Source organism: Larkinella humicola (assembly GCF_008727875.1).
GTDB lineage: Bacteria > Bacteroidota > Bacteroidia > Cytophagales > Spirosomataceae > Larkinella > Larkinella humicola.
This window is the reverse complement of record NZ_VTWS01000001.1, coordinates 1729284-1844626: the sequence shown is the minus strand read 5'-3', so window position 1 is coordinate 1844626 and position 115343 is coordinate 1729284. Positions and strand designations below refer to the sequence as shown.

General features: G+C 52.5%; 96 protein-coding genes (2 of these 96 cut by a window edge). 46 read left to right on the top strand and 50 right to left on the bottom strand.

All coding sequences use genetic code 11. The annotated features are described in order from the left end of the window. Nucleotides 1–384 carry the end of a glycosyltransferase family 2 protein gene (locus F0P93_RS07880; protein ID WP_150875768.1) on the top strand. Its footprint begins 804 nt before the window's first position, so the window shows 384 of its 1188 coding nt (coding positions 805–1188); the start codon falls outside the window, past its left edge; it ends in the stop codon at nucleotides 382–384. A gap of 90 nt (nucleotides 385–474) precedes the next feature. Here the strand turns inward: F0P93_RS07880 and F0P93_RS07875 are convergent, their stop codons facing one another. The 3 genes from F0P93_RS07875 to F0P93_RS07865 all read right to left on the bottom strand — a co-directional run bounded on the left by F0P93_RS07875 (nucleotide 475) and on the right by F0P93_RS07865 (nucleotide 3774). Beyond that, entirely contained in the window at nucleotides 475–2187 is a 1713-nt protein-coding gene (locus F0P93_RS07875; protein ID WP_150875767.1) for a GMC oxidoreductase, read from the bottom strand. 14 nt (nucleotides 2188–2201) lie between these two features. Continuing rightward, nucleotides 2202–2756, bottom strand: a complete 555-nt coding sequence (locus F0P93_RS07870) for a gluconate 2-dehydrogenase subunit 3 family protein (RefSeq protein ID WP_225309397.1) — start codon at nucleotides 2754–2756, stop codon at nucleotides 2202–2204. A 145-nt stretch (nucleotides 2757–2901) separates the two neighbouring features. Then, nucleotides 2902–3774, bottom strand: a complete 873-nt coding sequence (locus F0P93_RS07865) for an AraC family transcriptional regulator (RefSeq protein WP_150875766.1) — start codon at nucleotides 3772–3774, stop codon at nucleotides 2902–2904. Between the two features lie 268 nt (nucleotides 3775–4042). Here F0P93_RS07865 and F0P93_RS07860 point away from each other — a divergent pair, with 268 nt between their 5' ends. From F0P93_RS07860 to F0P93_RS07800, 13 genes are all read left to right on the top strand, one after another. Continuing rightward, a complete protein-coding gene (locus tag F0P93_RS07860; RefSeq protein ID WP_150875765.1) occupies nucleotides 4043–5920 on the top strand; it encodes a sodium:solute symporter family protein in 1878 nt (625 codons plus the stop codon). A 411-nt stretch (nucleotides 5921–6331) separates the two neighbouring features. Further along, a complete protein-coding gene (locus F0P93_RS07855; protein ID WP_150875764.1) occupies nucleotides 6332–7552 on the top strand; it encodes a glycoside hydrolase family 130 protein in 1221 nt (406 codons plus the stop codon). Nucleotides 7553–7728: 176 nt separating this feature from the next. Beyond that, nucleotides 7729–10797, top strand: a complete 3069-nt coding sequence (locus tag F0P93_RS07850) for a SusC/RagA family TonB-linked outer membrane protein (protein WP_150875763.1) — start codon at nucleotides 7729–7731, stop codon at nucleotides 10795–10797. A gap of 33 nt (nucleotides 10798–10830) precedes the next feature. Then, the gene (locus F0P93_RS07845) at nucleotides 10831–12354 is read left to right on the top strand and encodes a SusD/RagB family nutrient-binding outer membrane lipoprotein (protein WP_150875762.1); all 1524 of its coding nucleotides are present in this window, start codon (nucleotides 10831–10833) and stop codon (nucleotides 12352–12354) included. 175 nt (nucleotides 12355–12529) lie between these two features. After that, the gene (locus tag F0P93_RS07840) at nucleotides 12530–13627 is read left to right on the top strand and encodes a serine hydrolase domain-containing protein (RefSeq protein WP_150875761.1); all 1098 of its coding nucleotides are present in this window, start codon (nucleotides 12530–12532) and stop codon (nucleotides 13625–13627) included. A 95-nt stretch (nucleotides 13628–13722) separates the two neighbouring features. Beyond that, the gene (locus tag F0P93_RS07835; RefSeq protein WP_150875760.1) at nucleotides 13723–13935 is read left to right on the top strand and encodes a YgaP family membrane protein; all 213 of its coding nucleotides are present in this window, start codon (nucleotides 13723–13725) and stop codon (nucleotides 13933–13935) included. 49 nt (nucleotides 13936–13984) lie between these two features. After that, complete coding sequence (locus F0P93_RS07830) at nucleotides 13985–14620, top strand: Crp/Fnr family transcriptional regulator (protein ID WP_150875759.1); 636 nt, start codon at nucleotides 13985–13987, stop codon at nucleotides 14618–14620. 73 nt (nucleotides 14621–14693) lie between these two features. Next, nucleotides 14694–15491, top strand: coding sequence for a sulfite exporter TauE/SafE family protein (locus F0P93_RS07825; RefSeq protein WP_150875758.1), 798 nt, complete (start codon nucleotides 14694–14696; stop codon nucleotides 15489–15491). A gap of 119 nt (nucleotides 15492–15610) precedes the next feature. Beyond that, nucleotides 15611–17029: an MBL fold metallo-hydrolase gene (locus tag F0P93_RS07820; RefSeq protein WP_150875757.1), complete on the top strand. Its 1419-nt coding sequence runs from the start codon at nucleotides 15611–15613 to the stop codon at nucleotides 17027–17029. Nucleotides 17030–17072: 43 nt separating this feature from the next. After that, the gene (locus F0P93_RS07815) at nucleotides 17073–17645 is read left to right on the top strand and encodes a YeeE/YedE family protein (RefSeq protein WP_150875756.1); all 573 of its coding nucleotides are present in this window, start codon (nucleotides 17073–17075) and stop codon (nucleotides 17643–17645) included. A gap of 41 nt (nucleotides 17646–17686) precedes the next feature. Next, on the top strand, nucleotides 17687–18142 hold the full coding sequence (locus tag F0P93_RS07810; protein ID WP_374756769.1) for a YeeE/YedE family protein: 456 nt from the start codon (nucleotides 17687–17689) through the stop codon (nucleotides 18140–18142). Nucleotides 18143–18546: 404 nt separating this feature from the next. After that, entirely contained in the window at nucleotides 18547–21597 is a 3051-nt protein-coding gene (locus tag F0P93_RS07805; protein WP_225309396.1) for a SusC/RagA family TonB-linked outer membrane protein, read from the top strand. A gap of 11 nt (nucleotides 21598–21608) precedes the next feature. Continuing rightward, on the top strand, nucleotides 21609–23294 hold the full coding sequence (locus tag F0P93_RS07800) for a RagB/SusD family nutrient uptake outer membrane protein (RefSeq protein ID WP_150875754.1): 1686 nt from the start codon (nucleotides 21609–21611) through the stop codon (nucleotides 23292–23294). Nucleotides 23295–23461: 167 nt separating this feature from the next. Here the strand turns inward: F0P93_RS07800 and F0P93_RS07795 are convergent, their stop codons facing one another. From F0P93_RS07795 to F0P93_RS07755, 9 genes are all read right to left on the bottom strand, one after another. Continuing rightward, the gene (locus F0P93_RS07795; protein ID WP_150875753.1) at nucleotides 23462–25939 is read right to left on the bottom strand and encodes a putative Ig domain-containing protein; all 2478 of its coding nucleotides are present in this window, start codon (nucleotides 25937–25939) and stop codon (nucleotides 23462–23464) included. 90 nt (nucleotides 25940–26029) lie between these two features. Further along, nucleotides 26030–27034: a c-type cytochrome gene (locus tag F0P93_RS07790; RefSeq protein ID WP_150875752.1), complete on the bottom strand. Its 1005-nt coding sequence runs from the start codon at nucleotides 27032–27034 to the stop codon at nucleotides 26030–26032. A gap of 36 nt (nucleotides 27035–27070) precedes the next feature. Beyond that, the gene (locus F0P93_RS07785; RefSeq protein ID WP_150875751.1) at nucleotides 27071–28138 is read right to left on the bottom strand and encodes a PLP-dependent cysteine synthase family protein; all 1068 of its coding nucleotides are present in this window, start codon (nucleotides 28136–28138) and stop codon (nucleotides 27071–27073) included. A gap of 47 nt (nucleotides 28139–28185) precedes the next feature. Next, nucleotides 28186–28437, bottom strand: coding sequence for a hypothetical protein (locus F0P93_RS07780; RefSeq protein WP_138993858.1), 252 nt, complete (start codon nucleotides 28435–28437; stop codon nucleotides 28186–28188). 163 nt (nucleotides 28438–28600) lie between these two features. Next, entirely contained in the window at nucleotides 28601–32599 is a 3999-nt protein-coding gene (locus tag F0P93_RS07775) for a hybrid sensor histidine kinase/response regulator transcription factor (RefSeq protein WP_150875750.1), read from the bottom strand. Nucleotides 32600–32912: 313 nt separating this feature from the next. Further along, nucleotides 32913–33473, bottom strand: coding sequence for a ribosome recycling factor (gene frr, locus F0P93_RS07770; RefSeq protein ID WP_114405972.1), 561 nt, complete (start codon nucleotides 33471–33473; stop codon nucleotides 32913–32915). 110 nt (nucleotides 33474–33583) lie between these two features. Then, the gene (gene pyrH / locus F0P93_RS07765; protein ID WP_150875749.1) at nucleotides 33584–34300 is read right to left on the bottom strand and encodes a UMP kinase; all 717 of its coding nucleotides are present in this window, start codon (nucleotides 34298–34300) and stop codon (nucleotides 33584–33586) included. Nucleotides 34301–34408: 108 nt separating this feature from the next. Beyond that, nucleotides 34409–34909 (bottom strand): acyl-CoA carboxylase biotin carboxyl carrier protein subunit, encoded by a 501-nt coding sequence (locus F0P93_RS07760; RefSeq protein ID WP_150875748.1) that lies wholly within the window; start codon nucleotides 34907–34909, stop codon nucleotides 34409–34411. A 30-nt stretch (nucleotides 34910–34939) separates the two neighbouring features. Continuing rightward, complete coding sequence (locus F0P93_RS07755) at nucleotides 34940–35863, bottom strand: DMT family transporter (protein WP_150875747.1); 924 nt, start codon at nucleotides 35861–35863, stop codon at nucleotides 34940–34942. Nucleotides 35864–36131: 268 nt separating this feature from the next. Between F0P93_RS07755 and F0P93_RS07750 the strand changes: the two genes are divergently transcribed. Both F0P93_RS07750 and F0P93_RS07745 read left to right on the top strand, forming a co-directional pair. Next, nucleotides 36132–37094 (top strand): glycosyltransferase family 2 protein, encoded by a 963-nt coding sequence (locus tag F0P93_RS07750; protein ID WP_150875746.1) that lies wholly within the window; start codon nucleotides 36132–36134, stop codon nucleotides 37092–37094. Beyond that, nucleotides 37091–37915: a glycosyltransferase family 2 protein gene (locus F0P93_RS07745; RefSeq protein ID WP_150875745.1), complete on the top strand. Its 825-nt coding sequence runs from the start codon at nucleotides 37091–37093 to the stop codon at nucleotides 37913–37915. The genes F0P93_RS07750 and F0P93_RS07745 overlap by 4 nt, the downstream gene beginning before the upstream one ends. A gap of 13 nt (nucleotides 37916–37928) precedes the next feature. Here F0P93_RS07745 and dusB read toward each other — a convergent pair whose 3' ends face one another. Then, nucleotides 37929–38918: a tRNA dihydrouridine synthase DusB gene (dusB, locus tag F0P93_RS07740; RefSeq protein ID WP_150875744.1), complete on the bottom strand. Its 990-nt coding sequence runs from the start codon at nucleotides 38916–38918 to the stop codon at nucleotides 37929–37931. A 161-nt stretch (nucleotides 38919–39079) separates the two neighbouring features. Between dusB and F0P93_RS07735 the strand changes: the two genes are divergently transcribed. Continuing rightward, nucleotides 39080–40036, top strand: a complete 957-nt coding sequence (locus F0P93_RS07735; protein WP_150875743.1) for a CPBP family intramembrane glutamic endopeptidase — start codon at nucleotides 39080–39082, stop codon at nucleotides 40034–40036. After that, nucleotides 40029–40238 carry a DUF2007 domain-containing protein gene (locus F0P93_RS07730; RefSeq protein ID WP_150875742.1) on the top strand — a complete coding sequence of 70 codons (210 nt, stop codon included), beginning with the start codon at nucleotides 40029–40031 and terminating at the stop codon, nucleotides 40236–40238. Before F0P93_RS07735 ends, F0P93_RS07730 begins: the two co-directional genes overlap by 8 nt. A 53-nt stretch (nucleotides 40239–40291) precedes the next feature. Here the strand turns inward: F0P93_RS07730 and F0P93_RS07725 are convergent, their stop codons facing one another. Continuing rightward, nucleotides 40292–40822: a hypothetical protein gene (locus F0P93_RS07725; protein ID WP_150875741.1), complete on the bottom strand. Its 531-nt coding sequence runs from the start codon at nucleotides 40820–40822 to the stop codon at nucleotides 40292–40294. A 167-nt stretch (nucleotides 40823–40989) separates the two neighbouring features. Here F0P93_RS07725 and F0P93_RS07720 point away from each other — a divergent pair, with 167 nt between their 5' ends. Together F0P93_RS07720 and F0P93_RS07715 are read left to right on the top strand one after the other, a co-directional pair. Further along, complete coding sequence (locus F0P93_RS07720; RefSeq protein WP_114405962.1) at nucleotides 40990–41823, top strand: phosphatidate cytidylyltransferase; 834 nt, start codon at nucleotides 40990–40992, stop codon at nucleotides 41821–41823. 91 nt (nucleotides 41824–41914) lie between these two features. Beyond that, on the top strand, nucleotides 41915–42646 hold the full coding sequence (locus tag F0P93_RS07715) for a carboxypeptidase-like regulatory domain-containing protein (RefSeq protein ID WP_150875740.1): 732 nt from the start codon (nucleotides 41915–41917) through the stop codon (nucleotides 42644–42646). Nucleotides 42647–42787: 141 nt separating this feature from the next. Here the strand turns inward: F0P93_RS07715 and F0P93_RS07710 are convergent, their stop codons facing one another. Then, nucleotides 42788–43567 carry a UDP-2,3-diacylglucosamine diphosphatase gene (locus F0P93_RS07710; protein WP_150875739.1) on the bottom strand — a complete coding sequence of 260 codons (780 nt, stop codon included), beginning with the start codon at nucleotides 43565–43567 and terminating at the stop codon, nucleotides 42788–42790. A gap of 112 nt (nucleotides 43568–43679) precedes the next feature. Here F0P93_RS07710 and F0P93_RS07705 point away from each other — a divergent pair, with 112 nt between their 5' ends. Then, entirely contained in the window at nucleotides 43680–44456 is a 777-nt protein-coding gene (locus tag F0P93_RS07705; protein ID WP_150875738.1) for a hypothetical protein, read from the top strand. An 11-nt stretch (nucleotides 44457–44467) separates the two neighbouring features. Here the strand turns inward: F0P93_RS07705 and F0P93_RS07700 are convergent, their stop codons facing one another. The 3 genes from F0P93_RS07700 to rsfS form a co-directional block, all read right to left on the bottom strand. Next, nucleotides 44468–45406 carry an acetylxylan esterase gene (locus F0P93_RS07700; RefSeq protein ID WP_191908750.1) on the bottom strand — a complete coding sequence of 313 codons (939 nt, stop codon included), beginning with the start codon at nucleotides 45404–45406 and terminating at the stop codon, nucleotides 44468–44470. Nucleotides 45407–45654: 248 nt separating this feature from the next. Next, nucleotides 45655–47685 (bottom strand): ATP-dependent zinc metalloprotease FtsH, encoded by a 2031-nt coding sequence (gene ftsH / locus F0P93_RS07695; protein ID WP_150875736.1) that lies wholly within the window; start codon nucleotides 47683–47685, stop codon nucleotides 45655–45657. 167 nt (nucleotides 47686–47852) lie between these two features. Next, nucleotides 47853–48236, bottom strand: a complete 384-nt coding sequence (rsfS, locus tag F0P93_RS07690) for a ribosome silencing factor (protein ID WP_114405957.1) — start codon at nucleotides 48234–48236, stop codon at nucleotides 47853–47855. A gap of 103 nt (nucleotides 48237–48339) precedes the next feature. Between rsfS and F0P93_RS07685 the strand changes: the two genes are divergently transcribed. After that, nucleotides 48340–49113 (top strand): biotin--[acetyl-CoA-carboxylase] ligase, encoded by a 774-nt coding sequence (locus F0P93_RS07685; RefSeq protein WP_150875735.1) that lies wholly within the window; start codon nucleotides 48340–48342, stop codon nucleotides 49111–49113. 63 nt (nucleotides 49114–49176) lie between these two features. Here the strand turns inward: F0P93_RS07685 and F0P93_RS07680 are convergent, their stop codons facing one another. Together F0P93_RS07680 and pgeF are read right to left on the bottom strand one after the other, a co-directional pair. Beyond that, a complete protein-coding gene (locus F0P93_RS07680; protein WP_150875734.1) occupies nucleotides 49177–49434 on the bottom strand; it encodes a GlsB/YeaQ/YmgE family stress response membrane protein in 258 nt (85 codons plus the stop codon). Nucleotides 49435–49514: 80 nt separating this feature from the next. Further along, nucleotides 49515–50279 carry a peptidoglycan editing factor PgeF gene (gene pgeF, locus F0P93_RS07675; RefSeq protein WP_150875733.1) on the bottom strand — a complete coding sequence of 255 codons (765 nt, stop codon included), beginning with the start codon at nucleotides 50277–50279 and terminating at the stop codon, nucleotides 49515–49517. A 319-nt stretch (nucleotides 50280–50598) separates the two neighbouring features. On the opposite strand from pgeF, the gene F0P93_RS07670 reads away from it, so the two are divergent. Beyond that, on the top strand, nucleotides 50599–50985 hold the full coding sequence (locus F0P93_RS07670; RefSeq protein ID WP_150875732.1) for a T9SS type A sorting domain-containing protein: 387 nt from the start codon (nucleotides 50599–50601) through the stop codon (nucleotides 50983–50985). Between the two features lie 60 nt (nucleotides 50986–51045). Here the strand turns inward: F0P93_RS07670 and F0P93_RS07665 are convergent, their stop codons facing one another. Both F0P93_RS07665 and radA read right to left on the bottom strand, forming a co-directional pair. Next, nucleotides 51046–51894, bottom strand: a complete 849-nt coding sequence (locus F0P93_RS07665; protein WP_150875731.1) for a sugar phosphate isomerase/epimerase family protein — start codon at nucleotides 51892–51894, stop codon at nucleotides 51046–51048. Nucleotides 51895–52059: 165 nt separating this feature from the next. After that, on the bottom strand, nucleotides 52060–53436 hold the full coding sequence (gene radA, locus F0P93_RS07660) for a DNA repair protein RadA (RefSeq protein WP_150875730.1): 1377 nt from the start codon (nucleotides 53434–53436) through the stop codon (nucleotides 52060–52062). Between the two features lie 197 nt (nucleotides 53437–53633). On the opposite strand from radA, the gene F0P93_RS07655 reads away from it, so the two are divergent. Next, nucleotides 53634–54326: a porin family protein gene (locus F0P93_RS07655; RefSeq protein ID WP_150875729.1), complete on the top strand. Its 693-nt coding sequence runs from the start codon at nucleotides 53634–53636 to the stop codon at nucleotides 54324–54326. Between the two features lie 173 nt (nucleotides 54327–54499). Then, nucleotides 54500–55183: a porin family protein gene (locus F0P93_RS07650; RefSeq protein WP_150875728.1), complete on the top strand. Its 684-nt coding sequence runs from the start codon at nucleotides 54500–54502 to the stop codon at nucleotides 55181–55183. Nucleotides 55184–55307: 124 nt separating this feature from the next. On the opposite strand, the gene F0P93_RS07645 is transcribed toward F0P93_RS07650, so the two are convergent. Both F0P93_RS07645 and F0P93_RS07640 read right to left on the bottom strand, forming a co-directional pair. Further along, nucleotides 55308–55721, bottom strand: coding sequence for a LytR/AlgR family response regulator transcription factor (locus F0P93_RS07645; RefSeq protein WP_191908749.1), 414 nt, complete (start codon nucleotides 55719–55721; stop codon nucleotides 55308–55310). A 255-nt stretch (nucleotides 55722–55976) separates the two neighbouring features. Continuing rightward, nucleotides 55977–56408, bottom strand: coding sequence for a LytR/AlgR family response regulator transcription factor (locus tag F0P93_RS07640; protein WP_150875726.1), 432 nt, complete (start codon nucleotides 56406–56408; stop codon nucleotides 55977–55979). A gap of 216 nt (nucleotides 56409–56624) precedes the next feature. On the opposite strand from F0P93_RS07640, the gene pheS reads away from it, so the two are divergent. The 3 genes from pheS (at nucleotide 56625) to F0P93_RS07625 (ending at nucleotide 60262) form a co-directional block, all read left to right on the top strand. Continuing rightward, the gene (pheS, locus tag F0P93_RS07635; protein ID WP_150875725.1) at nucleotides 56625–57677 is read left to right on the top strand and encodes a phenylalanine--tRNA ligase subunit alpha; all 1053 of its coding nucleotides are present in this window, start codon (nucleotides 56625–56627) and stop codon (nucleotides 57675–57677) included. Between the two features lie 270 nt (nucleotides 57678–57947). Continuing rightward, a complete protein-coding gene (locus tag F0P93_RS07630) occupies nucleotides 57948–59234 on the top strand; it encodes a DUF937 domain-containing protein (RefSeq protein ID WP_150875724.1) in 1287 nt (428 codons plus the stop codon). Nucleotides 59235–59344: 110 nt separating this feature from the next. Next, nucleotides 59345–60262: a TspO-related membrane protein gene (locus F0P93_RS07625; RefSeq protein ID WP_150875723.1), complete on the top strand. Its 918-nt coding sequence runs from the start codon at nucleotides 59345–59347 to the stop codon at nucleotides 60260–60262. Nucleotides 60263–60340: 78 nt separating this feature from the next. On the opposite strand, the gene F0P93_RS07620 is transcribed toward F0P93_RS07625, so the two are convergent. Further along, the gene (locus tag F0P93_RS07620; protein WP_150875722.1) at nucleotides 60341–62215 is read right to left on the bottom strand and encodes a heparinase II/III domain-containing protein; all 1875 of its coding nucleotides are present in this window, start codon (nucleotides 62213–62215) and stop codon (nucleotides 60341–60343) included. Between the two features lie 193 nt (nucleotides 62216–62408). Between F0P93_RS07620 and F0P93_RS07615 the strand changes: the two genes are divergently transcribed. Together F0P93_RS07615 and F0P93_RS07610 are read left to right on the top strand one after the other, a co-directional pair. Continuing rightward, the gene (locus tag F0P93_RS07615; protein ID WP_150875721.1) at nucleotides 62409–63779 is read left to right on the top strand and encodes a Gfo/Idh/MocA family protein; all 1371 of its coding nucleotides are present in this window, start codon (nucleotides 62409–62411) and stop codon (nucleotides 63777–63779) included. Further along, the gene (locus F0P93_RS07610; RefSeq protein ID WP_150875720.1) at nucleotides 63780–65495 is read left to right on the top strand and encodes a hypothetical protein; all 1716 of its coding nucleotides are present in this window, start codon (nucleotides 63780–63782) and stop codon (nucleotides 65493–65495) included. Between the two features lie 39 nt (nucleotides 65496–65534). Here F0P93_RS07610 and F0P93_RS07605 read toward each other — a convergent pair whose 3' ends face one another. Continuing rightward, nucleotides 65535–66173 carry a 3-keto-disaccharide hydrolase gene (locus F0P93_RS07605; RefSeq protein WP_150875719.1) on the bottom strand — a complete coding sequence of 213 codons (639 nt, stop codon included), beginning with the start codon at nucleotides 66171–66173 and terminating at the stop codon, nucleotides 65535–65537. A 147-nt stretch (nucleotides 66174–66320) separates the two neighbouring features. On the opposite strand from F0P93_RS07605, the gene F0P93_RS07600 reads away from it, so the two are divergent. Beyond that, nucleotides 66321–67976, top strand: a complete 1656-nt coding sequence (locus tag F0P93_RS07600) for a sensor histidine kinase (RefSeq protein WP_150875718.1) — start codon at nucleotides 66321–66323, stop codon at nucleotides 67974–67976. 40 nt (nucleotides 67977–68016) lie between these two features. On the opposite strand, the gene F0P93_RS07595 is transcribed toward F0P93_RS07600, so the two are convergent. Continuing rightward, the gene (locus F0P93_RS07595; protein WP_150875717.1) at nucleotides 68017–68955 is read right to left on the bottom strand and encodes a ThuA domain-containing protein; all 939 of its coding nucleotides are present in this window, start codon (nucleotides 68953–68955) and stop codon (nucleotides 68017–68019) included. 223 nt (nucleotides 68956–69178) lie between these two features. Here F0P93_RS07595 and F0P93_RS07590 point away from each other — a divergent pair, with 223 nt between their 5' ends. Further along, a complete protein-coding gene (locus F0P93_RS07590) occupies nucleotides 69179–69550 on the top strand; it encodes a response regulator transcription factor (RefSeq protein WP_150875716.1) in 372 nt (123 codons plus the stop codon). Here the strand turns inward: F0P93_RS07590 and F0P93_RS07585 are convergent. Together F0P93_RS07585 and F0P93_RS07580 are read right to left on the bottom strand one after the other, a co-directional pair. Next, a complete protein-coding gene (locus tag F0P93_RS07585; RefSeq protein WP_150875715.1) occupies nucleotides 69486–69767 on the bottom strand; it encodes a hypothetical protein in 282 nt (93 codons plus the stop codon). The genes F0P93_RS07590 and F0P93_RS07585 overlap by 65 nt on opposite strands. Nucleotides 69768–69811: 44 nt before the next feature. Next, nucleotides 69812–70000: a hypothetical protein gene (locus F0P93_RS07580; RefSeq protein ID WP_150875714.1), complete on the bottom strand. Its 189-nt coding sequence runs from the start codon at nucleotides 69998–70000 to the stop codon at nucleotides 69812–69814. 130 nt (nucleotides 70001–70130) lie between these two features. On the opposite strand from F0P93_RS07580, the gene F0P93_RS07575 reads away from it, so the two are divergent. The 3 genes from F0P93_RS07575 to galU all read left to right on the top strand — a co-directional run bounded on the left by F0P93_RS07575 (nucleotide 70131) and on the right by galU (nucleotide 74990). Further along, entirely contained in the window at nucleotides 70131–72713 is a 2583-nt protein-coding gene (locus tag F0P93_RS07575) for a GH116 family glycosyl-hydrolase (RefSeq protein ID WP_150875713.1), read from the top strand. A gap of 312 nt (nucleotides 72714–73025) precedes the next feature. Further along, complete coding sequence (locus F0P93_RS07570; RefSeq protein WP_150875712.1) at nucleotides 73026–74021, top strand: mevalonate kinase family protein; 996 nt, start codon at nucleotides 73026–73028, stop codon at nucleotides 74019–74021. A 99-nt stretch (nucleotides 74022–74120) separates the two neighbouring features. Then, on the top strand, nucleotides 74121–74990 hold the full coding sequence (gene galU, locus F0P93_RS07565) for a UTP--glucose-1-phosphate uridylyltransferase GalU (RefSeq protein WP_114405935.1): 870 nt from the start codon (nucleotides 74121–74123) through the stop codon (nucleotides 74988–74990). 26 nt (nucleotides 74991–75016) lie between these two features. On the opposite strand, the gene F0P93_RS07560 is transcribed toward galU, so the two are convergent. The 11 genes from F0P93_RS07560 to F0P93_RS07510 all read right to left on the bottom strand — a co-directional run bounded on the left by F0P93_RS07560 (nucleotide 75017) and on the right by F0P93_RS07510 (nucleotide 89262). After that, the gene (locus F0P93_RS07560; protein WP_150875711.1) at nucleotides 75017–75529 is read right to left on the bottom strand and encodes a TlpA family protein disulfide reductase; all 513 of its coding nucleotides are present in this window, start codon (nucleotides 75527–75529) and stop codon (nucleotides 75017–75019) included. 108 nt (nucleotides 75530–75637) lie between these two features. Then, nucleotides 75638–76936, bottom strand: coding sequence for a DoxX family protein (locus F0P93_RS07555; protein WP_150875710.1), 1299 nt, complete (start codon nucleotides 76934–76936; stop codon nucleotides 75638–75640). A gap of 44 nt (nucleotides 76937–76980) precedes the next feature. After that, entirely contained in the window at nucleotides 76981–78228 is a 1248-nt protein-coding gene (gene kynU, locus F0P93_RS07550) for a kynureninase (protein ID WP_150875709.1), read from the bottom strand. An 80-nt stretch (nucleotides 78229–78308) separates the two neighbouring features. Then, the gene (locus F0P93_RS07545; protein WP_150875708.1) at nucleotides 78309–78662 is read right to left on the bottom strand and encodes a heavy-metal-associated domain-containing protein; all 354 of its coding nucleotides are present in this window, start codon (nucleotides 78660–78662) and stop codon (nucleotides 78309–78311) included. Nucleotides 78663–78699: 37 nt separating this feature from the next. Beyond that, nucleotides 78700–80178, bottom strand: a complete 1479-nt coding sequence (locus tag F0P93_RS07540; protein WP_150875707.1) for a hypothetical protein — start codon at nucleotides 80176–80178, stop codon at nucleotides 78700–78702. 28 nt (nucleotides 80179–80206) lie between these two features. Further along, nucleotides 80207–80545, bottom strand: a complete 339-nt coding sequence (locus F0P93_RS07535; protein ID WP_150875706.1) for a four-helix bundle copper-binding protein — start codon at nucleotides 80543–80545, stop codon at nucleotides 80207–80209. A 123-nt stretch (nucleotides 80546–80668) separates the two neighbouring features. Then, nucleotides 80669–81247: a helix-turn-helix domain-containing protein gene (locus F0P93_RS07530; protein WP_150875705.1), complete on the bottom strand. Its 579-nt coding sequence runs from the start codon at nucleotides 81245–81247 to the stop codon at nucleotides 80669–80671. A gap of 3 nt (nucleotides 81248–81250) precedes the next feature. Next, nucleotides 81251–83509, bottom strand: coding sequence for a TonB-dependent receptor (locus F0P93_RS07525; protein WP_150875704.1), 2259 nt, complete (start codon nucleotides 83507–83509; stop codon nucleotides 81251–81253). Between the two features lie 80 nt (nucleotides 83510–83589). Then, the gene (locus tag F0P93_RS07520) at nucleotides 83590–84057 is read right to left on the bottom strand and encodes a hypothetical protein (protein WP_150875703.1); all 468 of its coding nucleotides are present in this window, start codon (nucleotides 84055–84057) and stop codon (nucleotides 83590–83592) included. Nucleotides 84058–84224: 167 nt separating this feature from the next. After that, nucleotides 84225–85973, bottom strand: a complete 1749-nt coding sequence (locus F0P93_RS07515; RefSeq protein ID WP_150875702.1) for a RagB/SusD family nutrient uptake outer membrane protein — start codon at nucleotides 85971–85973, stop codon at nucleotides 84225–84227. 31 nt (nucleotides 85974–86004) lie between these two features. Further along, on the bottom strand, nucleotides 86005–89262 hold the full coding sequence (locus tag F0P93_RS07510) for a SusC/RagA family TonB-linked outer membrane protein (RefSeq protein WP_150875701.1): 3258 nt from the start codon (nucleotides 89260–89262) through the stop codon (nucleotides 86005–86007). Between the two features lie 475 nt (nucleotides 89263–89737). On the opposite strand from F0P93_RS07510, the gene F0P93_RS07505 reads away from it, so the two are divergent. Further along, nucleotides 89738–93295, top strand: a complete 3558-nt coding sequence (locus F0P93_RS07505; RefSeq protein WP_310587993.1) for a CRTAC1 family protein — start codon at nucleotides 89738–89740, stop codon at nucleotides 93293–93295. 101 nt (nucleotides 93296–93396) lie between these two features. Here the strand turns inward: F0P93_RS07505 and F0P93_RS07500 are convergent, their stop codons facing one another. After that, nucleotides 93397–93879, bottom strand: a complete 483-nt coding sequence (locus F0P93_RS07500) for a DUF4494 domain-containing protein (RefSeq protein WP_114405926.1) — start codon at nucleotides 93877–93879, stop codon at nucleotides 93397–93399. A gap of 271 nt (nucleotides 93880–94150) precedes the next feature. Here F0P93_RS07500 and F0P93_RS07495 point away from each other — a divergent pair, with 271 nt between their 5' ends. From F0P93_RS07495 to F0P93_RS07485, 3 genes are read left to right on the top strand one after another with little or no spacing between them, the layout of a single operon-like run. Beyond that, nucleotides 94151–94918, top strand: coding sequence for a GIN domain-containing protein (locus F0P93_RS07495; RefSeq protein ID WP_114405925.1), 768 nt, complete (start codon nucleotides 94151–94153; stop codon nucleotides 94916–94918). Nucleotides 94919–94945: 27 nt separating this feature from the next. Then, nucleotides 94946–95947, top strand: a complete 1002-nt coding sequence (locus F0P93_RS07490) for a sensor histidine kinase (RefSeq protein WP_150875699.1) — start codon at nucleotides 94946–94948, stop codon at nucleotides 95945–95947. A 45-nt stretch (nucleotides 95948–95992) separates the two neighbouring features. Then, entirely contained in the window at nucleotides 95993–96766 is a 774-nt protein-coding gene (locus tag F0P93_RS07485) for a LytR/AlgR family response regulator transcription factor (protein ID WP_150875698.1), read from the top strand. Between the two features lie 112 nt (nucleotides 96767–96878). Here the strand turns inward: F0P93_RS07485 and F0P93_RS07480 are convergent, their stop codons facing one another. The 3 genes from F0P93_RS07480 to F0P93_RS07470 form a co-directional block, all read right to left on the bottom strand. After that, nucleotides 96879–98213, bottom strand: coding sequence for an ABC transporter permease (locus F0P93_RS07480; protein WP_150875697.1), 1335 nt, complete (start codon nucleotides 98211–98213; stop codon nucleotides 96879–96881). 117 nt (nucleotides 98214–98330) lie between these two features. Next, entirely contained in the window at nucleotides 98331–99245 is a 915-nt protein-coding gene (locus tag F0P93_RS07475) for an ABC transporter ATP-binding protein (protein WP_150875696.1), read from the bottom strand. A 246-nt stretch (nucleotides 99246–99491) separates the two neighbouring features. Further along, entirely contained in the window at nucleotides 99492–99911 is a 420-nt protein-coding gene (locus F0P93_RS07470; protein ID WP_150875695.1) for an RDD family protein, read from the bottom strand. 232 nt (nucleotides 99912–100143) lie between these two features. Between F0P93_RS07470 and F0P93_RS07465 the strand changes: the two genes are divergently transcribed. Continuing rightward, nucleotides 100144–101520 (top strand): dicarboxylate/amino acid:cation symporter, encoded by a 1377-nt coding sequence (locus F0P93_RS07465; protein ID WP_225309395.1) that lies wholly within the window; start codon nucleotides 100144–100146, stop codon nucleotides 101518–101520. Between the two features lie 130 nt (nucleotides 101521–101650). Continuing rightward, entirely contained in the window at nucleotides 101651–105490 is a 3840-nt protein-coding gene (locus tag F0P93_RS07460) for a cellulose binding domain-containing protein (RefSeq protein ID WP_150875693.1), read from the top strand. A 229-nt stretch (nucleotides 105491–105719) separates the two neighbouring features. Here the strand turns inward: F0P93_RS07460 and F0P93_RS07455 are convergent, their stop codons facing one another. The 4 genes from F0P93_RS07455 to F0P93_RS07440 form a co-directional block, all read right to left on the bottom strand. After that, nucleotides 105720–106157, bottom strand: a complete 438-nt coding sequence (locus tag F0P93_RS07455) for an SRPBCC family protein (RefSeq protein WP_150875692.1) — start codon at nucleotides 106155–106157, stop codon at nucleotides 105720–105722. 74 nt (nucleotides 106158–106231) lie between these two features. After that, complete coding sequence (locus F0P93_RS07450; RefSeq protein WP_150875691.1) at nucleotides 106232–107731, bottom strand: glycine--tRNA ligase; 1500 nt, start codon at nucleotides 107729–107731, stop codon at nucleotides 106232–106234. Between the two features lie 127 nt (nucleotides 107732–107858). Beyond that, the gene (locus F0P93_RS07445) at nucleotides 107859–108158 is read right to left on the bottom strand and encodes a chaperone modulator CbpM (protein ID WP_150875690.1); all 300 of its coding nucleotides are present in this window, start codon (nucleotides 108156–108158) and stop codon (nucleotides 107859–107861) included. Nucleotides 108159–108169: 11 nt separating this feature from the next. Next, a complete protein-coding gene (locus F0P93_RS07440) occupies nucleotides 108170–109051 on the bottom strand; it encodes a DnaJ C-terminal domain-containing protein (RefSeq protein WP_150875689.1) in 882 nt (293 codons plus the stop codon). Between the two features lie 195 nt (nucleotides 109052–109246). Here F0P93_RS07440 and F0P93_RS07435 point away from each other — a divergent pair, with 195 nt between their 5' ends. Further along, on the top strand, nucleotides 109247–110242 hold the full coding sequence (locus F0P93_RS07435; protein WP_150875688.1) for a ComEA family DNA-binding protein: 996 nt from the start codon (nucleotides 109247–109249) through the stop codon (nucleotides 110240–110242). Between the two features lie 57 nt (nucleotides 110243–110299). Here F0P93_RS07435 and F0P93_RS07430 read toward each other — a convergent pair whose 3' ends face one another. After that, entirely contained in the window at nucleotides 110300–111097 is a 798-nt protein-coding gene (locus F0P93_RS07430; RefSeq protein ID WP_150875687.1) for an LOG family protein, read from the bottom strand. 348 nt (nucleotides 111098–111445) lie between these two features. On the opposite strand from F0P93_RS07430, the gene rpiB reads away from it, so the two are divergent. Continuing rightward, a complete protein-coding gene (gene rpiB, locus F0P93_RS07425; protein ID WP_150875686.1) occupies nucleotides 111446–111880 on the top strand; it encodes a ribose 5-phosphate isomerase B in 435 nt (144 codons plus the stop codon). On the opposite strand, the gene F0P93_RS07420 is transcribed toward rpiB, so the two are convergent. After that, a complete protein-coding gene (locus F0P93_RS07420; protein ID WP_150875685.1) occupies nucleotides 111870–113297 on the bottom strand; it encodes a hypothetical protein in 1428 nt (475 codons plus the stop codon). The two genes, rpiB and F0P93_RS07420, sit on opposite strands and share 11 nt — an antisense overlap. A gap of 187 nt (nucleotides 113298–113484) precedes the next feature. Here F0P93_RS07420 and rbfA point away from each other — a divergent pair, with 187 nt between their 5' ends. The 3 genes from rbfA to F0P93_RS07405 all read left to right on the top strand — a co-directional run. Beyond that, nucleotides 113485–113862 (top strand): 30S ribosome-binding factor RbfA, encoded by a 378-nt coding sequence (gene rbfA, locus F0P93_RS07415; protein WP_114405908.1) that lies wholly within the window; start codon nucleotides 113485–113487, stop codon nucleotides 113860–113862. Nucleotides 113863–113877: 15 nt separating this feature from the next. Continuing rightward, nucleotides 113878–115107 (top strand): ABC transporter permease, encoded by a 1230-nt coding sequence (locus F0P93_RS07410; protein WP_150875684.1) that lies wholly within the window; start codon nucleotides 113878–113880, stop codon nucleotides 115105–115107. 67 nt (nucleotides 115108–115174) lie between these two features. Continuing rightward, nucleotides 115175–115343: the 5' end (the start) of a M1 family metallopeptidase gene (locus F0P93_RS07405; RefSeq protein ID WP_150875683.1), read on the top strand. It continues 2387 nt past the right edge of the window; 169 of the gene's 2556 nt are visible here — the first part of the coding sequence; its start codon is at nucleotides 115175–115177; its stop codon lies off the right edge, out of view.

The following is a 115343-nucleotide window of genomic DNA, read 5'->3' as shown; positions in this document are numbered from 1 at the left end:
ATTGCCGCTCAGATTCATTTTGTGAAGCTGTATTTCGGCACCGGCATCCGGCAATTGATGAGGGGAAACTGGCATGCTTTCAACGGGTTGCTGAAGGCGCTGCTTATCCCGCGCGTTTTGTTTCTCGCACTCCTGTTTGTGGGAACACTGGCTGGTTTGGTGATTGGTAATCAGATGGTCTGGGGCTACTTTGGCAGTATGTTGGTAACGCTACTGTTCAGCCTCCTGATCTCGATTCCGGGTTACCTCTGGCAGAAAATCTCGATTCGGGATGTGCTGACTTTCCCGTTGCTGGTCTTTCGCATGATGCGTTCCCTGCTGAAAATCAAAGCTGCCGGGAAGAAATTTCTGCACACGCCCCACGGGGAAACGAGCGTAAAATAGATAAAGAGTTATATCGCGGAGTTGAGCGGAGAAAAAAAGAGTTGAGCAGAGAAAAATAAACTCCGCTCAACTCCGCGATATAACTTAATTCTACAGATTCGTCTTTTTCATCTCTTTCACCGCGTAGTCCACCGCCCGGGCCGTCAGTGCCATGTAGGTCAGCGACGGGTTTTGGGTTGAGGTGGACGTCATCGATGCTCCGTCGGTTACGAACACATTTTTGACGTGGTGCATCTGGTTCCATTTGTTGAGAATCGACGTCTTGGGATCTTTGCCCATGCGAGCCCCGCCCATTTCGTGAATGTCCAGCCCCGGATTGCGTTTGTCGTCACGAACGCGAAGGTTCTTAAAACCGGCTGCGGTGAACATTTCCATCATCTGCTCCTGGTAATCCTTCACCATCTTGTCGTCGTTGTCGTCGTACACAATCGACACTTTCAACTGCGGAATGCCAAACGGATCTTTCAGGTTTTTGTCCAGCGCCACGTAATTGCTCTCTTTCGGAATGGTTTCGCCCATCATGTGCGAACCTACGCTCCAGCCGCCCAGCGTCGGATTGGCCAGATTCGCTTTCAAATCGGCGCCGAAACCGTCCTGATTCGACCGCGAAATCCGGTTGGCTGAAAAACCGGCCGCGTAACCCCGCAGGAAGTCGGTTTCCTGTTTGTGAACGTTCCGGAATCGCGGAATGTAGGGGCTGTTGGGGCGTCGGCCTTCGGTGGTCGATTCCAGATACCCGTCGTATTCACCCGAAATGCCCGCCCGGTAGTTGTGGAAAGCGGCATATTTGCCCAGTAAGCCACTGTCGTTGCCCAGCCCGTTCGGAAACCGGTTCGAGGTCGAGTTCAGCAGCACCAGATTGGTGTTCAAAGCGGCCGCATTGACAAAAATGATCCGGGCATAAAACTCGATCATTTCCTTGGTGGTCGCGTCGATCACGCGTACGCCGGTGGCTTTGCCTTTTTTCTCGTCGTAGATAATCGAATGCACCACCGAATGAGGGCGCAAAGTCAGCTTGCCGGTTTTGGCGGCCCAGGGCAGGGTCGAAGCGTTGCTGCTGAAATACCCGCCAAACGGGCAACCGCGCTCACAAATGGTCCGGTGCTGGCATTGCGCCCGGCCCTGTTGCAGGTGAATCGGTTGCGGTTTGGTGATGTGAGCGGCCCGGCCCATAATGACCGGGCGGTCTTTGTATTTGGCCGCCATCTGCTGGCTAAAGTATTTTTCAACGCAGTTCCACTCGTGTGGAGGCAGAAACTCGCCGTCGGGCAGGGTGGCTAAACCGTCTTTATTTCCGGTAATACCGGCGAATTTTTCAACGTGGCTATACCAGGGCGCAATGTCGGCGTACCGAATCGGCCAGTCGACCGCAAATCCGTCGCGGGCCGGGCCCTGAAAGTCGAAGTCGCTCCAGCGCTGGGTCTGGCGCGCCCACAGCAAGGATTTTCCACCTACCTGATAGCCCCGGATCCAGTCGAACGGTTTTTCCTGCACATACGGGTGTTCCGCATCCTTCACGAAAAAATGCGCCGATCCTTCGTGGAAAGCATAACATTTGCCCACAATCGGATTCTCCTTCCGGATGCCGAGCGGTAACTGGCCCCGGTGTTCCATTTCCCAGGTGTTGAGCATGGTCGTGGGGTAGTCGACCACGTGTTTGACGTCGCGGCCCCGTTCCAGCACCAGGGTACGTAATCCTTTCTCCGTCAACTCTTTCGCAGCCCAACCGCCACTGATCCCTGATCCGATCACGATGGCGTCATACGTGGTTGCTTTTACTGCATCGATTGCAAAATTTGCCATAGGGGTTTGGGCTGCTATTTGTTTTGTTGCGTTTTAGGCGTTGTGTTTTTGGCTACCACCGGCACACAACCGTGGTACCGACCGGGTACCATTTCGTAGTGGGTGATGTTGTTCATGACGTATTCGGAGGTCATGTAGCCCCGGATGGTCATGCCTTTTACCAGCGAAAAGAATCCTTTTTCGTCGGCGTCCGACGACTGGCTCATGGTTTTCAGCACCTCGGCTTTCTGACCGGCCTCGAGCGAGGCAAACGATTTGCTGTAGGTTTTCTGGGCGAGGGCTTCCACGGCCGTCAGTCCTTTGGTCAAACTGTCCTGCGCCGACGGTTCCATGCAATCCGTCACAATTTTCTGAATGAAGGTGTGAACGCCCAGGGCTTTCGCGCCCGGGGTGTCGGTGGCGGGCAGGATGGTTTCCACCACTTCGGCTAAAACCGCATCGGCGCGGGGAGCCAGAAACGACGCTCCGGATGGGAGGTTCGCCGAATTCCAGCCGTTTGCCCAACCCGGCAGACTCACCAGTCCGCCCACGGCCACCGCCAAACTTTTAAGTGCTTTTCGTCTTTCCACGAGGTTATTTTTGGTTTACGGTATTCGGTTTATAGTTTACGGTAATCGGTTTTCCGTCTACGGCGGCTTTCGTTATTCGGTTGTTCGGTATTCATTATTCGCTATTTTCAGGCATTTCCATTCACGGAAAACCGACGGACCGTACTCACACAAAAACCCGGATTCCCGAATAATTCTGCCGGAACTCGCGGGGGGTACAACCGTTTTTTCGACGGAAGATACGGTTGAAATACGACATATTGTTAAAACCGCATTTGTAGGATATTTCGGTGATGGTGTGGGTCGTATCGATCAACAGTCTTGACGCGTGGCCGAGCCGGATTTCGTTCAGGCTGTCGATGAAGGTCTTTCCGGTTCGTTTTTTGATAAACCGGCTGAACGACACTTCCGGCATATTCACGACTTTGGACAAATCGGCCAGCGAAATGTCCTTGTCATAATTCGTCTGCATAAACTCGAACGCTTTCTCGATCCGGCGGCTGTTGAAATGCAGCGGATCGTTGGTAAACGACGCGTTCGAGAGCGTCCGCATGTTCCGCGAAATCGACAGATCGTGTAGAATCGACATCAGTTCCAGCACCGAGTCAAAACCGCTTTTCTGCGCCAGGGCTTCAAGGCGGGGGCGCAACGACTCGATGGTTTCCCGCGAAAACGCAATGCCTTTGGCCGACCGTTCCAGCAGTACCCGGATGAAACTGAGCTGGTTACGCCGAAGCAGTTTTTCATCGAACAAATCGCGGTGAAACTGAATCGTTACCTCATGCACTTCCTGGCTCTGCCCCTGGTGATTGAACCACCCGTGCGGAAGATTGCTGCCCACCAGCACCAGTTCCAGATCCTCGATCACGTCCGTATGATCACCGATGATACGTTTCGTACCGGCGCCATTGGCAATGAAGTTCAGTTCAAACTCCTCGTGCGAATGCAGGGGAAAATCGAAATCCTTCTTGATCCGTGAAAAAAGCGTGTAACAGTCATTCTGGGTCAGGGGCGTAATTTCCCGGTAAATCGCACTCATCGGAATAGCTGGTGACAGGCAAGACAGAAACAAAGATAGGCAAAAAGTACCATAATTTGGGTGAGGATAGTATCAAACCCTTTTACGAATAACTTAGCTATTTATTGGTAATAATTGTATTTTACAGGTTAAATTGACCTAAAACAGGATAATTGGCAGAATTATCATTCAATTTATAATAGCATTTGTTCAAAAGAATGCTAAAAAAGTATTACTCTGTAGTCGGAAAAAGCGTATACTTTTGGAACATTGAACCAATCTCTATTTCATGAAACTTTCAGCACTTGATCTCAGCATCATAGTCGGCTACCTGGTGGCCGTTATTTTGCTGGGATTGGGGTTGAAAAAACGTGCGGCCCAGAATAAGGAGGCATACATGCTGGGCGGCAAAACCCTGCCCTGGTACATGCTCGGATTGTCGAACGCATCCGATATGTTCGACATCTCGGGCACCATGTGGATGGTGGCGCTGGCGTTCGTCTACGGTATGAAGAGCCTTTGGATTCCGTGGCTCTGGCCGGTTTTCAACCAGGTTTTTCTGATGATGTACCTGTCCGTCTGGCTGCGCCGGTCGAACGTGGCCACCGGTGCAGAATGGATCGGAACCCGCTTCGGCTCCGGGCGGGGCGTAACGGCTTCCCACACGGTTGTCGTCGTTTTCGCCCTGTTGAGTTGCCTCGGATTCATGGCCTACGGATTTGTCGGGCTGGGCAAGTTTGTCGAAATATTCATTCCTATTTCCACCGTAGCACCCTATTTACCTTTCACGGTTTCACCGGCTTACGTCGCCCCCTTCTACGGCATCATTTTTACTTCGTTTGCGGTTTTTTACGCCATTCTGGGCGGCATGACCAGCATCGTCATCGGCGATATTCTGAAGTACATCATCATGACCATTGCCGCGTTCGTCATTGCGTCGATCGCGATGGACAATCTGGCGGTCAGTTCGTTGAGCGTACCGCAAGGTTGGTACACGCCCTTTTTTAGCTGGCATCTCGACGATCTGAACTGGACCGGGAGGATTGAAGCGGTAAACGCCAAAATCAAATCCGACGGTTTTTCGCTGTTTGGCATTTTTTTCATGATGATGACCTTCAAAGGCATTCTGGCGAGTCTGGCCGGCCCGGCCCCCAACTACGACATGCAAAAGGTGCTGTCGACCCAATCCCCTCAGGATGCGGCCAAAATGAGCGGTATTGTATCCATCGTGCTGCTGCCGGTTCGCTACACCATGATCATGGGCTTTACGGTTCTGGCCCTGTTGCATTTTGATCAGCTCAACCTGCAGGCCCCCAACGGAGCCATCGATTTTGAGAAAATTCTGCCCGCAGCCATCCTGCACTTCGTTCCGGCGGGGTTGATGGGGCTGTTGCTGGCGGGTTTGCTGGCGGCTTTCATGGGTACATTTGCCGGTACGCTCAATGCCGCGCAGGCCTACATCGTCAATGATATTTACCTGAAATACGTCAATCCGCGCGCATCGAACCGGCGGATTGCCCGGATGAATTACACGTCGGGACTGGCGGTGGCCGGTTTTGGTATTTTGCTGGGCTTGTTTGTCCGGGATGTCAACAGCATCCTGCAGTGGATTGTGTCGGCCTTGTATGGCGGTTATGTGGCTGCGAATGTGCTGAAATGGCACTGGTGGCGGTTTAACGCCAGCGGTTTTTTCTGGGGTATGCTGGCGGGGATCGTTCCGGCGCTGATTTTTCCCGCCCTGTTCAAAGAAACGCTGGAGTTGTATTATTTCCCGCTGCTGTTTGGGTTGTCGCTGGCCGGTTGCGTGGCCGGTTCCCTGCTGACCCCCCCGACGAAATCCGAAACGCTGAAGTCCTTTTACCGAACCGTCCGTCCCTGGGGGTTTTGGCAACCGATTCATGAGCTGGTCGTGGCCGAGGATCCGTCGTTCGAAGCCAACAAAAATTTCAAACTGGATGCGTTCAACGTCGTGGTGGGCGTTGTGGCCCAATGTTGCCTGACGATGCTGCCGATGTATCTGATCGTCAGTATGTACACCGAGTTGTCGGTCACGCTGACGATCCTGGCGGTTTGTGCCGTAATTCTCAAAAAAACGTGGTGGGACAAGCTACCCGTGGAGGATACGAAGCCGGTTTCCGTGGCAGTTTCATCGGTATTCATGCATTAAACGATAGGTAGTTGGTGCATTGACGAATGGTTGTAATTGAGGTGTTATAAAACCCGGCCATTGATCCCGCAGGGATGCAAAACACAGCGTTGGCTTGGCGGTCGCGTACCTTACGGCACGCGGAAAAAACCGGGGTTCGGTCATCTACCGACGCTGCGCTGTTAAGCCCCATTCGGGGCAAGTTATCCCGGAGGGATGCAACAACGCAGCGTCGGTAGAAATCGAGTGAATGTGTCCCATTCGGGGCAAATTATCCCATAGGGATGTAACAGCGCAGCGTCGGTAGAAATCGAGTGGTTAGTTCGGCGCTGGCGTGCCGTAAGGTACGCGACCATTCTGGGCAAATTACCCCGTAAGCAGGCAGCAGCGCAGCGTCGCCGGATCGATCGAAGAATTCATATACTAGAACCAATGAAAATTGCCTTTCAGGAACGATTGGAGACCTTGGAAGAGGGCCATTTTGAATTGATTTCGAGGCCGAACGAGAAACTCAAACCCGGCAACGGACTCTTCGACCGCTACCAGCATCCGGTTCTGACGGCCCGGCACACGCCCTTGTTCTGGCGGTATGACCTGAACCCGGCCACAAACCCGTACCTGATGGAGCGGTTTGGCATCAACGCAACCTTTAACGCCGGAGCCATCCGGCTGGACGGGAGGTATCTGCTGGTGGTGCGGGTCGAAAGCAGCGACCGAAAGTCGTTTTTTGCCGTGGCCGAAAGCCCCAACGGAATCGACAACTTCCGGTTTTGGGACTATCCGATTACGATGCCCGAAACCAACGAGCCGGACATCAACGTGTATGACATGCGGCTGGTGCAGCACGAAGATGGGTGGATGTATGGCCTGTTCTGCACCGAACGCAAAGATCCGGCGGCTCAGAAAGGCGACGAATCCTCGGCATCGGCGCAGTGCGGCATGGCCCGAACGCGGGACCTGAAAACCTGGGAACGGCTGCCTGATCTGGTTTCGCCTTCACCGCAGCAGCGGAATGTGGTGTTGCACCCTGAATTTGTGAACGGAAAATACGCGCTCTACACCCGTCCGCAAGACGGTTTTATCGAAGCCGGAACGGGCGGAGGCATCGGGTTTGGCCTGACCGATTCGATGGAAAATCCGGTGATCGACCGGGAATACATTGTGGATGAGAAACGCTACCACACGGTGTATGAGGTGAAAAACGGGCAGGGACCGGCACCCATCAAAACCGCGAAAGGCTGGTTGCACCTGGCCCACGGCGTTCGGAACACGGCAGCCGGGTTGCGCTACGTCCTGTACCTGTTTATGACGGATTTAGAAGACCTAACGAAGGTGATTTACAAACCGGCGGGGTATTTTATCGCCCCCGAAGGCGAGGAGCGCATTGGCGACGTGTCCAATGTCGTTTTTGCCAACGGCTGGATTCTGGACGACGACGGGACGGTTTTTATCTACTACGCATCGTCGGATACCCGGATGCACGTGGCAACGTCTACCCTCGGGCGTTTGCTCGACTACGTGGTCAATACTCCGGCGGACGGGCTGCGGTCGGCCACTTCGGTCGAGCGACTGAACGACTTGATTACGAAGAACCGGCTCTACCAGACCGGGCGGAAGGAAGCTATGCCAACGGCTAACGGGCAAGCGGCATGAAGGAACGATTAGGTAGTGATTACAATTTGACTATGAGTTTATTAGGATCAATTATAGGTTGGTAGTCCGGACAAAGCCAGTGCCTTGAACTGGCTTTGTTTTCCGATTTGGCGACCAATCAAACCCCAAATGACTTTAAAAACCACGTTCAATTCCACCTCAATTTTTCACCTACTATGAAAAGAAGTCTATGTTTTCTGAGGATTCTGGTCCTCTCCCTTTTGTCCACCCTCAGCTTTGCGCAAACCGTCGAGGTCAAAGGCAAGGTGACGGAGGAGGGCAAAAGCGAAATAAACGGGGTCAATGTGCTCATCAAAGGCACCACCCGCGGAACGATCACCAACGACCGGGGCGAATACAGCATCCAGGTTCAAAAAGGGGCGACCCTCAAATTCAGTTCCATCGGTTTTATACCGAAAGAAGTCGAAGTCGGGAATTCGACCACCATCGATGTGTCGCTGACGCCCGAAGAATCGACGCTGAGTGAGGTGGTGGTGACGGCCCTGGGAATCAAGAAAGAGAAAAAAGCCCTGGGGTATTCCGTTACGGAAGTAAAAGGGGAGGAACTGACCCAGGCCCGAACCGTCAACATGGCAAACTCCCTGCAGGGAAAAGTGGCCGGGTTGAACGTGGCCAACACGGCGACAGGCCCCGGTGGTTCGAGTCGGATTGTCATTCGCGGGAACGGTTCGATTTCCGGCAACAACCAGCCGCTGATCGTGGTCGACGGAACGCCCATCAACAACGACAACCTGGGTTCGGCCGGGATGTGGGGCGGGGGCGACAGCGGAGACGGTATCTCCAGCCTGAACCCCGACGAAGTGGAAACGATCAGCGTATTGAAGGGGGCCACGGCCTCGGCCCTGTACGGTTCCCGCGCTTCCAATGGCGTAATTCTGGTGACGACCAAAGGCGGGAAAGCCAACAAAGGCATCGGCGTTGAACTGAGCAGTAACTACGTAGCGGAGAATCTGTTACTGCCCACCTACAAAGATTACCAGTATGAATACGGCATGGGCAACAACGGCATCAAGCCGACCACCGTGGCTGAAGCCCTGACCTCGAATAGCTGGGGCGCCAAACTGGATGGTTCAAACACCATCAATTTCGACGGAAAATCACGGCCTTATTCCGCCTACAAAAACAACCAGACCGATTTCTATCGCATCGGAAGTACGTTCACCAATTCGGTGGCGCTGACGGGTGCAACCGAGAGCATTACGTACCGGTTGTCGATGAATGACCTCAACAACAAGGCCATCATTCCCAACAGCGGACTGCGCCGGAACAATTTTGCACTGAACGTCAACGCCAATCTGGGGCCGAAACTGTCGATTGTCACGAACGTCAAATACATTCTGGAGAAAACCACCAACCGGCCCCGCCTGTCGGATTCTCCCGGAAGTGCGACGTATGCGATCAACGCCATGCCGACTTCGTTGCCGCTCTCGGCCCTGAAAGAAAGCCAGCTCAATGACGACGGTTCCGAAAAAGTCTGGTCCGACAACATTTACATCCAGAATCCGTATGTGGCGGCCAACAACTGGCGGCAGGAAGATAAAAAAGGCCGGATCATCGGCGTCGTTGAACCCCGCTTTAACTTCACCGACTGGCTCTTTCTGCGCGGTCGGCTGGGTTTCGACAATTTCAACTACCGCAACCTGACCATCACGCCCTACGGTACGCCATTTCAGCCGCGTGGGGGCATGAACGTCGGCAACCGGAATTTCACGGAAACCAACTCTGAGCTGCTGCTGGGCATCAACAAGAAGTTTGGCGACCGGTTTGGGATCAATGCGCTGTTCGGGGGCAACCTGATGAAACAGACTTACCAGAACTCATCGTACGGCGGCAGCAACTTCAACATTCCGTATTTCTACGACATTTCGAACATCGACCCGGCCGCCCGGAGTTCCAGCGAAAACTACATCGAGAAACGAATCAACTCCGTTTACGGTTCGGCGGAATTCTCGTACAATGGTTATCTGTTCGTGACGGCAACAGCCCGGAACGACTGGTTTTCGACCCTGGCCAAAGGCAACAACAGCATCTTGTATCCGTCGGTGGGGGGGAGCTTTGTGGTTTCGGAGGCTTTCAAATTGCCAACCGCCATCAATTACTTGAAAGTGAGAGCATCGTGGGCACAGGCCGGTGGCGACACCGATCCGTATAATCTGTCGCTGTACTACGGGTTGTCGGGTGCACACCTGGGTGCTCCGCTGGCCCAGATCAACGGCGACCGTGTACCGAATTCGAACCTGCAACCGCTGACCTCGACCACTTCGGAAGCCGGTTTGGAAACCCGGCTGTTCAACAACAAACTGGGCGTCGACTTTGCCTTGTATACCCGGAAAACCACCAACGACATTGTGGCGGCTACGATTTCCAACACCTCCGGCTACGGCAGTGCGCTGTTCAACGTGGGCGAGATCGCCAACAAAGGACTCGAATTGTTGCTGACCTACCGATTGGCTTCGGCGAAGGATTTCTCGTGGGATGCGTCATTTAACATGGGGTATAACAAAAGCGAAGTCGTAAGTCTGTATGGCAACCTGACTACGCTGCAGGTGGACGAAAACCGGACGCGGATTGCCTACATTCACCAGGTGGTGGGTCTGCCCTACAGCCAGGTGAAAGGATTTACCTACAAAAAAGACGCGTCGGGCAATGTCGTTTACGACTCGCAGGGCTATCCCTTGCAGGGTAATCTGGTCAACTTCGGCACCGGCGTGGCACCCACCACCCTGGGTTTCACCAACTCGTTCCGGTATAAAGGCATCGGCCTGAGTTTCCTGATCGACGGGAAATTTGGCGGGGTGATTTACTCCGGAACCAACGCCTACGCCAACCGCCGGGGCTTGCTGAAGTCGACGCTGGAAGGCCGCGAAACGGGCATTGTTGGCAAAGGCGTCAACGAAAAAGGCGAACCGAATACCGTGAAAGTACCGGCGCAACAGTATTACGAGCGGCTGTTTAACATTGCCGATCCGTTTGTCTACAGTGCCGACTTCCTGAAACTCCGGCAGGTGATCATCGACTACACGATTCCGACGCGGGTGTTCGGCAAATCGCCGTTCAAAGGGGCGTCCATTTCGCTCGTGGGCCGAAACTTAGCCATTCTGATGAAGAAAACGCCGAACATCGATCCCGAATCGACCTACAACAATTCGAACGCCCAGGGGTTGGAACTGGCCGGTGTGCCGCCAACCCGGACGGTGGGGGTTAACCTGAATCTGAAATTCTAAGTCACGCGCTCATCTTCTAAAAGATACCACCATATGTTACGCAAAATACTGATAGTGACCACGCTTCTGTTTACGTTTGGGGCGTGTACGGAAGATTTTGAAAAGATCAACGTCAACCCCAACACGCCCTCGTCGGTGCCTTTGGACTACCTGTTGTCGGGGGCCACGCTGCACATTCCGGGGTCGGCAGGCGATCCGGGGTATAAATCCTGGCGGGCCAACTTCATCTACGCATCAACCGTCATTCAGCAGATGTCGTCGGTAGAGGTCAATTTTTACCGGGGAACGGTATACACCTACCAGGGTGATTTAAGCGAAGCCTATTTCGTGAATTCGTACCCGAATTCGATCAAAAACCTGGTCAATCTGATTGCACTGGCCAAAGCGGATGCGAAAAACGTGAACATTCTGTCGATGGCCCGGATTCTGCGGGTGGTCGAGATGGCCAACATCACGGACCTGTATGGCGATGTCCCGTACAAAGAAGCGGGTTTAGGATATCTGAACGGCGTTTTTTCGCCAAAATACGATGCGCAGAAGGACATTTACGCCGACTTGCTGAAAGAACTGGAAGAAGCCGGGAAAGCGTTCAGTGCCACGGCCTACATTCCGAAAACCGCCGATTTTGTGTATGCCGGTGATCTGGAAAAATGGAAGCGTGGTGCCAACTCTCTGATGCTGCGGCTGGCCATGCGGATGCAGAAAGTGGATGCGGCCGGGGCTCAGGCCTGGGCCAAGAAAGCCATCGACGGCGGCCTTATGGCCAGCAACGACGATAGTTTTTCGATCAAGTTCTCAAACACGGGGGCCGGCACCAACTCCAACGCCAATTCGTGGAACCTAGGTGCGGGACGCGGCATTGCCAACGGGAATAACATCCAGTGGGCCAGCACGTTCATCGATGCGCTGAAAGCCCGGAAAGACCCGCGTCTGGGGGTGATTTCGGCGCTGAAAAACGGCGACAAGACCCTCGCGAAACAACGCGGAATTCCGCCCGGAACCGATGCGACGACCCTGAAAACACTGCCCGAAACCAGTCTGGATAATTATTCGCGGGTGGCTCCGAACATGTACGCCCTGGAAAATCCGTACTTCATCATGACCCACGCCGAAGCGCGTTTGCTGAAAGCCGAAGCCATTGAGCGAGGGTGGGCTACCGGAACCGCCAAAACCGAGTTTGAAGCCGGTCAAAGCGCGGGTGTCCGGCAACTGGCGTCGTATGGTGGGGTGATTGCGGATGCCGATGTGGCGGCTTACGCGGCTGCCAACCCGTATTCGACCGGGTCGCTGGATGATAAAATGAACGCCATCCACACCGAAATGTGGGTAATCACCGGCTCGGTGCTGAACCACCTCGAGGGCTGGGCGAACTGGCGGAGAACAGGACTCCCCAAACTGACTCCGGTCAATTATCCGGGAAACGAAACCAACGGCCAGATTCCGCGCCGGTTGCGGTATCCGCAGGGGGAACCGGGGATTAACCCGAATATTCAGGAAGCCATTACCCGCCAGGGCCCGGATCTGTTCATGACCCGGATCTGGTGGGACAAGCAATAAGTTTACCAACTAACCTATTTTGAATAGTCAGGAGGCCTCTGGAAACAGAGGCCTCTTTTTCTTTCCAGACAACAGAGGCTAGATTAGAGAGAAAAACCGGAAATGAACGCTCAAATCCGGTTTTGAGAAGATTAGGAGACTGCGGTTTTCGTTATTTGTTTCAAAAACAACACGAATGAAAGTTTTCTACGGCCTTTTACTCTTCCTGTTTTCACAATCGCTGCAAGCCCAGCGCACGTTTTCTTCCGCCGATACCACCGGTTTTGCGGCAATTCTGGAAGCCTTACGACAGAAATACCAGATCCCATCGCTTTCCGTTGGCGTGGTGCATGGAAAAAAGCTGGTCTGGTATAAGGGGTTGGGCTATGCTGACATTGAAAATAAGGTAACACCCACCGAGCATACGGTGTATCATTTGGCATCGGTTACCAAAACCTTCGGGGCCATCATCCTGATGCAACTGGTGGAAGGGGGCAAGGTCAATTTGGATGATCCGGTTACAAAATACGGCATTCAGTTGGGTGCGCGTTGGGGAAACGACGACCGGATTAAACTCAAACACCTGCTGACTCACACGGCCCAGGGAAACTCGTTCAACGGTTTCAAACCGGGCTACAGCTTTGGTTACAACGGCGATTACTACGGCAAACTGGCTCAGCCCATTGAAAAAGAATCGGGAAAAACGTTCGGGCAGTTGGTGGTCGACAACATCATCCGACGGCTGGGGCTTACCCATACCGCGCCCAATCTGGCCGATACGGCTAATTTTGCGTTGACGGGCTTTAATCGGGAAGCGTATGGCAAGCTGGTGGCCAAACCGTATGATCTGCAAAAAGGCCGGATTGTACCCATCGCGTATCCGACCCATTTCGGCCCGGCGGCCGGATTGATGTCGTGTGTCAGCGATCTGGCGGCCTATTCGACGGCCATTGACGAACAAAAACTCTTAAACCCCCTAACCTGGAAACAGGTTTTTACGCCAACGTATTCCCGAAATGGCAAGGTGCTTCCCTACGGCCTGGGATGGTTTGTGCGTGACTATAAAAAGCTGCGGATTCTTTGGCATACCGGCTGGTGGACGGGCAATTCATCGCTGTTCGTCAAGATTCCCGAACGCGATTTGACGTTTATTATTCTGGCTAATTCGCAGGATTTGAGTCGCCCTTTTTACGCCAAATTCGACATTTTCAGAACCAATCCGAAGCTGCAGAGCGACCTGAGAGCCTCCGCATTCGCCAAAGCCTTTCTGGATCAATTTGTCGGAAAACCCTGAAAACCGGTTTGACCATTAAAAATCACAGGCTATTGTGATAAATGTCACTGATTAGGTTCCCGGATAGCCCTTACTTCATCCCAAAAAGTAAGGCTATGAAAAAGAACATTGGTTTTTCGGATAAGGTGGTTCGGTTGCTGATTGCCGCCACGTTAATAGGGCTTTATATTGCGGATGTGGTGACTGGCGTATGGGCCGTGGTGGCCCTGGCAGGAGCCGGAATTATGATTGCCACCAGTTTAATGAATTTTTGCCCGCTCTACGCATTCTTTGGGATAGGCACCAAACGCCGAAAAAAAATGTCTTAAAGAAGACGACCGGCCCGACGTTCGGGTACGGTGAAAGACAGCGAGAGGAATGATCAACGACAGTCAGGTAGTCAATGCAGCGTTTCGGGGAAGTTTTGAACCGGCGCTAATCGAAGAAATAAACCGGATTGGGATTTATCAGGAAGTGGAAGAAGGTGAATATTTGATCCGGCCGGGGAGTTACATCCGCTCGGTGCCGATCATTTTGAGTGGCTCCGTCAAAATTATGCGCCCCGATGCGGTCGGGAACGAGGCTTTGCTCTATTACCTGAGCGGGCTGGATTCCTGTGCCATCTCGATGACGGGTAGTCCCGACAACAAACCCAGCGAAATTACGGCGATTGCCGAAGAAAAAACCCGTCTGATTTTTATTCCGGTCGAGAAAGTCGATGAATGGATTTGCCGGTTTCCGACCTGGAAACAGTTCGTTTTCCGTACCTACCAGCGCCGGTTCGACGACATGATTGCCACCATCGACAGCATTGCGTTCCAGAAACTCGACGAGCGGTTACTGACCTATTTGAAGAAGAAAACCCAGAGTTGCCAGTGTACGGTTTTGCAGGTCACCCACGAAGAAATTGCCCGCGAAATGGCGACGTCGCGGGAGGTGATTTCCCGTCTGCTGAAGCAGTTGGAACGCGTGGGCTACCTCCGGTTGTCGCGGAATAAAATCGAAATTTTGTAGAAAACGGTCGCCCGTGTGACATATATCACGGAACCGCCCGTTTTTCATGGCGTGCTTTGTTGAAAAAAACAGCATGAGTTCGCATGAAATTCTGGGCTTTCTGGCGTCGATTCTGATCGGAATCACGCTGGGCCTCATCGGCGGGGGGGGCAGCATCCTGACCCTGCCGGTGCTGGTGTATCTGCTCGGCATCAACCCGACGGTTTCTACCACCTATTCATTGTTTGTAGTCGGCACCACCTCGCTGGTCGGTGCCGTTCGCTATATGCAGCAGCGGCTGGTCAACTACCGGGCCGCGCTGGCCTTTTCACTGCCTTCGTTTGCTGCCATTTACCTCACCCGCACTTACCTCGTTCCGGCCATACCGGACCCGGTTTTTTCAACCCCGGCCTTTTACCTGAGTAAAAACGTCGCCATCATGGTCGTATTTGCCCTGGTCATGCTGGCGGCTTCCGGCTCGATGATCCGCGACCACCGAATTGAAACGGATACCGCCCAGAACCGGATTAGCCCCAATTTGCTGGCAACAGAAGGGGTTCTGGTTGGTATTCTGACGGGCGTCGTGGGAGCAGGGGGCGGTTTTCTGATCATTCCCTCGCTGGTCTTGCTGGCCCGCTTGCCCATCAAAATGGCCGTCGGGACTTCGCTGCTGATCATTGCCGCCAACTCGTTGATCGGCTTTCTGAGCGGGCTGTCACTTGCCACGATCGACTGGCGGTTCTTGCTGGAGTTTACGGCCCTGTCGATCCTTGGCATTTTGCTCGGAACCTACCTGACCCGGTTTGTTTCCGGCCCGAAACTCAAGAAAGCTTTCGGCTGGTTCGTGCTGGCGATGGGTGTCTACATTATCGTGAAAGAAACTTTTCTCTAATCAGTCCGGCGTGTAACTAAAGTCACGGAACGCCCGTTGCCGCCTTTTTACCTTTGTTATAGGTTGAATCTCAAACGCATCGACCTGAATTTTGTTAAACCAGAATCGAATTGAAAACCATGAAAATTGAACAGATTTATACGGGCTGTCTGGCCCAGGGTGCTTATTACATTGAAAGTGAAGGCCAGGTTGCCATTATCGACCCGTTGCGGGAAGTAAAACCGTATGTGGAACAAGCCTCCAAAGCGGGTTCCACCATCAGATACGTACTGGAAACCCACTTTCACGCCGACTTCGTGTCCGGTCACCTCGACCTGGCCCGCCAAACCGGAGCCACCATCGTTTACGGGCCGCTTGCCAAACCGAATTTCGAAGCGCACATTGCGACCGATGGAGAAGAATTGCAACTCGGTTCCGTCAAAATCCGGGTGCTGCACACGCCCGGCCACACGATGGAATCGACCTGTTATCTGCTACTGGATGAAACCGGGAAGGAAACCGCCCTGTTCAGTGGCGACACCCTGTTCATCGGCGACGTCGGCCGTCCGGATCTGGCCCAGAAAGCAGACCTGACGATGGACGATCTGGCGGGCTATCTCTACGAATCGCTGCGCACCAAAATCATGACGCTGCCGGACGATGTAACCGTCTATCCGGGTCACGGGGCGGGTTCGGCCTGCGGCAAAAACATGAGCAAAGAAACCACCGATACGCTGGGCAATCAGAAGTTGTTCAACTACGCGCTGCGGGCATCGATGTCGAAAGAGGAGTTTATCAAGGAAGTAACCGACGGTTTGCTGGCCCCTCCGCAGTATTTTCCGCAGAACGTTGCGCTCAACAAGCAGGGTTACGAAAGCATCGATACGGTTTTGAAACGGGGAGGACAGGCCCTGAGTCCGGATGCGTTTGAAGCGGCAGCCAACGAAACCGGCGCCCTGATTATCGACACCCGACCGGCGCAGGTTTTCCGTCAGGGTTTCATTCCAAACTCGGTCAACATCGGGCTGGGCGGGCAGTTTGCTCCCTGGGTCGGCACGTTGGTTCCGGATGTAAAACACAATCTGCTACTGGTGTGTGAACCGGGTCAGGAGCAGGAAGCGTTAACGCGACTGGCGCGGGTGGGCTACGACCAGGTGCTGGGCTTTCTGGCGGGCGGTTTCGGCACCTGGGAGGCAAGCGGGAAGGAGAGCGACACCCTGTTGTCGGTTTCAGCGGAGTCGCTGGCAAACCGGATGGCAGAAGGGGAGCTGGAGATCGTCGATGTGCGGAAACCGGGTGAATTTGCCGCCGAACACATCGCCGGGGTTCGCAACATTCCGCTGGAATACCTCAACGATCACATGGCGGAGTTACCCAAAAACAAAACCCTTTTCATCCATTGTGCGGGCGGATACCGATCCATGATGGCAGCATCCATCCTGCGAGCAAGAGGGTATGAAAAGCTGGTGGATGTGACAGGCGGTTTTGACGCCATCAAGAAAACCGGGCTTTTTGAAATTACGGATTATGTGTGTCCCACGACTTTGAAAAAGGCGTAACAAATTTGTAAATTAGCCAGTTGAATAAAAAAATAGAAAATCTATGGAGTTATTAAAGTTAATCCGTCAGCCCTGGCCCTGGTATGTGGCCGGGTCGCTGATCGGACTGACGGTGCCAGCCTTGCTGTTGATTGGCAATAAATCGTTCGGAATTTCGTCGTCGCTGCGGCACATCTGTGCGGCCTGTATACCGGCTAACATTCCATTTTTTAAGTACGACTGGAAACACGAAATCTGGAACCTGGTTTTTGTGGCCGGTATTCTCATCGGCGGTTTTCTGGCGGGACAGTTTCTGGCCAACCCGGAGGCTGTTCAGATTTCACCCCAAACCGTCGCGGATCTGAAAGCGCTGGGTATTCAGGATTTTTCAGGTCTGATGCCCGGTGATATTTTCAATGTCGCCAACCTGTTCACCCTGAAAGGTCTGGTGTTTTTCGTTCTGGGCGGTTTTCTGGTTGGGTTCGGAACGCGCATGGCGGGTGGCTGTACGTCGGGGCATTCCATCATGGGAATTTCCAACCTGCAATGGCCGTCGCTGGTCGCCACCTGCTGTTTTATGGCGGGCGGTTTTGCGATGACGCACCTGATTTTACCCCACCTCATGAAGTTGTTTTAAAAACCGGAGATTCACGAATGGAAAAAATAGAAGTTGAAGAGATGTTGGCGTGCGATGCACCCAACGACATGAAGCGGGAGGAAGGGTTTGTCGGGAACCTGAAATACGGGGTGGTTGGCATTCTGTTCGGCATTGTCTTTGTCAAAGCCGAGATTGTTTCCTGGTTTCGGATTCAGGAGATGTTCCGGCTGCAAAGTTTTCACATGTACGGTGTCATCGGTTCCGCGATTGTGGTCGGGATGCTGTCGGTATGGTTAATCAAGCGGTTCAGAATCAAGACGATTGCGGGGGAAGACGTCGTGTTTCACCCCAAGAAATTCTATTCCGGCCAAATTTACGGGGGCTTGCTGTTCGGCCTGGGTTGGGCCATCACGGGAGCCTGTCCGGGGCCGTTGTTTGCCCAGATCGGCAGCGGTTTTGTGGTCGTTCTGGTGACGCTGCTGAGTGCCATTGCCGGAACCTGGGTTTACGGGTATTTCCGGCCCCGGTTGCCATAGCCCTTCTGCGCTAACAGTCTGGCCGGATCAGTGTCATCTAAAAGATAACACAAACGTAACAACGGTAACTTTCTGGAAACTAAATGCTTTGACAAGCAATTTATTTTTCAGAAACTTGCCGTTTTTTTTTGCATTCTGTTTTTGATTTTTTTTTATCCGAACAGCCCGGAAATTCGGATTTAACTGGTAAAAACCGCGCTGAATAGCAGGGAATCGCTAAAATTTTTCTTTGCATTGCGTATACAGCCAAACGAACGCAGCATTTTCCGGTGAGCATTTTTTTTAGGTAGCAGAATGAGGAATGGGGTGTCGCTAGATATATTAAATTATTTTTAAATATTTGGCGAAAGAATTGGAATTGCGCAGATTCCGAGACCTTTGTCACCATTTAACTTTCTACCTATATGATGATTTTCTACTCTTTTTCTCCTCCCTTTACGATGCACTGGAGGAGGCTTTGCTGTATCCTGCTCGCCCTAACGCTACTGGCGGTCGAAGGGAAAAGTCAGGCTCTGGCAACGGCTAAAACGGCCATCTCTCCAAGTGAACGACCAGGCGCCGATGTCACCATCAGCGGGCGGGTGACGGATGCCACAACGAACGAGGCCCTGGCGGGTTGCAGCGTCGTGCTGAAAGGAACCCAGCGGGGAACCACCACGGATGCCAACGGTGATTACCGGATTGCCGTGCCGGAAGGCAATGCCGTCCTGGTGTTTGGTTTCATCGGTTTTGTTTCGCAGGAAATAGCGGTCGGCAACCAAAGCATGATCAATGTGTCCCTCAAAGCATCCGCATCAGAACTGTCGCAGGTGGTAGTGATCGGCTACGGGAGTGCGGCCAAGAAAGACATGACCGGTTCGGTGAAGTCGATCAAAAGTGCCGATTTTAACAAAGGGATCATCAACTCACCGGAGCAGCTTTTGCAAGGCAAAGTGGCCGGGGTCAATGTAACCTCCGCCAGTGGTGAACCGGGTGGTGCTCAGAATATCACGATCCGGGGGCCGGGTGGGGTTCGGACGGGCAGTACGCCCCTTTTTGTACTGGACGGTATTGCGCTCGACAACTCCAGTACGGGTGGAACCTCCAACCCGCTGAATTTTCTGAACCCGCAGGACATCGAGTCGATCGACGTGTTGAAAGATGCTTCGGCTACTGCTATTTATGGTTCGCGGGGAGCCAACGGCGTGGTGTTGATCACGACCAAGAAAGGCAAATCCGGTTTTTCGACCTTCAATGTATCGTCCAGTCTGGGGATCTCCAACCTGACGCGGGCGTTGCCGGTATATTCGGCCGATGAATACCGGCGGCAGGTTCCGGCCGTAGGCGGGGTGCTGGAAGATTTCAAAGCGTCCACCGACTGGCAGAAGGAAATTACGCAGACCGCCTACACCCAAAACCACAATGTGTCGTTTGGCGGTGGTGCCGAAAAGCTGACCTATTACGGTTCGTTCGGGATTCAGGACCAGGATGGCATTCTGAAAAACAGCGAATTCAAGCGGTATACGGGACGGATCAACGTGTCGCAGAAATTCATGGAAGACCGCCTGAATGTGGACGTCAACTTGAACGCGACCAGTACCTACAGCCGCCGTCCGCCGGTCGAGAGCCTGCTGGGCGGGGCGATTTCTGCCAATCCGACGCTGCCGGCTTACGACGCCAACGGCGAACCCTTCAAATACCAGAGTGGGGTGAACCCGCTGATTCCGCTGAAACTGGAAAAGGACGTAACCACCATCAACCGGGTAATCGGGAATATCTCGCCCTCGTTCAAAATCACGAAAGATCTGGTGTACAAACTCAACCTGGGCGTTGACAACTCCAGTTCGGTGCGGGATTTGCAGTCGTTGCCCAACGCGGTTCCCTTGCAGGACGGTCGGCTGGAAACCATTTACAAAACCAACCGCAACGTGTTGATCGAGAATTACTTCACGTATGCGTTATCGACTACGAAGCACAACCTGACGGCCTTGCTGGGGCATTCCTACCAGAAAATTTTCGTGCAGGAACGCAGCTCAAGCATCAACAAATTTCCGATTTCGCCCATCGAGCCGATCTACAACCCTGGTTTGGGACAGGATCTGACACTGGCGAATAACCGCCCCGGCGGATACGCCCTGGAAAATGAACTTCAATCGTTCTTCTCCCGCGTCAATTACCAGTACAACGACAAATACCTGATGACGGCCACAGTGCGGGCCGATGGCTCATCCAAGTTCGGGTCCAACAACAAATACGGTATTTTTCCGTCGTTCTCGGTGGGCTGGCGGTTGTCGGAAGAAGCGTTCCTGAAATCGGGCCCATTCTCTGATCTGAAACTGCGGGCGGGCTGGGGACAAACCGGTAACCAGGAAATCCCGTCGAAAATCACGCAGGCACTGTTTACCTCGCAGGTATCGGCCACGACGAGTTATCCGCTGGCTCCCACGGGGCCATATCCCGCCGGAACATCGTATTCGCGGCTGGCCAACCCGGACATTCAGTGGGAGGTGTCTTCCCAAACCGACATCGGACTGGATTTCGCCTTGTTCAAAGGCGCGTTGTCGGGTTCGGTCGATTATTTCCGGAAAGTCTCCAACAACATTCTGCTGGAAGTGATCCCGGCTGACCCCGTTCAACCGGCAGGAACATTCTGGACCAATGTGCCGGACATGACCATTACCAACCAGGGCGTCGAACTGGATCTGAATTACCGCTATGCTAACCTGAACGGTTTCCGGTTCGACATCGGCGGGAACGTAACGTTCATCGACAACGAGGTGAAAAACTCGCCCTATACCGTCATTCCGTCCGGGTCAGCTTCCGGTTCCGGTCTGACGTCGGCCACCATCAACGGCTACGTGAATGGCCAGCCCATCGGCACTTTTTTCCTCAAGGAATTTACCGGTTTTGACGACAAAGGCATCAGTACCTTCCGCGATGTGGACGGCGACGGCATCGTGACGGACAAAGACCGGGTGGCCGTGGGAAGCGCCCTGCCCACGAAGCAGTTCAACTTCAACAGCACGGTGGCCTACAAAGGCTTCGATCTGGCGGTGAATTTCAACGGCGTTTCGGGAAACAAACTGTACGACAATACCGCCAACTCCAATTTCTACAAACTGCGGTTGTCCAAGGGGCTGAACACCACGCCCGAAGCCATTCAGTACGCCAACGAGTCGATCAACAACTCGGCACCGGTTTCGTCGCGCTACCTGAAAAACGGGTCGTATTTGCGGCTCAACAACTTGTCGCTGGGCTACAACCTCAGCCCCAAGCTGCTCGGCATCAACCGCTGGGTTTCCGGCATCCGCTTGTCGGCCACGGGCCAGAATCTGTTTGTGATTACCAAGTACGACGGGTATGACCCCGAGGTGAATACGGACCGGACGGTCAACGGGATTTCCTCCTACGGCATCGACTACCTCAGCTACCCGAAAGCCAAAACGTTCGTTTTGGGCCTGAATCTTACTTTTTAATCTCTGAAATCATGATCAAAAAATTCATATTAATCGTCATGCTGGCGGGTGTGTATGTCCTCAATGGCTGTACGAATCTGTCCGAAAATGTGTTGGACGAAGCTTCGGCTTCGGGCCTTTCCGACCGGCAGGCTGCCGATGGAATCATTGCGCCGGTGTATGCCCGGTTACCGGATATTTTCCTGCATACCAACTACTTCGCCCTTCAGGAAATTTCGACGGATGAGGCCATTCTGCCGTATCGGGGCGGTACGGACTGGGGTGATAACGGCATTTATCTGGCGTTGCACCAGCACACGCACACCAGCACCGATCCCAACCTGCGCAACACCTGGAACCTGATTTTGCAGGGCGTTTCGCGGTCCATTACCGCCATCAATACGTTGCCGACACTGAACGATCCGGTTGCCAAGACCTACCTGGCCGAAGCGCGGGGCATGCGGGCGTATTATTCGCTGCTGACGCTGGACATGTTCGGGCTGGTGTTTGTCAAGGACGATCTGGGCGAAAATTCAACCATTCTGCGGGGTGAGCAGGCCGTTGAGTACATCAAAAGCGAACTGCTGGCCGTCGAGCCGAATCTGGAGACGGCCGTTGGCCCCGGTCGGCTGACGAAAGGGGCGGTTTGGGGGCTGCTGGCCCGCTTGTATCTGAATGCGGCAGTCTACCGGGATCGGTATGCAGCTCAGTTCACCTTCAAACCGGAAGACATGGATAAGGTAGTCGAATACACCGACAAGATTATCAATTCGGGACAGTACCAACTGTCGCGGGATTATTTTTCGATTTTCAATTCGGACAACAACACCAACAAGGAGTTGATTTTTGCGGTCGATCAGCGGGCCGACCTGAACGGTCATAACCGCATGGCGTACTTCTCCCTGTCGGGCGATCAGTTTCCGCTACCAGCCTATCCCAACGCCAATGGCACCGACGGACCGGGCATTACGCCCGATTACTACCGGACCTGGGTGAATGCCTATGCGCCGAATGACCCGTCGGTCGATCCGCGGTTTTACAAACAGAACCTGTCGATTTATACCAACCCGGCCGATTCGTGCGTAGCAGAAGCGAATTTTAACATCAACCGGGGAATTTTGCGCGGGCAACAGTACGGTTTGATTCGGCGGAACGGCGTGTTTTTGAAATGCGCGGACGGCAAATACAAGGTCGCCAAGCTTTTCCACGACACCCGGAACCGCCCCACCCAGGCCGTCGATTTCACGGAGCAAATCGACTTCACCGTGGCCGGCAGCAACTACAACACCGGCTACAGGGTCGAGAAATACGAGTTCAGCAAAAAATCGGTCAGTGGTCGGAATTTCGGCGAAGCCGACATCATCATCCTGCGGCTGGCCGACGTGTACATGATGCGGGCGGAAGCCAAACTTCGCAAGAGCGGTGATGCCGCCAGTGCGCTGGCCGATGTCAACCTCGTTCGGGCGGCCCGGACGGCCACCACACCGCCCCCGGCCCTGACTTCCATGACGCTGGATCTGTTGTACCGGGAACGCGGTTTCGAATTCTATTGGGAAATGCTGCGCCGGACGGACATGATCCGGTTTGGCAAGTACGAGGACAAGTGGACGGAAAAGACCAACAGCGATAAGATGAAACGGATTTTTCCGATCCCGCAAACCGCCATCGATGGGGCGTCGAACCTTCCCGGCTATCTGAAGCAGAACGACAGTTACTAAGATCGGTTCTCAAGGTCATTTCAACAAAAAACCGCCCGCTGGAGATCAGCATGGGCGGTTTTTTGTTGATCCGAGTCAAGCGAACGATAAGCTTTGATTCGAGTGGAATTTGGAAGTTGACCTGTCGGCAGCCCGGAAGGGGAGAGGTGGATATAGAAAGTAGTTTTTTACGGCTTGATCAGTTTCAGGGTTTGGGATTGGGTTGGGCTGTAAACCCGCAGCAGCAACAAACCGGGGGCGGTTTTTCCCACCGACAACGTTTGCCGCTCAACAGTGCGGGCTTTTTCCACCTGTTGTTCACGAACCACCAGGCCCCGCCTATCAACCAGTTGCAACCGCAGCGATTGGCCTTCCGCGCCCCGGATTTCGACTTCCGCCGTTTCCGAAACCGGGTTGCCCAACACCGTCACCTGAAGACCGGAAACGGTTTCTGCGGATAGCCGGGCGGGTGATGGACACAACAGCGTTTTTCCCGACCATTTCAGGTCATACGTGGAGCCCAGTACCCGGGCCGAAATGATACGGGCCACCCCATCCTTCAGGACGGAAGGCACTTCAAAGCTATAAGCGTGGGCGCCGTTTCCTTTTCCGGCATCTTTCAGATCCTGTCGGAAAAGGTTGGCCACCGTACTCCCCCAAACGGAAGATCCCGTGTAAAACTCGACCGTTACCGGCGAATTAGGCTTGTTTCGATCCCACACCCAGCCCCGGATCGTGCCGCATTCCACTTTATCGAGAAACCCTTCAAAATTACCCGTCACCGTGGTGGTCGAAGCGGGGTTAACCGTCAGAAGAAGGTTTACTGAGGTATTCAGATCGCCATCGCTGGCCGAGTAGGTCAGGGTGAAGGCGCCTACCTCGGTCGGTGTGCCGCTAATTTGCCGGGTGGCACTGGTAAACGTCAGACCTGCTGGTAGGGTTACCAGTCCGTAGTTGAGTGTGCTGGCTTCGGGATCTGTAAAAGCCGGTAAAACCGTATTGAACGCAACGCCTTGCTGAGCCATCAGGGGCGTCACGGCCGGAGCTACGGGTGGTCTGTTAGCCGGTGGTGTATTGCTCTGACACTGGATGGTTTTGGGGCCACTCTTGAGGGTAAAACTAGCACCCGTGACGCGGGCCGATAGCGAATGCACCTCACCATCTTTCAACTCCCCCGGAATTGCCCAGCGAAAGGCGTGAATCCCGTTGCCTTTGCCTGCATCTTTCAGATCCTGCCGAAATTCGTTGGCCGCGAGTGTGGCTTTCAAGGTGGCCCCATCGTAAATATCGACCGAAACCACCGTATTTGGTTTGTTCTTATCCCAGGCCCAGCCCCGGAAAGAACTGCAATCGGCTCCATACAGAAAACCGTCGAAGGAACCGGTCACCGGCGTCGACGAAGCAATAACCTGAACCGAAATCGAACCGGGGGAGGCTGTACAGAGTCCTTCCACATTGCAACTCGCGGAGTAAAGTAGCGTCCCGACGTCTGAGGTCAATACAGGAATGGTCGCGCCACTGCCGCTGGAGCCGTTGGATACCGTCCAGCTGACGGTTCCTCCTTCACAGCCCGAAACCGTCAGCGTGATGTTAGGCGTGTTTTGGGAAATGGGCTGGGGAACTGAAGAAGGCAGGCTGACCACCGGAGTAGGACTTCCTCCGGCCGAAAAGCGTCGCACCCGGTCGTTGCCTGCGTCGCACACGTACAGATTTCCTGCCGCATCGATGGTGACACTTCTGGGAGAGTATAGCCGATTGGTCTCACTACTCTCTTCTTTGCCACCCACCACCGGGATGCCAGCGGTCAATGAGGTGGAATTCGGGGGAAACATCAGCACCCGGTCTTTGCCCGGCTCAGACCCGAACATACGCCCTGACTCATCGATCCAGATATCAACTACCGCTATTTGGTTGGGTTTATCTCCTTCCCCGTTTCCACCGGCAACGATGATGCCCGGCGTTGCCGAGGTTGAGCCCGCAGGAAATTTCAAGACCCGAAAATTGTCTGGATCCGCAACAAAAAGGGTTCCGTTCGTGTCGACAAAGATCCCTTCGGATACAAACTGGTTTAGTGCGTTTCCCTCTCCGTTCCCCCCGGCGACAATCGTACCCGAAGTAGCCGAAGTAGAATTCGGAGGAAACATGATAACCCGGTTGTTATTGGTACTGGCAACGTACAGATTGCCAGTACCATCCAGGGCTACATCGCATGGATTATGAAGCTGATTCGGTAGATCACCATAGCCATTGCCCCCGGCGACAACTGTCCCCAACGTCTCCGAGGTCGAATTGGGCGGAAACCGGATGACCCGCTGGCTCAATAGATCCGCGACGTAGAGGTTCCCGCTTGCATCCAGCGCGATACCACGGGGGTAACGCATTTGATTGAGCGCTTCCCCTTCTCCATTGCCACCCGCGAAAACGACTCCTTGCGTAGAACCGGGGGCATATTTCAGGATTCGGTGATCATTCCGATCGGAAATATACACGTTACCTGCGGCATCGACTACCACATAGTTGAGATAATCACCCGTGGCCACGGTGACACCGTTGGCGCAGAACTGGGCCATTAGTTTGATCGGAAGCAACCCGATCAAAAGGACCAGGCAAAAGAAGGATTGTGCCATGGATCGCATGGCAGGTCTGAATCGTAAAATGAGTTTCATACGTGGAGTTGGGTGATAGGGTTTCAGAGACGTTGACGAAGAACGTCTAAATCGTAAAATAAGCCCGCAGCCGGGCGGGCCTTCGGTCGCTTAGCGGGTCGCGACTTCATTTCCTTTGGGTGTAAATTTCACCACCGCATTCTTCACCGGGCGGACGGTTTTCAAATACGAATACATCGCGCCCAGATCCTGTTCACTCATGCCGGAATACATGATCCAGGGCATGATGGTGTTGAATTCGGCATGTTCGAGTGTTAGCGGATGCTTGAAATTGGGTTGTGCGGCTGCCTGAAACCGGGCCATGAAAGCCGGTTTTGTCCAGGCCCCGATACCGGTTTCGGCATCCGGGGTCAGATTCGCGGCCCGAACCGTTCCGGCAGGCATCGGAAACGACCGTCCTCCCGCGAAATCCATTCCCGGCAATTTTTGCCCTTTGTCATCGACCGGCGTGTGGCAGTCCCCACAACTGGCCAACGTAACCAGATACTTTCCAAAGGCAACCGAGTCGGCGGGGTCGGGTCGTTTGCCGCCTTCCGTTTTGGTCGGAATGGTATTGATGATCAGGTTCATCGGGAAGTCCGATTCCGGTTCCGGGATCGCATTATTCTCGATGGGTTTGAGCGATCGCACGTAGGCGATGATGGCTTTGATGTCTTCCGGATCGGCCTGCCCGAAGTTGCCGTACGGCATTACCGGAAACAAGGCGCGTCCGTCTTTGGAAACCCCGGCCGTAATGGCGCGGTAAATCTCACCGTCGGTCCAGTTCTGGAGATGCGACGGTGTGATGTTCCGGGCATAATAGAGTCCCGGAAAGCCCATTTCGCGGGTAAACGCTTCTCCGCCCTTGCCTTCGGTACCAGCCACGACCGGGCCGCTGGAGATTTTCCAGTCCCGCTCGGAATGACAGTCGATGCAAACGGCAACGTGGGTGGCCAGGTATTTGCCCCGGGCAATCTGGGCGGAATCGATCTGAACGGTTAGTTCGGGGGCCGGGCCTACATCGGGCAGCGCGAGTTTGACGTAACTGATGCCGCCAACAACCAGAAGAACAAGAACGCCAACGACGATGGCCAGGATGCGTACTACTTTTTTCATGCGATAAAGTGTTGGAATAGAATAGAATGCGTGCCGTTACAGCACATTGGACAGGCTGACCGATAAGCGGCTGATGGACCGGTAATTTGTGAATTCGATACCGGGGGCGACATAGCCCGGTTTAACAGGTTCCAGCCGGACCAGATCCGTGCTGAGGTATTTTTTATTGCTGTCACACAGAATCGTCACCACGCGGGCTTCGGGACCCATTTCCCGTTGCAAGGCGATGGCACCGATCACGTTGGCTCCCGACGAAATACCCACTGCCAGCCCCAGTTGCAAGGCCAGTTTCTGGGCTAAAAGGATCGAATCGCCATCGCTGGCCTGTACGACATGATCCAGTTCGTTCAGTTTCAGAATTTCGGGAATGAACTCATCGAAAAAGCCCTGAATCCGGTGCGATCCCGTTTTATACCCCCTCGACAGGGTTGGTGATTCGGCGGCTTCGAGCGGATGGATACGAATCCCGGGTTTGCGGGATTTAAGAAAACCTCCAACCCCCATAACCGTACCCCCCGTCCCGACGCCAGCCACAAAGGCATCGGGGGTAACGTCCACATTTTGCAGCTGCAACCAGATTTCCCGGCCTGTGGTCAGGCGGTGGGCATCGGCGTTGTACTGATTGGCGAACTGGTGGGGCAAAAAAACGTGCGGGTCGCTGGCGGCCATTTCTTCCCCGCGTTGCAGAGCGCCCATGAAACCACCTTCTTCTTTGGTAACCAACACGACGTCGGCCCCTAGACTCCGAATGATCTCGATGCGTTCCTGGCTAACCCCGGCCGGCATGATGATGGTAACGGGGTGACCCAGTGCCCGGCCTATGGCCGAAAAGGCTATGCCCGTGCAGCCACTGGTGGCTTCCACAATCCGGTCGCCCGGTCGAATTGTTCCTTCCCGATAGGCCTCGTGCAGGATGTGAAGCGCCATGCGGTCTTTCATGCTGCCGGTCAGGTTGTAATGCTCACATTTGACATAGAGCGAACGGGGCTTTCCGTGATCCGTATAGAATAACTCCAGCATGGGCGTGTTGCCGACCAGATTCCAGAGCTGTTCAAATTTTTCCTCAACAGCGGGTGTCAGGGTTGTTTCTGTTGATACTACCATAGGGGTTGATATTTAGTCAGACGAGAGAGTGGAGGTAAACAGGATGCTCAGGCTCTGTTTTTCATACCGAGCAGGTCGTGATACTGCTTTGATAAATTTTGCAGACAACCGGTTATGGGTAAACCGTCAAACGCTTCGGGAGGTAAGTCAATGCGAATGCCATCATCATCCACCAGGTAAGCGGATAAGAGCTGGTTGCCGATGGCGACAAAGCCATTCAATAGTTCCAGAAGTGGTTCAAATTCTGCACTGCAAACACAGGGCGTGTCGGAATCCGCAAGGGAAAAATAAAGGGTCATGGCAGGAGAGGGTCAGGGTAAACGGTCGGTTACAAACCTACAGGATGAACCAGAAACGGGCGATAACGCCTGTTCCAAATACCATAACGCCTGTTCCAAATGCGCCGATAAAGCCGTAAAAGGGGCTAAAAACCGCTAAAACCGGATGGGAAGGATGATTCGCTCAGGACTGGGCGGCAAACGCGCGGGGTGTGACCCGGTAAAGCTCCCGGAAGCATTTGCTGAAATAGGCCGGACTCTCGAAACCCACCTGATAGGCCGTTTGATTGACACTCTGGCCCGACCGCAACAATTCGGCGGCCCGTTTGAGCCGGTAATTGCGCAGCAGATCATTCGCCGACAGATCGGTCAGGGCTTTGACTTTCCGAAACAAGGTGGTTCGGCTCATGCCCAGTTCCATCATCATCTGCTCACTGCCAAAACCGGAATCGCTCAGGTTCGCGTCCAAAAGGGAATACAGTTGCGTCAGAAAAGGATCGTCGGATTCGACGGCGGGTTGGGAGGGGGGCGGGTTCGGATCACTCAAACTTTTCCGTATCCACTCGCGCTGCCGCTGTTTGCTGGCCAGTTGGTTGCGAACCCGGAGTTGAAGTTCGGACACCTGAAAGGGCTTGGTCAGGTAATCATCGGCTCCCAGCGCCAGACCAGCCAGCCGGTTTTCAACGGAGGCTTTGGCCGTCAGCAGAATGACCGGAATGTGACTGGTCCGCAGGTCAGACTTCAACTGACCACACAGGGCAAAACCGTCCATGCCAGGCATCATCACATCCGAAATAAGGAGGTCAGGCATGTGTTCCAGTGCCTGTTCCAGGCCATCATGGCCGTTGACGGCTCGCCGGATGCGGTAGTGTTCCGGCAAACTGTCGGCAATAAACCGGGCTAACTCCTCATTGTCTTCCACGATCAACACACGCGGTTCGACGGATGTGTCGTCGGCACGCCCGTCATCGGCCCCGATGGACTCCGGCAGGGTGCTGTCCGGTGATGCGGTTGGCGGTTCTGCCGGTCGATACGGCAACAGCACCGTAAACGTAGTGCCCTGATTGGGCTGGCTTTCGACGGAAATCTGACCACCCTGCAACTGAACCAATTCCTGAACCAGGGCCAGGCCGATCCCTGTACCGGGCGTTGCCGCCGAATCATTGATCTGGTAGAAGCGGTCAAAAATGTGAGGGAGATGTTCGGCCGGAATGCCAATGCCGGTGTCGGCCACCGTGAGCCTGATCTGACCGGATGCGGTTTCCAACAAAACGCTAATCGAACCGGTTTTGGTGAATTTCAGCGCATTGGCCGTCAGGTTATTGACGATCCGTTCCAGTTTTTCGGCATCGAACCAGTAATCGCCCTCGACCTCCGAACGAAACGTCAGGTTCAGGCCCAGGCCCGCTGCCTGGTCGCTAAAGGGGGGCAACCACTGCCGGATGAATTCGGTAAGATTTCCCCTGGATTCGTGGACGGGCATAACGCTGGCTTCCAGCTTCGATAAATCCAGCAGTTGATTGATCAGCCTCAGGAGTTGATGGGCATTCTGCCCGATGGTTTGTAGTCGTTGGCGGTTTTTAGGTTCCGGATTCTCACTCACCATCTGTTCGGTCGGCCCCAGGATCAGTGTCAACGGTGTCCGAAACTCGTGGGTGATGTTGGTAAAGAAATTGGTTTTGATCGCATTCACCGCCCGAAGCTGGTCGGCTTCTTTCTGCCTGAGTTCGATTGTCTGATTTAATCGCAGCCGATTCAGGTAGAGTTGCAGCAAGCCCCAGGCTACGCCCAAACCGATCAGAAAATACAGACCAAAAGCCCACCAGGTGGCCCAAAAGGGTGGTTCGATCCGAATCGCCAGAACACGAACATGATGGCTCCACCTACCGGATGTGTTCGATGCATTAATCATCAATACGTAATCACCCGATGGCAGATTGGTATAGATGGCTTCGGGCCGGTCTGTTAACTTCCAGTTGGGTTCCAGCCCTTTCAACCGGTACCGATACCGGTTTTTGTTCGGCTGATTGAATTGCAGGGCCGCAAACTGAACCGTCAGGTAGTTCTGGTTATAATCCAGGGTAAGTTGATTCGTGGCCTGAATGGGCAACGTACCCAGAATGGATCGATCATTGGAAGAAGTGGTAGCCGATCCGAAGGCTCCCGGACTATCCGGCTGGATGACCTGGTTGTTGACTTCCAGTTCGGTCAGTTCAACCACAGGTTCAAAGGCATCCTGGCCGATCTGCCGGGGATCAAAACCGGTGAAACCTTCCAGTCCGCCCATCAGGATTTTCCCGTCCGGAAACTGGACATAATGCGACCGGTTAAACTCGTCGGCCATGATGCCGTCATCCCGCGTAAAGGTTTGCGTCGTGAACGTCCGGCGATTCATCCGGCAAAGCCCTTTATTAGTGCCCATCCATAAATACCCGTACCGATCCGGTTTTGCCGAGTAAATCACATTATTGGGCAGGCCGTTGGACTTGGTAAACCGGCGAAATAGCCCCGTTCGTTTATCAAATGAACATAATCCACTGCCAAAGGTGCCCAGCCACAACACATTGGGGTCGTCTGGATCGGACGACAGGCAGTAGAGCGAATTGCTGCTTAACGAGCTTGCATCGCCAGGGCGGTTGACAAACTGCCGGATTTGACCTGTCCGGCGGTCAACCTGATATAACCCATTGGTCTGACTGGCCAGCCAAAGGGCCTGCTCATCGGCCACTACTTCGGTAATTCTGTTGTCAAGCTGAACCGCGATCGGGTATTGGAACCGGGTCCATTGCTCCCTGCTCTCATCAAACCAGAAAGCGGAGGAGCCGTTGATCGCCCAAACGCGACCCTGTGAATCAGTCGTCATCGGACAGGGAATAGAAACCGGTGTTTCCCAGCGAAAGGAAATCGGCAGCGGAAAATGCTCCGTCCGGCCTGTTTTCCGATCCAGCCGGTAGAGGTCCGAAGTACCGACATTAAACCAGAAGCGTCCCAACCGATCGAAGGTCGATCGAAAATTATAGCTGCTCAAACCGTTCAAGGTGGCTAGAGCCGCTGGGGAAACCGGGGGCAGTCCCAGTGAGTCGTTGGTAAGCAGATCCTGATAAAAACTCTGGCGGTAGGGCCGTTTCTGAAAGGGGTTGGGCTGTAGATCGTAGGTACGGATACCTGCGCCAACGGTGCCCACCCATAACACATTGGTTCGATCGATGATCAATGCGCGACACGCATCGTTGGGCTGTTCCCAGCGGGTTATGACCTGGACGCCCTGCTGGTCCGTAAACCGAAATAAAATGTTATTCTGTTGGAAATAAACCGTTCCTTCCTGGTTGATGGCGACGTGCACAACATGTAGCTCGGTTCCCTGAACCGGCAACCGGTAGGAACGCATCTGGCCCGTACGGGGTTGTCGCAGGGTAAGGTAGTGCTGGGAGAAGAGCACAAGCTCTCCGGTTTTTGGCCGGCAACGTACGGCAGCATACCCATTCTCAGGCATCGACTGGGGATTACCCGGCTGGTGCCGCAGGTGCGTAAAACCAAGCGTGCCTTCCTCGAAGCGATCCAAACCGTTTGCTGTAGCCAGCCAGATGGTTCCATCCGCTCCTTCCGACACGTCATACACGGCATCGCTGCTGATCGATGCGGCCTGCAGGGGCTGGTGACGAAACCAGTGGCCCTGTTTCCTGGCAACGTCCCAGCAAATGACGCCCTGCCCATTCCTTAGCCAGAGTCGATCCTTTTGGTCAATGAATAACGTAAATCCCATACCGGGTTTGACCAATCGGCGAAAAGCGGGTTGCCTTGAAAAATTGGTAAAGGTTTCGGTGCGTGGGTCGAAGATATCGATATCCTTGCGCTCGGAAACAACCCAGATGCGTCCGTGCCGGTCCAGTTCGATTTGATCCAGCCCGACAAAGGAAAGGGAGGGCCGCCCGTCGGGGTCGGGTTGAAAGACCTTGAATCGCTGGCCATCGTAGCGGCAGAGTCCATCGCGGGTGGCGGCCCAGATAAAGCCCTGACGATCCTGAACAATCGATGGCACAAAGGCCTGCGGTAATCCCTGCCGGTCCGTAATGAGGCCGGGTTGAGGAAGGCGAAAAGGCTGCGCCCACAGCCAACCGGATGTCGGCAGCAGGCTGAGCCAAAAGAAGGTAAGTCGGACAGGGAACGATCTAAAGAAATGCAAAACGGCTGTCAGGGTCAGGCTTATTTTTCAAAATATAACCATTTATTCATGTACCGATTTGAATGAACAGTAACTTTTATGTAACTATTTTGAATTAGTTATGGCTTTAACTCCTTGAGAAAAAATTATAAATGCAGATTTTCGACTGGTTTAGGCGGAAAGTGGAGGGAAGAACGGGGGATTAAAATTGGTTTAAAGCACAAAAACCGCAAGGTGAAGACATTACCCCTTAAAACGCTAAAGGGGCCGACGGCCCCTTTAGCGTTACGAATGAATCAGTTGACGTGCTGGAGTTAGCGCACGCTCGGCGGACCTAAACCACCATGATATCCTTTTCCTTGGCGGCAAAAATGTCGTCGATTTTGGCGATGTGGCTGTCGGTGAGTTTCTGAACTTTTTCTTCACCTTTCTTCACCTCATCTTCCGAAACGCCTTCCTTGGTCAATTTGCGGATGCCTTCGTTGGTGTCTTTCCGGATGTTGCGGATGTTGACCTTGGCTACCTCGATTTCGGCCTTAACCTTCTTCACCAGATCCCGGCGACGTTCTTCGGTCAGGGCGGGAATGTTCAGCCGGATGTTTTCACCGTCGTTGGTCGGTGACAGGCCGAGGTTACTGTTTCGGATGGCTTTCTCGATTTCGCCGATCATCTTTTTTTCAAACGGCTTGATGGCGATGGTTCGGGCGTCGGGGGTGGTGACGGAAGCGACGTTGTGGATGGGAGAATTCATGCCGTAATACTCCACCTGAAGGCCGTCCAGCATCGAGGGCGACGCTTTGCCCGCCCGAATTTTGGATAATTCGATATTCAAATGTTTCAACGCCTTTTCCATCGTATCCCGGGCGTCCTCGAGATATAGCTCAATCTCTTCCATTGTTTTATAAAAATGATGAATTATGGACGATGAAGGGGCCGCCCGCGCGGTGATGAATGCATCGTTTTGTACATTCCTTGTTCAACGTTCATAATTCATCGTTCATCATTCTATCCGGTAATCAGTGTCCCGATGTCATCTCCTTCGACCAGCCGGATCAGGTTGCCGGCTCCGTTCATGTCGAAAACGATGATGGGGAGGTTGTTTTCTTTGCATAACGTAAAGGCCGTCAGGTCCATCACGTTCAGTTTCTTTTCGTAAACGTCCTGAAACGAAATGGTGGTATACCGGGTGGCGGTTTTGTCCTTGAACGGATCGGCGGTGTAGACACCATCCACTTTGGTTCCTTTCAGCACCACATCTGCTTCCACTTCGATGGCCCGAAGGCTGGCGGTGGTGTCGGTGGTGAAGTAGGGATTGCCCGTTCCGGCACCAAAAATGACGATGCGGCCTTTTTCGAGGTGACGGACGGCCCGGCGACGGACATATGGTTCGCAAACCTGTTCCATCTTGATAGCCGACATCACGCGCGTATACAAACCGTGTTGTTCGAGCGAACTCTGGATGGCCATGGCGTTAATGACGGTGGCCAGCATGCCCATGTAGTCGCCCTGAACGCGGTCCATTCCACTGCGTTCGCCCTGGATTCCCCGGAAAATGTTGCCTCCGCCGATGACGATGGCAACCTGAACGCCCATCTCAACTACTTGCTTGATTTCCAGACTATAGGCTTCCAAAACCGTTGGATCGATGCCGTACCCTTTTTCTCCGCTTAAAGCTTCTCCACTAAGCTTGAGCAGAATGCGTTTATATTTTAGTTGAGTCATGAAGGAAAGTTTGGCGACAAATATAGCAAAAGTTAAGAGTTAAGAGTGATGAGTTAAGAGTTGACTGCCGCATTTATCGGATAACTCTTAACTCATCACTCTTAACTCTTAACTGAATTCGACTAGAACCTGGTTTTTCTCGACGGTTTGACCCCGGCTGATCCGGACGGTTTTGATGGTACCATCGGCAGGGGACTTGATGACGTTTTCCATTTTCATGGCTTCCAGAATCAGGATCGTGTCGCCTTTCCGGACCGTGTCGCCGGGTTGAACGCTGAGGCTCAGAATCAAGCCGGGCATGGGGGCTTTGATGTCGTTGATTTTGGTCAGGCTGGCCGTGCTCATGCCCATTTGTTCCAGGAGCAGGTCGAAGCGGTCTTTCAGGGCGATCTGGTGAATCGACTGGTTGATTTTTATCGTAGCAGTTTTTTCTGTCGGGTTCAGATCGAGTAGTTCCGCCGTATACGAACGATTCTGGTACAGGATGTGGAACATCCGGTCGTTCAGCCGGGCCAGATCCCACGTTAGGGGCTGACCATTCAAAACCGGAAGATCACCGGAAAAATCAATTTCAAACGAGGGCTGATCGTTAACGGAAGCACGAAACATGGGTAGCAGGGTTAAGAAGTAGGGTATCGCTTACTTTTTATTGATCAAATATACACCCAACAGGCAAATTCCCATACCGGCTACCTGCGGCCAGTGAAGCGGTTCGCCGTCGAAAAGACCCCAAAGTACGGCCACTACCGGAATGAGGTACGTCACGGTGGAGGCAAAAACGCCGGAAGTGAGTTGAATAATCCGATTAAAAAGAATGGTGGCAAAGCCGGAACCGACCATACCGAGCGTAAGCAGCATCAACAAAGCAGGCGTTGACCCCGGAGCGGCCACCCGGGTCGGGAAGTCGGTGGTGGCCAGCCCGAGCAGGGCAATGGGACCCACCATCGCGAAGGTCGATGCGGTCGAGAGCAGGGCGGGCAAGTCACTCAGATACCGGGAAACAATGTTGATGTTGAAACCGTAACAAAGCGTGGCCAGGACAATCAGAAACGCATAGCCGTTGAAGGAAAAGGAACCCGTGGCGCTGAAAAAAACCAGAAAGACCGATCCGGCAAATCCCAGCAGAATACCGCCGACCTGAACGAGTTTGGCCCGTCCGCGAAACAGAATGACCCCGATCAAAAACGTAAACAATGGACTGAGGGCATTCAGCGTCCCGGCCAGCGAACTGTTCAGGTGTGCCCCGGCGGTGGCAAACAGAACGGCGGGGATCAGGTAGCCGAGCATCCCCGAACCCAGCAACGGAAGCCAGCGATCACGCGGAAACTTTTTTCCCAACATGATCAGATAGGGCAGAAAAAAGAGAAAAGCCAGAAAAATCCGCCCCGTTCCGACCTGCATTGGCGAGAAAACGCCCAGACTATGTTTAATCAGAATGAAGGAAGTCCCCCAGATCAGAGCCACCAGAATGAGCAACAGCCAGGCCAAAAGCCGGCGATTGGAGGGAGTAGTGGGAGTGGACGCACTGGCAGAAGGGGAACGCTCGGTAAATGGTTTCGTCATACTCTAAAAACCACCGGTCAAGGCTATTTGGTTCTGCTTAATGGTAAAAAGTTTCGCAGGTAAATAATTGAAAACGAAACCATTATGGATTAATTTGGTTTATTTAAAAATACTGCCTGCCGGTATGCCGCAACGCTGTTCAACTATTTCGCGTAGTAGAATGCAACGCTACTTGACTGATTCCTGTCCTGATCTGTAGTGCCCCATCTCTAAAAAGATCGTGAAACCGGTAACATGAAGCTACCAACCTCTCTAGCTCGGATTGGGTATGAAACTGTCGGTTATAATTCTGAATTACAACTCCAGCTGTCACACGCTGGAATGTGTCAATTCCATACAAAGACAAACGCAACTAAATGACTACGAGGTTGTTGTTGTTGATAATGGTTCGCAGGCTGTCGATTTCGATCGGCTGTATTCCCTCACCGGTCAACCGTTTCTGAAAGTGATTCGGAGTCGGGTCAATCTCGGTTTTGCGGGGGGGCTTCAACTGGGTTTGCAGGTGGCCGATCCGTCATCGGCCTACTATTTCTTTCTGAACAACGACTGTTTGCTGCTGGACGATGTCTGCACCCGGTTGTATGCGTTCATGGAAAACAATAAAGCAGTGGGGGTTTGCACGGGGCAGGCTGTCAACCGGACCGATGACCTTGAACCGTCGTTCAATTATTATCCCTCGTTGAGCGGAAACTTGCTGGGCCATGGGTTGATGCGCTGGTTTACTCCGGCGGACTACCTGCCTCGCCGGCAGAAATACCGGGAACCGGTGCCCGTTCCGGTGGTGACAGGCAGTGCGCTCTTTGTGCGGGCTACGGCATTCTGGCAGGTGGGGGGCTTCGATCCGGCGTTTTTTCTGTATTGCGAAGAAGAAGATTTGTGTCGGCGGTTGCGGCAGCGGGAGTGGAAGGCAATGCTGATTCCGGACGTCCGGTTTCGGCACCTGGGGGGCGGAAGTACCCGGCGGAATCTGCTGATTGAAAAAGAATACTACATTTCTCTTTTCTATTATTTCCGTAAAAACGAGAATGTGATCAAACAACTCCTGCTTCAACTTTTCTATACGCTGAAAGTGGGCAGGAAGGCTTTTCGGAGTACGCATTTTGCCCAACTGGCCTGGTTCATTCTGCGGGGAGCCCCTGGTCGCGAGAGCCTTCGGTATCGCCAGGGATTTCCGGTGATGGCCAGCCAAACCACAGATCATCAGCCCACCCCTTCACTGCTATCCCTATGAAAATGCCCGCCAAAGCCCCCCTTTCTGTTGTCATCATTACTCTGAACGCCGAAAGAACATTAAAACAGGCGCTGGAGTCGGTTGTGGAGTGGGTCGATGAAATCATTGTAGTTGATTCGGGCAGCACCGATGCCACCCTAACCATTGCCAGCCAGTACCAATGCCAGGTCACCTACCGCAAGTTCAGCGGTTTTGGACCGCAGAAGCAATACGCGATCGATCAGGCCAAAAATGATTGGGTGCTCGTGCTCGACGCCGATGAAATCGTGACGGAGCAGCTTGCCAGCGAAATGGCCGCCTTGTTTGTCAGCGGAGAACCGGCTCATGCGGGATATACACTGCCCCGTAATCTAATTTTTCTAGGGCGCGTGTTGCGGCACAGCGGACAAAACCGCCAGCCGGTGTTGCGGCTTTTCAACCGGCATTTTGGTCGCATGACACCCGTTCCCGTTCATGAGTCTGTTCAGGTGCAAGGTCCCATTGGTCAGCTTTCAGGGATTCTGATTCACTACAGCTACGGCTCGTTGCACGACTATGTGCTGAAAATGAACCACTATACCACGCTGAGTGCTGAAGAAATGGCCTTGCGGCACAAAAAAGCCAACATCCCGCTTCAGGGGGTGCGATTCCTGTTTACATTTCTGAAAATCTATTTTTTCAAGGGCGGAATGCTCGATGGCTATCCGGGTTTTGTGTGGGCGTTGTTATCGGCGGTTTATCCGGTAATCAAGTACTCAAAATTGCAGGAATTGCACGATACCGACGAAAAGCCCAAAACCAAACCGGTTTTGGCTTTCGACCAGACACCCGGTTTTCGCTAAATAGAAACGCTCGTTAAACCGTTTCGACTTCATATATTTCCGTGATTTCGTCCAGAATACCGGCAATTTCTCCGTAGGTATCCGCCTGCACGAGCCGGAGCCGGAACGGTTTGAAATTCTCTAACCCCTTGAAGTAGTTGGTATAGTGCCGGCGCATTTCGAAAATGCCGGTTTTTTCCCCTTTCCAGCGAATCGAAAAGTCAAGGTGTTGCTTGCAAATGGCCACCCGGTCGGCAAGGGTTGGAGCTGCCAGGTGTTCGCCGGTTCGGAGGAAATGCTTGATTTCATTAAAGATCCAGGGGTAGCCAATGCTGGCCCGCCCAATCATAATCCCGTCGACGCCGTACTGATTTTTGTATGCCAGCGCTTTTTCAGGGCTATCGATGTCGCCGTTGCCGAAAATCGGAATCGTAATGCGGGGGTTTTCTTTCACCCGACCAATGAGCGTCCAGTCGGCGTCGCCCTTGTACATTTGCACCCGGGTCCGACCGTGTACCGTAAGAGCCTGAATACCAATATCCTGCAACCGTTCGGCCACTTCCATGATGTTCCGGGTATTGTCGTCCCAGCCCAGGCGGGTTTTCACCGTGACGGGCAGATGCGTGGCTTTCACGACGGCTTCGGTCATTTTCACCATCTTCGGAATATCCTGCAACAAAGCCGCTCCCGCACCCCGGCACGCTACGTTTTTGACCGGGCAGCCGTAATTGATGTCGATCAGATCCGGGTTGGCGCGGCTTGCAATTTCGGCGCAGGCCCGCATCGTTTCGATATCCGACCCGAACAACTGAATCCCGATGGGGCGTTCGTATTCAAAAATGTCCAGTTTCCGGACGCTTTTGGCTGCGTCGCGAATGAGTCCTTCCGACGAAATGAACTCCGTATACATCAAATCCGCCCCATTGGCCTTGCACACCGCACGGAACGGCGGATCGCTCACATCCTCCATCGGAGCCAGCAGCAGGGGAAAGTCTCCCAGTTCGATTGTGCCAATTTTAACCATATAGCGCTAACAATGCGTTTTCAAAAGATGTTCGCCAACCGGTCATGTTTTCAGACGTGCACCGGTCAGGTTTTCAAAACCTGACCGGTGTGAGCCGATTCTATAAAAAACCGGTGCGGTTTTGAATTCCTGACCAGTTTGGGCGTAAATTTACAGCAATTATGGAAGACTTCCGCCTGACTCCTTCGTCCAATCCCCCCCTGCATCCGTTTCGTAGCCTGTTGGTTCTGCTGGGGTTTGTTTTGCTGGGCATGTCACTGGGCGGTTTACTGGCCGGGGTATTCCTGACTGCCTGGGCATCGGCCAGCGGCAACACCTCCGTGACGGATATTACCGGTATTTTGACGAATCCCGCCGATTATCCGGGGAGCTGGCATTTGCTGATGCTGATTCAGGCCGTGAGCCACCTGTGTTCGTTTCTGCTTCCCTGCGTGTTGTACCTCCGCTGGATCGAACGCAAATCGTGGTCGGAGTTCAATTCCCGGCCTCTGACGGCGGTGCAGTCGGTGGGTTTGGTGGCCCTGCTGACCGTCACTTTCATGCCCTTGAACGGACTGATCATCGAGTGGAATCAAAACATCGATTTTCCAGACAGTCTGGCCGGGCTGGAACAGTGGATGAAACAGAAAGAAGACCAGATTTCCGGCCTGACGACGTTCCTGACCAATTTTAGCTCTCCCCTCGATCTGGTGATTGCATTGGTGGTGATTGCCATCATTCCCGGTATTGGTGAAGAGGTTTTGTTCCGGGGCATGTTGCAGCGAAAACTGGCTCAGTGGACGAGAAATGTGCACGTTGCGATCTGGGTCTCGGCCCTGATTTTCAGTGCGATTCACGTCCAGTTTTACGGGTTTGTCCCGCGAATGTTGCTGGGTGCACTGTTCGGGTATGTCTACGTCTGGTCGGGCAACATCTGGGTTCCTATCCTGGCACATGCGGTAAACAACGGGTTTACGGTATTGATGGTGTGGTTATACCACCGGCAGATGATTTCGGTCGATATTGAAAATACGAATTCGGTTCCTTTGACCGGCGCGTTAATTTCACTACTTTTAACCATAGGTTTTTTAGCTTTTTTTCGAAAAACGAATCAATCGTCGTCCCAACCCTATGTCTGATCAGTGGGAGAAAGTACTGGTGACACCTACCATCTACCGCGCCGAATTGGCAAAAGTGTTGTTAGCCGAGCACGAAATCAATGCCGTTGTTGTCAATAAAAAAGATAGTAACTACCTCCTGGGGAACTGCGAAGTGTATGTGCAGACCGAGGATGCCGCCATCGCTAAAATTTACCTGATTTCGGCGGATCTGGAATATTGAAAAGCGAATGACCAATTATCAACGCAGAGGCAAACCTGTTCGTGATTGGTCATTTATTTTTTGTCATCATTTTTTTTCGCGTAGGAAATCACGGTATAAATGCCCTCTTTGGGTTTACCGGACATTTCAAGGGTCACCACGGTGCGGGCGGTTTCCCAGATGCTCGATCGGCTCAGATGACTCAGCAGAACGGCATCCCCGTAGCGTTCGGGGCGGTCTTTGTAGAGAGGATAGTTCCACGACCAGTAGTCGCCGGAAGGAGGGCCGTAGCGATCCGACAGGGTTTTAACCAGCGTTTGATACTCATCCCAATGTTGTTGGGCGCGGACATGACGGTCGGTGAATATGTAGAGGGCACCGGCGAGCTGATCGTTGACGAAGGCAAATTTCACCGAAGCCGGAAAGTTATAAAACCAGCGCTGACGATACAGAAGGGTGGTATCCGTAATCCGAAAAGGAGCCGTCTGTTCAACGGCCTGAACCTCTTTGCTGCTCATGCCCCAATGGAGGGAGCGAAGGTCATTTTCGGGTTGCGGGTTATTTCCTGTCAATTGAAAAAACAGGCTTAGCAGGACTAGGAGCATACAGGGCAGGGATCGGTGAGTAGAACGCTGGCAAATCCAACTCTAATGATTGAGAAGTGTAAATAAAGTTAAAAATAGACGGAAAGAGAAACCAGGGTAGGAACGAGGTGTTCGTATTTTGTTATTTTCGCCGGATAAACCACCCTGATTTGTAGTTAACTTTCTACATGAAAGAACGTTTAAATCGGATGACGAATCTGCAACAGCGCGTTATTGCTGCGGCTGTCGGCGTCATCATCATCTTATTTGGCATTTGGTATAGTGACTGGACGTTTGCCTTGTTGTTCTGTGCCATTAGTGCGTTGACGCAACTGGAGTTTTATAAATTACTGGGTCTGGATGGCAATCAGCCCCTGACGTATTACGGTACGGCGGTAGGGTGTTTGATTTGTATATTGACGTATCTTATTGAAAAACAGATCGTTGATTACGATAGTTATTTCCTGATCTGTCCGGCGGCATCCATGATTTTTTTGATTAAGCTCTATAAAAAGCGGGATCTAAAACCGTTTACCAACATTGGGTTTACCTTTCTGGGATTGATTTACGTCGCCGTGCCTTTCGCCTTGCTGAATGTGCTGGCCTTGCGGGGTGGCACCTATCATCCGGGTTTGATGCTGGGCTGCCTGGTGCTGTTGTGGGCGAGCGACATCGGGGCGTATTTTGCCGGGACAAAATTCGGTCGACGGAAATTATTTGAACGCGTATCGCCCAAGAAATCGTGGGAAGGAGCGGTTGGCGGAGCCCTGGCGGCTGCGGTTATCGCCTTTTTTCTGACTATTTTTGTCGATGATCTGCGGCCGTGGGAGTGGTACTGTGTCGGCGCCATCATCGTGGTTACGGGAACCTACGGGGATCTGGTCGAGTCGCTGTTCAAGCGCAGCATTGCCATCAAGGATTCCGGTTCGACGATTCCGGGCCACGGCGGTTTTTTAGACCGGTTCGACGGTTTGCTGCTGGCGGCACCGTTTATCATTACTTTTTTGAAACTGTTTGCGTGAAAATGGATGCGGGGCAGCACGGCCAATCCGCGGACATTGATCCCTAAACCTGGACAATACGCCCCTGAGACCGGCGTTTTACAATTAAGACATGAAGACTTCTTTCATACAACTTATTACGATTCTGACCCTTGCGTCGGGATTAATGCTGACTACCAGCCACACCGCGCGGGCGCAGGGGCAGGAAAAACTGATTATGTTTACGGGGATTATTACGGCCGGAAAAACGTCTGAGCCATTGCCGGAAGCCTATATTTCCATTCCACGCGCGGGTCGGGGCGTGTTGTCCAACAGCATTGGGTACTTTGCCATTCCGGTTTTGCCGGGCGACAGCATTGTGTTCAGTTACCTCGGGTTCAAGAAACAGTACCACATCATTCCGCGTCGGCTGGCGGAACAGTCCTATTCGGCGGTGGTGGCGATGCAGGAAGATGTGCAGATGCTGACCGAAGTAAAAGTGTATCCGTATCCAACGGAAGAACTCTTCAAGCAGGCGTTTGTCAACCTGAAACTGCCGGACGAAAAAGAACGGGAAAACATGGCCCGGAACCTCAGCGCCGAATCCATGCAGCGATTGGCAGCTTTGACGCCTATGAGTGCCGCCGGAAATTACCGGTATTACCTGAATCAGCAGTGGTTTGGCCGGGAATCGATAACGGGTCGTTCACAAATGACCACAATTCCTTTTCTGAATCCGTTTGCCTGGGCGAGTTTCATCAAGTCGGTTAAAAACGGCGATTTAAAGAAAAAAGATTTCCGGCAGGAGCTCAACGCCACCCCACCGGAAGGCTTGTCCCGGCAGGATATTCTGAAGAATAATTAAGTTTTCGGTGTACGGTTTTCGCCGGGCTGTCGTTCCTGTGGCTGATGCCTTCCACATTCAATATTTGTTGTTCCATATTTGATATTGAGCATATGGTTTAGCCACCGTAACGAAGGCTCAGCGAAAACCGTATACCGAAAACTACTTCCCTTCGAACGTCAACAACTTTGTGGTTTGTCCGTCAAACCGGGCGTAGGTATTAAGGGTAATCCATTCTCCCAGATTGATATACCGGCTGTTTTCGGTCACTTTCAGGTCCAGCGACAGGTGGCGGTGGCCAAAAATGTAGTAATCATGGTGCTGGATGGCTTCCATTTCCTTGCAATACTGCCAGAGCCACTCCTGTTCATTTCCTCTGAATACATCCGTTTTATGCTGCTCGGCGGCTTTGCGGCTGCGCGACCAGCCATTGCCGAAAAGAACACCGATATCGGGATGAAGCCAGCGGAACAACCACCGGGCCAGTCCATTCTCAAATATTTTTTTGAGCTGCTTATACTTGAAATCGCCAGGCCCCAGGCCATCGCCGTGACCCACCAGGAAATGTTTATCGCCAATCTGGTAGGATTTTGGCAGCCGGTAAACCGGAATCCCCATCTCTTCGGTAAAATAGTCCGCCATCCACATATCGTGATTTCCGGAGAAAAGCTTTATGGTAACACCGGCATCTGACAATTCGGCCAGCTTCCCCTGCAGGCGGGTGAAACCTTTGGGAATCACGTGTTTGTATTCAAACCAGAAGTCAAAGACATCGCCGACCAGAAAAATGGCTTCGGCATCCTTGCTGACCAGGTCAAGCCAGCGAATCACCCGGCGTTCCCGTTCCCGGCTAATGGGGGGCGTAGGCATTCCTAAATGGAAGTCGGAAGCAAAGTAAACGGCTCGGTCCGGCGGGAGCGGTAGGGGTTCAATCGATGGCATGAATATTTTTTCAGGAATACAAAGGTAACACATTGCTTCTTTACCTCCGAAACTCGGATATTGCATTCTCAACGGCGAGACCGTCGATTAACCCACAGTTTGCAGAGATGATATGAAAAATTGGTTTATTGCCTTCATTGGTGTGGTAGGATTCATGGGTGTAGGAGAGGAAGGAAGTCAACGGGTACAGGCTCAGTCGCCCCTGGCGATGGTAGCAGTAACAAAAAATCCACCGGCGGTGGTCGAGAAGTTGGTGTTTGATCGGGTGCTGGTGTATGAACAAACCGATTACAATGGTTCCGTGGTGCGGTATCAGGTTTTATTAAATTCAAAAACCGGTCAGTTCGGTTTCGACCGGAAACTGGCGAATCTGAGTTTTCCGGGGGTGGTAGGTGGCTACACGTTCGTGACGGGCCAGCCCGATGGCAGCTACCGGGTTTACGTGGCCGACAAGTATGAAGGCAAAATTATCATGCGCTACAACGTTGGCAGCGCCTATTATGCCCCCAATCGGGTCGCTGCCTGCCGGAACCGATTCCAGAAGCGCTATCACCCGACCGGTCGCGAAGGAAGTCAATACGGCCTGACTGCGTCCGAATACAAGGCCAGTCTGGGCCGTTCCGACACCGAATGGCTGTGGGTTGCCGAAGTGCCGTTCAATTCGTACCCGTTGTATTTGTTTAACGAGCTGGCGCTGGAAGCCAAACTTCCGGATGCCCACAGCATCAATTTCTCGTCGTCGCTGGCACCCAACGAATTGCTGGTTCAGTCCAAGAAAGAATACTATTCGGAGAAGGTGAACGGAAAACCGGCCACCAGTACCTTGAAACTTATCTTTTTCGGCCCTGCCAACCACTCCTTCGATGTGACGGGGTATAAGTTCAAATAGCATTTACGAAGCTACAAATGACAATCCAGCCATTTCCAGCTTCGGTTGTAAAAATCCAGGCAGGTCGTATGGGGTAGATTCGGGTAGGTTTTGAGCTGTTTTTTCCCTTTCACGCGCTTGAAAAAAGACTGGATTGTGGCTTCGGGACAAGTCGTATCTTTTCCTCCGGCGCTGAGGAATACTGGTTTATGAAACCGGTGCGCCAACTGATAGGGGTCGAAATAATCCAGGGTCGCTAACGTCTGTTCGTTATTTTTGCCGGCTTTATCAAGGAGCGACTTGACGAGTGAACCCTGGAGGGTAGCGGCAAGGCGAAAGTTGCAGAGAAAAGGTACGTGGGCTACCACCACTTTTACTCTGGCGTCTATAGCGCCTACTGCTAACGCTATTCCGCCCCCCTGACTCGTTCCTGCCAGGGCGATCCGGCTGGGGTCAATTTCCGGTCTGGACACGGCAAAGTCAATGGCACGCATGACATCTGCATAGCACCCCTGGTAATACATTCCCTGGGGGTGTTCGGTGTTCAGGGTCAGTTTGTCATCCTGGTTTAGCTTCATGAAGGGGGCCGATTCTCCCTGGCCGCGCGGGAAAACCTGTAAAATGGCATATCCACGCTGGCATTCGCTTAACATAATGCCCTGCTGTGATCCGCCATAGCCGGGTACGGTAACAATAACCGGCCAACGTTTTGTTTTGTCGAGCGATTCGCCTTCGATCGGAAGTGATAACAGGGCTCGTATTCGAACACCGCCCAGGCTTGTCAGCGTTACGGCGAACACCTTATAGGGGAGAGCATCACGCCGGGCTTCTACCAAACTAGTCATTGGTTCGCGTTTCAGTTGCTGTTCCGTCTCCTGCCAGAAGTGGTCAATCTGGTGGGAGAGGGGATCGTCCGTTTTCTGAACTGCCCGGTTTTTGTTCTGGTGAGTGAGCGCTGAACAAGTTAGCATTAAATACAACCATACTGGAAGTGTATAAAGAGGCAGAACTCCTAAGGGCGCAGGCATGGCAGTAAAAAAACGGGTGTTACGCATTCAAAAATAGGAAAGCGATGACTCCGTTTTTAATACGATTTTATCGGTTTTTAGTGTTATTCTTCATTTATTCCTTGATCGGCGCCTGCCTAAACCGGGCTGATATGCAAAAAGCCGACCCAGGGGTCGGCTTTTTGCATATACTAAGTCTTCTGTTGTGGCTCTTACGACAACGCTGGCAGATCCGGCGTGGGCAGGGGTTTGGTTTGTTCCGGTTTGCTTTCCGTTCCAATCACTTCCTCCACCACCTCGCTGTTGTTCTTGTACGCCTGATACGTCGTTTCTTTCTGGAAAGGACGTTTACCCAGAATCCGGACGAGGTCTTTCTGGAAGAGGATTTCTTTCTCCAGCAGTTCTTTCGCTACGGCTTCCAGACCGGCCCGGTTTTCGGCCAGCAACGCTTTGGTCCGAATGTAAGCCTGGTCGATAATCTTGCGAACTTCGTCGTCAATGGCTTCGGCAGTTGCTTCTGAATACGGTTTGTTGAACTGGTATTCGCTCTGTTTTGAATCGTAAAACGAAACGTTACCAATTTTGTCATTCATTCCGTACATGGTCACCATGCTATACGCCAGCTTCGTAATCCGTTCAAGATCACTGAGGGCACCGGTCGAAATTTTACCGAAGACGTTGTCTTCCGCAGCCCGGCCACCGAGCGTCATACACATCTCGTCGATGAGCTGCTCCGTACGGTACAGATACTGTTCGCGGGGCAGATACTGCGCATAACCCAGTGCGGCTACCCCACGCGGAACAATCGTTACCTTCACCAGCGGATCGGCATGTTCGAGAAACCAGCCCGTAACGGCATGACCCGCTTCGTGATAGGCCACAATCTCTTTTTCTTCCGGTGCAATGAGTTTATTTTTCTTCTCAAGTCCCCCGATAACGCGATCCATGGCGTACTGGAAGTCCTGCATATCGACCGATTCCTTGTTTCGGCGGGCGGCAATCAAAGCCGCTTCGTTACAAACATTGGCAATATCAGCCCCCGCAAAACCGGGCGTTTGAGCTGCCAGTTCCCGTGGATCCACATCGGTATTCAGTTTGATCGGTTTTAAGTGGACCTTGAAAATCGCTTCGCGACCCACAATATCCGGTTTATCGATGCTGATGGTACGGTCAAACCGGCCCGGACGCAGCAAAGCCGAGTCTAACACATCAGGACGGTTGGTCGCGGCCAGAATAATGATCCCGGAGTCGGTGGCAAAACCGTCCATCTCAACCAGCAGGGAGTTCAGTGTATTTTCGCGTTCGTCGTTCGCGCCGGGCATGGAACCCCGTCCGCGCGACCGGCCAACCGCGTCAATTTCGTCAATGAAGATGATACAGGGCGCTTTTTCCTTGGCTTGCTTAAACAGGTCACGAACCCGGGCAGCACCGACACCAACGAACATCTCGACAAAGTCGGAACCGGAAAGTGAGAAGAAAGGAACGCCGGCTTCACCTGCTACGGCTTTCGCCAGCAGTGTTTTACCTGTACCCGGAGGGCCTACCAGCAAGGCCCCTTTCGGAATCTTGGCACCGAGTTTGGTAAACTTGGTGGGGTTTTTCAGGTAATCGACGATTTCCTTGATTTCTTCTTTGGCTTCGTCCAGACCCGCCACGTCGTTAAACGTGATCTTCACCCGGTTTTCAGCGTCGAATAAAGCGGCTTTCGATTTTCCGATATTGAAAATCTGACCCCCCGGACCCGCACCCCCCGACATCCGGCCCAGCAGAAAATACATGGCCAGAATCATGACGATAAAGAAACCCCAGGTTTGCAGAAAACCGCTCCAGTCGCTTCGCTGTTCGATCTTGTAATCAATTTTCTCGTTATCAGGGATGCCTTCCTGGATGCGATCCAGGTCTTTTTTAAACGACTCGGCCGACGACACCCGGAAACTGAAGTGGGGACCGGCTTCGGAGTTAAAATACGATTTGTCCTGAAATTGCGTCCGGTATTTTTGTTGCAGAGCCTGTTGCGTCAGGGTAATTTCTACAACCTCATTGTTCACAATGACTACCTTGTCAACTTCCTTATTCTTAACCATTTTTTCAAATCCGCGGATGGTCGTCTCCCGGACGGCGCTGCTGCGGTTGAAAAAGGTTATCCCGAGGATCGCTGCAATCAGGATCGCTACAATCCAGCCCTGGAAGTTTGGCCGACGGGGAGTTCTGGGTGAAAGTGGATTTCTATTATTATCAGGCATTTTTGCAACAGAATTACGGCTAAATACACAAAAAAGGAAACACCATTTGATAATGGATTGTTTCTACTGGGTTTGGGATTCGATAAACGGGGAGTAGCCGGGGTAGATGGTCGTATGAGCGGATAAACACTCGTTCAGTTACCTGCTTCCGGGTAAAGCCGTTTCGATCAGGCAAAGGTTTCTTCCACAAGGTGGATTTCAGCGTCACCCCAAAGTTGCTCGAGGTCATAGAATACCCGGCGTTCTTTTTTGAAAACATGAACGACAACATCCACGTAATCGAGCAGAATCCATTCCCGATTCATTTTGCCTTCCTCATGCCAGGGATTGATTTTACTGGCCTTGAATACTTCTTCTTCAACTGAATCGGCGATGGCATCAATCTGCGTGTCGGATGTCCCGGAGCAGATGACGAAGTAGTCAGAAATGGCATTTTTAACGTCGCGAAGATCCATGACAACAATGTCAACAGCCTTCTTTTCCTGCATTCCCTTCACGACGAGTTTGCACAGTTCTTCGGATGATAAGTCCTTCGGTTTATTTATTCTCATGCTACTGGTTTAAATTGCAAAGACCGAAACCAGCGGGTACGTTTACTAAGAACTAGATTTTGTACCATAATTCGGTATTCATCCAACTAAATGTATTAAAAATTTGTACAAGTTTCGACCCAAAACGCTTTTTATTGGCCAAAAAATTAATTACCTGCCAACTTGTCAGTCTACAAACGACGTTGCAGCCGATCTGATTGCGTCCGAAACCGCGCTGGACGGAGCCGTCGTCATAACTGGTAATCAAACCGCCGGACGAGGACAACGCGGGAATCAGTGGGAAGCCCAACCCAACCAGAACCTGACATTTTCGGTCATTCTTCAGCCCACATTCCTGCAAGCTTCAGAACAGTTCTGGCTGAACATTGCCATTTCGCTGGGAATCAGCGACTGGCTGGCCACGTATGTGGGTGACCGCTTGAAAATCAAGTGGCCCAACGATCTCTACGTTCTACAGCGTAAAATTGGTGGAATATTAATTGAAAATACACTGTATGGCTATACAATTGCTTGGTCGGTAGTTGGAATTGGGTTAAACATCAACCAAACCCGCTTTCAAACGCCAACCGCCACTTCCCTCAGCAATGAAACACCAAATGACCTTGATTTCGTTCTGCCGGAACTATTCCCGTCACTATTGGAGTCGCTCGAGCGCCGTTATCTGGCTTTGCGGGCCGGACAGCGCGATGTATTAAAAACGAACTACCTCCAGCGATTATTCCGCTATCAGGAAGAAAGTGAGTTTAGAGCCGATGGCAAGCATTTCCGCGGTATCATCGTTGGCGTCGAAGAAACCGGTCGGCTGGCCATCCAGGTGGGCGATAAGCTTCGGAGTTTTGCTTTTAAGGAAGTGGAGTTTGTGATTGATGGCGATTGAATATCGAATAAAGACTGTTGAATTTCGAAATCGAATAACGAATCGTGAAGTGCTGGGAGCCGGTTAGGTGGTTTTGCGGGAACCTTTGATGAGGGCCGCGATGCCCAGGATGATAACGGCACCCACAAAAGCGGTCAAAACCCGGTCGAGAACACCACCGGCTCCCGTTGCAAAGGTGCTGCCGAAAATCCAGCCACCGACGAAGGCACCGGCAATGCCTAACAAGATCTCGGTGAATAAGGAAAATGAGAAGCGTTTAAAAAGAAGATCGGCCAGCCAGCCGGCAATGGCTCCAACCAGAATGGTCATCAATAGTCCCATGGCTTTCAAAGCGTTTAGTTTGTAGGCAATAGAACTCAGGCTGAGTCGGTTTGTTTTACAATTTTCTCCGGAACCAGCGGTTATTCCGCCGGTCGGAAACCAATCACCGCAACCATCCGCCCCGTATTGCCCTTTTCGATTCGGTAGGAAAAGAAATCCCGGTTATGCGTGACCGTCGAATAGGGAGAAACGCCAACCTGGCTGGCCGGAATACCGGCGTTGATCAGTTGAGCCACATTGGCAGCTTTCAAGTCGACCAGGTATTTCTGACGTTCACTGTCAAATACTTTGTGGGTTTCGTCAAATTGTTCGGCGACCTCGTTGCCAACCTCGAAGGAATTCTGATCGATGCAGGTGCCGACGTAGGCAAAACACTGAGCGGGTTGAGAGCCAAACTGATCGTTCATAGCCTGAACGGTTTTCTCAACGATTCGGGCCACTGTACCGCGCCAGCCGGCGTGAATAGCCGCCACGGCCTGTTGTCCGGCATCGTAAATCAGGATGGGCGTACAGTCGGCCACCGTAACCGTCAGAAAAAGATGAGGCAGGTTGGTTATCAACGCATCATATCCTGCAAACCGCCCCGCTTGCAGAACGGTCAGAATCCGGTCGCCATGAACCTGGTGCGAAGAAGCCACCTGCTCCGGGTCAATACCGAGACTGGAAAAAAAGCGACGGCGGTTTTCCTCAACATGTTCGGGCAAGTCGGTGGTATTCAAACCAACGTTGAGGGAGGAAAAGGGGAAAGGGCTAATGCCGCCGTGGCGGGTGCTTTCGGCGGCAATAACCGATTGAAAAGGCTGAAATACCGTTGGAATTTGATGAAGTGATTCTAACGCAATCATTCGACGTATTCGGTTATAACAAATTCTGCACTATCGGATTTTGGGTTATGAAAATTTTGAAACAACCCGCTGAATTACCCTCATTTATTCTTGCAAAAAGGCAAAATTCAAAATTTAATTATTTATAACTTGTTGATAATCTGAATGTTATCTATATTTTTTTATCGGTTACCGTTCGATTGTTCATCCAGAAAACAAACCGTTCGTCGGGGTGCATCAACCGCTGGCGTACTATCTGTCGCTCCATACGACTGGGAGCCGCTATATTTGAATCGTCAATCAGACATAAACAACAAATAAGAACAACTTTAAACACACCATGAAAACGTTCATTTCTTCCGTACTCGTCGCGCTGGCCGTAAGCGCATCAACCGTATCTTTTGCAAACTCTGACAACGAAAAAGTGGCCGGCACTTATCAGGTGGGCTTGTACCCCTCCGCTCAAAATGCCAAGGTCAACGTAATGGTTGCCAAAGAAAAAGGATCTTCACTGAACATACAACTGCTGGATGGCAGCGGTGTGGTTCTGGCTACCCAGCAATTGGACAAGAACGAAACGACCACCCGCACCCGGTTTGACCTGAGTCAACTGGAAGACGGAAAATATAAAGTGGTCGTAACGGACGGGACTTCTAAAATTGTGAAAGAAGTTAACCTCCAAACCAAAACACCGGTTCAACCTGAGCGCTCTGTTTCTCTGCGCTGATAATCCGGCATTTCCACACCAAAAAAGAGCCCCAATCGCAGGATGGGGGCTCTTTTTGGTTTATTTGGATTTGCTGTAGGCACTTCGAAAGTATTTCACACTTTCGGCAATTTCGGGGCCGTTGTTTTCCCAGTGGTATTCATATTCGACGGAGATCGGGCCTTTGAACTTTTGGCGTTTGAGTTCCGCAATCACGGCATCCACCTTGCAATCGCCGGTTCCCCAGATCACATCGTGGTATTTGCCATCGGGTGTATCTTTCTTCACGTCTTTGAAGTGCATACCCAGAATGTGGCCCTGCAATTTTTTCAGACAATCGACGGGATCCAGACCCGAACGCACCCAGTGGCCGATGTCGGCGCAGGAACCCACGTATTTGCTCGTGCCAATCACCGCCAGAACCGAGTCGGGATGCCAGTAGTGCGACGGTTTGGGGTGATTATGGAGGGCCACATTGATTTTGTATTCGTCGGCCAACCGACCAATGTACGGCATCTGCTCCACTTTGGGTTCGGTATTGATGTTCTTGATTCCCATATCTTTGGCGAATTCGAACAACGCTTTCCAGTCGGCTTCATTCGGAGCGTTGACAACCCCAAAGGCAACGAGCGTCAACCCCTTGTCTGCCACCAGTTTTTTAACGGCCTGACGCGTAGCCGCGTCCATTTTGTAATCCATTTTGCCTTCGATGCCGCCCCCAATGGTCTGGCCCGGAAAAGCCTCCACATATTTCAAACCGCAGCTATCGATCTTGCGAATGGCTTCGGCAAAGGTGAACAGCCGGAAGGAATACGACTGGGAGCCAAGCTTCCACCCGGCTTTGTCTTCAGGATTGCGTTGAGCAAACGAGGTGAGGGTGCTGAAAGCCAGAAAGCCAGCCACCAGCAGACAATGTTTCATGCGGTTCATTCGATACGGATTTAGTAGATCGGAGCAAAAGTAAAAAAACTATCCAGTTAAATTGCTGAATGGTTTTGATGGTTAAAAAGGTTTTGATGGTTGAAATTTCAGGATGCTTTTAGCCATGAGAACCATCATAACCATTTTTATCCATAGTCAACCATTGAAACCCATTCAACCCATCAAAACGCCCTGAAAAACTTCATCCAGTTTGCTGACGGGTTTGATTTTGATTTTATAACTGTCAAAATCCAGCCCCTTTATGTTGTATTTCGAAATGAAGATCTGTTTGAAACCCAGTTTTTCGGCTTCCGAAATCCGGGATTCAACGCGATGAACGGCGCGAACTTCGCCCCCCAGACCCACTTCGGCCGCAAATGCCACCGACGACGGGATGGAAATATCCTCGTAACTCGAAACGATGGCGGCACAAACCGACAGATCAATCGCCGGATCTTCTACTTTGAGTCCGCCGGCCACATTCAGAAAAACGTCCTGCTGACCCAGCCGAAAACCGCCCCGTTTTTCGAGAACCGCCAGCAGCATCTGCAAACGTTTGTTGTCGAAACCGGTGCTGCTCCGTTGGGGCGTTCCGTAGTTGGCGATGCTCACCAGGGCCTGAATTTCAATCAGTAACGGGCGGTTGCCTTCCACCATCGAACCGATGGCAATGCCGCTGAGGGCTTCGTCGCGTTGCGAAATTAGAATTTCAGAGGGGTTGGTAACCTGCCGCAGACCGGTTCCCTGCATTTCGTAAATGCCCAGTTCGGAGGTGCTGCCAAAGCGGTTTTTGGTCGTGCGCAGAATGCGGTAGGTTGTGTGCCGGTCGCCTTCAAAGGTCAAAACCGTATCCACCATGTGTTCCAGCACTTTGGGGCCAGCCAGCGAGCCGTCTTTGGTGATGTGACCGACCAAAAACACCGGCGTACCGCTTTCCTTGGCGTACTTCATGAATTCGGCGGTACACTCCCGAACCTGCGAAACGCTGCCTGCTCCCGATTCGACCAGTGATGAGTGCATAGTCTGGATGGAGTCGATGATGAGCACTTCCGGCTCAAAGTGTTCGACAGTCCGGAAAATATTCTGCGTCGAGGTTTCGGTCATGATGTAGCAGTCGCTGACCGGAACCGGCAGTCGCTCGGCGCGCATTTTGATCTGCTGTTCGCTTTCTTCGCCCGATACGTATAAGACCCGCGTGTCGTTCAAACCGAGCGCAATCTGCAAAAGCAGGGTCGATTTGCCGATGCCCGGTTCACCGCCAATCAACACCAGCGATCCCGGAACAATACCGCCCCCGAGTACCCGGTTTAGCTCGGCATCGGGCGTCAGCGTCCGTTCCTGTTCTTCGTAGTTAATCGCGTGAATGGCTTTCGGTTTGGCGGCTGTTTTGGTCGCTGCGGACGGTCGCCAGTTGCCTGCCACGGGTTCTTCCTTCGTAATCACCTCTTCCACAAAGGTATTCCACTCACCACAAGCCGGGCAGCGGCCCAGCCATTTGGGAGCCTGAGTGCCACAATTCTGACAGAAAAAAGTTGTTTTTGTTTTTGCCATTAAACCTTTGGTTACAATCGCGCTTCTAAGCAGGGTGCTGTGCCAGAATAGGGGGAAAAGGTCTGTTACGTGTCCTGGGTGAAATTCGCTTCTGCAAAGAACGCGATGCGCTCGTTCAGTAACAATATACTAAAAAAAACTGGTTTGGCATAGCACATTGGCCGTCGTTCTCGTTATTCACTCAAACATCGCTTCAAATGAAAAAAATCCTGTTTTTGGGACTGGTTATGATCCTGCCTTCCCTAACGTTTGCCCAATTCAGTATTGGTATCAAGGGGGGGGTAAACCTGTCCCAGTTCACCATGGGCGACTTTGTGACCACGCGCCTGAATGCCAACGGCACTCCCCAGGTGAATGTCAGCGGTCAGATCATTCGCGATAATTTGAAAGAAAGTTTCAACAGCAAAACCGGCTGGGCTTACGGAATTTATACCCGGTTTGGAAAAAACATTTACATCCAGCCCGAACTCCTGGTTTCGTCAAAAGGCGGCTCATTCGACATTGTTCGCGACATCAACGGTCAGCCGACCACGGAGACGGTTTCAATAAAAACCACCAATTTCGACGTACCGATTTTGCTGGGTTTAAAAGGTGGTCCGATCCGGGTTGTGGCCGGGCCCATCGTATCGTTCCGCATCAGTGATGATCAGAAATTGCGTGATGCTCTGGAGGACTACACCTCGGGCAGTCTGAACAACGCCCTGGCCAAAGCGACGTACGGCTATCAGGTTGGGCTTGGCCTGGATTTGGGACGGTTTGGGATTGATGTCCGCCGGGAAGGAAGCCTGTCCGATGTGGCTTCCGTGAACCTGGGAGGGGATGCTAATTCGGCTCAATTCAGCCAGCGACTCAAATCGTGGCAGGTAACCCTGGCGATGCGGCTGTTCTAGCATCACGTCACATGCCATTCATACTTCAGCGGGACGGTTCTTTTGTGAAAAGAACCGCCCCGCTTTTTTTATGAAACCGGCGGGCGTTACCGTTTGCACAGTTATCGAAACAGAATCAGGCTCTTTCTGCTACCTTGCCCGTCCATTTATCCTCATCTAACAGAGCAATACGAATGAAACGGCTTTTAGTGATCCTGTTCCTGATGCCAGCACTCTCATTTGCCCAGGGGGGCAAGTTCTTCTCGTTTGGGCTGAAAGTGGGTGCCAATTTCTCGCAACTCAACACGCTTGAGTTGAAAACGCCCCGCCTGACTGCTGGCGGTGTTCCGGTTACCTCGGGTGGACAAATTGTCTATGATTTTTTTCGCAACAACGACAGCCGAACCACCGGGATCGTGGGCGGAGCCTATTTTCGTTTGGGTAGAAAGCTGTTTATCCAGCCTGAATTGCTGGTTTCGGCGAAAGGAGGAACGTTTGACCTGATTCAAACCGGCCTGGCGACGCGGTCCATCGATGTAAAATTTACCACCTTCGATGTGCCGGTTCTGATCGGGTTCAAACTGGGACCCCTCCGGCTGAATGCCGGGCCGATGATGTCATTGACCATTTCGGAAGATAAAAACCTGAAAGAAGCGTTTACGCAGTACACCAATCAGCCGATCGACGACACGTTCAAACAGGCGGTGTTTGGCTATCAGGCCGGGGCCGGCTTGAGTCTGGCCGGTTTTCAACTGGACTTGCGGTATGAAGGAAATCTGTCAGATTTGTCCCGGATCGGCATCAAAACGCCTACGGATGACACCCGGTTTACGACGAAATCGACCTTGTGGCAGTTGACGCTGGGCTACGGTTTCTGAATCTTTAGAAATCGCAAAGGGAATAAAAAAACATGCCGTTGTCACGTCCCGAAGGAGCCGACAACGGCTGTTCTGCTCAACTAACCCAAAATAAACCGTATATGTAATGTTGTATGGATGGCAATCAGTTGAATAACGACTGCATGAAACCGTTCAAGCGCTGGCTGATTTCCTTCATCCGGCGCCGGGAGATGGCTACCTCCTGGCCGTCGGTCAACCGAACGATGCGCTCGGTGGCGAAGACGCTGAACTGGACGTAAGCCAGGTTGATGATGGTCGATTTATGAATCCGCAGGAACATCGACTGATCGAGCATGTGCTCGAACGCTTTCAATGTTTTGGAAACCAGATACCGCTTCTTGTCACGCGTTGTGATGAACGTATAATTTCCTTCTCCGTGCAGACTAACGACGTCATCCACCGAGATCATGATATTGCGATTCAGGTAAGGCAGCGCGATGCGGCTCGCGTTACGCTGATACATCCGGGGAAACAATGGTTGCAGTGTCGTAGAGGAAGGATATGCGAGCGATTCCATAGCGATTGACGATTAGAGTTTTGTTTATGTTTTTTGTTGTTACTGACATGACAAAACTAGCTCAAATTGCCGTTCACTAAAAAGGAAGGCTTGACATTTAGCGACTTACCTGATTGGTTAAGTGACTAAATATCAAGCCTTTATCTTGTAAATTGTGCGGTTACATTCCGTATATCCCCTTGACCGATTACGTATTTCTACGTAGTGACGGTTTGCGTATACTACACATAACCTGCGGGAATTTAGCGGTATGAATTACCGTACAATACTCGGTGAGAAATTGCGAATTCGGTCTATAAAGTTTTGAGCCCGGCGCCGGGAGATTTTTACTTGCTGTCCATCGTTCAATTCCAGTTCGCCTTCTTTCTTGACGTAGAAACGGCGGACATAACACAGATTCACGATGCATGATTTATGAACGCGTACAAATGCTTCACCATCCAAAAGATCTTCGTATTCTTTCAAGGTCCGTGATACCAGCATGCGGGTGCCATCTTTCAGGAAAAAATTCGTGTAATTCCCGGAACCTTCCAGACGGACAATTTCTTCGAGTGAGATCGTTCTTTTTCGGTCGTAAAAAGGAATGAGAAGTTTTTGGGCAACGGAGGGGGTGGACTTTTTTTCCACACTTTTGGGGAATTTTGTGGACACTTGGTCGAAAAGATTTTCCTTTAAGATGGATTCCATAATGGATCGAGTAAGATTGTGTAACAAAGAATTTGTATTGATTTTGAGCAGGTTACCTCTGATTGTGCGGTATTTTCGAAGATGTACCTCAGTCGCCTGTTGTCAATACACCGCCCAACAACCGTACCGCGACATGTGATGAACGGTCAAGATCTATTTTTAACGGTGCCCGGAAAATGGTTATCTTTGCCACAACCCCGACAGAATACAAAGCGCATGCTGGATAAAGTCAAAGAAATTTATCAGGAGATTGAAGAGGTTCAAATTCAATCCAAGGATCAGTTGGAACAATTCCGTCTTCGCTACATCGGACGGAAAGGCGTCGTTACGGATCTGTTTGAGAAATTAAAGCAGGTACCGCAGGAAGACCGTCGGGCCGTCGGTCAGGAGTTAAATTCGCTGAAAGATTTTGCCCAGCAGCGGTTTAAAGAGTTCAGTACGTCGCTGGAAAACGGCCAGGCCGACGAGGTAACCGCCCCCGCCGACCTGAGTCTTCCGGTAGTTCCGAATCAGTATGGAGCGCAACATCCGCTCACTATTGTACGTCAGCAAATCATCCGTATTTTTGGCCGGATCGGGTTCAGCGTGGCGGATGGCCCCGAAATCGAAACCGACTGGTATAATTTCGGTGCCCTGAACTTTCCGGATAATCACCCGGCCCGCGACATGCAGGACACGTTTTTTGTGGAAAAAAAGAGCAGTGGTGCCCCCGCCGACTTGTTATTGCGGACGCATACGTCGAATGTGCAGATCCGGTTGATGGAGCATCAGAAATACAATACAACCTTCCAGCCCATCCGCGCCATCATGCCCGGACGGGTCTACCGCAACGAAGCCATTTCGGCGCGGGCGCATTGCATGTTTCACCAGATTGAAGGTTTATACGTTGATAAGAACGTCGGATTCAAGGACCTGAAAGACACGCTCTACCATTTTGTGAAGGAGATGTTTGCCAAAGATGTAAAAATTCGGTTCCGGCCTTCCTATTTTCCGTTTACCGAACCCAGCGCCGAAATCGACATTTCGTGCCAGATCTGCCACGGAAAAGGCTGTAACATTTGCAAACACAGCGGTTGGGTCGAAATCGCCGGGTCCGGAATGGTCGATCCGAACGTTCTGCTGAATTGTGGCATTGATCCGGAGGAATATACCGGGTATGCGTTCGGGATGGGTGTTGAGCGCATTACACAGCTTCGTTACGGGGTAAATGACCTGCGGCTGTACACCGAAAACGACGTGCGGTTTCTCCGCCAGTTTCAGGGTGCCTGATCGGGTGGGAGGATGGCTGTAAAAGAAAAGAGGGAAAAAAGGTTTGACGGTTTCTACCTTCAAATTTCTTTTCTCCTATTTATTACCTCTTTTCTCTTACTTCGATCCTCTCACTTCTTTTTTTTGTCTAAAATGCAGCCCGGATTTTCACTTCCCGCTTCTGGCTCCTTTTTTTTGTCTAACTTTATCCTTCATATTGTATTCGTCAGCCTCGTGTATGCGGATGTGGTCTATGTGTTGATGTGTTAGTTCCCATGCAATATCGTCTTTATGAATTTATTAGTCGAACTGAAAGAAAACCTGACTGATTCGGTTGTTTCCCGGGCGGCCTATTACGTTGATGAGAATCCGGAAAAAACCCGGGTCGCCCTGGAAGGGCTGATTCATACCGTAGTAGCGGGTCTGATGAAACGGACAACGACCGAAATCGGGGTTAATCAATTATATAATGCCATTCAAAAGGGAAAGTTCGACGCCAATCTCGTCGCTACCTTTCCCGAACTCCTCCGAGATCCCGAGCAAATTAACCGGCTGGCCGACCAGGGTAGCAACAGCATCAGCCACCTGCTGCCCGCCATGAAAAGTGCCATTGGGCTGGCTATTTCCGGCTATGCCAACATCAAGAACTCCGCGGCCATTACCTTGCTGGGGCTGGTGACACCCCTGGTGTTGGGAACACTGAATAAACTGGTGGTGGAAAAAAAACTGGATGCTGACAGTTTGGCCGCCCTGCTCGCCGATCAGCGCGACCATCTGATTGAATTGACCCCCGAACGGCTGCTCGACCGGATTGCTGAAGGATTGAATATCCAGCAACTGCTGGCCGTGGGTGTTACGCCCGCCAAACGAACCGGTCTGGCCGAACGCTCCCCTGTTCAGGAGCGGCAGCGGTTTACGCCCGAACCCGAGGAAGAGGGCAATGGCTCGCTCGTGAAATGGGGCGTTGGAGCGTTGGCACTGCTGGCTTTGGCGGGTGCTGCGTATTACATCTGGAACAATACCCAGTCGTATTCATCGGCTAACGAGGAAGAAGCAACCTCCACCGAATTTGTTGACTCGGCCGCCATCGCACCCGTCGATTCGGCCAAAATCCGTCCGGCCCTTACGGCCCGAACCGATTCGGCTGCTTTGACGACTTTGCCCGGCTCCGGAACGGTCACCAGCCCGATCATGACCGCCCTGGCGAATTACCTGACCAATCCGCAGGCACCAGCCGGACGCAGTTTTAAAGTGCCGGCCCTGGATTTCGAACCGGGGACCGATCAGCTAAAACCCGCCGGAATGGCAACCGTGGGCGAATTGTCGACTTTGCTGAAAAACAACCCGGTTGTGCAAATCCGGTTGGTAGGGTATGCCAACGACGCCGTTCCGCCGATGGGCAACAAAGCCCTGTCCGTTACGCGGGTGTTGAACATCAAAAACCAACTGATCAAATCGGGCATCAACTACATTCGAATCGATGCCATTGGCCTCGGAACCGGCATCAGGCCCGGCGACTCCACTGCTATCGGCAAACCGCGCCTGAAGCAAATCGATGTGAAGGTGGTGATCAAATAAGCCGAAAACTTTCCAACATCTCCCGTTTCTGATTGTTAGCAAACAAGAGGCCCATCCCTGACGCTCAAGTGTCAGGGATGGGCCGTGCTACCGTTTAACAGTCAGATCGTATGAAGAACAACTCATTTTTGTGGCGTCTGGGAACCGCCGTTTTGGTGATTGGCAGTATTCTCTACACGGCAACCGCCAACCGACCGGCAACGTCGTCAACGAAACGAAAGGACGAAGAAGAAACTGATCCGGTTTTGCCCGAATACCGTCAGGTGTTCGATGCCAACCCGATTATTCCCGACGGCTGGACGTTTGGCGTCGTCTGGTCGACCATCTACGCCGGAACGGCAGCTTACGCTGTTCATCAAGCTTTTCCTTCCCAGCTACCCAACCGCCGGTATCGGAAAGCCGCTCCCTGGCTGGCCATCAGCTACGTGCTGAATGCGGTTTTCGGGCGGCTATTCTCCGACCCGCGCATGGAAAGCATGATTGGCTCCGATCTGGTTACGAAAGCCAGCTTGCCGGTGGCACTGGCCCTTCACCACCAACTCGAAATTGGAGAAACCAAAGTCAAAAGCCCGGAGAAATACCTTCGTATTCCATTTAGCCTGTATGCGGGCTGGCTCACCACGGCCTCGGTCGTCGGTACCCCGAATCTGTTGTTGAATCTGAAAGTCTGGAAACCGAACCCTGATCGCGATACACCCGTGTTCATTGGCGTGCTGGGAGCCACCACCGGAGTGGCGTATACCGTGGCCCGGCGGCTCAATGATCCCTGGTATATGCTGCCCTTCGTAGCGGGTTTAGCCGGTATTGCCACGAAGCAATACAGAAAAAATAACGCCATTGCGCTATCAGCCGCAGCATTTTCAATGGTTCTTACAGGCGTGCTGGTGAAGTGGTTGCCACGCGGAAAGTTTGAACCCCTGCAACGCAGAATGGAAGACATCGACGTCACGCTGGAGTCGGAAGAACTGTGGCTGGATGACGAAGATCCAAACGAAGAAGCCGAATCGTATTCGTATACGTCGATTTAGCTTGTGGTTTACGGTATTCGGTGGCTGACGCGTACTTCATGCGTCAGCCACCGTAAACCGTAAACTGTAAACCACAAACTAATCTTTCGGCCACTTCTCCAGGGCCGGCACTTTTGAACCAGCGGTTTTAACGGCTTTTTCGGGGATGAGTAAAACCGTCAGGGCGGTTTTTGAACTGGCGGGAACCTGCACTTCGAAACCGACCCGAATGGTGCCGGGGTTGGCCGCATCGTAGTCGTGGGTTGGCTCGGTCGACCAGGTTTTTAGCACCACCTTTGCCGGTTCGCGCACCTCCAGCATCAGTTTTTTCCCGTCTTTGGTCAGTTCGGCTTTATTCTTTCCGATCAGTTTGACGTCGGCTGGAGTCAGCATCGTCCAGCGAACGGTCGTTTCGGCAGCCGGGCTTTCGAGTTCATCCCGAACCACCACGTAGGCTTTGTTGACCAGCGCAACCCCGCGCGTGGCTTTGGTCAGACCACCTTTGTAGAGGTCTTTCAGATCCATCACCGCGTTCATGAACAAGGGCGTTTTGGCGAGCGACGTGATGGGGGCTTTCTCAAAAACGCGCTGCATCTCGTTGTTGACCGTCAGCGTATTGTGTACAAAGTTGTTGTAGCGGAATACCTGCCAGCGTTGCGAGTCCTGGGCCCGGTTCCACAAATCCACGCCTTTCGATTCCAGCGATTCGTAATCCTGCATCCCGAAATCCATGGCCCAGCGCACCCCGTCGGCTTCCATGATGAACGAGCCGACATCCATGTGCGCGTGGCTGTTGGAGGGGCTGCCCCCTTTGACACCAACATAGATCGCTGCGGGGTCGCTCCACGACGTCCGCATCATAGCCACCGGGTTTTTTCCGTTTCCGCTCCACATCAATTCTTTGGGCTCGGCCATGGAAGCAATTCCAATACCGCCACTCCAGAGCATGGTGGCGGGTAACAAACGGTCTCTGACCAGCTTTTTCGGGTCTTCGTTCATCAGGTTATTTCGTTCGACCCACAGCAGCGAAGGATTTTTCAGGCGATTGGCAAACCAGAACATGGCCGGTTCCAGTCCGCCCCCCAACCCTGAATCGGAATAATTATAGGCATCGCCGGATGGCCCCGTCATGTTTTGCAGATAAGCCGCCGTCTTTAGAAAACCGGGTTGAGCGACCAACCCAAAATCTTTGCCGAATGCTTTTTCCAATGCGCTGATCAACATAACGTTAAAGCTCGTTCCGTAGCCCCAGTAGCTGTAGCCTTCGGGATAGGCTCCATCCGGAATGTAGTCGGCCATGGGCAACACCACCGCATCGACCGCCCGGTTGACGATGCTCTTGGCCAGTTCCGGCTGTTCTTCAAAAATAGCGAGCGCACCGTAGACCATACCGGCGTTGCAAACCTGGTTCCAGTTGTTGCTCGATTTGAGCCAGCTATTGTATTTGGGATTCAAGGACGGTTCAATGCCCTTTTTTAAGATCGCGTCTTTGATGCGGGCGCGGGATTGTTCAGACAAACCGTAGTACAGCCAGTCGTAACCAATCGCCACCGCCATCGTCATTTCACCGACATCCAGAAAGTGTGACGGATTCCAGTCGCTGAAAGCCGAAATGGCGAGCAGTTCTTTTTCGGCCCGTCGCAGGTAATTTTCCTGCTGGGTCATCCGCCAGGCGTAGGACAGGTAAAAAATCCGACGGAGCCCTTCCCGCGATTTACCGAGCAACCGCCGACCAATCTGAATCCGTTCGATGGGGGCTTCATTCAGCAGCACGTCGCATTCGGCCAGGATGACGTTGTGCATTTTCTCCCAGGTTTTGTCGGAACCGATGGTTTGTTTGATCGGCTCTTCTTCGCCTTTCAGCAGCAGAATCCGCGGGTGATTGGGCAGGGAAGCCTGCGTCCCGATGTGGTCGTTTTGGGCCATTACCGGGGTGTAGATCAGCAGTAGAATGGCGAAAAGGGCAGTTTTCATGAAGGGATTAGGAATGGTTTCGTTTGCAAAGCCATAAGTCAGTCCCGGGGGGAAGTCTACCCGTCGGCCGTTTACTAATTGAAAGTTCCTTCTACCTGAATTGGTAGTTTTCCAAAGTTTCGTACTTTACGTACAAAGTACATAATCACCGAATCTTAAACCCCGGCGTCTACCGTCCGAAACCTTCATGTAAATGGATCTTTTTAACATTAACCGACGTCGTTTCCTGCAGGGCGCCACGGCGTCGCTCGCTCTTTCTACGCTGGGTGCCTATGGGATGGATGTGCTCCATCAGGGAAAAACCTGGCGCGTTGCCCTGATCGGAACCGGCTGGTACGGCAAAAGCGATCTGTTCCGGTTGATTCAGGTGGCTCCCGTCGAGGTTATTGCGCTTTGCGATGTCGACAAAAACCAACTGGCAGCCGCTGGAAAACTGGTTAGCCAGCGCCAGAAATCGGGCAAAACACCCAAACTGTATGGTGATTACCGGAAACTCCTGTCCGAAAATGAACTGGACATTGTTCTGGTCGGAACGCCGGACCACTGGCATGCCCTGCAAACCATCGATGCTGTGAAATCCGGAGCGCACGTCTATGTGCAAAAACCGATCAGTGTGGATGTCATGGAAGGCGAATCGATGGTGGCAGCCGCCCGGAAATACAAGAAAGTGGTGCAGGTCGGAACGCAGCGTAAAAGTACCCCGCACCTGATCGAAGCCAAAAAGAACATTGTCGATGCGGGGTTGCTCGGCAAAATCTCGCACGTCGACATGTGTTGCCACATTCACATGCGGGCCAACGGCAATCCACCAGTGACGGCAGTTCCTGATTTTCTGGACTATGAAATGTGGACGGGACCGGCTCCCCTGCGCCCCTACGACGGGTTGCCCCACATCCGGTGGTGGCGGACCTTCAAAGAATACGGCAACGGCATCATGGGCGATATGTGCATCCACATGTTCGACACCGTTCGCTGGATGTTGAAACTCGGCTGGCCAACCCGCATCAGTTCGGAAGGCGGAATTTATGTGCAGAAAGAAGGAAAATCTAATATTCCCGACACGCAATCGGCGGTTTTTGAATACCCCGAATTGAACTGCGTCTGGTCGCAACGGAGCTGGGGAACGCCTACAAACCCCGATTATCCGTGGTCATTTACGCTCTATGGCGAAAAAGGCACTTTGTGGGCCAGCACCATGCAGTACGATTTTATCCCACAGGAGAAAGGCGGGCAAAAAATCCACAAAGATGTTATCTACGAAAAAGAGAAATACCCGGAAGATCTAACCGAAGAGCGCATAGAGCTGAATGCCGCTCCGGCCACCCGTCTGCACATGATCGACTTTCTGGCCGCCATCGAAAAAAGTGGCCGTCCGGTTGCCGACATCGAAGAGGGACACATCTCGACCGCGAGTTGTATTCTGGCCAACATTTCCATGCAAACCGGCCGCCCGATCGTCTACGATCCGGTGAAACGGGAGGTGGTTGGCGACCGTGAAGCGACGGGGCTGCTGACGCGTCCGTACCGGAAACCGTGGATTCACCCTGATCCTAAAAAAGTATAGATGGATCGACGAACATTCGTAGGCATAGCAACCGCAACGGTTTGCAGCCTGCCTACCCTGACTACGGCCACGTTGGCCCGTTCCTATGCCGCTGCGCCCGACACCAAACCGTCGTGGCTGCTTGAGGTCATTAAAGCCAATGACCAGCAAATCGCACAAATCCGGGCAAATCGCATCAAGGACCCTGCCAATCCGGCTTTCGGGGGCTTAAAAGATGGGGATGACATTTTTAGCCCGCAGTCAACGGCTGATTTTGTCCGGCGGAATGCCTGCGCCATTTCCTGCCCGGAATCGACGTTTTACCGGTCGAAAGAACTCCTGACCGAAACCGGTCAGGCGGTAAAATATCTGCTGAAAATCCAGCATTCGGATGGAACCATTGACCTGCTCATGACCAACTTTCATTCGACGCCCGATACCGGTTTTATTGTCAAACGGCTTACCACAGCGTATACCTTGTTGAACCGGTCCGGAACGCCGGGGCTGGAGACGGTTTTGCCTGATTTGAAAACTTTTCTGCAACGGGCGGGTGAAGCGTTGACGGTGGGCGGTATTCACACACCGAATCACCGCTGGGTGGTGTCGGCGGCTTTGACCAAGCTGAACACGCTCTGGCCCGATGCCCGCTACGTAAACCGCATCGAGCAATGGCTGGGTGAACACATCGACATGGATGCGGACGGGCAGTATAACGAGCGCAGCACGCTGGTTTATTCGCCCCTGACCGATCGTTTGCTGATCACGATTGCCAAAGGAATGAACAAACCGGAGATTCTGGAATACGTGCGGAGAAACCTGGCGATGACACTTTACTACATTCACCCGAATGGCGAAGTAGTTACTGAAGCATCAAATCGGCAGGACAAAGCGCTGGTCGGCACGATGGAAGGGTATTATTATCCCGCCCGGTATTTGGCCTTGCACGACAAAAACGGCGAAATGGCGGCTTTGTGCCGTCAAATTGAGAAAACCGTACTGCTCAAGGGCGTTCATTTTCTGGATTATTACCTGGAAGATCCCACGTTTTGGAGTGAATTGCCCGCCAGCAAACCGTTGCCCACCAACTACGTAAAAGCTTTTCCGCATTCGGGTCTGGTTCGGGTTCGGCGCGGGAACTGGGACGCTACCATTTTAAAGGCCAGCCCGGTTTTTCTCACCTTTTCGAAAGGGGAGGCCGTGTTGCAGGGGCTCCGGGTATCGGCTTCTTTTTTTGGAAAAGGGCAGTTTCAATCGGAAAATATCGAGAAGCAGGGCGATAGCTGGGTGTTGAGCCAATCGCTGGACGGCCCGTATTATCAGCCGATTGCCAAGGAAAAAATTGATCCGGCCGGCGATTGGGTAAAAATGCCGCATGCCAGCCGTAAGAAAACCGAGGTTCAGCAGTATCAAGCGAAAGTAACCATTCGGGAAACCGGCAATGGGATGGAAGCGGATATTCAGATTACCGGAACCGAAAACGTACCGGTTTCGGTGGAACTGATCTTCCGGGGCGGTGGAACATTTTCGGGGATTGTGAAGCACCCCACCCGACCCAACGCGCACCTGCTGTCGGCCGATTCGGGTTCGTATACCGTTCAGAATGATACGATTACGTTTGGTCCGGGCAAGGCGTTGCACAAGGGCGTGGTGCTGCGGGGCGCTCTGCCACCCATGGAGGCTCCCACGGTTTACCTGACCGGTTTTACACCGTTTCAGCACACGATCAAGCTGTCGTAAAGCAGACAGCCCCCAAATCGTTCGATTTGGGGGCTGATCTCAGCGTAATTCTTCCAGAAACAGATCTTTGTAATGCACCTCCGCTTTGCCACCGCCGTGGATTTGTAAGCCGATCAGCCCTTCCTGCGGGATGGTTTGGTCCGGTTCCGTATAGTCTACCGTTTGTTTTCCGTTCAGGTATAGCCGAATCCGTCGGTTTTCGGCCCGGATTTCGTAGTCATTCCAGTCGTTGGGTTTCAGAATCTTTTTAATCAGCATCGAATCCGGAGCAACCAGCGTTTTATTCCGGCGCGATTCGTCGTACAAACTGGCCCAGTATCCTTTTCCCAGATCGGCCTGATAGCCCGTCATTTCGTAGGCGGGGTTGGTGAGCCGTTTGCTGCGGAACTGCACGCCCGTGTTGATAAAACCGTCCGTTCCGAGCAATTTGAATTTTACCCGCAGAATGAAATTGGCGTACGGGCGCGTGGTGCATAAAAAATCGTTGTGCGGCACGGCTTCGGTCAGGGAGCCACCTACCAGGGCACCGTCCCGGATGCGCCAGGTCTTGAGCGTGTCGCCTTCCCAGCCCCGGAACGTTTTGCCGTCGAAAAGCCGGACGGCTTTCTGGGGAGACCGCGCGATGAACCCCACCAGAAGCGCACAACCGATGAGTGTGGAGATGAGAGAAACTTTCATGGAATCAGCTGCGTATAAAGGTTCAGGAATACGAATGACGGATGTAAAGGAACACCAGACGCGATCAAAGGTAGTTAAAATAGGATTTACCAGCACGAATTGTGTTCTTTGATAAATTGACTTAGTTTGCTGTGTAAGCTGTTTTTTATGGAATACAACCTGGTCAATTCGTCTCAATCCGATGCCGCCGGTGAGGGTGAAATGGGGGCTTTCATCCGCTCTTACGATTGGTCATCCACTTCCCTGGGAGCGATGGATACCTGGCCTGCATCGTTACGGTCGACGCTCCGTCTGGTGCTTCATTCCCGGTTTCCAATGGCGATCTACTGGGCGCCGGATTGGATCTGTTTTTACAATGACGCCTTCCGGGAGATTCTGAACGACCCGAGCGAGATGCCGGGAGCGCTGGGCCAGCGGGCCGAAACCGTTTGGGGCGAAGCCTGGCCACTGATTCGACCACTGATCGAGCAGGCTTTCGCCGGCAGAGCCAACTGGAATCCGGATCAGCGTTTGCCTCTGGTTCGCCCTGAACGCCATCAGGAGGTTTACTGGACAGTCAGTTACAGCCCGTTTTTCGATGAGCAGGGCCAGTCGGTAGGGGTGTTGGTCACCGGCCTGGAAACCACAGAGCAGGTGGCAATTCGGGAACGAATTGAAGCGCTCACCCGCAGCGAGGAACGGTATCACAAAATGGTCGACGAAGTGCAGGATTACGCAATTCTGTTGCTGGATCGGGAGGGCATCATCCTCAACTGGAACAAAGGAGCCCAGCGGATCAAAGGGTATTCCGAGGCCGAGATAATCGGAAAAAGCTTCGTGGTTTTTTACCTGCCGGAAGACCGGGCCAAAAAACTTCCTGAACAGTTGATTGCAGAAGCTTTTCAGGAGGGGCGCGCCCGGCACGAAGGCTGGCGGATTCGGAAAGATGGCAGTATGTTCTGGGGCAGCATCGTTATCACGGCTTTGCACGATGAAAAAGGCGGCATCATCGGTTTTTCCAAGGTGACCCGGGATTTAACCGAGAAAAAACTGGCGGAAGACCAACTGCGGCAATATTCCCGTGAGCTGGAAATCCAGAACAAAGAACTGGAACAGTTTGCTTACATCGCTTCACACGACCTGCAGGAGCCCCTCCGGAAAATTCAGACTTTTTCGGGTTTGTTGAAGGAAAATCTCGACCAGCCGGAAGTGGCCGACCGATACCTGACCAAAATTGAAGCTTCGGCACAACGCATGTCGAAACTCATCAAGGAAGTACTGAATTACTCCCGGCTGGCGATTCTGGAGGAAGAATTTGTGGCGGTGGATCTCAACGAAACCCTGCACCATGTTCTGGTTGATTTTGAACTGCTCATTGACGAGAAAGGCGCGGTGATTCGGGCGGATGACCTGCCGGTGATTGATGGAATTCCGCTCCAGTTGAACCAGCTTTTTTACAACCTTCTGAGCAATGCCCTGAAGTTTTCGCAGCAAACTCCTCACATTCAGATTACGTCAGCCATTCTGACGGCGGCCGACATGAGCGAAGACATCGGATTAAAACCTCTACTAACGTATCTCCAACTCGTTTTTAAAGACAACGGCATCGGTTTTGATGCGCAGTTTTCCCGGCAGATATTCACTATTTTCCAGCGACTGAATACCAGCAAACACTACAGCGGAACCGGCATTGGTCTGGCCTTGTGTAAGAAAATTGTTGACAACCATCAGGGGATTATCTATGCCCGCAGCACACCCAATCAGGGGGCGGCCTTCTATGTTTACCTGCCCGTTTCGCGGAAACCGACCGAAGAACCGGCCTGATCGAGGTCGCCTGTTTTGGGTGAACCCTAATAACCGGGTCTCAATGCGGACATTGATTCAGACCCATTTCTTCTTTGGAGGGGGTAGCGGAGGGAACGCCCCCGGCGGGCACCTGCACTTTAGCGACCCAGGCGATGGCGTTTAGCACCAGTTTTCGAAAATTGTCATCAGCCCACACCCGGTGGTAATGCCCCCCCGTGATTCCAAAACCCCGCCCGCCGTTGGTTCGTTCGCGGCACCAGGCGGTGTGTTGTGGTTGGCCAGCTTCGGCCCGAACCGCCGGGTTGTTCTCGTGTGGGCCGTCTTTCCGTTCCAGCGTCGAAGCGGGTGGCACCGTCGTGAGCAGGGGTGTTACACCCTTCATGTTCGGGCGAAACCGCATGTGATAATACCATTCATCGTTGATCGTAAACGGTTTCACACCCGTCGTAATGGCGTGGTTGGGCAGGGTTTTGAAGTCGGCGGTCCAAACCGGGTTCACCGACCAGAACGTTTCGAAATAGCCCCCGATCCAATCCAGAAAATAGGTACCGGCGGTTCCTTTGGGCACTTCAACGGCGTAGTGAATGCAGGCCAGCCCTACGCCTTTTTTCATCAGCGCATTCACGGTTTCCAGGTGCTTGTTGATTAAGTGGCCTTCTCCACCGTCGCCGTAAATGACAATCGCAGCCGCGTTGGTAAACGCCGACGGATCGGAGGGCCAGCCGTCTGAATAAACCACCGCTTCGACAGTGGGCAGCGTTGCGTTCAGTCGTTGGGCCAGCAGCAGACACCCGGCTTTGTGTTCGTGCTCGCCAGCTCCGTGGCTACAGGCACCGGCAATGAACACCACCCGCTTTTTGGCGGGTGCAGAAACGGTGGCCAGCCTGTTGGACGGATGACGAGAAACTGGGGAGAAAAGCTCGTTTGAAAAGAAAACTGACAAGAGGTTGCCGAGACTGGATGCACCAAAAAATAAAACGACTAAAAAAGCGCGCATAGCATTTTCCGGATGGGTTTGTGGACAAAAGGAATATACGTCATTTCCCTACTGAAAACCCGGTTTGATTGGCACAGATTTAGCAGTCAGGGCGGTTTTTAGGCCTAAAACCGTATACAAACTTTCTTGAACATTGGTCTGGTATTTGCCTGAGAAAGGGAGCGTATGGAATTGTTCCCAACATACGCTTTGTCTTACGCGTTCGTATTCCCATCTTTGTCGAATGAAGAAGTCGGTATTGGTAGTTGAAGACCAATCTTCTCAACGAAAACTCATGGTTGAAGCCCTGCAACGGGCGGGGTATACTACTTATCAGGCTGGAGATATTCAGCAAGCGCTTCTGGTTATCCACCAGCATAAACCGGATGTGGTGGTCGCCGACATGCATTTACCGTCCGGCGATGGGGGCGAAGTGATCCGGGAAGTCCGGAAACTCCCTGGCTCGACCACGTCAGTCGTGGCTGTTTCGATTGATCTGGCGATCTTAAACCAAAATATTACCTCCCTGTTTCCGGCCGATGCTTACCTGTCTAAACCGTTTCATCCCCGGGAACTTCTGAAGATTGTGGAAGAACTGGTGGGAGTTTCACTTTGATTCGCTGGAATCCCAGGTTGATCAATTGCTTCCCTACATCGTCCGAAACCACCCAGTACTGACGCTCGTCGTTGGTGATCACCCAGAGGTTATCTTTCTCAAAACCATTAAGTTGTATCCAGGTCTGGGCTTGTTCTGGATTGTCGAAAATAACAAGAGGGGTATCGATGGCGGTGGGTAAGGCTTGCAAGACGGTAAACAGAGTATCTTCATTCATGGGGTAGGCACGGAAAAATCAGAATGGTGATGAAGGGGTATACGCTATCGGAAAAATTCATAGGACATCCAACCCAGCAGAATCGCTCCAAATCCAAAAGCCAGAGCCGCCAGCAAACGCTGGCGAACTTTATCAGGGGATTTGGAAGAGTTGTGGATGGCAGAGTAGGCGTAATAGCCAGCGATCAAACTGTATAGGAATACTGAAACTCCAATCGGGTAGATGGATTTCATGGGAAAAGAAAACCGTTAAGTGAACGTTGAATAACCAATGGACTAAGCTGACGGGTTAGATTATATCAAAAGACATGCCATTCCGGTTCGCATCCGCTTTCGTACCTTTACGGGATTAACCCCTGACCCGATGACTTTTTTCCGTATTTTCGTTCTGCTGCTGCTTGGCACCCGGACGGTTTTTGCCCAATGGCAACCCGCGCCCTGGCCGGTATTAAAACACTACGACCAACATCACCTCTACAACCTTGCGTTGCCCCTGGGCGGCATTGGCACCGGAACCGTTTCGCTGGGTGGTCGGGGCGAATTGCGCGACTGGGAAATCATGAACAAACCCGCCAAGGGCTTCAGTACCGTTACAGTCGGAAACAATGCCCCTTTTTTTGCCATCAATGTGTTGCCCGCGGGCGGAAAACCGTTGACCAAAGCCCTGATTGGTCCCCTCGATCCGGCCGAATACCTGCACTACGAAGGCCGACCGGTCAATCAGCACGGTTTTCCCCGGTTTTCGGAAGCGTCGTTCGACGCGGCTTACCCCTTTGGGCAGGTTCATTTGTCGGACGCCAAAATGCCGGTGAAGGTGACGGTCAAAGGCTTCAATCCGTTTGTTCCCGGCAATGCCGACGCGAGTGGCATTCCCATTGCCGTGCTGGCCTACGAAGTGACCAACACCAGCAAAGAGCCACTAACGGTGTCGGTTTGTGGTTCGATGCGCAATTTTGTCGGAAAAGACGGCAGTCGATCTCACAAAGACTGGAAAGGCGATGTGGTGCCAACTGGCGCGAAGAAGAATACCAATGTTTACAAAACCGGGGCGGGTTTTCAGGGGATCTACCTGTTTTCAGACAGCGTCAGTCGGCAGGACCCGGCCTGGGGAACCATCGCGCTGACGACCAACAGCCCGGCGGGGGTGAGCTACCGCACTTCGTCGCGTTCGAACGACTGGGAAAATGCCATGCTCGATTTCTGGGATGATTTCAGCGCGGACGGGCAACTGACGGAGAAGACGAAACTGGTGGACGACGATCCGCTGGCGTCGCTGGCGGTGCAGAAAACCATTGCGCCGGGCCAAACCCAGACCTACACGTTCTTCATTACCTGGAATTTTCCGAACCGTCAGGCCTGGTCGTCGTTTTCGTCAAAGGCGGGGCAGGAGGCCATCGGCAATTACTATTCGACGCAGTATGCCGATGCCTGGGAGGTGATGACGAAAACGTTGCCCCATCTGCCGGTTCTGGAACAGAAAACGCTTCAGTTTGTCCAGGCTTTTTTGTCCAGTTCGTACCCCGATGTGATCAAGGAAGCGGCCCTGTTCAATCTGGCTACGCTGCGTTCCCAAACCGTGTTCCGGATTCCGAGCGGGCACATGATGGGCTGGGAAGGGGTTTTTGACGAATTCGGCTCCTGTTTTGGATCGTGTACACACGTCTGGAATTACGAGCAGGCGACGGCTTTTCTGTTCGCCGACCTGTCGCAGTCGATGCGGGATATTGAATTTAATTACGCGACCAATCCGGAAGGCAAAATGAGTTTCCGGGTGATGTTGCCATTGTCGAAAGCCCAGGACTGGAAAAACGTGGCTGCCGACGGTCAAATGGGGACCATTTTGAAGTTTTACCGCGACTGGCAACTGTCGGGAAACCCTGAATTTTTGCGGAAAAACTGGGAGCAGGTCAAAAAGGTGATGAGTTATGCCTGGATTCAGGGCGGTTGGGATGGTAATCAGGATGGGGTGATGGAAGGTCGGCAGCACAACACGATGGACGTGGATTATTTTGGCCCCAATCCGCAGATGGGTTTCTGGTATCTGGGGGCCTTAAAAGCCACCTCCGAAATGGCAACGGCCATGAAAGACCCGGTGCTGGCCCAAAAATGTGCGGATTTGTACCGGAAAGGCAGTGTTTGGATGGACCAGAATCTGTTCAACGGCGAGTATTACGAACACAAAATCACCGACCCGAAAACGTTTGCCTTTCTGAATTGGGAGGGGAACCCGGACGTCCCGGTTCCGGATTACCAGTTGGGAAAAGGCTGTCTGGTCGATCAGTTGGTGGGGCAGATGATGGCGCACATGCTGGGGCTGGGCTATCTGGCTAAACCGGAACATATTCAGAAGTCGTTGCAAAGCATCATGAAATACAATTACCTGGACAACTTTTCCGACCATTTCAACAACATGCGGTCGTACGTTTTGGGTGATGAATCGGGGCTGCTGATGGCCAGTTGGCCCAAAGGCCGACTGAAAGTACCCTTCCCGTATTTTGCCGAATCCATGACCGGGTTTGAGTACACAGCCGCCGTGGGAATGCTGTATGAAGGGCAAACGGACAATGCGTTGAAATGCCTTAAAAGCATCCGCGACCGGTTCGATGGCCGCAAACGCAACCCGTTCAACGAGCCGGAATGCGGTCACCACTACGCCCGGTCGATGACCAGTTGGAATGCGGTTCTGGCCTGGAGCGGTTTTCTGTATTCCGGCGTGACCGAAACGATGACCTTTACCGCCAAACCCGGAACCTATTTCTGGTCGAACGGTTCGGCCTGGGGTACCTGCACGATCCGTTCAGAGGGTACGGGAAACCGGGTGAGCCTGGCGGTGCTGGACGGCAAAATCCGTCTTCGTCAGTTTGCCCTGCAGGGGGGCGGGAAACAGGTTTTCAAGCAAAGCCAGGAAGTAGCGGAAGGCAAACCGCTGGCGTTTACGATCAAGTAATGCGGTGAAGCCCCGTCAGCGGTCGAAGACTTAGACAGCGGCTTCAATACGTAGTCTTGTCAATGTTTTCAACCGTCCAATGCATCACACATATCCGCTGACAGGATCTTCGACCGTTGTCAGCGGCTTCAATACGTAGTCTTGTCAATGTTTTCAACCGTCCAATGCATAAATACATAGCCGCTGTCAGGGTCTTCGACCGCTGACAGGGCTGCGTATACGCAGAATCCCGGGGCCGATCTCTCAGTTTTCATTGTTCATTAGTCATTTATCCCCTAACTTGCCGCCATACGTTACCAATTAAGAAAACTCTTGATTATTGAAACTCGCGCCTACGCCCGTGCCGGGCTGTTAGGCAATCCATCCGACGGTTTTTTTGGCAAAACGATCTCGATTTCCGTACGAAACTTCGGCGCGTCAGTGTCGCTCTATGAGTCACCGGAACTGAACATCGAGCCCCAGGAACAGGACACCAACTCGTTTCGGAGTATTTACCACCTGCGTGACGCCGTTGCCTCGCTGGGCTACCATGGCGGGGTGCCGCTCATCAAAGCGGCTCTCAAGCGGTTTTGTGAATACTGTGATCTGCATGGTCTTCGGCTTCCCAACAAAAACTTCACCATCCGCTACAGCACGTCGATTCCGCGCCAGGTGGGGCTTTCGGGCTCCAGTGCCATCATTGTGGCGACGTTTCGGGCGTTGATGAAATTCTATCAGGTTGAAATCCCGCTGCCGCATTTGCCAACGCTGGTGTTGAAAACCGAATCGGAAGAACTGGGCATCACCGCCGGGCTTCAGGACCGTGTTATTCAGTGTTACGAAGGTTGCGTCTATATGAACTTTGACCGGGAACTGCTGGAAAAAACCGGTCACGGTGACTACGAACCCATCGAACCGCGGTTGTTACCCAAACTGTACATTGCGTATAAAACGTCGCTCGGCAAGCAGTCAGGCCGGATTCACAACGACGTGCGGTCACGTTGGGACAAGGGCGAGGAACTGGTGGTCAAAACGTTACAGGATATCGCCGACGTGGCCCGTCAGGGTCGGGAGGCCATTCTGAACAACGAAACCAGTCAGTTGCACGCCCTCGTGAACGAAAATTTCGACCTGCGCCGACGCATCTATACCATCAGCGATAGTAATCTGGAAATGATTTCGGCCGCTCGGCGGATCGGAGCCTCGGCTTCATTTGCCGGTTCGGGTGGGGCCATTGTCGGTATTTACAAGGACGACGACATGCTCAACCGCCTGTTTGTCGAGATGAAACACCTCAACGCCCGCGTCATAAAACCTTATGTAGTTTAATTTTGAATGATAGAATGCGTGACCGGGTCGCCGGTGCGATAATTGAATAGCTGCGGCCATTTTTTATTCACGCATTTCCTCATTCACTCCTTCAAAATTATGATCAAGAAAGCCGTAATTCCTGCTGCCGGATTGGGAACCCGATTTTTGCCGGCCACTAAAGCACAACCGAAAGAAATGCTGCCGATTATCGACACGCCCACGATTCAGTATGTCGTGCAGGAAGCCGTCGATTCGGGCATTGAAGATATTCTGATCATTACCGGAAAAGGCAAACGCTCCATCGAAGACCATTTCGACCGGAATTACGAGTTGGAAACCCGGCTGGAGGAGAAAGAAGATGAAGCGTTGTTGCTGGAGATGCGCCGGTTGTCGGACATGGCGGATATTCATTTTGTCCGGCAAAAAGAGTTGAACGGCTTGGGTGACGCCATTTATTACGCCCGGCATCACGTTGGCAACGAGCCGTTTGCGGTGTTGCTGGGGGATACGATCATGGATTCGGTGATTCCGGTAACGCAGCAGCTGATCGATACGTATGACCAGTACCGGGGAACGGTCATCGCCGTGGAAGAAGTACCAGCCGACAAGGTAAACCGCTACGGAATTGTAGGCGGCACGGCCCTGAGCGACAGCATCATGGAGCTGAATACGCTGATCGAAAAACCGTCGATCAAAGCCGCCCCGTCGAATCTGGCCATCGCGGGCCGGTACATCCTGACGCCCGACATATTTGCCGCCATCGAGCAAACCGCCAAAGGAAAAAACAACGAAATCCAGTTGACGGATGCGATGTTGTTATTGCTCAAACGCGAAAACATCTACTCGCACCGCATCGAGGGCAAACGCCACGACATTGGCAACAAACTGGATTTTCTGAAAACCACCGTTGAATTTGCGCTGAAACGCAAGGAATTCTCCGCACCGTTTCTGGCCTTCCTGAAAGAAATCGTAGCGGCCCATTCCTGAGTGCCCACAGGCGGTTTGCAGGTACATTACGGCATATTAAAGACCAGCGCGAGTTGCCGATCCAGTTCGGTGCCGTGCAGTCCTTTCCGAAGCACATATCCATTCTTATCGATCAGCAGATTGATGGGAATGGAATTTGTGCCATATTGAGGGCCAATGATGTTTCGGGAGCCTACCCGATCGGTGAGTTGCATCCAGGGCAATTCCGCTTTTTGAAGGGCTTTTCGCCAGGCTTTCGGATTTTTATCGATGGAAATACTGACGATCTGAAGTCCCCGATCTTTGTATTGATCATAAATTTCTTTCAGTCGAACGTGTTCCTGACGGCAATGATCGCACCAGCTTGCCCAGAAATCAACCAAAACCACATTGCCTTTGTAAGAAAGCAGATGAACCGGTTTGTTCTGTTTATCGGACAAAACCAGATCAGGGGCTTGTTGTCCGGATTCAAGTTTGCCTTCAGCTTCCCGGACAGCTTGTGCCTGACTGAATGTGGTGTTGGCAGACAAAAGCGAGAAAATAAGGAAGAGCCGGTTCATAAGGGTCTCAGTTAGAATCCGGTAGTAAGTTCAATAAAATCCTTCAGTAATGCAACTATTTTTGTAGGAGAAATGGCGGTATAGTTTTTAACGCAAAAAACGACAAAATTACCGGTTCATCGGGTATTCGTTGATCCAGTGAAATCCCCGGTTTACCAACAGAAACTGCCGGATGTCCTGTTTTTTCAGCCGGATATAAATGGAATCGATTTGATTGGACCCTGCCAGAATGAGGGAGTTCGTGTCCGGTTGCTGGTAGGTTAGCCGGTATTTGTGAGCCGTGTCGGAACGGGCATATAAGATGGCCTGTAATTTGGCGGTATCCGGCTCGAAGGCATAGTTTCGCAGGGAATCATTCATATACCGAATCGTCAGAGTCGGATAGCTTTTATACCCGCCAACCATTACCTGCCGCCAGCGCGTCGTGTCTGTCAGCATTGGTGCCAGGGTGTCGCCATTCCGTGCAAAGGTTTCGACCTGATACAGACCGTAAAGCGGGTGTTTGGGGGCGTGGTCACCGTATTGCTTTGCGGTGATAAAACCGCCGTAAGTCTGGCCGTACAGCACAAAGCTGATTGCCAGTGTTTTGAAAATAATTCGGCCTATCCGCCAACGGCGGGAGGTTCGGAAAGGCGTCAGATCGAGAGCGGGTGCCGGGCGGTTTAACCAAAGGACATTCATCAGTCGCCGGCCGTCGGTGGTCAGGATAAACAGCGCCATTAAGAGCAGATTCGACGAATACAGCTTCACGGGGACATCAAAACAGAAGTTGATGGCGACAATGTTGCCGATAACCGCTACCAGAATGATGGCTCCCAAAGCCGTCGTTTTTCGGAACAAAAGCAGCGCCCCCCCAATGACCTCCCCTAGACCGGTAAACCAGTTGTAGACCGTCGAATACCCCATGAACGTCCAGGCCAGCCCCATCGGCGACGAGTAGCCGTAGGGCTCCATTAGCCGCGTGATGCCCGGAAACGGGAATTGAGTCTTGAAGACTTTGGCAAAACCGTAGGTGAACATCGTGATGGCCAGATAATACCGCAGCAGCACCAGCAGCCCATACAGCAGCGTATGGTAATTGGGCCGGTTTCGGTCGAGCACCGACCACACCAGGGTAGCGGCAAACGCCAGAACGACCAAACAAAAAAGCTGAACGTAGTTGAACGTCGTATCCCCGCTTCCGTTCGGGAAAACCGTGATTTCATTGGGCAGATGCAAAATCGTTCGGCCTACCCACGGCACCAGCGTATGCCAGACGTCGTTGTAGGAACTGGTCAGGAAGTAGGAGCCGGGCACATTGGAGAGCGGAAACGGAAAGACATAGAGCAGAAAATAGGCAAAGAAAAACCGGAAAACCAGCTTTTGTGCCGGGTTCCACGGCAAAGGATGGGGAATGAACTGGGACATGACAGGTTGTGACGGGGAGGAATCAGCCACAAAATACAAAAACCTCAGGAGGACGCAAACGCCTGACCAGCCCGCCAGACTTCTTCAAACGAGTTGTACAAGGGCGTGGGGGCCAGTCGAATGCAATTCGGTTCGCGCCAGTCGCCGATGATGCCCTGTTCGGTGAGTCGGTTGAAGACGGTTTTTCCGTCGTGGTGGATCAATAACGACAATTGGCAACCGCGTTCGGCCGCGTTGGAGGGGGTAATGATTTGCAAACCCGCCGTTTCACGAAGAACGAATTCCAGAAAACCGGTCAGCAATTCGCTTTTTCGGCGCAACGCGTCCAGACCCGCTTCGGCCGTGATCTGCAAAGCCGCGTGGTGAACTGCCATCGCCAGAACCGTCGGGGTGCTGAGCTGCCAGCCGTCGGCCCCTGGCATCGGTACAAATCCTTTGGTCATTTCAAACCGCCGGGCTTCGTCGTATCCCCACCAGCCGGCCAGCCGGGGCAAGGCAGCCGCGTGGTGTTTTTCATGAACAAAAATACCGGAAACCCCGCCTGGCCCGGAATTGAGGTATTTGTAGGAACACCAGACCGCAAAATCAACCTCCCAATCGTGCAGCCTGAGAGGAATATTCCCAATGGCATGGGCCAGATCAAACCCGATGGGAATGCCGATTTGACGGGCTTTTTGCGCAATAGCCGCCATGTCGAACACCTGTCCGGTGTAATAATGCAACCCACTCATCAGAACGAGTGCCAACGAATCCCGGTGCTGTTCGACGGCATCCAGGATGTCCGCCGTTTGCCAGGTAGGTTCGTTGGTGCGGGGAAAAACTTCAACCAAAGTGTCTGCCGGATTCAGACCGCGCGTTCGGAGGTGCGTTTCGAGTGCGTATTGATCCGACGGGAAATCACCGCCGATGGTCAGAATTTTTGTGCGGTTTCCGGTGGGCTGGTAAAAAGACGTCAGCAGCAGGTGCAGATTGACCGTCAGATTATTCATCGGACACACTTCCGACGGATTGGCTCCAACGATTTGCGCCAGCGGTTCCTTGCAGCGTTGATGAATCGTCAGCCAGGGATTTTCGCCTTCAAACCAGCCTTCCACGCCATGCTGTTGCCAGATCGCTAACTCGTAATCCAGTGCCTGTCGGGCGGTTTTGGGTTGCAGGCCCAGCGAATTGCCACAGAAATAGATCAGCGGTTTTCCGTTGCGTTCGGGAATGTAAAACCGGTCGCGGTAGGAGCGGAGCGGGTCGGCCTGATCGAGTTGCTGGGCAAAGGCCAGGGAATTTTCAAAAAGCATAGCTTTTTTAGTTAAGAATTATGAGTTAAGAGTTATGAGTTGGCTAACGCACGCAACTCATAACTTTTAACTCATAATTCTTAATTGTGCTTCATGCCGCCTTTTTTGCAGCAGGAGGGCAATTTGGCATAACCTTTTTCATCCGCAGTCACCTCATCAGCGTCGTATCCGGATTTCGAGATGTTGGCTTTGATCTTGTTGATGTCGGTTTTCTTCGGATTGTATTTCACCGTGACGACTTTATCCTTCAAGTCCAGATTGGATTCCTTGATGCCTTTTTCGAAAGCCAGGTTGCGTTCGATGCGTTCCTTACACATTTCGCAAATGGCCGAGGTCTTGATTTTGACTTCCTTTTCCTTGTCGTCAGTGGCTTGGGCGGTGATGCCGATAGCCACAAACAGAATCGTCAGGAGGCCAATTAAGTGCTTTTTCATGGTGAAGAGAGTTTACGTTTTTAAAAGGTCAAACAAGTTAATGGTGGTTCATGGATTTGCCCGGCATGGATTTGCCCGGCATCATCATGGGCATTAGCGATGGGGTAATTCGCAAATAAATCTGCCCGGATAACGGATTTTTGCCATAAATCGGTTCCAAATCCCGGTCCGGGAACGAACCCGTCAACTGGGCACCGACGACCAGATCGGTTTGGGCCAACTGCAAGAGACAGTAATTCAGACCGAGTGTTAAGCTGTTGATGTTCACCAGCTTCGTGGCATCGCTCGGGGCCGTGAAAAAATAATCTCTCAGCCCCAGTTCGTCAACGGATTTGGTAATGTTCTCATACCGTCCAAACAAGGCGGTTTTGCCCAGTTGCAGGCTGCTTTCGGCCAAATACGCGTTTTCGTTGACGCCATCGTGGCTGTTCAGCCCCCAAACCAGCGCCGACGAAACGTAGCGACCGGGCTGCCCCAACGGTTTGCTGTGCAAAAGCGATGCCGTTGTCCGAGTAACGTTATGATCGGCCTCCAAGGCTTCCGGACTCTTGATAAATCCCTGCGAAAACTGCAACGCCAAGGTCGGAGACGGGTTTATGGAAAACCGGTACGAATAACTGTCGAAACGCGGGCGGTCGAAGCCATACCGGTTTTCGTTCGGCTCGCGACCCGTAAAATTCGACACTTCCAATTTAGCAATTTTATACCGAAAACCGGCGGTGGCCACCCCAAAGGTAATGTGGGTTGCGTCGGTCCAGTGGTGGCCCAAAGGCGAATCCGGGTTGTTGAACGACGACAGCCGGTGCATAAACGCCGGTGGCCCCAGCGCCGGTTCGCCCGGATACCCGACGTAGCCAAACACATCCGCATGGGGCGACAGCGCGTAGGAATAGCCGACCGAAAGTTCCGAAAACAGATCGTGCTGGTGCTGGCGGTCGATCAGCCGCTGGCCCTTGTAGGTTTCGCCCGACTGAAACAGAAGTGGATACCCGTTGTTGCCCACCGTCAGCGGGTCCAGCGAAATCATGGCTTTGAACGCCAGCAAGCCCCGTTGTCCGAGCTGCCGTTGGGCCATTCCCATGATGTAGTTGGGGGCATCGAACTGCGTTGCGCGGCCCCGTTTGCCCGGATTGTTGAAATTCTGGTTGGTATGCCGCAGGAAAACGCTGTAATGCAGCATCGTCATCCACTGGTTTTCCATCGACTGTGAAGGATGAAACATATACATGTACATCGGCGTCTGGTCGGGGTGCCAGGCTGTTCCGGAGGCATTCCGGTTCATGGGCAGGTTCCGCGAATACAGGTGCGACATCATGGACATGCCCTGCTGCATCTGCATCATGTTGTGCATCACATGACCCATCGCAGCGTGATCCAGGCTGTCCTGCTTCATCATTTTTTTGGCCGGTGGCATTCTGGTTTTCCGGCTGGTGTCAACCGGAAAACCGTCAGCCCAGGCAATTCCCGAAGTACTGATAAAAAAGACAACGAGAACCCATTTTCGTATTGAAATCATAAAGATAAACTTGTCTGTTAAAGTGGGTTTACGCACTCGCCGACATCCGCCGACAATCGTCAGCGCAATGGCGGCAGGCTTCGGCGCAGGCCCGGCAATGGTCATGATCGTGTTTACTGCATTCGTTGGCACAGGCATCGCACACCTCGGCGCAGAGTACCATAAATTGCTTCATGAATTCGGAATCGCGGGCGGTAAGACTCGCGCACATTTTACAAATATCGGCGCAATCGCGGCAAAGCCGGATGCAGTCGCGCATCATCTGAACGTGGTCTTCCTGCAAACAGGCCGTGGCGCAGTGTTCGCAGGCGGCAGCACAATCAAAACAAATCTGAACATGCCCTTCGTGTTGTTGTATCGTTTCCATACCGTAATTAGCTGGTTTATTGATTGATTTAATTAAACTCGGTCTTACGTTACGGTAGGTGGGAGGACAAAGGTAGCGGCTTTGCCTGGACCCGGCTTTACAGAACTATGGCGCGTTTGTGCATCATTTCGGCGGCCCCACTTTGTCGATTTCGGTTCGGTAAGCCAGGCCGGTTCGTTTAAAGTCGCCCGGCGTCAGGCCCACCACCTGTTTGAACTGGTTCGATAGGTGCTGGGTGCTGCTGTAGCCCAGCCGCCAGGCAATCTCACTCAGGGTTAACTCGCCGTAGAGCAAATATTCCTTCACTTTCTCGATTTTCTGAGCGATCACGTATTTTTCAATGGTCATTCCCTCAATGGCCGAGAACAGATGACTGAGGTAGGAGTAGTCGTACCCGATTTTCTGGGTAAGAAAGTCCGACAGGTTCTGATGCTCCGGCCGTTCGCGCCGGTCGTGGTGAACCTCATTGACGATGAGCGTCTTGATCTGTTCGACCACCACGGTTTTCCGGTCTTCCAGCAGTTCAAAATCATTGTCGGCCAGCACCTGCCGGATTTGCTCCATCGAAACGGTAGCGGGTAGTTCGTTCGTTTCCACCTCGCCCAGCTCCACCCGCAGCACCTCGATGCCCAGCTCTTCCAGAATATCCCGAACGACGCGTTTGCACCGTCCGCAAACCATGTGTTTGATGTACAGTTTCATGGTTTAGATTTTAAATTTATACCGAAAACCGCCGTAAATCATCCGCCCCGTGATGGGCCCCCAAACCCGCGCGGCCGCGTCGAAATCCCGGCCATAAGGGTCGCTGGCACCCACAATCGGATTCGCCTGCCGGAAATTGCCGAGGTTTTCGCCCCCCAGATACACATCCCACGTCCGGAACGACTTGGTAATCTGCGCATTGATGTTGTAAAAACCGGGGGCATTTTCGCGGGGCATGTTTTGGTAACTCGTGTGTTCGTAGCCTTCGCGCAAATACGGAATCCGTTTCGGGCCGTTCCATTGCACCGTAAAATCGAACTTCCATTTGTCGAACGGCAGCGCGTATCCCGCATTAAACAGAACCCGGTCGCGGCTCACCATCATGCGCGGCAGCAGGAGACTTTCCCCGAAGGCCATGCCCATCGTCTGGCGAACATCGAAAAGCCGGTAGGCCAGTTTGACCTCCATGCGACGAATGGGCTGGTAGTTCAGTTCGGCCTGAAAACTGTTGGAAAACGAACGTGCTTTCAAACCGGGTGTCGACCGACTCGACAGGTAATAGAAATGGAGTTCGCGCGGGTGCTCCAGATCGGCGATCAACTGATTCTGAAAGTTCGTGCGGTAGTAATCCAGCACGAATGACGCCTTTTTGCCGAACAGATTAAACTCCTGCGTCAGGCTGGTTCCGTAATTCCACGAGATTTCCGGCTGAAGGTTGGCATCGAAATACACGGTTCTGGAACTCACCAGATACCCGTAATTTTCGGCCAGTGCATTCGGTGTCCGGAAGCCCCGCCCCGCCGAGGCCCGCAGGATCAGGTGGTCGGTTAGGTCGTACTTGGCGTGAAACCGGGGCGTAAACTGCGTGCCGAACCGATTGTGGAAGTCCAGCCGCGCACCCGCCACGAGCGTGAGTTTCTCCAGGTACTTGTAGGTGTATTCCCCAAAAACACCCGGAACGGATTCGGTGCGGGTCAAGAGCGTGTCGCGGTATTTTTCGCGGTAATCGTCGAGCAGATAACTCAGCCCGGCCTTGAACGAGTGGTTGGTGTTGTCGATAATCGACTGATAAATCAGGTTGCCATAGAGCGTTTTCTGCTGACCGTTGTAGGGAATAAAACCGAAAAAAGAGTTCTGTTCGTGGTTGACCGCATTCAGGATCAGCCCCAGCCCCCGGTACGGTTTTTCGGGATAAAGCCGGGCGGTTTTTGAAAACACCTCGACCCGTTTGGTGGTGTTCGTAAACTGGTAAGTGGGGCTGCCGCTGCGAGTGGGTGCCACCTGTCCGCCGGTTCGGTCTTCGTAGAGTGACTTGATCCCAAACTGGGTCATAAACCGCTCCGTTCCGTATTTGGCGCGAACAATCCCGTTGTACTGGGTATATAACGGAAGATCCAGAAAGTGATCGCCGTTCTGATCGATCCGGTTTTGCAGTGTGCTGGCGTGTCCCAGAAAACCGATGCTCCATTTTTCCGACAGCGGTTTCGACAGATTCAGGTTGCCCTCGACCCGCCCGAAACTGTTGACGTAGGCGTTGGCAAAAATCCGCTCCCGGGCATCCGGTTTTTGCAATTCGACGTTCATCGCGCCCGACATGCCCTCATACCCGTTGACGACCGAACCGGCTCCTTTGCCAATGTCGATGGACGAAATCCAGGTACCCGGCACATAATTCAGGCCGAACGTAGACGCCAGCCCGCGGATGGTGGGAATGTTTTCAACGTTAGTTTGCACGTAATTTCCACTCAGTCCCAGCATCTGAATCTGTTTGGCGCCGGTGACGGCATCGCTGTAGGACACATTGACGGATGCGTTGGTTTCAAACGATTCGGACAGGTTGCAGCAGGCGGCTTTGGCCAGCGTTCGGGTGGTCAGGATTTCGTTCTGGATGGGCGAAAACCGGTCCGTTTGCGACGATGCCCCCTGAACCGTCACTTCCTGAAGGGTGTTCTGGCTGGTGAGAATAACGGTCAAACTAGTTTGTTCGGATACCGTAACGGTATCGGTTTTAAAACCCACATAGCTGAAAACGAGCCGGTTGAGTGAGTCGGGTTTCGGGATGGTGAAAAAACCGGTATCGGTAGAGGTGGTCGAAACGGATGTGCCCGCCCAGTAGATGGTAACGCCAACCAGCGGCACGGTTTTGGTGTTGACGCGTTCCGAAACCGTGCCGGTCAGGGTTTGCGCGGGAGCGTTGGCAACGCTGAGGAGGGCCAGCCATAGGATGGCCAATCCTGTTGTATAGGGGGAATGTGGACGCATAAAGAGTCGTAGTGTGGTGAAAAAGAAGAGGAACCGATGCTTTTTCCAGCATAGGCTTCATTTTAGCACAAGACGACTTCCTATAGCAAAAAACTCTGAACAAACGAAAGTAAACTGCGCCCGTACTGGAGAGGAGGAGAATCAAAAACCGTCAGCGTCGACGCGGTATCAGCTACGGCCAGACTGGTGAACAACCAGCTCACCAGCGCCGTCACCCCGGCGAGTACCGCATCAGCCATCGATTTGATGAACTTGGCGACGATCTGGGTGATGGACGATGAGAAATCTACGTTCTCATACCGTTGTTCTTCCTGGCAGCAATCCGCTCGTTGGAGAATCGGAGTCTGATACGCCTGATCCGCCGGAGAAACCGCTTTCTGGCGGTGAATCGGGCAGTTCTGGTTCGCGTTTGCAGACTGGCTCATTGCTAACGACACTTTCTTCCCGCGCATCAGGCACGTGTGTTCAATCAAACCAAAACCCGTACTGCTCAGCAGTACGATGCAGGTCATCAGGAGGTTGAACAGTTGGAAGATCGTGCGTTTCATGGCGGATCAAAAGTAGAGGTTGCCAACTATAAAAGCAAGTACATCATTTTGGGAAAGCGTACAGGATTTTGTCTTTAGGCCCCAAACCCCTATTAAACAGATGAGGTGGGACCGTGTGCCCCACCTCATCATAAAGAGAAATAAACGGTATTGGTTCCGGCAGAAAATTAATATCCGGGGTTTTGTTTCAAGGTCGCTGTTCCCTGCAAGTCGATTTGCGTTTGGGGCAACGGCATGTATTCGTTTTTGTTGGGTGTAAACTTGGCACCGCCCAGACCGTTTGACAATTTGGCCCCTTCGTAGGTCAGGTAAGCATTCAGCACGGTAGCGGCAGTTCCCCAGCGTACCAGGTCAAAAAAGCGGTGACCTTCACCCGACAGTTCCAGTTTGCGTTCAAACTGGACGGCGGTGCGGGCAGCAGCTTTATCGGTCCACGGCGTGTCGTAGGTACCAATCACGTAATTGGCGGCTGGTTTGGTAGGCGTCGCAATATCCATCACGAAACCGCTTGGATCAGCAGCCCGTTTCCGGATCATGTTGACGTATTCCCGGGCTTTTTCCAGGCTTCCGACTTCAATTTCACATTCAGCGGCCATCAGCAGGACGTCGGCATAACGGATCAGGACCACATTGATGCCGGTCCATCCTTTGGTCCAGTTCGAAACGTCAGCAATCCGGGCTTCCTGGGCTTTGGTGTAGATGTATTTCTTGGGCGCATAAGGGCCCCCGAAAGCCTGATCACGAATCCAGTCCTGACCGGGGAAAACCTGCCAGTCCAGATAGGCAATACCACGACGACCGACCGAGTGGTCGAGTCGGGGATCGACAGGACCCGCATCGGGCGTAAAGGGCGCCGATGAAGCCAGACCCTGGTCGGTTTTGAGCGCATTGGCGGCAGAATTGTACGAGCCATCCAGCAAAGGAAGGCCTTTGGCGTCGGTCCGGAACGAGTTGGCCAGTTCGAAGCTGGGCTGGAAGAAACCGCAGCAACCTACCGGACCTGCCGGACCAGTGTTGTACGGCCAGTTCAGGTTCAGGTCACCCGAAGCGGCATCGGAACTCCCGGCGTTGGCAACGTTTTGCGTCGAGAAAATGATTTCGTTATTTTTCTCGTTATCGGCGCTGAATACCATCCAGTACTGCGGGAAGAGGGCATATTTGTTACCGGAAGAGGTTTTGCCGCTCGCAATCACAAGATCGAAGAGGGTTTTTGCTTCGGCATATTTCTTCTGGTACAAATACGTTTTAGCCAGATAAGAGGCCGCTGCCCACTTGTTGGCACGCCCGGCTGCGGTCTGCACTTCCGGCAGCACATCGTAAGCGGCTTTGAAATCGGCTTCAATTTTGGGCCAGATGTCCGTATTATTTGCAATTTCCGTAATTCCGGCGGCATAGTCGACGCTTTCATCGACGTAAGGCACCATGTTGAACGTCCGCTTCAACTCGAAATAGTAGTGCGCCCGCAGGAATTTGGCTTCGGCACCGATGCGGGCCTGGTCTGCCGCACTCACCGATGCATCGGCGGTTTTCAATTGACGCAGAACGGAATTCGCCCGGCTAACGCCTTCGTACATCAACTGCCAGCGGGCGTTGAGTTCGCCACTGGCGGCCAGCATTTCGAAACGCTGGAACGGCGTGATGGCGTTGAAGTCACCGGCGTTGGAGCCTTTGTTGGCTTCTCCGCCCATGATACTTCCATACATCCAGTTGGTCGAGCTGGCGGTTTGGCTGAAACCCCGGCCATTCAGCTCGGTGTAGGCACTGATCAGCAACCCTTCCAGGCCATTTTTCGTACTCAACTGGGCACTGGTTAGTGTGCCGGTTGGCTGCACCACTAAAAAGCTATCCTTACAGGCCAGCGTGCTAAACGTTAAAGCGAGCGCCAGCAGGGTTCCTTTTGTGACTATATCTTTCATTTTCTAAAAATTCTTAATCGGTTGGTTCAAATTAGAAAGTAACGCTCAGGCCGGCATTGTAGCTTCGGGTCAGCGGATAGTTTCCGACGTCGATACCGAAGTTCTGGTCAGCCGCTCCACCGACACCGGGATCTAAGCCCTTGTATTTCGTAATGGTGAAGATGTTGTTAGCTGATGCGGAAATCCGGACACGGCCTAATTTGAGTTTGTTCAACAGGGCAGAAGGCAGCGTATATCCCAGAGTGATGTTCTGCATCCGCAGGTAAGAACCGTCTTCCACATAGAAAGAGTTCGGCTGGGTGTTGGTGCTGAAGTTGGAAACATCTTCGAAAATCGGCTGGCTCGTACCCGTGTTTGTCGTTGACCACGAATCTTTTACGCGCTCACTAACCGCAGCTCCGGGGAATGAGGGATAGAAGTCGGTGTACCATTTCGACAGGTTGAAGATTTTGTTGCCCAGTGACGAATACAAATACGTCGCGGCATCGAATCCTTTGTAGTTGATCTGGAAGTTGATCCCCCCGGTAAATTTCGGTACCGGGCTGCCAATGAATGTGCGGTCGGTGTTGTCAATTTTGCCATCTCCGTTGATATCAGCAAAACGGAAGCGACCCACACCGGCACCCGTTTGAGTAGGGGCAGCTTTCACTTCTTCCTGATTCTGGAACAGGCCCACAACCTGGAAACCGTAGAAGGAAGCAATGGATTGGCCGGGTTGGTTCCGGGTAGCAGGCAAGCTCAGGCGATTGGACGCCGGTGAAACGTCGAAATAAGGAACGCCCGGGGCCAATTGCTGAATCCGGTTTTTGAGAACACTACCCGTCAGGTTGATTTCATACGAAACATCGCTGCTGAGTTTTCCGCGGGTGCCGATCAACAGGTCAATCCCTTCGTTCCGCATCCCGGCGATGTTAACCGAAGGAGCCGTAGCCCGAACTCCAACAACGCCAGGGATGGGCACCTGATACAGCAGGTCTTTGGTGTCTTTCCGCCAGATATCGAATACGAGGTCCAGCTTGCCGTTCAGGAAGGTTGCATCGATCCCCACGTTGGTCGTCGTACTGGTTTCCCATTTGGCATTCGGGTTACCGATCCGGCTCCGGAAAAAACCGGGGTTCAGCGTGCTATTGGTAGCAGCAATGTCGTAGGAGTTGGCCACGTTGGTGGCAAACAGGCTATACTGGTTGTTGGGGTCTACGTTGTTGGAGTTCCCCATCTGGCCCCAGCCCCCCCGAATCTTCAGGTCGGTGATGAAGGTGGCATCCTTCATGAAGTTCTCACCGGAAATCCGCCAGGCTGCCGAGAAGGCCGGGAACACCCCGAACCGATTGGCTGCCCCAAACCGCGACGAACCGTCACGACGGATTACTCCCGTCAAAATATACTTGTCGTTGTAGATGTAGTTCAACCGTCCGAATACGGAGTAGAAATTGACCCCGTTCTGGATGTTGCTGTTCACTACCCGACCTACCGAAGAAGTCGTACTCAGCGTTACATAGTTGACATCGGTGCTGAACGGGTTTGATCCGGTACCGCTGATGTTGCGTCCGCGACCGTCGTTCAGGGCTTCGATACCGGCCAGAACATCGACGCTGTGGAGCCCGAATTTTTGTTTGTATTGTGCGGTATTCGTAAACGTCCAGGCCAGGAAGTACCCACCGCCTTCGCTGATGGAAAGGCCGCGACCATTTCCTTCGGCGTTCCAGTACGTATTCTGCGAAGTCGTTTTGTTGTAGAAATTGAAGAACTGGCCGCCCAGGCTGCTGCGCAGGGTCAGGGCCGGGATCGGATCGTATTCCAGGTATACGTTTCCGAACAGACCAACGCCGAAGTTATTGTTGTTTTTGGACCCGTCGCGGCTTGCCACCGGGTTAGCCGGGTTGTTGAACCCTTTGGCCGATGTGCCGGCCCAGCCACCAAACTCGTCGTAAATCGGGATAATGGGAGCCATCCGGAACGCGCTCAGAATTTCGCTTTCTTCCTGTGACAGGTTTTGGCCGGCATTACCACCCACCTGACCGGAGGTATTGGCGTAGGTCAACTGGATATTTTCACCAAACCGCAGGTTTTTGACGATGTCAAACTCGGTGTTGGCCCGCAGGTCATACCGCGCAAAGTTGTTGTGGTTCAGAATACCGTTCTGATTTTGCTGGCCCAGGCTGAAGAAATACCGGCTGCTCTCGGTACCGCCCGAAAAGCCCAGTGTCTGACGCAGAATGGGAGCCGTCCGCGTAATGGCATCATACCAGTCCGTACCGGCTTTGTTAGCCCGGACAACCTGATAAACAGCTCCGGCATCGGTATTGATGTTGTATTTAGGCCGTTCTGCTGCCAGATCAACCGAACCGATCACTCCATAGCGCGTTCCTACCATCAGGTAATCCGGCAAAACGGGCTTGGAGCCGGTACCATACTGGCCATTGGCAATCCCCGTAAAATCATCGGGAAGTCCCAGGGAAGCCTGGCGGTTATGAACCGCGTTCCAGGTCCAGTCGGCTTGTTCCTGCGGATTGAGAATGGCCTGCGATTTACCGGGATCGGTAAAACCGTATAGGCCATCATACGTGACCGTTAGTTTCTGCGCCCGGCGGTTTCCTTTTTTCGTCGTATAAACGATAACCCCGTTGGCGGCCCGTGCGCCGTAAATCGAAGCGGCTGCGGCATCTTTCAGAACCGTCGTGGTTTCAATGTCATCCGGGTTCAGAAAGTTGGTCGTCCCGATGGGTACCCCATCCACGACATACAACGGCTGGTTCCCACCAAAGGCTCCGAAGCCCCGCACCCGAACGGTGTTGTTGGCACCCGGCTGACCACTGGCAATGACCGTAACCCCGGCAACGCGACCCTGCAACTGGGTTTCGACGTTGGCCGAAGGCGTAACCTTTAAGTCGCGGGATTTTACGGTTGAAATAGCCCCGGCATTGTCACGCTTGCTGTCCGTCGTATACCCGGTTACAACGACCTCCGTCAAGGCCGTAACGTCGTCTTCCACCGAAACATCGACGGTCGAACGATTGCCAACCGCTACTTCCTGGGATTTGAAACCGATGGCTGAAATGACCAGCACCGGATTGGCGCCCCGAATGTTCAGGGTGTAATTCCCCTCGGCATCCGAAGAAGTCCCGGTCGTAGTGCCTTTGAGAACGATGTTTGCGCCCGGAACCGGCCCGTCTTTCCCTGTTACTTTTCCGCTAACCCGGCGATCCTGGGCCATGACATTAATGCTCACAAAAAGCAGAAATGCACCCAAAAACGCAGATTGGAACAATCTGTAGAATTGTGCTTTCATGATAGGTTTTGTAATAATTGGTTTTATTTTCGTACTAAATTAAGAGTACTTTAAACATACTTCAAAATTTTATAAAAAATATTATAAATATTCCCGTTGCTACCTGTGATGATAAGTTGGTAATGTTTTGTTGTAGTCTATTGATTGTTAATAATTTAACCTTGGAATAATCCTCCCACGATTCGGGTGATTTTTTTTTGATACGTTTTGATTACTAGCCCACTAGCGGTTTTGTATAGGTGATTTTACGTACTTTGTCCGGTAATGGGAACGTTTTCATCATCGCAAATCCGTTCGAAAAAAAAGGGTTGAGCCTGTAAAATGAATTTAGTACCGATTTCTAACTTTTTTGTACTTTAGTAATTTGGTTTATTATTCTTCAGTCATGTTCCGACAATCGTTTCGTTGTTTAGTACTACTTCTTTTGGGTGGGTCGATCAGCTCGTGTCAGTTATCCAATCAATCGCTCTTTAGTTTGCTGCCCGCTGAGGAAACCGGCATTGCGTTTTCGAATCAAATGACCGAAAGTGACACCCTGAGTATTCTGAATGTCGATTATTTTTACAATGGTGGGGGAGCCGCCATTGGCGATTTCAACAACGATGGATTACAGGACGTCTTCTTTACCGGAAATCTGGTGGCCAACAAACTCTATCTGAACAAAGGAGACTTTAAATTTACGGACATCACCGGGCCGGCCGGGGTGGGTGGAAACGGCAAATGGTGTTCGGGTGTGGCGCTGGTCGATATCAACAACGACGGTCTGATGGATATTTACGTGACCGCAACCATCCGAAAAACCGCCCGCGACCGGGAGAATCTGCTGTATGTAAACCAGGGAGTTGGCGCGAAAGACGGCATCCCGGTTTTTAAGGAAATGGCCCGGGAATACGGAATCAATGACGACAGCTACACGACCAATGCGGCCTTTTTCGATTATGACAACGATGGCGATCTGGATCTGTTTGTGCTGACCAACATGGCGGAACGGTTTCCAAACGCCTATCATCAGAAGCTGGTGGATGGCTCGTCGCCCACAACCGACCGGCTCTATCGCAACGACTTCGACGCCAAACGCGGGCATCCGGTTTTTACGGACGTCTCCAAAGAAGCGGGTATTCAACTGGAAGGCTACGGGCTGGGGTTGAACATCTGTGACATCAACCGCGACGGCTGGAAAGACATTTACATCACCAACGACTTTCTGTCGGAAGACCATTTTTTTATCAACAACCAGAAAGGCGGTTTTGGAAAACCGGCGTTTACGGACCAGGCCGGGACGTTTTTCAAGCACACCAGCCAGACGGCGATGGGTAACGATGTGACCGACCTGAACAACGACGGCTGGATGGACATTGTCGCGCTGGACATGCTGCCGAATGATAATTTCCGCAAGAAAATGTTCATTCCGCCGAACAACTACCAGACCTACCTGAACAACGAAGAATTCAAGTTCTCCTATCAGTATATGCGGAATACCCTGCAACTCAACCAGGGATTTCGGCCCGGCACGCGGGAGCCGGTTTTCAGTGAAATCAGCCTGCTGTCCGGCATTGCCGCCACCGACTGGAGCTGGACACCGATGGTGGTCGACTTCGATCACGACGGCTACCGCGACATCGTGGTAACCAACGGATTTCCCAAAGACGTGACTGACCGGGATTTCATGCAGTATTACGCCGATAATTCGTCGGTGGCCACCCGCGATTACATGCTGGGCCAGATTCCCGTCATCAAAATCAACAACTATGCTTTCAAAAACAGCGGTGCCGACCTGGCTTTTTCAGATGTTACCGGCAACTGGGGGCTGACTACCCCGGCTTTTTCGGGTGGAGCCGCGTACGGCGATCTGGACAATGACGGCGATCTGGACATGGTGATCAACAACATCGATGACCCGGCTTTTGTCTACCGCAACAACCTCGTGGAGCAAAAACCGGAGCAGGCGAATTACCTGCGGGTCAAGTTCAAAGGCAGTGAGCAAAACCGCATGGGCCTGGGCGCTTTTGTGGAATTGCGCTACGGAAAAGGCCAGCAACAGATTTACGAACATACGATTTACCGGGGCTATCTGTCGACGATGGAAAACGCGGCTCATTTTGGGCTGGGAGCCGCCAAAACGATTGACGAGGTGCGCATCACCTGGCCCGCACAAAACGGAAATCCTGGTAAAACCCAGACGTTACGGAACGTAAAAGCCAACCAGGTGCTGATGGTGGATGTGAAAAATGCGACGGAAACCGCCGTGTTGCCGCCCACGGCTCCCGCCGGAAGGCTGTTTCGGGACGTCACCGATTCGCTGAAAATCCAGTTCGTGCATCAGGAACCAGAATACATTGATTATAACCAGCAAAAGTTGTTGCCGCATAAATTGTCCCAATACGGCCCGGCCCTCTCGGCGGGGGATGTCAACGGCGACGGGCTGGACGACCTCTTCATCGGTGGTTCGCGGACCCAGAAAGGATCTTTTCTGCTGCAAACCACTGCCGGGAAATTGGTTCCGCAGGATTTGTTGCCCGGAACAGCGGGGGCCGGAAAACCGGAAGAAGACATGGGAACGTTGCTTTTCGATGCCGACGGCGATGGCGATCTGGACCTGTATGTGGCCAGCGGAGGTTTTGAGGAGGACGCCAACACGGCTTCGTATCAGGACCGGCTTTATGTGAACGACGGAAAAGGTCGGTTTACACTGACACCGCAGGCACTGCCGCAGAACCGGATCAGCAAATCGTGCGTGAAAGCCGCTGATTACGATCGCGATGGCGATCTGGATTTGTTCGTGGGCGGACGGGTTGTTCCTAATCAATACCCCCGACCGGTTTCCAGTTTTATTCTTCGAAACGACTCCAAACCCGGTTTGCCGAAGTTTACGGACGTAACGAAAACCGTGGCTCCGGAACTACAGAACATCGGTCTGGTGTGCGATGCCCTGTGGACCGACACCGACAACGATGGCTGGCCCGACCTGATGCTGGCGGGCGAATGGATGCCGCTGACCATTCTGAAAAACGTTCAGGGGAAAAAACTGAGCACCACGTCAGGTACTCAACCGCTCAATCACGCCATTGCTCAATGGAAAGGCTGGTGGAATTCCCTCGTGGCGGCTGACTTCGACCAGGATGGCGACATGGACTACATCGCCGGAAATTTGGGGTTGAACACGCTGGCGCAGGCCAGCCCGGAAGAACCGTGGCGGGTGTATGCCAAGGATTTTGACAACAACGGTTTTTATGACGCCATTCCAACGGTATTTTTTTCCGATGAGAAGGGCGAGCGTCGGGAGTTTCCGTTCAATGGCCGCGAGGATTTGATCAAGCAAATCATTTCTATGCGGGCGCGGTTTCCACTGCACAAGGATTTTGCCGTAACTTCCATCGACAAAGTCTTCAAGGAAGAAGAACTGAAAGGCGCGATTGTGCTGGAAGCCAATTACATGAAGTCGGCTTATGTGGAAAACAAAGGCGACGGAACGTTCGAATTGCACGCGTTGCCAATTCAGGCGCAAACGGCCCCGCTTTTCGGGATGATCGCCGATGACTTCGATCAGGATGGTTTTCCGGACGTGTTGCTGGTTGGGAATGATTTCAGCAACGAATTGCTCGTCGGGCGTCTCGATGCGTTGAACGGCTTGCTGCTGAAGGGCAATGGGAAAGGCGGTTTTACGGCCCTGAATCCCGGAGCCAGCGGTTTTTACGTTCCCGGAAATGCCAAAGGTCTGGTTCGTTTATCAGGTGCCGGTCGCAACGGAGAACCGGGGAAATCGCTGATCGTGGCGACGCAAAACCGGGGTCCACTGAAAGTTTTCCACGCCGAACAACCCACGCAAACCGTTCCGTTAAAACCGACGGACGTAAGCGCTAACCTGGTGTATGCAGGCGGAAAAAAACAGAAGGTGGAGTTTTATTACGGCCAATCCTTCCTATCACAGTCGGCGCGGGAACTGACCATCGGCAAGGGCTTAAAATCCCTGGAAATCATCGATTCCAGAGGCAACAAGCGACTTGTACAGTTGCAGACGCTGGCAGGGAAGTAAGTTTACGGTATCCGGTTTTCAGTATTCGGTTTACGGTGGCTGACGCCTACATAAGTGCGCGTCAGTCAGCATGCGACAGCTACCGTAAACCGGATACCGGTTTATTCCTCCTGCCCCACCACTTCGCTCAGCGGACGCAGGTTGGACGGGATGCGTTCTTCTTCGATGTAGGGGTAAATGTCCAGGATCTTGGTGGTGTTGACGTCGGTAGTCTCGAACGGAATGAGCATCGAATGCAGACTGATCTCAATTCGTTCGTAAGCCTGCTTGACGTTTTCGGCGTTGACAAGCATCTGATTCACAATACGTTTCTCCCGACCCTTGTCGTCTTCCGTGATGTACACCACCTTGCATTTGTACCAGGTTTCACCGCTTTCTTCAAAGTGAAATAAGTCGGCCAGGCGCATGCGTGTGATGGCGGTGACCGAAAAGTCGGGCGTGTTGGCGGCTGCTTCCTTATACAGCCGGGCTTCGGCATCGGTATACGAAACGGCGTCGATGAGGTACGCTTCGTTAATAGTTTTGGTTTTCCCGGTCGGGTCCTGGAGTTGATAGCGAATTTTTCCCTGATACCAGCTTGGCATAACTCGTTGAATTATAGTTTTTAAGAGGGTTATTTCGCGGAGTTGAGCGGAGAAAGAGGAGTTAAGCAGAGGAATTTTAAAAAGAAACTCCGCTCAACTCCTTTTTTTCTCCGCTTAACTCCGCGAAATAACTCACGTTCAAAAGTACAGAAAAAGGCTATCTTTCGGTAGGTTCGACGGCTCATCCAACTTTTTGGTTGGTTCGTCGGCGGGCGGTTGTGGGGCCACACCGGGCCATCCATCTTTGTCTTAAAAACAAGCATCATTGGAAATGAGTGACTTAACTACCTTTCTGTTGCTGGCGGATGCGCTGCCCGTGGAGCCCGTAAAAAATTATTTACAGCTCACTTTATTATCCGTGGGTCTGCTCGCGCTGGTGACGACGATCTGGTGGCAAACCGATAAAGAATCGTACGAGGAAGTAACTGAAGACTTGCCCATCACGGCCTTCGAAAAACTGGAAATCTGGGGCATGATGAACGTGCTGGTCACCGATGGGCCCACGTATTCGCTGACGGCCCGCGGGTCGCGCCGGGCCATTGCCAACGTCAAAGTGCGGTTGCGCGGCAAATGGCTTAAAATCGGCTCCAGTTTTTTCTTCTGGCACCGCCAGTACGATCTGCTGCTGACCATCACAACGCCTACCCTGAGCAAACTCGATGTGTCGGGGGCCTGTACGGTTCAACTGACCGGTTTCAAGGAATTACACGGGTTGGACATCGACATCACCGGCGCTTCGAACGTGTCGCTGGAAGGGGAGGTGCAAACGCTGAACATCGACATCACCGGCGCATCCCGCCTGACGTTGGTGGGTCGCGGGCATAATCTGACGGCCGACATCACCGGCGCATCGGCACTCCATGCCTTGAAGTACCCGGTCGAAGACGCCACGGTCGAAGTGACGGGAGCCTGCACGGCCCAGATCTTCGCCACGCGGGTGTTGAAAGCCGAAGCGACGGGTGCCAGCAAAGTGGAGTACCAGGGTGAACCCAGCGTGGATTTTGAAAGCGCCGGGGCCAGTTACATCAAAAAAGTATAAATCCGTCGGGCAAGTTGAAGTATCATCATGAGAAACAAAATCAGACTTTGCATCTTACTGAGTTTACTGGTCCTGCTGATTTATACGCTGCTGGTCACGGAAGAAGCGATTCCAATTGAAATCAAACTCACCATCATCACCATCATCATCGGCAGCGGTTTATTCATTTACATGGCTTTATCGTGGTTTATTCCGTACCTGCTCAATCGCTCCGCCGAGCAGTTGTCGCCCCAGAAACTGGTTTCGCTGACCGTCACCTCAAGCGGTATTCTGGCCGCTCTGACGGGATTCATGGCGACATGGGGCATCAGTTTTTTCTGGCATATCAACTTCAGACTGGTAGACTACTGCTCGATCTGCGGTCTTTTTGCCATCATCACCGCCGGAATCACGGCGGTGTACTCGCTGAAATCTTTCGTGCAACGCTGGAAAGCGCTGTTGCTGATGGAAGAAGGCTTGAAACAGGCGGTTTTGAAGGCAGAGTTCGAATCCCTGAAAAACCAAGTGAACCCGCATTTTCTGTTTAATTCGCTCAACATCCTGAGTGCGCTGATTCCCGAAGATACCGGAAAATCGGTGCAGTTTGTCGAGCGGCTCTCAAAGGTGTTCCGCTACAGTTTGCAGCATTCCGAACAGAACACCATTGAACTGGCTACGGAACTCAAAATTGCGGAATCCTATCTGTTCATCAACCAGATGCGGTTTGGCGAGAGCTTTCGCTATTCGGTGGATTTGTCGGACGCCGACCGGAGCAAACAGATCGTGACGCAGGGGCTGTTGACATTGCTGGAAAACGTGGTAAAACACAACGAATGTTCACTGGAAAAACCGCTGTGCATCCGGATTTTTTCCGAGAAAGATTGCCTTGTCGTTGCCAACGTCTTTCAGCTAAAAAGCCGCCTGCGAACCGATTCGACCGGTATTGGCCTGAAAAATCTGCAAAACCGCTACGCCCAGCTAGCCGCCGATCGGCCGGTGGTGATTCAGCAAACCGAGCAGGAGTTTATTGTTAAATTACCATTGTTATAATGGAGTACCCGAATTAAATCGTAAGGTTGGAAATTGCTTACCGGAATGAAAATACTAATTGTGGAAGACGAGCCGCTGGCCGTTAAACGAATGGAAGGGTTGATTCGGGAAGTAGCCCCCGATGCCGAAATTGTGGGAAAAATCGACACCGTGCGGGCGTTTGTCCGCTGGTGGCAAACCAATCACGCGCCGGATTTGCTGTTGATGGATATTCAACTGGCCGACGGGCTGAGTTTCGAGATTTTCCAACAGGTGGAGGTGAAAACACCGGTTATCTTTACAACCGCCTACGACGAATATGCGCTGCGGGCCTTCAAAGTAAACAGCGTTGATTATTTGCTGAAACCCATCGAACAGGAAGAACTGGCCAAAGCGATCCAGAAATTCCGGCACCAGCGGCAATCGGCCGACAGCCAGCCGGGGGCCTCAGAAAACCTCGTGAAAATGCTGGAAGAGTTTGGCATCAAGCCGGTTACTTACAAAAGCCGCTTCCTGATCAAACAGGGCGGGCGGTTCGATGTGGTCGAAACCTCCGATATTCTGTACCTCTACGCCGACGACAAAGTCGTGTTTCTGATCACAAATCAAAACCGTAAATACATTGTCGATGAAACGCTCGACGAACTGGAGGCCAAGCTGGACCCCCGGCATTTCTTCCGGATTAACCGCAAGTACATCACCCATCTGTCGGCCATCGAACGCATCGAACCCTATTTCAACGGACGGCTGCGGATCTGGCTGAAACACCGGCCCTCCGAAGAGGAAGTTTCGGTAAGCCGGGAGCGGGCGGATTCGTTTAAGGGATGGTTGAATACGTAACGAAGACAATTATAAATGTAAAATGATGAATGTTAAATGTAAAAGTTGACGGGACCAATCAATTTTACATTTAATATTCATCATTTTACATTTATAATTCAAAACAAAGCATCTAGGTTTTGTAAAACACCCACTTCACCAACTCCTTGTACGACGGTTTTTTGCCGTACATCAGAATGCCGACGCGGTAGATTCGGGCGGCCAGCCAGGCGGTTCCCAGAAAACCGCCGATCAGCAACGTGACTGACAGCACAATTTCCCAGGCCGGAACGCCGAACGGAATGCGAACCATCATGATGATGGGCGAAGTAAACGGAATCATCGACATCCAGAAGGCCACGGCGCCATCGGGTTCGCGGATGATGAACTGGGCCATGATAAACGACAGAACCAGAGGAATGGTAATCGGAAACATAAACTGCTGAACATCCGTGTCGCTATCGACGGCTGACCCCACGGCCGCAAACAACGCACTGTAAATCAGGTAGCCACCGATGAAATAGATCAGAAAACAGCCAATAATCAGCGGAATGTTCAGGGTGCTGACGGCTTTGAAAATCGCCGTCACCGGGCTGCTTTTTTGTTCTGTTTTGGGTTTGTCAATCGCCGGAGCCTGCGCCACACCGGGCTGCTGGGCCATTTGTTCAACCCGCTTCTGCGGTCCCAGACTTTCCATGCCCAGTACGTTCGACATGACGGATGAAATCCCGAAGGTGAGCAATATCCAGAGCAGAAACTGCGTCAGACCCACCAGCGCAACGCCGGTAATTTTTCCCGCCATCAACTGGAACGGTTTGACCGACGAAATGATCACTTCCACAATGCGGTTGGTTTTTTCTTCCATAACGCCCCGCATCACCTGCACCCCATAAATGAAAATGGCGATGTAAATGATGAACGCGCACAGGTAGCCAATGCCCGTGGCCGCCCCTGAACTGCTGTCCTTTTCGCCTTCGTCGCTCAGGCTGTAGGTGTCCGACGACACGTCCACTTTCGTGCTTTCGAGCACCTTGCGGTCAATACCGGCATCGAGCAACCGGATGTTCTCGATTTCCTGCTCGATGGCTTTTTCAATCCCATTTTTTACCTCCAGGCTGACGTTCTTTTCGGCGTAAATCTTCAGGCTTTTTGGATTTTGCAGGATGTTACCCGGAATGTGAACCAACACGTCGTAGCCACTTTTACCAAAGTCTTTCTTGGCTTGTTCAACCGGCGTTTTAACCGGCTGGAAAACCAGTTCCTTGGTGTTTTTAAAGGTGCTTGCAAACTTGCCGGTTTCGTCGATCACTTCGATTTTTTTCTGGTCGATGTCGCGCATGGCGAAAAAGATCGGGATGAGCCAGATGCAGGAAACCAGCAGGGGCGTCACCAGGGTCATAATCAAAAATGACTTTTTCTTGACCCGGACCAGGTATTCGCGCTTCAGAATGAGGAAAATTATTTTCATGACGGTCAATGAGTGAATGAGCGAATGAGTGAATGATAGAATGGATGAAAGAGTAACTTCGCCACTAGCACTTCATGCGGAGCTTATTTACTCATTCTATCATTCACTCATTCAAAATTAAGTTGTTGGAACTTCGCCGACGGCTTTGATGAAGATGTCGTTCATGGAAGGAATGTTTTCGCCAAAGGCGCGGACGCTCACGTGGTCGATGAGGTTACGAACCAGTTCGTTGACGGCTGCGTCGCGCGGAATCCGGATGTTGGCGCGCAGGTAGCCATCTTCCAGCGTTTTTTTGTCCAAAACCGTGTACGCCGGGTTGAGATCATTCAAAACGCCCTGGTATTCAACGTGGTAGGTATGGGTTTTGAACTGCTCTTTGATGGCTTTCTTGGGGCCATCGAGGACTTTTTTTGAGCGGTGAATCAGCGCAATGTGGTCGCAGAGTTCCTCGACAGATTCCATGCGGTGGGTCGAGAAAATGATGGTGCTGCCTTTTTCGCGCAGTTCCAGAATTTCGTCTTTGATGAGGTTGGCATTGATCGGGTCGAAGCCCGAAAAGGGTTCGTCGAGAATGATCAGATCCGGTTCGTGCAGCACTGTGGCCACAAACTGAATTTTCTGCTGCATTCCTTTCGACAGGTCCTCCACGTTTTTGGTCCACCAGGTCTTGATGTCGAATTTGATGAACCAGGCTTTCAGTTTTTCCATCGCCTGCCGTTCGCTGAGCCCCTTGAGTTGAGCCAGATACAGCAGTTGTTCGCCGACTTTCATCTTCTTGTACAGACCGCGTTCTTCGGGCAGATACCCGATGCGGCTGATGTGTTCGGGACCGAGCGGTTTGCCGTCGAAAAAAACTTCGCCTTCGTCGGGGCCGGTGATCTGGTTGATAATCCGGATGAGGGAGGTTTTACCGGCGCCGTTAGGGCCTAGCAGACCAAAAATCTGCCCCCGCGGAATGTCGATGCTGACGTCGTCTAAAGCCCGGTGCTGTGCGTATTGTTTGACAATGTGGCGGGTTTCAAGAATGTTCATAGATAGGTTAAAAAAAGCCCGGATGCGAAATGAATTCCGGGTACGAAGATAGAAGCCTCCGGCTGGCTTAACCCGGTTTTGGGACAAATGGCCGCAGAATGGGTTTATCGGCCAGTTTTCCGGGTAATTTAATCAAAAAGTAGTAATGCCGACTGAACAGGCGAAAGCATTTGTTCGGTCGGCATTGCGCATTAAAAAGCCGGGGCAGCGGTTTTCAAACGTTGCCCCGGCTTTTTTAAGAATCGATCAGGCTTTGACAACGATGGTTTTGGCCCATTTGTCGCCAAACCGCTTCCGGTCGTCACCGAGCACCATGAAGGCATCGACAATGCCGAAAAGGGGAATCATCAGGGAAACCTGCCGCACGATGGCGGTGCCGTAGTCGCCCAGAATACTCTGGCCCGTATCTTCCTTAATGACTTTGATGTTCATTATTTTTTTGCCGACGCTTTGTCCGCCCAGAAAACCGCCCACTTCCGGCAGGGCATCTTTGGTGAGCTGATAGCCCAGCAGGAAAATCCAGCCGATCATGGCGAGCCGGTAACTGACGAACGTCAGAATGAGAAAAGGAATGTAAGCCACAAAGCCGTCGATCAGGGCGGCAACGAATCGTTGACCGGGGTCGGCTTTGACCTGGGTAGAAGGCGTATTATACACGGGTTGCATAAAAAAGAGGTTAAGGTGTAAGAGATTGAAAAACAGACCTAACGTACGCAATGTCACGGAACAAATCCAAACATCTGCTTAAAATATTGTGCAGCAGCCTATTTGGTGAATTAATCAAAGAAAGTACCCGGGTTTGTTTTGAAATTAAAAATGATGTAAGATACTTGCAGCAAAATAGATTCTACCGTAAAAACCGGCTATGCAGAACAATCGATCTTTACTCCTGATTACCTTGATTCCTTTTACCCTGGCGGCTGTGCTGACCGTTCTGACCGATCTGAACTGGATTGCGCTTCCGACTACGCTGCTGCTGGTGGTACGTTGGCTGGCAATCGTGGGGTTGATTTATTACGGTATTCGCAAGAAATCGCTGACAGCCTGGATTCTGATCTCGATGGTGGTAGGGGCGGAAATCGGCAACGACTTTCCCGAAGCCGCTGTTAATCTGCGGGTTTTGAGTCAGATTTTTCTCCGGCTGATCAAGACGATCATTGCTCCACTGCTGTTCGGTACGCTGGTAGTCGGTATTGCGGGGCATTCCGATCTGAAGCAGGTGGGCCGGATGGGCTGGAAATCGCTGCTCTATTTTGAGGTAGTGACAACCATCGCCCTCTTTATCGGTCTGGCCGCTATCAACATCAGCAAAGCCGGTGTCGGCATTACCCTGCCGGAAGTGGCCGGTGGCGAAAAACTGCCGGATGTCGCCAAACAATCGATTTCAGACGTTATTCTGCATATTTTCCCCGAAAACATCGCCAAATCCATTGCCAATGGCGAAGTCCTCCAGATCGTTGTTTTCAGCGTATTGTTTGCCATTGCGCTCGCCGTTACGAAAGAGCATTACCGTCGGCCGGTGCTGAAATTTGCCGAGAGCCTGTCGGAAGTGATGTTCAAATTCACCTCCATCATCATGTATTTCGCCCCCATCGGGGTGGGTGCGGCCATTGCCTACACCGTCGGACACATGGGGCTGGGCATTCTGGTGAACCTGTTTCAATTGCTGGCAACGCTCTACCTGGCCCTGCTGGCGTTCCTGTTACTGGTGCTGTTTCCGGTGGCGCTGATTGCCAAAGTGCCCATCAAAAAATTCATTCAGGCGCTGGTCGAACCGGTTTCGATTGCCTTTGCCACCACCAGTTCGGAAGCCGCCTTGCCGAAAGCGATGGAAGCCATGACGCGCCTGGGGGTTCCCCGCAAAATCGTCGCCTTCGTAATGCCGACGGGTTACAGCTTTAACCTGGATGGCTCCACGCTTTACCTCTCGCTGGCGTCGGTGTTTGTAGCCCAGGCCGCCGGGGTCGAAATGTCGTTCAGCCAGCAATTGCTGATGGTTTTCACGTTGATGCTGACCAGCAAGGGCGTCGCGGGGGTGCCACGCGCCACGCTCGTCATTCTGCTCGGAACGCTGGCGTCATTCGGTCTGCCGGTGGAGCCGGTGTTTATCATTCTCGGTATCGATGAATTGATGGACATGGCCCGGACATCCGTCAACGTGATCGGAAACTGCCTGGCCACAGTGGTAATTGCCCGCTGGGAAGGGGAGTTTGACGAAAACGGTTCGACCATCGAGGCCGAAGACGAAGCACTGGAAATCGAAGGGAAAGTATAGCGGGAAATGGCAAAAAAAGCTCCTATAGTGCTGAATGTGGCGATTTTATAACAAGTTTTCAGAATTAATAAAGAGGTAACATTGGATATTGGCATGGCGTCATAGTTTTGTAATAAACAACGCTATCCGTATGCTTCATCCACTTTTACGACACTTCATCAAGGACTTTCCAGTCCTCATTTTGTTGCTGTTTGCCGTACAGGCAACCAGCTTCGCCCAGGTTTCCTTCACGGTTGGGAACCTGACCCGAACCGAAAACCTGGATGCCCTACCCGCCAGCGGTTCGCCGGTTTTTACCCAGAACAACACCATTCCCGGTGTATATGGTGAACGAACCGGCACCGGCACTACCATTGTGGCCGGCACCGGAAGTTCCAATGCCGGGGCGATGAACAGCTTCGGAACCGGCGACGACCGGGCTTTGGGCTCTGTCGGTTCCGGTAATGCGGCCGCCGGAAATTTTACGTACGGGTATCGCCTGAAAAATGAAACCGGTACGACGATTACCGCGCTGACCATAAATTACAACGGTGAGCAGTGGCGCAACAGTGCCGCCGTTGATCCACAGGTCGTTCAGTTTTCGTATTTGATTTCGACCTCCGCCGTTGAAACCACCAGTCCGGCGGGCGGGGCGGTTCCGACCAGTTACACCGCCGTGCCGGAATTAAACTTCTCCAACTCGGTTTCGGGCGGCACGGCGGGAGCTATTGACGGCAATGCCAACCGCCAGGCCAAAAGCTTCACGCTTACCGGTTTATCAATCGCACCGGGTAGTGAAATCATGCTGCGGTGGTATGATCCCGACCACACCGGTTCGGATCACGGGCTGGCCATCGACGACCTGAGCATTACGGCGACCATCGAAGGCGGAGGGACGCCAACGCCGGTTCTTTCCGTGAATCCACCCACCTTATCGGGCTTTACCACCTCGGAAGGAACCGCTTCAACCCCCAAATCCTACACGATTTCCGGGACAAACCTGACCGCCGATGTGCTGATCACGGCACCCGCCGGTTTTGAAATCGGTACGGGCAGCACCTACACCTCTTCCTTGACCTTGCCGCTCTCGAACAGCAGTGTGGCCGCCACCCCGATTAACGTTCGGTTGACCGGAGCCGCTCAGGGAACGCCGGGCGGAACCGTTACTAACATCAGCGGTTCGGTGTCGTTCGATGTAACCGTCAGCGGAACGGTGTATGATCCCAATACCATCGCGAGCATTGCCCTGGCACGCAGCCAGCCGGTGAATACGCCAATCTCCGCATTGCCGGGCGGAAAAATTGCGGGCCGGGTGACGGTCAGCAACCAGTTCAACGACGTGGCCTACATTCAGGACCCGACGGGCGGGATTGCGATTTTCAATGCGGCTTTCCGCAGCAGCGTTCAGATTGGCGACTCGGTTCAGATCACGGGCGGAACGATTGGCGCTTTCAACAGCAACAAGCAGGTTTCGGGAGCGGTTACGTTTACCAGCTTCGGTTCACAGGGGCCGCTGGCTCCGAGGGTAGTTACGACCACTCAACTGTCTGATTTTGAAGGTCAACTGGTGACGGTGAATGCCGCCGTTATTCGCCCGAATACGATCGTGGCGTCGCCCAACCCGGTTTTTGTGCTGACTCCGGATGCCAATTTCCGGTTACAGGATGGCAGTGGCACGCAGGAAGTGCGAATCAACCGGGGGACGAACATTCCTGGCAATACCAACCCGCCCAATCCGGCGGCTATCACCGGCGTGGTCGGTCGATTCAATACCCTCACGCAATTGCTGCCGCGCTCGACACACGACATACCGGGTTCCGCGCCTTATGCACCGGCGGGGGGATCAATTGCCCGGAGTCAGACGCTCGACGTAGCGGCCTGGAACATCGAATGGCTGGGAAGCACCGGCAACGGCCCGACGAATGAAGCGCAGCAGGTGACGAATGCCATTTCGGTCCTGAACAGCCTGCAATCGGACATCATTGTTCTGGAAGAAATCTCGTCGGACAATGCCATTGCCAGTTTGCTGGCGGGCCTGCCGGGGTATCAGGGAAATTGTTCTCCCTTTGTTTCCAACAATCCAGGTCACGAAATTCCGGCCAATCAGGCGACACCGACGGGCACCTTACCCGCCAACACACAACGGGTTTGTATCCTGTATAAGTCGGACGTGGCAACGCTGATTTCTCAAAAACCGTTGATGGAAAAAGTGGAGAATCTCACGGGTTATCCGACCGCCGTTGACAATTTCTGGGCATCCGGGCGGTATCCGTATGTGTGGAAGTTCAACGTGACGGTGGCCGGGGTGAGCAAGCAGGTCAACGTGATTGGTCTTCACGCCAAAGCCAACGAAGGCGGGGCCAATGCGCTGGTGGCGTATAACCGTCGGAAATACGATGTCCAGGTGTTGTATGACACCCTGAAAGCACAGTATCCGAACGATCTGCTGATTCTGGCGGGAGACTTCAACGACGACCTCGACCGGACCGTGGCCGATGTCGCCACGACCGAAACGACCTACAAACCGTTTACCGACGATGCCGCCGGTTTTACGGGCGTAACCCAGGTGCTGAGTGACAACGGTTTTCGGACGTACCTGACGGAAGACAACGTGATCGATCACATCATGGTTTCCAATGAGTTAGCACCGGCTTACCTCGCCGGTTCGGCGGGCGTTGGAACACCGTATCTGACAATTCCTGACTATGGCAACACGACCTCCGACCACGTTCCGGTGCTGGCGCGTTTCGATCTGTCGCAGTTGACGCAGGTGAAAGTTCAATACCAGAACGGCGATAACGGAAACGGACAGGCTACCAACAACCAGATCAAACCGTATCTGAAACTGGTCAATGAGGGAACGACGGCTGTGCCGTACGCTGAATTGACGGTTCGATACTGGTTTACGGCGGAAAATTACGCGGGCATCAATACGTTCCTTGACTACGCGCAGTTGGGGAATAACAACGTGAAAATGACCTATGTCCGGCAAGATGCACCCGCCCGGAATGGGGCCAATGGATACGTGGAATACGGTTTTGATCCATCGGCGGGCAGTCTGGCCGTGGGCGGTACGTCCGGGCCGATTCAGACCCGGATTGCGAACAAAGACTGGGCGGATCTGAGCGAAACCGATGATTACTCCTATCGAACCAATACCAGCTACGCGCTCACCGATCGCATAACGGTGTACCGCAACGGCACGCTGGTGTGGGGGGAAGAACCGCCCATCGCTCCGGCTTTAATCAAACTGAAGGTGCTTTCGGAGAACAAAAACAACCGGCCCAACTCCAATTCGATCAGCACCTTTCTGAAAGTCAACAACGAAGGCAATGTGCCGCTGGCGTATGGCGACCTAACGGTGCGCTACTGGTTTACGCCCGAAGGAACCGCCAGTCTGAATTACTTCATCGACTACGCCAAACTCGGTAATGTCAATGTGACGGGCCAATTCGTTCCGGTCGATCCCGTGCGGACGGGTGCCGAAACCTACCTGGAACTGAAGGTGAATCCAGCGGTTGGCACCTTGTATCCACTCAGCAATACGGGGAACATTCAGTACCGGATTTCGAAAGCCAACTGGTCAAATTTCGTGGAAACGGACGATTACTCGTACAAAGCGGCCGCACCTTTCTCCGAAAACGATCGCATCACGGTTTATTACCAGGGCAATCTGGTGTACGGAATTGAGCCAGCAGTTGTGTCCGGAGCGCGGGTATCAGCCGCTGAAACGAGCGAAGGGCTGCACGTTCGCGTGTTGTCCAACCCGGTTTCAGACGTCTTCGAGGTGGAGTTTTCAGCACCGGCAGGCGAGGAGGTTCGTCTTCAACTAACGGATTTACAAGGTCGTACGGTTTTACAGCACGCGATTCCGGCAACGGGCCAGCGGCAACGCCAGACGATGACCGTTCGTCACCAGGCGGCTGGTCTCTACCTGCTTCGCGCCCAGGCCGGACAACAATCCCGCTTGATCAAAATAGTGAAACCCTGACAGCGGCCTCAGGCCATGTCAGCGGTTGAACGGCCGTCATACCAAAAAACTCCTGACAAAGCGACGTGCTGCTGTCAGGAGTTTTCCTTTTTAAGAATCCATCGATCTGGAATTCTATCTTAAACTCAAATTTTCCAACCGCTGACAGGGCCGCTGGCTGCTTGGCGAGCGTGATGAGGATTTGCTGGCCCGGATGCCCTCCAACCGCTGACAGGGCCCTAGGCCGCTGTCAGGGTTGGAAAATACGTTTATAAACCGGTCCCCGATAGGCAAACAAGCCGTAAAAAACCGGGTAAAGCAGAAAATCCGTCAACAACGTGGGCGTTCGGAAGGTGATTTCGTCGGCAATGCGGGTGTGGTTGCCATCCCGGATGATCCGGTGCTTGTGGTGCCAGTAGGAGAGGAAGAAGGGCAGTTTGGTGCCTTTGTCGATAAAATAAATCTCCTGATCGGTTTCCTGTTGCTCAATGATTACACTGATCCAGTCCTGTTTGAAAAGCAGAAAATTGAGCCGCAAATGCACGGTATCCCCTTTCAGACAGCCATCAAACCGAACGACATCGACGGGCGGAAACGGCGGACTAAGCTGGTCGAACAACTGCCGGGTGAAGCCCGCCCACACGCGTCGGTAGTCCTGCTGAACAGAGGTATAAATAGCGATTTTCATAGGTACCCACGGACGGAAGCCCGCGTTTTTTGAGATAGTAAAAAAACAAGGACTCAATCCGTGGGTACTGAAACCTAAAGTTGCTCCAGAATTCGCTCCATCGAAACCGCCTGTCCGATGTGCTGCTTCAGTTCGCTGATGGGCATCCGGATTTGCTCGGTGGTGTCGCGGTGACGAATCGTGACGGTATCGTCTTCCAATGTCTGGTAATCAACGGCGATGCAGAACGGTGTTCCGATCAGATCCTGGCGGGTATAGCGTTTGCCGATGGCGTCGCGTTCTTCGTAAATGACCCGGAAATCGCTGCGCAGGAGCTTGAGAATCTGCGTCGCTTTTTCGGGCAAACCGTCTTTCCGAACAAGCGGGAAGATGGCGGCTTTCACCGGTGCCAGGGCCGGGTGCAGTTTCAGGTACGTCCGGGTTTTCTGGGTTTCGCCTTCGCCAACGACTTCTTCCGTAAACGCATTGCAGAAAACCGCCAGAAACAGGCGGTCGGCGCCGACGGACGTTTCAACTACATACGGAATGTAATTACCGAACGGTTTGCCGTTTTCGTCGAGGTCGTTGTCGAAATACTGCTGCTTTTTCCTGCTCAGTTCCTGGTGGCTTTTCAGATCAAAATCAGTCCGGGAGTGAATGCCTTCCATTTCGCGGAAGCCAAACGGGAACTGGTATTCGATGTCCACCGCAGCGTTGGCGTAGTGGGCCAGCTTCTCGTGAACGTGAAATTTGAGTTTTTCGGCGGGCAAACCGACGGCTTTGTGGAAGTTCAGCCGGGCGGCTTTCCATTTTTCGTACCATTCCATTTCGGTGCCGGGCCGCACGAAAAACTGCATTTCCATTTGCTCGAACTCGCGCATCCGGAACGTAAACTGCCGGGCCACGATCTCGTTCCGAAACGCCTTGCCGATTTGGGCAATCCCAAACGGAATCTTCATCCGACCGGTTTTCTGCACGTTCAGGAAGTTGACAAAAATACCCTGGGCGGTTTCGGGACGGAGGTAAATCAGGCTGGAATCTTCGGCTACGGAGCCCACCTGCGTCGAGAACATCAGGTTAAATTGCCGCACTTCGGTCCAGTTGGCGGTTTTGGAAATCGGATCGACGATGCCTTCGCTGATGATCAGCTCGCGGACGGCGTCGAGGTCGTTTTCACCCAGTAACCGACCCATTTCCATCAGCAGGGCGTGGCCTTTTTCGGGCTGGCCGTTGGCGGCATATTCCTCAGCTTTCAGTTCGAGCAACTGATCGGCGCGGTAGCGTTTTTTGGAATCCTTGTTGTCGATCATCGGGTCGTTGAAGGAGTCCACGTGGCCCGACGCTTTCCACGTCAGTGGGTGCATGAAAATGGACGCATCGATGCCCACGACGTTGTCGTTGAGTTGCGTCATGGCCTTCCACCACACCGATTTGAGGTTATTTTTCAGTTCAACGCCGTTCTGACCGTAGTCATAAACCGCCTGTAACCCGTCGTAAATTTCGCTGGACGGGAACACGAAGCCGTATTCTTTGGCGTGGGAGATAATGTCTTGCAGAGAGGTGGCGGGTGCCTGTTTCGGTTTTGCGTCTTCCATGATGGCGCAAAAATACGGATTTAGACCAGTCGCCTGACAAAAATTTTATACTTTTGAGTAGAACACCAAAACCGTATCCGATAGAAGGGCAGTTGGCGCAGAGACGGTTTCGAAAAATGAACAAACCTTACGACCTTCCTTCATATACATTCAACCGGCTTTTCAGCAACCGAATCTCTTCCTGCATCATTTCTACTTTTCGGAGCAGATGACTGATCGCATCGATTCCGTCGACATTGATGTCCAACTCGTAATACAAGTGGCTGAATTTTTCGATCACCTGCAATTGGTGGAGGGGAATCCACTTCCGGTCGTTTGCTACGACCAGCTCAACTAGTCCGTATTCTTCCAGCGAGAACACAAACGTTTCTTCAATCGCGTAGTTCAGACAGTAGTCTTCAACAAGAATCACATCTTCCGGTTGCATAACACAAGCAATTACAATTGAGAAATTTCCTTGAATAATTCTTTTTGTTTGTCCGTTAAACCGGTCGGAATTTTGACGGAATACGTAACGTATAAATCGCCAAACTGGCCGTCGTGTTTATACACCGGGAAGCCTTTGCCTTTCAGCCGCACTTTCGTTCCGTTCTGCGTTTCGGGACTCACTTTCAGTTTTACTTTGCCGCTCAGCGTCTCGATGGTGAGTTCACCGCCCAAAACCGCCGTATACAAGTCCAGGTCAACGGTCATATACAGGTCATCGTTCAGGCGTTTGAAAACCGGATCGTCGGCGATGACGAACGTAATGTAGAGATCTCCCGCCGGGCCGCCGTTGGCCCCCGGCCCGCCCTGGCCTTTGAGCTTGATAACCTGTCCGTTGGCAATACCGGCCGGAACGGTGATGCGGATGTTTTTTCCGTTCACCGTGAGCGTGTGCTGGTGGGTCTGGTAGGCTTCCCGCAAACTGACGTGCAGCTCGGCGGTATAGTCCTGCCCCCGAAACTGGGCCTGCCGACCGCTGCGGGGCTGTTCGCCAAAAAACGATTCGAAAAACTCGGAGAAATCGCCCCCGGAAAAGGATTCACCGGAAGTCCGCTGCCCACCCGGAGTGCTCCGTTGCTGCGACTGCCGGGCCTGTTCAAACTGCTCGGCATGCTTCCAGTCTTCCCCGTATTGATCGTATTTCTTCCGTTTCTCCGGATCACTCAACACCTCATTGGCTTCGTTGATTTGCTGGAATTTGGTGTTGGCTTCCTTGTCGTTGGGGTTGAGATCCGGATGGTATTTTCGGGCCAGTTTCCGGTAAGCCTTCTTAATCGCTTCCTCCGATGCGCCCTTCTCGATGCCGAGTGTTTTGTAATAATCAATAAATGCCATAGCGGTGTAAACAAACGTACTCCCTGAGAACCATTCTTTGAAAGAATTAGTCGTTGAATGTACGAAGGATCTGTCCTGAAAAGCAATTTCTTTTTTGAAGGATTCCGTTACTTTTCAATTTCCCGCCGTCTAATAAACAGGTTCCGGAAATATCCTCCGTGACACCAAGTCATCCACCCATCCCGGAACCTGTTCATGAAGAGGGCAGTAGCCATACTCCGCGACTATTTTGGAGTATCCCAGCAGGAAGCGCGGGGTATGTTAGCCTTGCTGACACTCACCGGCTTTCTGTTGCTGCTGCCGCTCGCCTACCGCTTGTGGGTTCCCGATTCGATTCCCGACACATCCGCGTCTGATAAACGACAGCTCGACAGTCTGGTGGCTTTGCTGGAAGTTGATAACCGTGAAGTTGATGAACGACGCGAAACGAGGCCGGGGCGCTACGAGCCCGACGTAAAAACCACAAAAGCCGAACGGTTTGCGTTCGACCCCAACACCGTCGATGTCGAAAGCTGGCAACGCTTGGGGGCTCCGCGCTGGCTGGCCGACCGCATCGTTCGCTACCGTTCCAAAGGCGGTCAGTTTCGGAAAAAGGAAGACTTGCTGAAAATTTACGATTTCCCCCCGGAACTCTATGGAGAACTGGAACCATATATCCGGCTGAATGCAGTAAAAGAGAATGAAAAACCGTCGCAGAAATACCGGGAACAGTTTGCCAATAACGACCTGAATGCAGAGAAACCGTACACGCCCCATAAACCGGTGTATGCTGCCGAACGCTACAGCAAACCCGTGGTGCAACCCTTCGACATCAACACCGCCGACACGACCGAACTGAAAAAACTCCGGGGCATTGGCTCCAAACTGGCGGGTAGGATCATAAAATTTCGGGATGCACTGGGCGGTTTTATTTCACCGGAGCAATATGCGGAGGTGTTTGGGTTGGACTCGCTGGCCCTCGAAGAATTAAATAAATACGGTCAGGTTCAAACGCCGGTTAAAAAGCTGGCGATCAATACCGCCACCGCCGAAGAACTGGATCGACACGTTTATCTCTCGAAACGGCAAGCTGAAATCATTGTCAATTACCGCACGCAACACGGGCCGTACACCTCGCCCGAATCCCTCCGCAACATCCGGATTCTCGACGCCAAAACGATTGAAAAACTGACACCATATCTGGCGTTTTGACCAAAACCCGTAAGGTTTTGAAGACCTTACGGGTTCAGTAGCATCAGCAGGAAACCCTTAAAAGTTCGGTTTCAGCAGATACTTCATGTAGAAATCATCGATGGCTTTGACGGCTTCTTCCGGCGTATCGACCAGCGAAATCAGTTTCATATCGCCGGGACTGATGTTGTTTTCTTTCTCCAGCATCGTTTCTTCAATCCAGTCGACCAGCCCCTGCCAGAACGTCCGGCCAACCAGAACGATTGGGAAGCGCGCAATTTTTTTCGTCTGAATCAGCGTCAGCGATTCGAACAGTTCGTCCAGCGTACCAAAACCGCCCGGCAGGGCAATAAATCCCTGGGCGTATTTGACGAACATGACTTTCCGAACAAAGAAGAAGTCGAAATTGATGTTTTTGTCGGGGTCGATGTAGATGTTGCTTTCCTGTTCGAACGGGAGCTGAATGTTCAGACCGACCGATTTCCCGCCTTGCTCGAAGGCACCTTTGTTCCCGGCTTCCATGATCCCGGGGCCACCGCCGGTGATGACTCCGTAGCCGTGCTTCACGAGTTTGGCCGCAATCTCTTCGGCCATCTGGTAATACGGATTGTCCGGTTTGGTCCGCGCCGATCCGAAAATGGACACACACGGCCCAATCTTGGCCAATTTGTCGAAGCCTTCCACGAACTCCGCCATAACTTTGAAAATGACCCAGGAGTCGGCAATTTTTATTTCGTTCCAGTTCCGATCCTGAAAGGCTTCTTTGATCCGTTGCTCGTCGGGGGTGAGCAGTAACTCGTCGCGCTTGTTAAGGTCTTTCTGTATTTGGGAAACGTTCTGAGTTTCTGATCGCTGTACTGTTTTTTCTGCGTCCATGTGCTTCCAGGATTTAGGAGAGGGAAGGCCGTGAATCCAGGTTTGAGAAAGGGCCAGTCGGCAAAACCGGTCTTCATTCCTGAGTCGTTCAAGCGCCTGTTTCTCCGGTGGTGGGTCTCTTCACAAACCAACTGAGCGGAATAACCGGAGTTATTTTTGCCAGCGTTTGTAAAATTTCCAGTGTGAATTGCGTTGATGATGCGTTTTTGATCGCTTACTTTGTCCAAAATTTAGACAGAACCGGGGTTTTAAATCCGGCTGCCATGCCGGTTCGCAGCCTCTCAGCGCAGAACCGGAACATAATAACGTAATATCGTATTTTTAGTTTCATTTGTTCAAGAAAATCCCATGAAACCCTCCATTGCTGTTGGTGCCGATCATGCCGGCTTCGCCTATAAACAGGAAATCGTAGCCTGGCTGGAAAAAGAAGGCTATCCGACGAAAGATTTTGGTACCTACACGGAATCTTCTGCCGATTATCCGGATTTTGCGCATCCCGTGGCGTCGGCGGTTGAAGCCCATCAATTTGACTGGGGAATTCTGGTCTGTGGTAGCGGCAACGGAGTGGCCATTACGGCCAACAAACACCAGGGTATTCGGGCGGCTTTGTGCTGGAAACCCGAACTGGCGGCACTGGCCCGTCAGCATAACAACGCCAACATTCTGTGCTTGCCGGAGCGATACATTTCACCCGAAGACGCCCTGGAATGCGTGAAAGTGTTTCTGAAAACGGAATTTGAAGGCGGGCGTCACCAGACGCGTGTGGGCAAAATCAGTTGCTGATGGCTTCTTCTTTTCGTCGGTAAACCCCTTCCAGATCGGTTTTTTCATACATTGTGGACAGAGAAGGTGCGCGCTGAAAGAGTTTTTTGATGACACTTTCTTTGTCGATGATGTAACCCGGCGGGTCTTTGCGGAAGTGGTCGTAAACGCTGATCACGCTTTCGTAATTGTCCAGATTGCGAAGGTCGTATTTGGCCAGATCCCAGTTGAGATACGGCGTGGCAGCCTGGTTGTTGCGGTAGGCACTGATGTCTTCGCCAATGACCAGAATCCGCTGCTGCTGAATGTGCCGGTCGATGGGCGAGGTTTTGACCTGTAACGCACTGAGTCGACCTAATTCCCAATTCGGAACCAGCCCCAGGGCACCCTGATAGAGAATGAGCAGCGTAAAGACAAAGACGCCCAGAAAAATCAGTTCAGCCATCCACTCCCGGCGGATGCCCTGAAAGTAATAGGAAGCAAAAAAAGCCAGGGCCGGTACGAAACTGATGAACAGCATCGGTGCCAGAAAGGGCATCAGCGCCACCGAAACCACGGCAGTAACCGCCCAGATCATCATAATTTGCTGACACCGTTGCTGGAAGTTGACATACCGGGTCGTTTGGCGGAACAGACTCAACAACCCCAGCGTCCCCATCGCAAAGGGCAGAAACATCGATGCCAGCAAGGTCTGGAAGTCGGTCAGGTCGTATTGCCGGACCCGAAAAACCGACGACAACAGATTGCGGTTCAGGTCGGCGAGGCTGTCGGCCAGGTAATAGTACAGAACCGTCAGCAAAATCGGGAAGGCAAAACCGAAAATCAGCAGCGAATGTTGCCGGAAACTGGCCCCGGTAAACAGCAACAACGCCATCAGCGCCCAGAGAATGAACAGGGCAGAAGGCAGGTAAAACAGGGCGGCCAGACTGATGTAAAAACCGACTTCAAACACTTCATCGGTGGCCCCCCGCCGGTCCATCTGTTTAATAATGGTTCCGAAAGCCAGCAGCAGAAAGGTGGTGGAAAGCAAAACCGGCGACAGGGTGCTGCAATCGAACGACATGTTCAGGAACAGGGCGTAGATTAGGCCGGGAATCCAGTTGCGATCCGGGTAGATATCCCGGGCGTTCATCATCCAGTTAAAATAGAAAACCTGAAAAGCCGCCACCGCCGTCCCGGCAACGTGATAGGCCAGGAGCGACCGCCCGAAGGTGAGGTCCAGCAGCCAGTAGACCAGCGCCGATAGCGGACTAAGGCTGTCCCAGATGTCGCGGTACAGCAGATTGCCGTTGTTCATCTGTTCCCCCACCAGCATCCAGTTCAGTTCCGGAATGAGCAGCGGAGGAGCCGACAGCAGAAACGGCAGGCGAATCAGAACCAGCAAAAGCAGCAGACTGACAATTTGAAGGGTAGCGTTAACCCGAAAAAAACTTAACAAGCGACTAGTTGGTTTACCGTATGGAACCCGAAATTAAACCTTTCAGGTGAAAGAAGTCGAATAAAAGGCGGATATTTGCGGGGTATTGCGTGAATAATGAACACTGAAGAATGAATAGTGAATAACGAAACAGGATTTCTGATTCCTGTTGAGCGGTCCCCTCATTATTCATTAATTTTAAAAGAGTATGGAATCGAAACGACAACAGAAAGTATCGAGGCTGTTGCAGAAAGACCTGAGTGAAATCTTTCAGCGCGATAGCCGACACCTGTTCAACGGGGCCTTTATCACCGTGACGAACGTGCGGGTGTCACCCGATTTTAGCATTGCCCGGGTGTATCTGAGCTTTCTGGTAACACCGAATAAAGAATTGCTGCTGGAATCGATCAAGGAAAAAGGCAAGGCCATTCGCCAGCAACTCGCCGACCGGGTGCGCCACCAGCTTCGGATCATGCCGGAACTGCATTTTTACCTGGACGATACCGCCGAATACGCGGCCAAAATGGACGCGATTTTCGCGAATCTCGACATCCCGCCCGCACCGGAGGAAGAAGACGAAGAGTAACGTTTGGACCACACCATGAACCTCCCCCTCTGGATTGCCCGCCGGTATTTTTTCTCGAAACGCAAGCGTAGTTTCATCAATTTGATTTCGCTGGTATCGATGCTGGGCGTGGGGGTAGGCACGATGGCACTCGTGGTCGTGCTGTCGGTTTTCAACGGCATGGAGGAGTTAAACCGGATGATTTTCAAGACGTTCGAAGCAGACCTGACGGTGGCTCCGGCGCAGGGAAAACGCCTGACGGTTTCGCCCGGTCAGTTGCAGAACATCCGGAAAAGCGGGGAGGTCCTGCTCATCACACAGGTGATTGAAGACAATGCACTGGCGCGGTACCGCGAGGGGCAGACAGTGGTCAAGCTGAAAGGAATCGACAATTCGTATTTGCAACGTCGGCAACTGGACACGGCTTTGGTGGAAGGAAAACTGCGGTTGCAGGAAAATGGCATCAATTACGCGCTGGTTGCCGAAGGCGTACGAAACGCACTGCTGATTTCTCCCGAAGACATCCTGACGCCCCTCGAACTCTGGTATCCACAAAACCGCAAGACTTACACGGTTTTGTCGGCCGATGCCTTTAACCGGGCGGATTTTGCGATTTCGGGCGTATTTTTTATTGAAGATAATTTTAACGATTACGTGTTGGCACCACTCAGTGTGGTTCGGGAACTGGTTGGCTATCAGCCCAATCAGATCTCTTCGCTGGAAGTGCAGGTGAAGCCGGAAACCGATATTGCGTCGTTGAAAAAGACTTTACAACAGCAGTTAGGATCAACAGTGGTGATCAAAGACCGGGATGATCTGAACCCCGATCTGTTTCGGGCCATTCGGGTCGAGAAGTTGTTTGTAACCGTAACGCTGGGTTTTCTGGTGCTGATTGCATCGATCAACATCTTTTTCTCTTTGTCAATGCTGGCCATTGAAAAGAAAGACGATGTGGCCATTCTGTACGCGATGGGGGCGTCGCCTTCGCTGGTTCGGCGGATTTTTCTGTTCGAAGGGTCCATTGTTGCCTGTATTGGCGGTGTGGTGGGCCTGGTGCTCGGGATTGTGTTGTGTTTATTACAGCAGCGGTTTGGCTTCGTATCGATGGGCATCGAGAGTTCGCTCATCGACGCCTACCCGGTGAAACTTCAAGCGAACGACCTGATTCTGACCACCCTGATCGTGATTGTTGTAACCATGGTGGTATCCTGGTTTCCGGCTCAAAAAGCGGCTGCGGTTTCCAAAGCCGTTGACAGCGTGCAGTAAAGGAATGGAAAAGTATTTACTAAAAAACGAATTTCCCCGTTTTGATAAGGCTAAGTGAATGATCTGTATGCTTAAAATTATCCGACACATCGGGTTCGTCCTTCTTATTTTCATCTGCAGCCCGTGGGCACTGGGGCAGAATCGTGCGGGCGATGCCGACAAAAAAAACGCTCCGCTCACGGTCAACGGACCCTATAACGCAACCCGAACACTGCCCCACGATCTGTTACACACCC

Bases quoted from the DNA above. Each gene is read 5' to 3' on its own strand.
- F0P93_RS07490 (WP_150875699.1), top strand. From the start codon at position 94,946: ATGAGAAACAAAATCAGACTTTGCATCTTACTGAGTTTACTGGTCCTG.
- F0P93_RS07445 (WP_150875690.1), bottom strand. From the start codon at position 108,158: ATGCAACCGGAAGATGTGATTCTTGTTGAAGACTACTGTCTGAACTAC.
- F0P93_RS07665 (WP_150875731.1), bottom strand. From the start codon at position 51,894: ATGAACCGCATGAAACATTGTCTGCTGGTGGCTGGCTTTCTGGCTTTC.
- F0P93_RS07645 (WP_191908749.1), bottom strand. From the start codon at position 55,721: ATGGAATCGCTCGCATATCCTTCCTCTACGACACTGCAACCATTGTTT.
- F0P93_RS07835 (WP_150875760.1), top strand. From the start codon at position 13,723: ATGAAAAAGAACATTGGTTTTTCGGATAAGGTGGTTCGGTTGCTGATT.
- rpiB (WP_150875686.1), top strand. From the start codon at position 111,446: ATGAAACCCTCCATTGCTGTTGGTGCCGATCATGCCGGCTTCGCCTAT.
- F0P93_RS07630 (WP_150875724.1), top strand. From the start codon at position 57,948: ATGAATTTATTAGTCGAACTGAAAGAAAACCTGACTGATTCGGTTGTT.
- F0P93_RS07845 (WP_150875762.1), top strand. From the start codon at position 10,831: ATGTTACGCAAAATACTGATAGTGACCACGCTTCTGTTTACGTTTGGG.
- F0P93_RS07475 (WP_150875696.1), bottom strand. From the start codon at position 99,245: ATGAACATTCTTGAAACCCGCCACATTGTCAAACAATACGCACAGCAC.
- F0P93_RS07590 (WP_150875716.1), top strand. From the start codon at position 69,179: ATGAAGAAGTCGGTATTGGTAGTTGAAGACCAATCTTCTCAACGAAAA.
- F0P93_RS07540 (WP_150875707.1), bottom strand. From the start codon at position 80,178: ATGATTTCAATACGAAAATGGGTTCTCGTTGTCTTTTTTATCAGTACT.
- F0P93_RS07470 (WP_150875695.1), bottom strand. From the start codon at position 99,911: ATGCAACCCGTGTATAATACGCCTTCTACCCAGGTCAAAGCCGACCCC.
- F0P93_RS07745 (WP_150875745.1), top strand. From the start codon at position 37,091: ATGAAAATGCCCGCCAAAGCCCCCCTTTCTGTTGTCATCATTACTCTG.
- F0P93_RS07720 (WP_114405962.1), top strand. From the start codon at position 40,990: ATGAAAGAACGTTTAAATCGGATGACGAATCTGCAACAGCGCGTTATT.
- F0P93_RS07555 (WP_150875710.1), bottom strand. From the start codon at position 76,936: ATGTCCCAGTTCATTCCCCATCCTTTGCCGTGGAACCCGGCACAAAAG.
- F0P93_RS07700 (WP_191908750.1), bottom strand. From the start codon at position 45,406: ATGCTAACTTGTTCAGCGCTCACTCACCAGAACAAAAACCGGGCAGTT.
- F0P93_RS07545 (WP_150875708.1), bottom strand. From the start codon at position 78,662: ATGAAAAAGCACTTAATTGGCCTCCTGACGATTCTGTTTGTGGCTATC.
- F0P93_RS07640 (WP_150875726.1), bottom strand. From the start codon at position 56,408: ATGGAATCCATCTTAAAGGAAAATCTTTTCGACCAAGTGTCCACAAAA.
- F0P93_RS07805 (WP_225309396.1), top strand. From the start codon at position 18,547: ATGATGATTTTCTACTCTTTTTCTCCTCCCTTTACGATGCACTGGAGG.
- F0P93_RS07790 (WP_150875752.1), bottom strand. From the start codon at position 27,034: ATGAAAAAAGTAGTACGCATCCTGGCCATCGTCGTTGGCGTTCTTGTT.
- F0P93_RS07610 (WP_150875720.1), top strand. From the start codon at position 63,780: ATGGATCGACGAACATTCGTAGGCATAGCAACCGCAACGGTTTGCAGC.
- F0P93_RS07795 (WP_150875753.1), bottom strand. From the start codon at position 25,939: ATGAAACTCATTTTACGATTCAGACCTGCCATGCGATCCATGGCACAA.
- F0P93_RS07865 (WP_150875766.1), bottom strand. From the start codon at position 3,774: ATGAGTGCGATTTACCGGGAAATTACGCCCCTGACCCAGAATGACTGT.
- F0P93_RS07455 (WP_150875692.1), bottom strand. From the start codon at position 106,157: ATGAAAATCGCTATTTATACCTCTGTTCAGCAGGACTACCGACGCGTG.
- rsfS (WP_114405957.1), bottom strand. From the start codon at position 48,236: ATGAGAATAAATAAACCGAAGGACTTATCATCCGAAGAACTGTGCAAA.
- kynU (WP_150875709.1), bottom strand. From the start codon at position 78,228: ATGCTTTTTGAAAATTCCCTGGCCTTTGCCCAGCAACTCGATCAGGCC.
- F0P93_RS07850 (WP_150875763.1), top strand. From the start codon at position 7,729: ATGAAAAGAAGTCTATGTTTTCTGAGGATTCTGGTCCTCTCCCTTTTG.
- pyrH (WP_150875749.1), bottom strand. From the start codon at position 34,300: ATGACTCAACTAAAATATAAACGCATTCTGCTCAAGCTTAGTGGAGAA.
- F0P93_RS07440 (WP_150875689.1), bottom strand. From the start codon at position 109,051: ATGGCATTTATTGATTATTACAAAACACTCGGCATCGAGAAGGGCGCA.
- F0P93_RS07485 (WP_150875698.1), top strand. From the start codon at position 95,993: ATGAAAATACTAATTGTGGAAGACGAGCCGCTGGCCGTTAAACGAATG.
- F0P93_RS07600 (WP_150875718.1), top strand. From the start codon at position 66,321: ATGGAATACAACCTGGTCAATTCGTCTCAATCCGATGCCGCCGGTGAG.
- ftsH (WP_150875736.1), bottom strand. From the start codon at position 47,685: ATGCCTGATAATAATAGAAATCCACTTTCACCCAGAACTCCCCGTCGG.
- F0P93_RS07520 (WP_150875703.1), bottom strand. From the start codon at position 84,057: ATGAAACGCACGATCTTCCAACTGTTCAACCTCCTGATGACCTGCATC.
- F0P93_RS07450 (WP_150875691.1), bottom strand. From the start codon at position 107,731: ATGGAAGACGCAAAACCGAAACAGGCACCCGCCACCTCTCTGCAAGAC.
- F0P93_RS07830 (WP_150875759.1), top strand. From the start codon at position 13,985: ATGATCAACGACAGTCAGGTAGTCAATGCAGCGTTTCGGGGAAGTTTT.
- F0P93_RS07840 (WP_150875761.1), top strand. From the start codon at position 12,530: ATGAAAGTTTTCTACGGCCTTTTACTCTTCCTGTTTTCACAATCGCTG.
- rbfA (WP_114405908.1), top strand. From the start codon at position 113,485: ATGGAATCGAAACGACAACAGAAAGTATCGAGGCTGTTGCAGAAAGAC.
- F0P93_RS07530 (WP_150875705.1), bottom strand. From the start codon at position 81,247: ATGAAACTGTACATCAAACACATGGTTTGCGGACGGTGCAAACGCGTC.
- F0P93_RS07435 (WP_150875688.1), top strand. From the start codon at position 109,247: ATGAAGAGGGCAGTAGCCATACTCCGCGACTATTTTGGAGTATCCCAG.
- F0P93_RS07655 (WP_150875729.1), top strand. From the start codon at position 53,634: ATGAAAAAAATCCTGTTTTTGGGACTGGTTATGATCCTGCCTTCCCTA.
- F0P93_RS07750 (WP_150875746.1), top strand. From the start codon at position 36,132: ATGAAACTGTCGGTTATAATTCTGAATTACAACTCCAGCTGTCACACG.
- F0P93_RS07705 (WP_150875738.1), top strand. From the start codon at position 43,680: ATGAAAAATTGGTTTATTGCCTTCATTGGTGTGGTAGGATTCATGGGT.
- F0P93_RS07730 (WP_150875742.1), top strand. From the start codon at position 40,029: ATGTCTGATCAGTGGGAGAAAGTACTGGTGACACCTACCATCTACCGC.
- F0P93_RS07620 (WP_150875722.1), bottom strand. From the start codon at position 62,215: ATGAAAACTGCCCTTTTCGCCATTCTACTGCTGATCTACACCCCGGTA.
- F0P93_RS07585 (WP_150875715.1), bottom strand. From the start codon at position 69,767: ATGAATGAAGATACTCTGTTTACCGTCTTGCAAGCCTTACCCACCGCC.
- F0P93_RS07755 (WP_150875747.1), bottom strand. From the start codon at position 35,863: ATGACGAAACCATTTACCGAGCGTTCCCCTTCTGCCAGTGCGTCCACT.
- F0P93_RS07460 (WP_150875693.1), top strand. From the start codon at position 101,651: ATGCTTCATCCACTTTTACGACACTTCATCAAGGACTTTCCAGTCCTC.
- F0P93_RS07875 (WP_150875767.1), bottom strand. From the start codon at position 2,187: ATGGCAAATTTTGCAATCGATGCAGTAAAAGCAACCACGTATGACGCC.
- F0P93_RS07495 (WP_114405925.1), top strand. From the start codon at position 94,151: ATGAGTGACTTAACTACCTTTCTGTTGCTGGCGGATGCGCTGCCCGTG.
- F0P93_RS07760 (WP_150875748.1), bottom strand. From the start codon at position 34,909: ATGTTTCGTGCTTCCGTTAACGATCAGCCCTCGTTTGAAATTGATTTT.
- galU (WP_114405935.1), top strand. From the start codon at position 74,121: ATGATCAAGAAAGCCGTAATTCCTGCTGCCGGATTGGGAACCCGATTT.
- F0P93_RS07715 (WP_150875740.1), top strand. From the start codon at position 41,915: ATGAAGACTTCTTTCATACAACTTATTACGATTCTGACCCTTGCGTCG.
- F0P93_RS07595 (WP_150875717.1), bottom strand. From the start codon at position 68,955: ATGCGCGCTTTTTTAGTCGTTTTATTTTTTGGTGCATCCAGTCTCGGC.
- F0P93_RS07725 (WP_150875741.1), bottom strand. From the start codon at position 40,822: ATGCTCCTAGTCCTGCTAAGCCTGTTTTTTCAATTGACAGGAAATAAC.
- pgeF (WP_150875733.1), bottom strand. From the start codon at position 50,279: ATGATTGCGTTAGAATCACTTCATCAAATTCCAACGGTATTTCAGCCT.
- dusB (WP_150875744.1), bottom strand. From the start codon at position 38,918: ATGGTTAAAATTGGCACAATCGAACTGGGAGACTTTCCCCTGCTGCTG.
- F0P93_RS07680 (WP_150875734.1), bottom strand. From the start codon at position 49,434: ATGGGACTATTGATGACCATTCTGGTTGGAGCCATTGCCGGCTGGCTG.
- F0P93_RS07710 (WP_150875739.1), bottom strand. From the start codon at position 43,567: ATGCCATCGATTGAACCCCTACCGCTCCCGCCGGACCGAGCCGTTTAC.
- F0P93_RS07515 (WP_150875702.1), bottom strand. From the start codon at position 85,973: ATGAAAGATATAGTCACAAAAGGAACCCTGCTGGCGCTCGCTTTAACG.
- F0P93_RS07825 (WP_150875758.1), top strand. From the start codon at position 14,694: ATGAGTTCGCATGAAATTCTGGGCTTTCTGGCGTCGATTCTGATCGGA.
- F0P93_RS07500 (WP_114405926.1), bottom strand. From the start codon at position 93,879: ATGCCAAGCTGGTATCAGGGAAAAATTCGCTATCAACTCCAGGACCCG.
- frr (WP_114405972.1), bottom strand. From the start codon at position 33,473: ATGGAAGAGATTGAGCTATATCTCGAGGACGCCCGGGATACGATGGAA.
- F0P93_RS07480 (WP_150875697.1), bottom strand. From the start codon at position 98,213: ATGAAAATAATTTTCCTCATTCTGAAGCGCGAATACCTGGTCCGGGTC.
- F0P93_RS07560 (WP_150875711.1), bottom strand. From the start codon at position 75,529: ATGAACCGGCTCTTCCTTATTTTCTCGCTTTTGTCTGCCAACACCACA.
- F0P93_RS07820 (WP_150875757.1), top strand. From the start codon at position 15,611: ATGAAAATTGAACAGATTTATACGGGCTGTCTGGCCCAGGGTGCTTAT.
- F0P93_RS07605 (WP_150875719.1), bottom strand. From the start codon at position 66,173: ATGAAAGTTTCTCTCATCTCCACACTCATCGGTTGTGCGCTTCTGGTG.
- F0P93_RS07800 (WP_150875754.1), top strand. From the start codon at position 21,609: ATGATCAAAAAATTCATATTAATCGTCATGCTGGCGGGTGTGTATGTC.
- F0P93_RS07625 (WP_150875723.1), top strand. From the start codon at position 59,345: ATGAAGAACAACTCATTTTTGTGGCGTCTGGGAACCGCCGTTTTGGTG.
- F0P93_RS07575 (WP_150875713.1), top strand. From the start codon at position 70,131: ATGACTTTTTTCCGTATTTTCGTTCTGCTGCTGCTTGGCACCCGGACG.
- F0P93_RS07815 (WP_150875756.1), top strand. From the start codon at position 17,073: ATGGAGTTATTAAAGTTAATCCGTCAGCCCTGGCCCTGGTATGTGGCC.
- F0P93_RS07860 (WP_150875765.1), top strand. From the start codon at position 4,043: ATGAAACTTTCAGCACTTGATCTCAGCATCATAGTCGGCTACCTGGTG.
- F0P93_RS07430 (WP_150875687.1), bottom strand. From the start codon at position 111,097: ATGGACGCAGAAAAAACAGTACAGCGATCAGAAACTCAGAACGTTTCC.
- F0P93_RS07615 (WP_150875721.1), top strand. From the start codon at position 62,409: ATGGATCTTTTTAACATTAACCGACGTCGTTTCCTGCAGGGCGCCACG.
- pheS (WP_150875725.1), top strand. From the start codon at position 56,625: ATGCTGGATAAAGTCAAAGAAATTTATCAGGAGATTGAAGAGGTTCAA.
- F0P93_RS07670 (WP_150875732.1), top strand. From the start codon at position 50,599: ATGAAAACGTTCATTTCTTCCGTACTCGTCGCGCTGGCCGTAAGCGCA.
- F0P93_RS07410 (WP_150875684.1), top strand. From the start codon at position 113,878: ATGAACCTCCCCCTCTGGATTGCCCGCCGGTATTTTTTCTCGAAACGC.
- F0P93_RS07580 (WP_150875714.1), bottom strand. From the start codon at position 70,000: ATGAAATCCATCTACCCGATTGGAGTTTCAGTATTCCTATACAGTTTG.
- F0P93_RS07785 (WP_150875751.1), bottom strand. From the start codon at position 28,138: ATGGTAGTATCAACAGAAACAACCCTGACACCCGCTGTTGAGGAAAAA.
- F0P93_RS07855 (WP_150875764.1), top strand. From the start codon at position 6,332: ATGAAAATTGCCTTTCAGGAACGATTGGAGACCTTGGAAGAGGGCCAT.
- F0P93_RS07735 (WP_150875743.1), top strand. From the start codon at position 39,080: ATGGAAGACTTCCGCCTGACTCCTTCGTCCAATCCCCCCCTGCATCCG.
- F0P93_RS07810 (WP_374756769.1), top strand. From the start codon at position 17,687: ATGTTGGCGTGCGATGCACCCAACGACATGAAGCGGGAGGAAGGGTTT.
- radA (WP_150875730.1), bottom strand. From the start codon at position 53,436: ATGGCAAAAACAAAAACAACTTTTTTCTGTCAGAATTGTGGCACTCAG.
- F0P93_RS07525 (WP_150875704.1), bottom strand. From the start codon at position 83,509: ATGCGTCCACATTCCCCCTATACAACAGGATTGGCCATCCTATGGCTG.
- F0P93_RS07510 (WP_150875701.1), bottom strand. From the start codon at position 89,262: ATGAAAGCACAATTCTACAGATTGTTCCAATCTGCGTTTTTGGGTGCA.
- F0P93_RS07650 (WP_150875728.1), top strand. From the start codon at position 54,500: ATGAAACGGCTTTTAGTGATCCTGTTCCTGATGCCAGCACTCTCATTT.
- F0P93_RS07535 (WP_150875706.1), bottom strand. From the start codon at position 80,545: ATGGAAACGATACAACAACACGAAGGGCATGTTCAGATTTGTTTTGAT.
- F0P93_RS07780 (WP_138993858.1), bottom strand. From the start codon at position 28,437: ATGACCCTTTATTTTTCCCTTGCGGATTCCGACACGCCCTGTGTTTGC.